Raw genomic sequence first — 113,099 nt, 5'->3', positions numbered from 1 at the left:
ATGGTGTTCATCAACGGCAAGCAGTTCAAGTCCTACCGGGGCATGGGTTCGCTGGCCGCGATGCAGTCGCGTGGCCAGGCCCGTTCGTACTCCAAGGACCGGTACTTCCAGGACAACGTCCTCTCCGAGGACAAGCTGGTGCCCGAGGGCATCGAGGGTCAGGTGCCCTACCGCGGCCCGCTGGCCTCGGTCGCCCACCAGCTCGTGGGCGGTCTGCGGGCGTCGATGGGGTATGTCGGCTCGGCGAATGTGCCGGAGCTCAAGGAGAAGGGCCGCTTTGTGCGGATCACGGCGGCCGGACTCAAGGAGAGCCACCCGCACGACATCCAGATGACGACCGAGGCTCCGAACTACTCCGCTCGTCGTTAGCCCGTACGAAGTCGTCAGCCCGTACGAAGGGGCGGCGCAGGGGGCAGGGATACTGGGACGGCAGACCTGAAGAGCGAAAGGCACCCACGTGACTGAGATCGAGATCGGGCGCGGCAAGCGCGGCCGCAGGGCGTATGCGTTCGACGACATCGCCGTTGTGCCGAGTCGTCGTACCCGGGACCCGAAGGAGGTCTCGATTGCCTGGCAGATCGACGCTTACCGGTTCGAGCTGCCGTTCCTCGCCGCCCCGATGGACTCGGTGGTCTCGCCGAAGACCGCGATCCGCATCGGCGAGCTCGGCGGTCTGGGGGTGCTCAACCTCGAGGGGCTGTGGACCCGGTACGAGGACCCCGAGCCGCTGCTCGCGGAGATCGCCGAGCTGGACGAGGACGCCGCGACCCGGCGCATGCAGGAGATCTACGCCGCACCGATCAAGGAAGAGCTGATCGGGCAGCGGCTGAAGGAGGTGCGCGACTCGGGCGTGGTGACGGCCGCCGCGCTCTCCCCGCAGCGCACCGCGCAGTTCTCCAAGGCCGTGGTGGACGCCGGGGTCGACATCTTCGTGATCCGGGGCACCACGGTCTCGGCCGAGCATGTCTCCGGCGCCGCCGAGCCGCTGAATCTGAAGCAGTTCATCTATGAGCTGGACGTCCCGGTCATCGTGGGCGGCTGTGCCACCTACACCGCCGCGCTGCACCTGATGCGGACGGGCGCGGCCGGTGTGCTGGTCGGGTTCGGCGGCGGCGCCGCGCACACCACGCGCAATGTGCTGGGCATCCAGGTGCCGATGGCGACGGCCGTCGCCGATGTCGCCGCCGCCCGCCGGGACTACATGGACGAGTCCGGCGGCCGCTATGTGCATGTGATCGCCGATGGCGGCGTCGGCTGGAGCGGCGATCTGCCCAAGGCCATCGCCTGCGGTGCGGACGCGGTGATGGTGGGCTCGCCGCTGGCGCGGGCCACGGACGCGCCGGGCCGGGGCCACCACTGGGGCATGGAGGCCGTGCACGACGAGGTGCCGCGCGGCAAGCGGATGAACCTGGGCACGGTGGGCACCACGGAGGAGATCCTGCTGGGCCCCTCGCACACCCCCGACGGCTCGATGAACTTCTTCGGCGCGCTGCGCCGGGCGATGGCCACCACGGGCTACTCGGAGCTCAAGGAGTTCCAGCGGGTCGAGGTGACGGTCGCTCCGTCGCAGCACGACAAGCGCTGAGCGCGCAGCACAAACGGGTTGGGCCCCGACCGCGATGCGGTCGGGGCCCAACCCGTTTGGTGCGTTACCGGCGTCAGCGGTTGCCGAGGCGGTAGGCGGTGGAGACCGCCGCGACCGGGGACAGCGCGATGAAGAGGTAGGTCAGGAAGCCGGAGTCCTTCTTCCAGCCGTCGAAGAGGTCACCGAACTGGTCGAAGAAGAAGTCGTTCGCCGTCGGGAGATCGACGGTGCTCGGGGCGCCCGCCTTGTCGGCGTAGTTGCTGACGTAGTCGGCCGCGACCATCGCGTAGCCGTACAGCTCGCCGAAGAACACCGCCGCCAGTGCCAGAACCGCGCCGACCACCCACAGCGCCGGGTTGCGGCCGCCCAGCTTGGCGATGACGAAACCGACCAGCGCGCCGACCGCGACACCCGCATAGGCGAACTGGGTGACCTTCGGCTCCGCGCCGTCGGTGTCGGCCATGGCGCTCAGCAGGAAGGCGTAGAGCAGACCGCCGACGGCCGCGGCGACAACAGCGGCCAGGATGGCGAGGGCCGGGTTGCCCTGGCGGCCGACCGGCGGCGCCGGCGGCGGGAAGCCACCCGCGAACTGCGGCTGCTGCTGCGGGCCGCCGTACTGCGGCTGCGGCGGCTGGGCCGGGTAGCCGTAACCACCGGGCTGCTGGGGCGGCTGCGGCTGCTGAGGCTGCTGCCAGTTCTGGCTCATGGAGATCCCCCGGGGATGAAGGTGATAGTCCGCGCTCCGGGGATTTGTGCTGATGGGAGCGCGAACGAAGAGTTCGAGCCATAAAAGTAACAGCCGGGCATGACAATCAGACAAGTCGTGTCTGTCGTCCGTGACACGGCTGGGACCGGACGGAGACAACCTGTCCGCCCTTATGTGGATTTGATACCCGTCATTCTGTGACCTGTCGGGTTGTCAGATAACTCTCGGCTCCCGTCGCGACCTGGGGATCATGATCGAAAAGGTAGCAGTGGTCGGCCAGTACAGGGGTGCGACTGACATCAGTGCCGCCAGGAATCCGGCATAAGCAATAATGTCAACTTATGGCGCAGAACAAGACGTTCGCAGGACGCGATGTGGGCATCGACCTCGGCACGGCGAACACCCTGGTGTACGTACGGGGCAGGGGGGTTGTACTCAATGAGCCGTCGGTCGTCGCGGTCAGCACGACGGACGGCAGTGTGCTCGCGGTCGGCTCCGAGGCGAAGGAGACCATAGGGCGTACCCCCTCCAACATCGTCGCCGTCCGCCCGCTGCGGGACGGCGTCATCGCCGACTTCGAGATCGCCGAGCGGATGCTGCGGCACTTCATCAAGAAGGTCACCGGCAGCCGCCGGCTCGCCCGTCCCCGTGTCGTGGTGTGTGTGCCCTCCGGCATCACGGGTGTCGAGCGGCGCGCCGTCATGGAGGCCGCCTCGCAGGCCGGGGCGCGCCAAGTGCATCTGATCGAGGAGCCGATGGCGGCGGCGATCGGCGCGGGGCTGCCGGTGAGTGAGCCGACCGGCTCCATGGTGGTCGACATCGGCGGCGGCACGACGGAGGTGGCCGTGGTCTCGCTGGGCGGGATCGTCACCGCCCGCTCGGTGCGGATGGCGGGTGACGCGATGGACGCCGCGCTCACCGCCCATGTGAAGAAGCGGTACGCCTTGGCGATCGGGGAGCGGACCGCCGAGGAGATCAAGGTGAGCATCGGCTCCGCCGCCCCGGGCGGCGCCTGGTCCGCGCCCGGTGTCGGGACCTCAACCCGGCTTGCTGAGCGCAACGTGGAGGTGGTGTCGGCCGCTCGGGGCGGCGAGGGCCTTTCGCTCGACAAGGGCGACGACCCGGAGCGGACGCAGACGCTGCTGCCGCCGGACCGCTGCACCATCCGGGGCCGGGACCAGGTCACCGGGTTGCCGAAGGTGCTGGAGCTGACGGCGGACGAGGTGCGGCACGCGCTTGCCGAGCCGGTGGACAGCATCATCGCGGCGGTGCGGGCCACGCTGGACGAGACCCCGCCGGAGCTGGCGGGCGACATCATGGACCGGGGCATCGTGCTGACCGGGGGCGGGGCGCTGCTGCGCGGCCTCGACGCCCGACTCAGCAGCGAGCTGGACATCCCGGTGCTGGTGGCCGACGACCCGCTGGACTGTGTGGCCCTGGGCACCGGCCGGTGCGTCGAGGACTTCGCGTCGCTGCGGACGGTGCTCGACGCCCGGCCCGCAAGGCTGGCCACCGCGCGGGTCTGACGGCGCCACCGCGCCCGGGCGGTCCGGGTGGGGGTCTCCCGGGTGCGGTACGGGCCCGCCCGTGGTGGTGTGGTGACACCGCGTCCGTTCACGGGCGCGGTACGAACCGACGTCGAGGTGGCGGTAGTGGCACGCGACGGGACATGTGCGCGAGCGATCGCCGCGGCGGTCGTGGCCCTGAGCGCGGTCCTGGTCACGCTGGTCCTGCCGGTGGTGTCGGTGGAGCCCGCCGCGGCGGCCGCCGCGTCGTCGTACGGGTACCCGCGCGCCGCCCCGCCCGGTCGCGGTCACGGCCACCGGAGTTCGGATGCCGTGACCGTCCGGCTGGAGTCCCTGAGCCCTGCCGTGCTGCGGCGCCGGGACGACGTGCTCACGCTCGGCGGCACCGTGGTCAACGACTCGCGCCGCCGCATCAGCGGCGCCCGGGTGGCGGTGCGCGTCGGACGGGAGGCGCTCGGCACGCGCAGCGGCCTCGCCGTCGCGGCCGGGCGCACCGCCCTCACCCGCGCGGACGGCGAGGAGATCCCCGGCCGCGCCCAACGGCTCCCCTCCCTCGCCCCCGGCGCCACCCACGACTTCCGGCTGCGGGTGCCGGTGCCCGAGCTGGGGCCGGTCGGCGCGGGGGCGTACGGGCTGACGGTGGACGTGGCCCGCGAGGACGGGCCGGTCCTCGGGCTGGCCCGCACCTTTCTGCCCGGCTACCCGGACGGCACGGCGTTCGAGCCGCTGCGCACCACCGTCCTGTGGCCCGTCACCGGCACCCCGCGCATGGAGGCGCTGACCCTGCGCACCCCGGGCAGGGTGCGGCCGGTGTTCCGCGACGACGCGCTGGCCGCCGAGTTCGCCGAGGGCGGGCGGCTCCGCCAACTGGTCGAGACGGGCGGGCGGCTGCCGGTGACCTGGGTGGTGGACCCGGACCTGGTGGCGCAGGCACGGGCGATGGTGGACGGCTACCGGGTGGCCCGCACGCCCGGCTCCACCGATCCCCGGCACACCACCGAGGGCAGGGGCGGCCGGGCGGCGGCGGGCTGGCTGGCCGCGCTCAAGGGGGCGGTGCGCGGGCAGGACGTCGTCGCGCTGCCGTACGCGGACCCCGACCTGGCCTCCCTCGCGCGCGGCGGCCGCGGCGGCGACGCGCTGGCGGGGCTGCTGCGCCGGGCTTCCCGGGCGGGCAAGCAGGTGGTGGACCGGGAGCTGTCCACCGACTCCCGCGCCGATGTGGCCTGGCCGGCGGGCGGCGCGGTGGACGGCGGGATCGCCGGGTACGCGGAGCGGCTGGGCCTGGGCACGGTGCTGGCCACCGGCAGCACCGTCGCCGGGCTGCGCCGCTCCTCCGGCGCGCTGGTCACCGCGGGCGCCACGGACGACCGCGCGGTCGCCCTCGGCGAGCGGCTGACCGCCCTGACGTACGACTCGACCATCGCCTCGCTGCTGGCGCGGAACCGGCAAGGCGCTCCGCAAGCAGCCGCGGCCGGCGCGCCGCTCCGGCTGGGGCTGCGGCAGCGACTGCTCGCGGAGAGCCTGACGGCCGTGCGGGAGCTGCCGTACGCCCCGCGCGCCCTGGTGGTCGTTCCCCCGCGGCGGATGTCGGCCGGGGCGGTGCGGGCGCTGGCCGAGGCGGTGTCGGAGGGGCGGGACGCGGGCTGGCTGGAGCCGTCCCGGCTGGAGGTGGCGGTGCACGACCCGGAGCCGGGGCAGCTGCGGGAGCCCACGAGCTACCCGGTGGCGCTGCGCGCCTCCGAGCTGCCCGCCCGCTCGCTGGGGGCGGTCGCCCGGGACCTGGAGCGGCTGCGCGCCCTCTCCAAGGTGCTGTCCGATCCGGGGCGCACGACCGCCGCCGCGCATGCCGCGATGGCGCGCGCGGTCTCCATGAGCTGGCGCGGGGACCCGGCGGGGGCGCGCTCGTACCGGCGCGGGGTGAGCCGCTATCTGTCCGCCTCGATCGACTCGGTCCGGCTGGTGCCCAAGACGACGGTGACGGTCGCCGGGCAGTCCGCGATCATCCCGGTCACGGTCGACAACGGGCTCCAGCAGGACCTCACCGGCGTGGAGCTGCGGGTGGTCTCCAGCCGCCCGGAGCGGCTGGACACGGTGGACCGGGCGGTCGGGGTCCGGGCGTCGCGGGCGGTCAGCCGTACGGTGCGGGTCCGGGTGCGAGCCCACGCCAACGGGCCGGTACGGCTCACCGCCCGGCTCTACACCAGCTCCGACGGCAGGCCCTGGGGCCGGCCGATCACCTTCATGGCCGAGGTCCGTTCGGTGCCCTCGGGGGCGGTCGCGTTCGTGGTGGGTGGGGTGGGGCTGATGGTGCTGGCCGCGGCGGTACGGCTGCGCCGCGCGCGGGGGCGGGGTGGTGAGCCACCGGGCGCACGGGGGTGACGGGGTTTGCGGGCGCGACGGCTCAGAGCAGCCGCGGGCGCGACGGCTCAGAGCGGTCCCGGGGGGCGGGCCGACCGGCTCAGCGGTTGTGGGCGGGTTGGCTCAGAGCCGGTACGCCGCGCCCGCCGGGCTCGCGCCGCGCGTGTCCAGCAGCAGCTGCGCCTTCACGGCCAGGCCCTGGAGGTCGTAGCTGCGGTGGTGCTGAAGCAGCACGGTAAGATCGGCGTCGGCCACCGCCTCGTACAGCGCGTCCGCGCGCGGCACCGGCCGGCCGAGCACCCGCCAGCGCGCCACGAACGGATCGTGGAAGCTGACCTCGGCGCCCAGCTCCATCAGCCGTGAGGCGATCTCACGGGCGGGCGAGCCCTCCTGGTCGCCCACGTCGGGCTTGTAGCTCACCCCGAGCAGCAGGACGCGGGCGCCGCGCGCCGACTTCCCGTGCTCGTTGAGCAGGGCCGCGCAGCGCCGGGTGACATAGCCCGGCATGCGCCCGTTGACCTGCTGTGCCAGCTCCACCATGGCCAGGGGGCGGCCGGGGGCGCGCCCGGGGTACGGCGGGAGGTCCGCGGCGATCGGCACCCCGTGGCCGCCGACGCCCGGCCCCGGCCGGAAGGCCTGGAAGCCGAACGGCTTGGTCTCGGCACAGCGGATCACGTCCCACAGGTCTACGCCGAGGTCCTGGCAGAACACCGCCATCTCGTTGACCAGGGCGATGTTGACGTGCCGGTAGTTGGTCTCCAGGAGCTTGACGGTCTCGGCCTCGCGCGGGCCGCGGGCGCGTACGACCTTCTCGGTGAGGCGGCTGTAGAACGCGGCAGCCGCCTCCGTGCAGGCGGGGGTGAGCCCGCCGATGACCTTGGGGGTGTTGGCGTAGCCGTGGGTGCGGTTGCCGGGGTCGAGGCGGCCGGGGGAGTAGGCGAGGTGGAAGTCGCGCCCGGCCCGCAGCCCGGACCCGTCCTCCAGGATCGGCCGCAGGTATTCCTCGGTGGTGCCGGGGTACACGGCGGATTCGAGCACGACGGTGGTGTGCGGGCGCAGCTGCGCGGCCAGCGCGCGGGCGGCCTCGCCGACGGCCGACAGGGTGGCCGTCCGGTCCGTGCCCAGCGGGGTCGGGGCGCAGATCACGGCGGTGTGCACCCGGCCGAGCTCGGCGGGGTCGCTGGTGGTCCGGAAGCCCCCGGCGGTCATCCGGCGCAGCTCGGCGGCCGACAGGGCGCCGTTCCAGGCTCCGGAGGGCAGCCGGCCCGCGCGCAGGTCGGCGGCGGCGCGGGGGTCGGGATCGTAGCCGAGGGTGCGGACGCCGGCGGCGGTGGCGGCCTGGACGAGGGGGATGCCGAGGTGACCGAGTCCGATGACGGCGAGATCTGCGGGCATGACTTCGTGCCGTCCTTCCCGAGGCGATTTTCGGATGGCGCGAAATTGCGTGAATACAGACTAAGCGGAAATATGACTCGTATTCAGTATTGATGCGGGGTGTTGCGGCCGACGGGGTGTCGCGGCCATGGAGACCCGGAGTGGGCCCCGTACCGGCATGGCGCCCCGGGAGGAAACCCAGGAAAATCGTTCACGAACGTTGTGATCTCGATCACCGTCTCGATCACCGTCTCGATCACCACGGGAGGCAGCCGTGAGGACACCGACACTGGGGCCGGCCGAGCGCGGCGAGGCGCTGGCCCGGATGGCGGACCAGGAGCTGGACGTGCTGGTGGTGGGCGGCGGGGTGGTCGGGGCCGGCACCGCCCTGGACGCGGTCACCCGGGGCCTGGAGACCGGCCTGGTCGAGGCGCGGGACTGGGCGGCCGGCACCTCCAGCCGGTCCAGCAAGCTGATCCACGGGGGCCTGCGCTATCTGGAGATGCTGGACTTCGCCCTCGTACGGGAGGCGCTGAAGGAGCGCGGTCTGCTGCTTCAGCGGCTCGCCCCGCACCTGGTCAAGCCGGTGCCGTTTCTGTATCCGCTCAAGCACCACGTCTGGGAGCGGCTGTACGCGGGCAGCGGCGTGGCGCTGTACGACGGCATGTCGCTCTCCTCCGGGCATGGCCGCGGGCTGCCGGCGCACCGCCATCTGACCCGGCGGCGGGCCCTGCGGGTCGCGCCCTGCCTGCGGAAGGACGCCCTGGTCGGGGCGTTGCAGTACTACGACGCCCAGATGGACGACGCCCGCTTCGTCACCACGCTGGTGCGCACCGCCGCCTCGTACGGCGCCCATGTCGCCAACCGGGCGCGGGTGGTGGGCATCCTGCGGGAGGGAGAGCGCGTTGTCGGTGTCAGGGTGCACGATGTGGAAGCACCCTTCGGGAGGGAAGGCGCGGATTTCGAGGTCCGCGCCCGCCAGGTGGTGAACGCCACCGGGGTGTGGACGGACGAGACACAGGCGCTGATCGGGGAGCGGGGGCAGTTCCACGTACGCGCGTCCAAGGGTATCCACCTGGTCGTGCCCAAGGACCGGATCCACTCCACGACCGGGCTGATCCTGCGCACCGAGAAGAGCGTGCTGTTCGTGATCCCGTGGGGGAGGCACTGGATCATCGGCACCACCGACACCGACTGGGGCCTGGACAAGGCCCATCCGGCCGCCTCCAGCGCCGACATCGACTATCTGCTGCAGCATGTCAACGAGGTGCTGGCGGTGCCGCTCACCCGCGACGACGTCGAGGGCGTGTACGCCGGGCTGCGCCCGCTGCTGGCCGGCGAGTCGGACGCGACCAGCAAGCTCTCGCGCGAGCACACGGTCGCGCATGTGGCGCCGGGCCTGGTGGTGGTCGCGGGCGGCAAGTACACCACGTACCGGGTCATGGCCAAGGACGCGGTGGACGAGGCGGTGCACGGGCTCGACCAGCGGGTCGGCCCCTGCGTCACCGAGGATGTGCCGCTGGCGGGCGCCGTGGGCTACCAGGCGCTGTGGAACGGGCGGGTGCGCATCGCCCGGCGCGCCGGGCTGCATGTGGCCCGCGTCGAGCACCTGCTGAACCGCTACGGCTCGCTCACCGGGGAGGTCCTGGAGCTGATCGCCGAGGACCCCTCCCTGAGCGAACCGCTGGCCGGCGCCGACGACTATCTGCGCGCCGAGGTCGTCTACGCCGTGTCCCACGAGGGCGCCCGTCACCTGGACGACGTCCTGACCCGGCGCACCCGGATCTCGATCGAGACCTTCGACCGGGGCACGCGCTGCGCCCGGGAGGCCGCCGAGCTGATGGCGCCGGTGCTGGGCTGGGGGCAGGAGCAGATCGACAAGGAGGTCCGGCACTACGAGAAGCGGGTCGAGGCGGAGCGCGAGTCGCAGCGTCAGCCGGACGACCTGACGGCGGACGCGGCCCGGCTGGGGGCGCCGGACATCGTCCCGCTCTGAGCCACGCTCCGAGGCTCAGGCAGTGTGAGGCGTCACGTCCGGCAGAACTCGGCCTTGAGGAGGGCCCGCTCCGCCGCGGCGGCCGGGCGCGCCTCGGTGTTGAGGCGGTAGGCCAGCACACGGCGGCCGTCGGGCGTGGCGACGACCTGGGCGTATGAACCGTTGATCTGGCCGTTGTGGCCCCACAGCGTCACGCCGCAGGACAGCCGTACGGGGAACAGGCCCATGCCGTACCGCCCGTCGGAGGCGGTCGTGTCGCGCATCCGCCGCAGCGCCGCGGGCGGCAGCAGGCCGCCGCGCAGCAGCGCGCCGAAGAAGCGGGCCAGGTCGTCGAGGGTGGAGATCGCCTCGCCCGCGGCGCCCGCCGCGGACGGGTCGAGGACGGTGACGTCGCGCGGGGTGCCGGTGCCGGTGCCGGTGATGGGGGCGTAGCCGCGGCCGTGCGGGGTGGGGAGGGTGCCGCGGGCGCCCGGGAAGGACGTGCCGCGCAGGCCGAGGGGGCCGAGCACGCGGCGCTCGGTCTCGGCGGCGTAGGGGCGGCCGGTGACGCGCTGGACGACCAGGCCCAGCAGGACGTAGTTGGTGTTGGAGTAGTGCCACGCGGCGCCCGGGGCGAACCGCGGGCGGTGGGCGACGGCGGTGCGTACGAGCTGCCGGGGCGTCAGCGGGGCGGCGGTCGGCGGGCGGGACAGCCGGCGGGCCACGCGCTGGTCGGCGGCGAAGTCGAACAGGCCGCTGGTGTGGGTGAGGAGCTGCCGGAGCGTGATCTTCCGGCCGTCGTTGCCCCGGCCCCGCACCAGTCCGGGAAGATGCTCCTCGACCGTGTCGTCCAGGCCGAGCCTCCGCTCGTCGGCCAGTTGGAGGACGACCGTGGCGATCAAGGTCTTGGTGATGCTGCCCGCACGGAAGCGGTCGTTCCGATGGATGCGCCGCCCGGTGCGCAGATCCGCGAGCCCGGCCGACGCGAAGCGGGTCCCGTCGCCGTCCCGGGCCAGCGCGGCGGCGCCCGGGGCACTGCCCTCGGCCGCCAGCCGCCGTACGGCCGCGCGCAGGGCGGCCTCCGTATGCCGCCCGTCGGCCTGCCGGGTCGCCGCGGCGCCGGTGCCGGGGCCGGTGTCGGCACCGGCGCCGAGGGTGCGGGCCGCGCCGCGGTCCGCCGGGCCCGGTCCGCCGCAGCCGGGGACGGCGGCGGACAGGACCGCGGCCAGCGCGAGCGCCGCGGCCCGCGTGCGGCCCCGTCTGGTCCGCTCCGGGGCGCGGATCGGCATGTCGAGAACCCTTTCATCGGGTTTTCATCGGCTGCGAACCCCCAGATGTTCGCAGGTGTGGCCACGGCCACCACGCCGGGCCCCCGACCCCGGACTTCCGTTGGTCCGCGGATGAGAGACAATGGGGGCTCTTCCAGGGTGGGTTCAGGGCGGGTTGATTTGCAGAGGGGACGCATGTCGGAGGCGGAGCGGACGCAGGGCTCGACCGGACGCCTCCTCGCCGGGCGGTACCGGCTCGGGGAAGTGCTGGGCCAGGGCGGGATGGGCACGGTCTGGCGGGCGAGTGACGAAACGTTGGGCCGTACCGTCGCGGTCAAGGAACTGCGCTTCCCGTCGAGTGTCGACGAGGACGAGAAGCGACGGCTCATCACCCGGACGCTGCGCGAGGCGAAGGCGATCGCCCGCATCCGCAGCAACGGCGCCGTCACGGTCTACGACGTGGTCGACGAGGACGACCGCCCCTGGATCGTCATGGAGCTGATCGAGGGCCGCTCGCTCGCGGACGTCGTCCGGGACGACGGCGCGCTCACCCCCCGCCGCGCCGCCGAGGTGGGGCTCGCCGTCCTCGATGTGCTGCGCGCCGCGCACCAGGCGGGCATCCTGCACCGCGATGTGAAGCCCTCCAACGTCCTCATCGCCGACGACGGCCGCGTCGTGCTCACCGACTTCGGCATCGCGCAGGTCGAGGGCGACCCCTCGGTCACCTCGACCGGCATGCTCGTGGGCGCGCCCTCCTACATCTCGCCCGAGCGCGCCCGCGGCCACAAGCCCGGGCCGCCGGCCGACCTGTGGTCGCTGGGCGGCCTGCTGTACGCGTCGGTGGAGGGAGTGCCTCCGTACGACAAGGCCACCGCCATCGCGACGCTCACCGCCGTGATGACCGAGCCCGTCGACCCGCCGAAGAACGCGGGCGTGCTGGAGGAGGTCATCTACGGCCTGCTCAACAAGGACCCCGAGCGGCGGCTCGACGACGAGGGCGCGCGGGCGCTGCTGAACCAGGCGCTGGACGCCCCCGACGAGGGGCGGTCGAAGGCCGCGGCCGCCAATGCCACCCGCACCATGTCCCTGCCGCCCGCCCCGCCCGAGGACGCCCCGGCGTCCGACGCCGCCTCGGAGCGGGTGCGGGGCGCGCTGCGCTCCGTGCGGAAGGCCTCGGCGGCCTCGGCCGCCGCCGGATCGGGTGACGCGGGGGACTCCGCCGCGTCCACCGCGAAGAAGTCCACGTCCGCGGACGGCAAGCCCGCGAAGACCGCGAAGCCCGCCAAGGCCGCGAAGGCCGCGAAGGCCAAGCCGGCGGCCGCCGGCGGTTCCGAGGTCCCGCCCGCCCCGCAGCCGCCCCGCGCCCCGCTGACGGACGTGGTGTCCAGGCGCACGCTGGTGATCATCGCGGTGGTCGTGGTGCTCGCGATCGTCGGCACGGTGCTCGCCATCGTGCTGAGCGACGACGGCAGCGACTCCCAGGGCAAGTCAGGTGACCGTACGACGGCTTCGGCCGGCGCGGACGGCGGCGACACCAAGGACGAGAAGAGCGCCGGCAACCAGTCCGACAAGTCGTCCAGCCAGTCCCCGGACGCACAGCCGTCCACGGGGAAGCCCACGGACGACGACACCAAGGGCGGGTCCGGCGGCTCGGACGACGACGAGGACGGCAACAAGGGCAAGGGCAAGGGCAAGGACGGCGACGGGGGCGGCGGCAAGGGCTCGGCGCCGGACGGATACGAGACGGTCAAGAGCTCCGACTTCCCGTTCACCATGGCGATGCCCAAGGGATGGCAGGTCCACTCGGGGAAGTACCCCGGCAGCCGTATCTACTACGGAGGATCCGACATCCCGCGGATCCAGGTCGACTTCACCGACTCCCCGAAGGCGGACGCTGCGGCGGAGTGGCGCAAGAGCGAGCCCAACGTGAGCAGGACCACCCCCCGCTACAAGCTGATCGGCATCGAGTCGGTCAGCTGGCACGGCTACCCCACGGTCGCCGACTGGCAGTTCGAGCGCGACCAGAGCGGGAAGCGGGTCCGGGTGCTCAACCGCGGCTTCAGGGCGGACAGCAGCCATGGCTTCGCCATAATGATCACTTGCGAGAAGAGCAAGTGGGACGAGAAGGAGTGCAAGACGCTCCGCGAGACCGCGTTCGACACCTTCGACATCACGGACTGAACACTCCGGTCGGCATGGGGCGCCCCCGGCACGTATCGTGAGAGGCCGTGGACCGTGCGCAGCGGCAACGACGGGCAAAACGCCCCTGATTGACGGTTTCGCGCGGTGCGGATGAGGGTGTGGATCGCGCGCTCGGGGAGGCTTCGTGGACGAATACGCGGGTCGGGTTCTCGCCGACCGCTATCGCCTGCCCCTGCCGCCCGCCGATGAGTACGAACTCGTCGAGACCCGCGCCTTCGACACCTACAGCGGACAGGAAGTCCACCTCAGGCAGATACCGCTGCCGGAGACCGTCGACGCGGAGGTCGTCGGCGCCGACGAGCACTACGCGTACGCGGGGGCCCCGGGGCGCGCACACGGCGCGACCGGCATGGGCCGCGGCGCCCGCGGCGGCGTCGCCGACCCGGCGGTGCGCCGCGCCATCGAGGCCGCGACGGCCGCCGCGCAGGTGCCCGACCACCCCCGGCTCGACCAGGTCTTCCATGTCTTCGCGGAGGCCGGGAGCCTGTGGATCGTCAGCGAACTGGTCGCGGGCCGCCCGCTGGCCGCGCTGCTCGCGGAGCGGACGCTGTCCCCGTACCGGGCCGCCGAGCTCGCCCATGACATCCTCACCGCGCTGCGCGCCCTGCACGCCGACGGCTGGATCCACCGCAACATCACCGCCCGGACCGTCCTGGTCTGCGACGACGGGCGCGCCATGCTCACCGGGCTGGCGGCGGGCGCCGCGGAGGAGGCCCTGTGCGGCTACGACCCGGTGCCCCGGCCGCCGACCGATGCGGCCTCGGCCGACGCGACCTCGGTCGAGGCGGCCGACGCCGACGGCGGTGAGGCAGGGGGCCCGGCCGTCGACGAGCCCGCCGCCCGCCAGGCGCCGCCGCTGTACCGCGACCAGGGCGCGGCGGGAGGCTTCCCGGGGCCGCGCGATCCGGGTGTGCGGGGCGTGACGGTTGCGCCGAGCGCTTCGGGTACGGAGTTTCCCGGGCCGCGCGGCGCGCTCGAACAGCCCCCCGCGGGCTCCGGGTTGCCGCTGCCCCCCGGCTCGGAGTGGCGGCCCGCCGAGCGCGTCGAAGACGGGCGAACGGACGGGCCGAACGGCCCGGACAGCCCGAACAGCACGCATGGTGCGGGGCCGGTTGTGCCGGGAGCGCGGCCGGGCGAACCGGCCCTCGGCGGCGGTCCATCCGCCCCGGCGGGCGGCGACCCGCAGGGCGGCGCCGCCGGGCGCGCCGTGCGGGCCGGCGCGATCGCCGCCTACACGGCGGGCGCCCGTGCCGCCGCCCGGGCGCACGTCGAGGGCCCCGCGCCCCGTGGCGCCCACCCCGGCGCGCCCGACGGCGCGAGCGGCCCCGCCGCTGAGCGCGCGGAAGGCGCCCCGCGCCCCGCGACCGATGCCAACGGCTCGGCCCCGGGCAGCGCGACGGCCCAGGACCCGTACGCCGAACGGAACTCGCACGGGGCCCTGGCGCCGCATGCCGGCCCGAGCGGGCAGGTCGAGCGGAGGCCGCACCCGACCCGGGCGCTGTATATCGACCCGGGCCGACCCGCCGCCCCTACGGGCGACCAGGCCCCGAACAGGTCTGCCAACCCCGACCTCAACCCCCCTCACGCCAGGCCGGCGGGGCCCGCGGGGGGCGGCGTGGGCTCATGGGACGACGAGGCGGCGGGTGCTCACGGGGCGCGGCGCGGTCCCGCGAGCGCGCTGGCCGTCGAGCGGGCGCGGCAGGCGCGGATCGTCGTGGTCGGGGCCGTCACCGAGCGGTGGGCCCCCGAACAGGCGGTTCCGGTGCACGAGAACTGGCGGCTGGCGCCCCCTGTCGGCCCGGCCGCCGACCTGTGGGCGGTCGGTGTGCTGCTCTTCCGCGCCGTACAGGGACACGCCCCGTACCCGGAGGAGAGCGCCGCCGAGCTGGTGCAGCTGGTGTGCTCCGAGGCGCCCGCGTACGCGGAGGAGTGCGGCCCGCTGCGCCCGGTCGTGGAGTCGCTGCTGCGCCAGGACCCCACCGAGCGCCCGGACTTCGAGGAGCTGCGCGGCTGGCTGCGGTCCCTGATCCGCTCGGCGCCGGAGCCGGACGTGGGCAGCAGCACGGTCACGGTGCCGTCGGCAGGGCCGGGCGGGGCGTCCGACCCCCGGCGGCTGCCGATCGTGCGCCGCCGCGGCTGGCTGGTGCGCAGGGGCCGGGCGGGCGCGCCGGTGGCCGCGCACGGGCGGCACAAGCGGGGCAAGCAGGCCGGTGAGCGCCGCCCGCGCAGGCTGGGGCGGGTGCTGCTCTTGCTGATACTGCTGGCTCTGGCGGCCGCGGTGCTCTACGCGATGATGTTTATGCCGAAGGCCGACGAGAAGAACGGCCAGGGCCGTACGGGCACGGCGGGCTCGCAGAGCGATGTGCCCAGCGCCTCGCGGGAGCCGTCCCCGGACCAGTCGGCCGGGGCGGGGGGCGGGGCCGGTTCGGGCACCTCCTCGCCGGACGATCAGCCGCAGTCGACGCCGCCCGCGGGCCTTGCGAAGGGCTTCGCCGTCCGCAAGGACCCGAAGGGCTTCAAGGTCGCGGTGTACGAGACCTGGACCCGGCGCGGCGAGAACCCCCGCGGCCAGATCCGCTATGTCGGCGGCGACTTCGAGCTGGTGGTGGTGGCCGGGCGGGACAGGGAGTCCGAGTTCGGCGCCGACCCCATGGCGTACCAGCAGAACAGGGAGCCCGAGCTGGCCGCCTTCCGCTCCTCCTCCTGGTCCTCGTCCTCCGGGCTGCGCCGGATCGACGTGGGGCAGACGGCGATGGCCGAGGGGGAGTTCAGCTGGCGGGACAGCAGCGGCCGGGATGTGTACGCGCGCAACCTGGTGATGCTCATCGACGGCCGGTACCACGTCGTCCTGGTCATCGGCCCGGCCGACGAGCGCCGCGAGGTCGCCCGCTACTACGAGCAGGCGACGGCGACGTACAGCACCACGACCGGCTGACCCCGCCACCTGGCCGGCCTTCTAGCCGAACCGCTCCCGCAGCTTGTACTTGAGCACCTTGCGGAGCGTGTCGTTGCGCGGCAGCGCGTCGACCACTTCGAGGCGCTCGGGCAGCTTGTGCGGGGACAGCCCTTGGGCACGCAGATACGAGACCGCGCCCTCAAGGGTGAGCGGTTCCGCGTCGGCGGGCTGTTCGACGACCGCGCACACCAGCTCGCCGCGGACCGCGTCCGGCAGCCCGATCACCGCCACGTCGCCGATCCCGGGGTGCTGGTAGAGCAGTTGCTCGACCTCTTTGGCGGAGATGTTCTCGCCCTTGCGGATGATGACGTCCTTGGCGCGGCCGGTGAGGACGAGATGTCCCTCCTCGGTGAGGTGCCCGAGGTCTCCGGTGATGAGGAAGCCGTCGGCGTCGAACGCCTCACGGGTCTGGGCCTCGTCCAGATATCCGGCGCAGACGGCCTCGCCGCGCAGCCGCACCTCACCGTCCGCCCCTATGGGCAGCGTTTTTCCGTCCCCGTCCACGATGCGGATCTCCATGTCCGCGGGCGGCCGTCCTTCGGTGGTCGCGAGGTGGTGCGGGGTGTCGTCCGGCGCGCCCATGGTGATCATCGGGACTTCGGTCATGCCGTAGCCGTGGGTGAGCTGGCAGCCCAGCTCGCGGACGACCTCGTGGTACAGCTCGGGCGGTTTGGGGGCGCCGCCGCCGGCCAGCAGCCGCAGGGTGGGGATGAGCTTGTGGGCGGGGTCCTTGCGCTGTTCGGCCAGGAACATCGAGTAGAAGGCGGTGCTGCCGCCCGCGACCGTGACCTTGTGCCGCCGGTAGGCGGCGAGCGAGCCGGGCAGCGCGAAGTGCTCGAACAGCACGGCAGGGAAGCCGTACAGCAGCAGCATCACGGTGTAGTCGGGCCCGGCCACATGGGCGTACGGAAAGGCCATGGAGCCGATGTCGTCCGGGCGCAGCCGCAGCGCGTGGGCCAGGCAGGCGCCGGCGGCGATGAGGCTGCGGTCGGTGTGCAGCACGCCCTTGGGCTCGGAGGTGGTGCCGGAGGTCCAGTAGATCCAGCGGACGGCGGTCCCGTCGGCGGGCGGCGGGGGCAGTGGCACGGCGAGCGGGTCGGCCTCGGGGAGGGTGTCGTACGTCTCGAAGACCCGGGGTGGTTCGGGCAGCCGCGCGGCGAGGCGGTGGGCCATCGCGGTGTGGTCGAAGCCGCGCCAGTGACCGGGGACGGCGAGGAAGCGGGCGCCGGAGGCGCGCAGCGCGAAGCCGACCTCCCGGTCGCGGTAGAAGGGGATGAGCGGGGTCTGTACGGCGCCGAGCCGGGCCAGGGCGAGGGCCAGGACGACCGTTTCGATGCGGGTGGGCAGCTGCCAGGCGACGCGGTCGCCGGGGCGCACGCCCATGTCGTACAGCCCGGCCGCGGTGCGTTCCGCGCGGGTGCGCAGCGCGCGGAAGGTCATCCGCCGGTCGTCGCGGGCGGAGGCGGCGGCCTGGAGCAGCGCGGGGGCGTCGGGGGTGAGCGCGGCGCGCCGCTCGACCAGCTCCCACAGCGTCGCCGATGTGCCGAGTGCCTGCGCGGTGTCGGTCATACGGACCTCCAACTGACGGCTAGTCAGATTGTGCGGGAAGCGTAGAGCCCGGCGCCTTGTCGGTCCAGAGTCCGCGGGGCTAGCCTTGTGATTTATCTGACGAAGCGTCAGATCTGCCCGGCGAGGGGACGGGGATGGACCTCGACTACACGGAGCCGGAGGAGGAGTTCCGGCGGCGGCTGCGCGCTTGGCTGGCGGACGTCCTGCCGAAGCTGCCGGACCCGCCGGACCCGGCCGACTGGCCCGGCCGCCGCGTCTACGACTGCGGCTGGCAGCGCATGCTGTACGACGCGGGCTACGCCGGGCTGCACTGGCCCGAGGACGCCGGCGGCCAGGGGGCGACCCCGACTCAGCATCTGATCTTCCTGGAGGAGACCGAACGGGCCGGAGCGCCCTATGTGGGCGCCAATTTCGTCGGGCTGCTGCACGCGGGCCCCACCATCGCCGCCGAGGGCGACCCGGGGCAGCGGGCGCGCTGGCTGCCGCCGATCCTGCGCGGGGACGAGGTCTGGTGTCAGGGCTTCTCGGAGCCGGAGGCCGGATCCGACCTGGCCTCGCTGCGCACCAGGGCGGCGCGGGACGGTGACTCCTATGTCGTTACCGGCAGCAAGATCTGGACCTCGCACGCCGAGGTCGCCGACTGGTGCGAGCTGCTGGTCCGCACCGCACCTGTCGGCGACGAGGCGCCCAAACATCGCGGGATCTCCTGGCTGGCGATGCCGATGGACGCGCCGGGGGTCACCGTGCGGCCGCTGCGCACGCTCGCCGGGACCGCGGAGTTCGCCGAGGTGTTCCTGGACGAGGTGCGGGTGCCGGTCGCCAACCGGATCGGGGCGGAGAACGACGGCTGGCGCGTGACGATGGTGACCCTCTCCTTCGAGCGCGGCACGGCGTTCGTGGGGGAGGTGGTCGCCTGCCGCCGGGTGCTGGAGGCCCTGGCGCGCGAAGCGAGGGCCAACGGGCGGTGGGACGACCCGGTGCTGCGGCGCAGGCTGGGGCGGCTGGCGGCCGAGTTCGCCGCGCTGTGGCGGCTCACCCAGTGGAACGTGAGCGAGGCGCAGCGCACCGGCGGGGTGCCCGGGACCGGCGGCTCCGTCTTCAAGCTGCGCTACTCGCAGGTGCGGCAGGAGCTTTACGACGCGGCCGCCGAGGTGCTGGGGGCCGGGGCGCTGGACGCCGGGCACGCGTGGGTGGCGGACCGGCTGTCGTCGCTCTCGTACACCATCGCGGCGGGCACCTCCCAGATCCAGCACAACATCGTCGCCGAGCGCATCCTCGGCCTGCCGAAGGGACGGTGAGTCGGCCGTGGACTTCCGGCTCACGGACGACCAGCGGGCGCTGCGGGCGGGCGTCCGCGAGCTGCTGGAAGGGCGGTTTCCGCGGGAGCGGCTGCGGGCGGTGGTGGACGGCGGCGAGCCCGCGGTGGACCGGGCGCTGTGGCGGGAGCTGGGCGGGGCCGGGTTCTTCGCGCTGCGGTTGGCGGAGGCGGACGGCGGGGTGGGGCTCAGCCTGCCGGAGGCGGCGCTGGTCTTCGAGGAGGCGGGCCGGGCGCTGCTGCCGGGGCCGCTGGTCGCCACGCATCTGGCGGCCGCGGTGGTGGAGGGGGCGGCCGAGGGCCGGGCCGTGGTCACGGCGCTGGACGCGGCGCGGGGCGCTGAGCCTGGCGCGGCGGGGCCCCTGGTCGAGCACTTGGCGTCGGCGGATGCCGTGTTGGTGATCGGCGACGACGAGGGCGACCGGCGCGTCGGCGTTCTGCCCGCGGCCGGACTTGCGCGCTCCGCGCGGCCGATACGGTCCGTGGACCCGGCGACGCCGCTGCACCGCCTGGACCGCCTGCACCGCCTGGATCCGGGAGGCTGTTCCGGGGGCGGGCCGCCGACCGCGGCCGCCCGGCTCAGGCGTGAGGCGGTGCTGCTGACCGCCGCCCTCCAGCTCGGCAGCGCGGCCCGTACGGTCGAGATGGCCGTACGCCACGCCGGGGAGCGCTTCCAGTTCGGCCGGGCGATCGGCACCTTCCAGGCCGTACAGCATCTGTGCGCCGGGATGCTGGTGCGCGCGGAAACAGCCAGAAGCATGGTTTACGCCGCAGCCGTCACAGAAGACGCGGATGATGTGGCCGCCGCCAAGCTGCTGGCCGACGAGGCCGCCGTCCGTAACGCGCGGGACTGTCTCCAGGTCCACGGCGGGATGGGCTTCACCTGGGAGGCCGATGTGCATCTGCATCTCAAGCGGGCCTGGGTCAGGGCCGGGCAGTGGCAGACGGCCGCCGAGGCCGAGGAGGGGCTCGCGGCCGGGCTGTTGCGCCCCCGTGTATGAGGTTTGTGACCCGACTTCGTGGAAACGCCTGAATTGTTCAGGTGTCGTGATTGCTGGGGAAATCCCCAGGGTCTTCGAGGTGACCGAGCGTTGATACCGGGTTGTTTCCTAGGTGTGACTCGTCACAGGGCGGAGTCGGGCCCGCCCTCGGGTACTCTCCGTTGCGTGCGAGCGGATTTGGGGTGCAGCGATCCCGGCGTGGCCCGTGGGGCGACTCCGGGCACGCCAATGTGCCCCGCTCGCGCGGGGTGCACCCAATCGGCGCCCCGGTGTTCGACTCCCCGCGGCGCGCGTCGCACAGTATGCCGCACGCATACTCCTTGGCGCTGGAATATGACCGAAGCGCTTGTTGGGGTGACTGTACGTCAACCATGCTGTCTCGCAAGGGGGTACCTCCCGGCGGTAGCCGGGAGGGGGCACCTCCCAGCGGTAGCTGGGGGAGAGTCACGTTCCGTGACCTCTTGGAGGTACGAGGCGATGTGTCCGCCAGTTCGGATGGTGTGAGCGGTGCAGGTGCTTCAGATGCAGATGGAGGTCAGGCCCGACCCCGCGGAGGTGAGCCGGGCCCGTAGGTGGGCGCGCTCACGGCTCGCCGGGTCCGGGATAGGGGTGGACGAGCCGCTCGCCGAGACGCTGATCCTGCTGATTTCGGAACTCGTGACCAACGCCGTGGTGCACACGGGCTGTCCGGCGGTGCTGCGCATGCTCTTCCCCGCGCAGGGCGACGGCGGCGGGCCCGGCGCGGGCGGCCTCGACGGGCCGGGGCCGGGCTCCGGCACGGTCCGGGTCGAGGTCGCCGACTCCAGCGGCCGGGGGCCGCGGCGGCGGTGCGCGGACGAGGGCGCCACCAACGGGCGCGGTCTGGAGCTGGTCGACGGTCTGGCGGACCGGTGGGGCTGGCATCCGGAGGGCGCGGGCAAGCGCATCTGGTGCGAGGTGGACCGGGGCGTCCGTGGGGGCCATGGGGCGCCCGGAACTCATGAGGAGCCGGTCCTGATGGGGCGTGCGGGTCCTCATGCGCCATCACAAATCGGGCGTAGTCGGCAAAGTCCAGACCAGGTGTTGACGTGATGTGGCGGTGTGATCACTCTAGGATCGGCGATTCGTTGCGAGGGGACGTCGAGGGCTCTGAGTTCCCTGTGGGCCGTGTGCTCATGGGGTGGTTCCTTGGCGAGTGCGGGTCGCTGCCCGGCGCGTGACAGGGCATCTGCGCCGGAGCCGGGCGGCGGTGCGCGATGCCGTGCTCGGGGTGCGCATGAGCGCGCCGCCGCCCGACAGACCCGCCCTCGCCTCGCGGGGCCGCGCCTCGCGAGGCTATAGGACCGCCACGGGTGCGACGGGGCTGCCCGCCCCGCCGACGAACGGCTCGGGCATGGCCGACAGCAGAAATGCGTAGCGCCCCTCCTCGGCGCAGGCCTCCGACAGCTCCTCCAGATTCCAGTTCTGGCCCTGCTGCATGCCCATTTCGACGAGATCGAGCGCGTGGACCGGCATCCACAGGTTCTCTATCTCCGGGGGGAAGATCTCGAAGGTGAGGGTGTCGTTGGCGACCGCGGCCACGTCCCGGGCGTGGAACCACTCGGGGGCGCGGAGGGACAGGCCGGGTGACGGAAAGGCGTACGCCTCCTTCTCGCCCGCGAGATAGCGCTGGATCTGGCCGGTGCGCACCAGGGCGATATCACCGGGTCGGACAGTGGTCTTCGCCAACTCCTCCGCGGCCTCCAGGTCCTCGGGGGTGACGGCATGCCCCTCGGGCAGCCGGTCGAACCCTCGGGCGCGGGCGACATCGAGGAGCACCCCGCGCGAGACGATGTGGCGCGCCTTCTCGATGCCGCTGAAGGCGGCGCGGCCGTGGGCGGTGACGGAGGCGGCGGGGCGGCCGTTGTAGATCCGGCCCGAGTGCGAGACATGGGTCAGCCCGTCCCAGTGGGTGCCCGCCTGTAGGCCCATCGTCACGGCGTCGTCGCTGGTGGCCACGGTGTCCGGGCCGAAGATCTCCAGGTTGACGGCGACCATGGTGTGCAGGGGGTTGACCCGGCCCGGGATCACTCCGGTCTGCACCCCGTCCTGCTGGAGCGGCAGCGCGAGCGGGACGCGGCGGCCGCTGCGTATGTCCGCCGCGGCGCCCCTGACCACCTCGTCGGTGATCAGGTTGAGCGTGCCGATCTCGTCCGCCTCGCCCCAGCGGCCCCAGTTGTTGACGCGCCTGGCGATGTCGTGGAATTCGGGCGGCAGGGCCATGGAACCTCCTCGGTTCGGCTTCCTGGCGGCTTCCCGGCGGGTTTCCGCTCGGGGGCTTGTACTCGCGCCGCGTCTGCTCAAAAATCTAACGGACCGTCAGATACTGCGGGAGGGGACGCGACGTGGGCAACTTCTTGGGCGGCAAGGTGGTCGCCGTCACCGGGGCCGGGCGGGGCATCGGCCGGGCCGTGGCACTGGCCTGCGCGGCCGAGGGAGCCCAGGTCGTCGTCAACGACTACGGGGTGTCGATCGAGGGCGGCGAACCCAGCAGCGAGGTCGCCGAGGCCGCGGTCAAGGAGATCGAGGCGGCGGGCGGAACGGCGGTAGCCGTCGCCGACGACGTCTCGACCATGGCGGGCGGGCAGCGGATCGTGGACACCGCGCTCGAACGCTACGGGCGGCTCGACGGCGTGGTGTGCATCGCCGGGATCCTGCGCGAGCGGATGCTCTTCAACATGACCGAGGAGGAGTGGGACCCGGTCGTCGCCACCCACCTCAAGGGCACCTTCACGGTCTTCCGCGCGGCCTCCGCGGTGATGCGCAAACAGGGCTCCGGGACCCTGATCGGCTTCACCAGCGGCAACCACCAGGGCAGCGTCGCGCAGGCCAACTACGCCTCCGCCAAGGGCGGGATCATCTCCCTGGTGCGCAGCGCAGCGCTCGGCCTCCACAAGTACGGGGTGACCGCCAACTGCGTGGCCCCGGTCGCCCGGACGCGCATGTCCGCCAATGTGCCCATGGAGCTCAAGGAGATCGGCGAGCCGGAGGACGTGGCGGCCCTGGTGGTCTATCTGCTGAGCGACCGTGCCAGGGAAGAGAAGATCACCGGGCAGGTCTACACGATCGCCGGACCCAAGATCGCGGTCTGGGCCCAGCCACGGGAGTTGCGCGCGGGATACGCCGAAGGCGCCTGGACCCCGGAGAAGATCGCCGACTTCCTCCCGGGCACGGTCGGCACCGACCCCATGCCGATGCTCGCGCGGCTCGACGCCATGGCCAAGGCGGCGGCCGCGGGACAACGCCCCAACGCGTGACCCGACCCCGCGGCCACGCGGGACGGGAGACGGGAGGAGCCGTGGACTTCGCTTTCGGACCGGAGGACGAACGCTTTCGCACCCGGGCCCGCGACTGGCTGGACGAGCACTTCACCGGCGCGCACACCGGTCTCGGCGGACAGCCGCGGCCCGGCGTCGGCCACGGTGGGGAGGGAGCGCACCGCGCCTGGGAGCGGGAGGTCGGCGCCGGCGGCTGGATCGGGCTCGGCTGGGACCGGACCCACGGCACCTACGGCAACCGGCCCGCCACCCTCACCGAGCAGGTCGTCTGGGCCGAGGAGTACGCCCGCGCCGGGGCCCCCGCCCGGCTCGGCCACATCGGCGAGAACCTCCTCGCCCCCACCCTGCTCGCCTACGGCGACGACGCCCAGCGCGCCCGCTTTCTGCCGCCCGTCGCACGCGGCGAGGAGCTGTGGTGCCAGGGCTACAGCGAGCCCGACGCGGGATCGGACCTCGCCGGGGTGCGGACCCGCGCCGTCCGCGACCCGGGCGACGGCACCTACCGCGTCACCGGGCAGAAGATCTGGACCTCCCTCGCCCGCGAAGCCGACTGGTGCTTCGTCCTGGCGCGCACCGAGGAAGGCTCACGGCGCCACCACGGTCTCTCCTTTCTTCTGGTGCCGATGGACCAGCCCGGACGGGTCGAGGTGCGCCCGATCCGGCAGCTGACCGGCGACGCCGAGTTCAACGAGGTCTTCTTCGAGGGCGCGGTGGCGCGCGCGGAACACCTCGTCGGCGGCGCCGGCCACGGCTGGCGCGTGGCCATGGGACTGCTCGCCCTGGAGCGCGGCGTCTCCACCCTCGCCCAGCAGATCGGCTTCGCCCAGGAGCTCGACCGGGTGGTGCGGATGGGCTTACGCACCGGCGCCGCCGCCGACCCCGTGCTGCGCGACCGTCTCATCGCGCAGTGGGCCGAGCTGAAGACCATGCGCTGGAACGCGCTGCGGACCCTGGGCTCGGCACAGGGCCCCGGCGCGCCCAGCGTCGCCAAGCTGCTGTGGGGCGGCTGGCACCAGCGGCTCGGCGAGCTGGCCGTCCGGGTGCGGGGCGCCGCGGCCGCGCTCGGCCCCGAGCCATGGAGCGCCGAGCGGCCGTATGAACTCGACGACGCACAGCACCTCTTTCTCTTCTCCCGGGCCGACACGATCTACGGCGGCTCGGACGAGATCCAGCGGAACATCATCGCCGAGCGCGTTCTCAACCTCCCTAAGGACTCACGCGGATGAAGACGGACGGGCCGAAGACGGACGGGTTGACGACGGACGAGGCGGACGGGCGGGCGGTGTACGGGCACTGGATCGGCGGCGGCCCACGGCGGCCCGGGCAGGGGCACTACCCGGTCATCAACCCCGCCACCGAGCGGACCGTCGGCCATGCCCCAGAGGCCGACGCGGCCGACGTGGACGCCGCCGTGAGCGCGGCACGGGACGCCTACGAGGGGTGGGCGCGCACCGCCCCCCGTGAGCGCGCCGCCGTGCTCGACCGCGCCGCCGACCTGATCGCCGAGCACGCCCGGGACCTGGCCCCGCTCGCCCAGGCGGAGACGGGCGCGACGATGCGCGTCGCCAAGGCGATGCAGGTGCCCCCGGCGGCCGACCGCTTCCGCCGGTATGCGCGGGGCGCCCTCGAACCGGACACGGTCCCGCTCGCGCCCGTGCCCGTGGCCGCCACGCCCCTCGCCCCCGGCGGGCTCATCGGCGCGGCCGCGGTCCGCCGCCCCGTGGGTGTCGTGTGCTGTATCACCTCCTACAACTTCCCTCTCGCCAACCTCGCGGGCAAGGTCGCCCCCGCCCTGGCGATGGGGAATACGGTCGTGGCCAAACCGGCCCCGCAGGACCCTCTGTGCTGTCTGGAACTCGGCCCGTTGCTGAAGGAGGCCGGGCTCCCGGACGGTGTCTTCAATGTCGTCACCGGATCGGGCGCTGCCGCGGGCGAGGCACTCGTGGCACACCCCGGCGTCGACATGGTCAGCTTCACCGGCTCCACCGCCGTGGGAAAGAAGATCGCCGAGTCCGCAGGCCACTCGATGAAGCGCACCCTGATGGAGCTGGGGGGCAAGGGCGCGGCCATCGTCCTTGGGGACGCCGACAAGTCCGTGATCAAGTCGGCGGTCGGGGCGGTCGGTTCGACCTGGTCTTTCCACAGCGGGCAGATCTGCACGGCGCCGACCCGCGTGCTCGTCCATCGATCGCTGTACGAGCAGGTCGTCGTCGCACTCACACGGTATGCGAGTTCGCTGATCGTCGGGGATCCTGTGGATAACTCCACGATCGTCGGCCCGCTGATCTCCGCGGCCCAGCGCGACCGCGTCGAGGCGTACCTCGCCGGCGCCCGTGACCAGGGTGCCCGGATCGCGGTGGGCGGCGAACGCCCCGCCGTCAAGCCCGGCTTCTACGTCGCCCCGACCCTGATCACCGACGCGACCCCCGACATGACCGTGGCGCAGGAGGAGGTCTTCGGCCCGGTCGTCGTCGCCCTCCCCTTCGATGACGAGGACGAGGCGGTCCGCATCGCCAACTCCACCCCGTACGGCCTGTACGACTACGTCTTCAGCGCCGACGCGGGCCGCGCCTGGGCCCTCGCCGCCCGCCTGCGCAGCGGCAACGTCGGCGTCAACACCGCCCAGCGCCACCCCGAGACGCCGTTCGGCGGCTTCAAGCACAGCGGGGTCGGCCGCGACGGCGGCTCGTTCGGCCTGCACGCGTACAGCGAACTCCAGTCGGTGGTCTGGGCCTCCTGAGGAGAGGGACAGACGTGGGACGGAAAAGACGGGAAATGCGGGAAATGCGGGAAATACGGAAAAGGGAAGTGGCGAAGTGGTGATGAGAGGCGTCATCTTCGACGGCACCGAACCGCGGGTGGTCGACGACCTGGAGATCCGGGCGCCCGGCCCCGGCGAGGTGCTGGTCGCCATCGCCGCCGCCGGCCTGTGCCACAGCGATCTGTCGGTCGTCGACGGCACCATCCCCTTCCCCGTCCCGGTCGTGCTCGGCCACGAGGGCGCGGGCACGGTGGCGGCCGTCGGCGCCGGGGTCACGCATGTCGCCCCCGGCGACCATGTGGCCCTGTCCACCGTCGCCAACTGCGGGACCTGCGCCGATTGTGGCCGTGGCCGCCCCACCATGTGCCGCAGGGCCATCGGCAGGCCCGACCGGCCGTTCACCCGCGGCGGGGAGCCGCTGTTCAACTTCGCCTCGAACTCCGCCTTCGCGGAGCGCACCCTGGTCAAGGCGGTGCAGGCCGTCAAGATCCCCAAAGACATCCCGCTCACCTCGGCGGCACTCATCGGCTGCGGCGTGCTCACCGGCGTCGGCGCCGTGCTCAACCGCGCCCGGGTCGACCGCGGCGAGTCGGTCGTGGTCATCGGCACCGGCGGGATCGGGCTCAATGTGCTTCAGGGCGCCCGGATTGCCGGGGCCGCGCCGATCGTCGCCGTCGACTCCAACCCCGCCAAGGAGCCGCTGGCCAGGCAGTTCGGCGCCACGCACTTCGTGGCCTCAGCGGCCGAGGCCCGGGGGGTCCTGCCATCCGGCGCCGACCACGCCTTCGAGTGCGTCGGCAGTACCCGGCTCATCCGGGAGGCCGTCGACCTGCTCGACCGGCACGGCCAGGCGGTGCTGCTGGGCGTGCCGCCGGCCGACGCCGAGGCGTCCTTCCTCGTCTCCTCCATGTATCTGGACAAGGCCATCCTGGGCTGCCGCTACGGCTCAGCCCGGCCGCAGCGCGACATAGCCCTGTACGCGGACCTCTACCGCCAGGGCCGGCTGCTGCTGGACGAACTGGTCACGCACACCTACCCCGTCGAGGACTTCCCGAAGGCCGCCGACGACGCGCGGGCGGGCCGGGTGGCCCGGGGCGTGCTCACGTTCTGAGGGACGGCGTCTCGCCGACGCGGGGTGACGACCTCCCACCGCGGGGCGACGGCCTCCTGCCGGAGCCGGTCGCGGGCGCGGAAGGTGCGCCGGTAGGCCGTGGGGGAGACGCCGAGCGCCGCCTGAAGGTGCTGTCGCATCGACGCGGCCGTGCCGAAGCCCGCGTCCCGCGCCACCTGGTCCACCGAGAGGTCGGTGTCCTCCAGCAGGTGCCTGGCCCGCTCCACGCGCTGCTGGACGAGCCACTGCCCGGGGCTGATCCCGACCTCCTCACGGAAGCGGCGGGTGAACGTCCGTACGCTCATCGCCTCCCGGTCGGCCAGCTCGCGCAGCGAGATCGGGCGTTCCAGGCGGCCCAGGGCCCAGGCGCGCGCCGCCGTCGTGGTCGCCTGCTGCGGCTCGGGGAGCGGACGCTCGATGTACTGAGCCTGGCCGCCGTCGCGGTACGGCGGCACCAGGCTGCGCCGCGCGACCTCATTGGCGACGGCCGCGCCGAAGTCGCGCCGTACGACGTGCAGGCACAGGTCGATGCCCGAGGCGACGCCCGCGGAGGTGAGCACGTCGCCGTCGTCGACGAACAGCACGTCCGGGTCGACCGCGATGGAGGGGAAGAGGGCCTGGAAGTGGGCGGCGCTGCGCCAGTGGGTGGTGGCGGGGCGGCCGTCGAGCAGCCCGGCGGCCGCGAGCACATAGCCGCCGGTGCAGATGGACATCCAGCGGACGCCGGGCCGGGCGTGGACCAGCGCGGCGGCGAGCGCCGGCGGAAGCGTGCCCTCGGTATAGGCCTGTCCCAGCTCGTAGCTGGTGGGCACGACGATGGTGTCGGCTTCGGCCAGCGCCTCGGGGCCGCGCTCGACGACGACCGGAAAGTCGGCGTCCGTCGGCACCTCGCCGGGCTCCGGCGTGCAGCTGAACACCTCGTAGAGGCGGCGGCCCTCGGCGGAGCGGGCCTTGCCGAAGATCCTGAACGGGATGCCCAGCTCGAAGGGGATCACCCCAGGCAGGACCAGCACGGCGACGCGGTGCGGCCTCGCGGCGTCCATGGTCTCGGGCATACGGGCCTCCAGCGCGCATATCGATGGCCCGATCCTAACGAATGCTGTCCGTCGGGCCACTCGTAAGGACCGACCGATGCATTGATGCTGATCCGGTGACACAGACAACCGAACTGCCAGGCACTCCGGGCCAGGACGAGCGGGCCGCCGCACCCCGGCGGCGGCCGAGGATCCACCGGGCGTGGTGGGTCGCCGCCGTCACCTTTGTGACGATCATCGGCGCGGCCGGTTTCGCCTCGCTGCCCGGTCTGCTGATCGAGCCCCTGCACGAGGAGTTCGGCTGGTCGCGCGGGCTGATCGGGTTCGCGGTGTCCGTGAATCTCGCCCTCTATGGGCTCACCGCGCCCTTCGCCGCCGCCCTTATGGACCGCTTCGGCATCCGCAAGGTCGTCGCCTGTGCGCTGATGGTGATCGCCACGGGCGCCGTACTCACGGTCTTCATGACCGCCGCCTGGCAGCTCGTCCTGTGCTGGGGCGTCCTGGTGGGGCTCGGCAGCGGCTCCATGGCGCTGGCCTTCGCCGCGACGGTCACCAACCGCTGGTTCGTCCAGCGGCGCGGCTTGGTCACCGGCATTCTCACGGCCGGAGGCGCGTCCGGACAGCTGGTGTTCCTGCCCGCCCTGTCGTGGATCGTGGAGCACCACCACTGGCGCCCGGCCGCGGTCACGGTGGCGGTCGCCGCGTTCGCCGTGGTGCCCTTCGTGTGGCTGCTGCTGCGCGACCATCCGGCCGATGTGGGCCTGGCCGCGTACGGGGCGGAGGGGCCGCCCGCCCCGAAGCCCGCCCCGCAGCGCGGCGCGGCCCGCCGGGCGGTCACCGCGCTGCTCTCGGCCGCGCGCACCGGCCCGTTCTGGCTGCTGGCCGGCACCTTCGCGATCTGCGGTGCCTCCACCAACGGCCTGGTCAAGACGCACTTCGTGCCCGCCGCGCACGACCACGGCATGCCCGTCACGGCCGCCGCGAGCCTGCTCGCGGTCATCGGGATCTTCGACATCGTGGGCACGGTGGCCTCCGGCTGGTTCACCGACCGGTTCGACGCGCGGCGGCTGCTCGCCGTCTACTACGCGCTGCGCGGGCTGTCGCTGATGTTCCTGCCGATGCTTCTGGCGGACTCCGTGCATCCGCCGATGATCTTCTTCATCGTCTTCTACGGGCTCGACTGGGTCGCGACGGTGCCGCCCACCATCGCGCTGTGCCGCGAGCACTACGGCGAGGACAGCGCGATCGTCTTCGGATGGGTGCTGGCCTCGCACCAGGTGGGCGCGGGGGTGGTGGCCTTCCTCGGCGGAATGGCGCGGGACACCTTCGGGTCGTACGACGTGGTCTGGTACGGGGCGGGCGCGCTGTGCGCGATGGCCGCGCTGATGGCCCTGGTCATCCGGCGCGAGCGGGAGGAGCTCCCGCTCGCCGCCTAGGTCCTGTCCGGGCGATCTTTGAGGATCAGCCCGCGGCGTCGGATGAGGGGGCGCCTCCCGGCCGAAGGCTGGGGGAGCATCGCAAGGCGGAGGCTGCGACACCGGCGGCTGCCGCCGCGGGCCCTCGTACTGGGCGCTGCGGTCGATATGCCTCCCCCGGCTACCGCCGGGAGGTGCCCCCTGACGCGGCGTGGCGGGCGACTCGGACAACGCAGCCGGGGGCGCCGTAGCCGGCGTCGCGGGCCCGAGAAGATCGCCCGGACAGGGCCTGGGGCTCGTCCGGCGGATCATGGGCCGAGCCAGGGCCGGACCGAGGCGAGGGCCGGCCAGTGCCCTCATCGTGTTGACCGCCCCCGGCAGGCAGTGCTGGAGTCGGCACGTGGACAGCATCCCCGCCAACCGGCGGCTCTGGAACCAGATCAGCAGCGCCTACCAGCACAAGCACGACCCGCAAATCGGCGCCACACCCCGGCTGTGGGGCATGTACTCCATCCCCGACGCGCACCTGCACGCCCTGGGCGACGTCACCGGCAAGCGCGTCCTCGAACTCGGCTGCGGCGCCGGCCAGTGGTCCAGGGCGCTCGCCGCCGAGGGCGCCACCGTGGTCGGGCTCGACCTGTCCGAAGCCCAACTCGCCGCAGCGGCCCGCGCGATGGGAGCGGCCCGCTACCCGCTGGTGCAAGGCGCCGCCGAACAACTCCCCTTCGCCGCCGACAGCTTCGACCTGGTGTTCTGCGACTTCGGTGGGCTCAGCTGGGCGCCCCCGCACCTGGCCGTCCCGCAGGCCGCACGCGTCCTGGGCCGAGGCGGGCGCCTGGTGTTCAACGTCGCCAGCCCATGGTTCGAAGCCTGCTACGACGAAGCCGCCAGACGCGTGACCACGACGATGCAGCAGGACTACTTCGGGCTGAACACCATCGCCGAAGGCGACGGCGCGACCAGCTATCAGCTCACGTACGGCGACTGGGTCAAGGTCCTGCGCGGCGCGGGTCTCATCATCGACGACCTCATCGAGCCGCGGCCCGAACTCGGAACACCCAACGGCTACAACGAAACCGACCCACCCGACTGGGCACACCGCTGGCCGGCGGAACTGCTCTGGGTGACCCACAAACCGTAAGTTCCGCCGCGCCGAGACGTGAAGGCATCCCCTCGCCGGACACGACCTAGGCGTCCGGGTCGAGCGGGGCCAGTGAGGCGAACGCGCCGCGGTGGAAGAGGAGGGGGCCGGACCGGGCGGCGGCGTCGTCCGTGCCGAGGGCGCGGACGCGGCCCACGACCACCAGGTGATCACCGCCGGTGTGCACGGCGTGGACCGTGCAGTCGATCCAGGCGGGGACGTCCACGAGCCGGGGCGAGCCGGTCACCGGGGCCGGCCGGTGCTCGACGCCCGCGAACTTGTCCGGCCGCCGGGAGCCGCTGACCGCGAAGCCGCGGCACAGCTCGCCCTGGCCCGCCCCCAGGATGTTGACGCAGAAGACCCCGGCGCGGGCGATGCGCGGCCAGGTCGTGGAGGTACGGGCGACCATGAAGGCGATCAGCGGCGGGTCGAGGGAGAGGGAGGAGAAGGACTGGCAGGCGAACCCGGCCGGGCCCTCCTCGTCGACCGCCGCGACAACCGTGACCCCGCTCGCGAAGTGGCCCAGGACTCGCCGGAACTCCGCCGGGTCCAGCGGAAGGCGTTCGTCCGCGCGGACGGCGCGCAGCGTGGGGCGGCCGGGGCGGGGCGGCGCCGGGGCGGCCCGCGGCAGGGGGTCGTCGGGGCGCGCGGCGGTGGTCGGTGAGCCGACCGAGCGCAGATAGCGGACCGCGGTGGCTGCCATCCCGGCGTGTCCCATCATGATTCCATTGAATCTGATGCTGCGTCAGATGTGAAGCCCCGGAGGGAGCCTTCGGCGCCCCTCAGCGGCCCCGGTATTCGGGAGCGCGGCGCTCGGCGAAGGCGCGGACGCCTTCCCTCGCGTCCGCCGTGGTCATGTTGATCTCCTGGGCCGCCGCCTCGGCGGCGAACGCGGCCGTACGATCGGCCTCCAGCGAGCCGTTCACCAGCTGCTTGGTGAGGGCGATGGCGCGGGTGGGGCCGCCGGCCAGCCGCTCGGCCCACTCGCGGGCGGTCTTGGCCAGATCGCCGTCCGGGACGACCCGGTTGACCAGGCCGATCCGCTCGGCCTCGGCGGCCGACAGCGCGTCGCCGAAGAACAGCAGCTCCTTCGCCCGCTGCGGGCCGATGAGGCGGGGGAGGAGATAGGCGCCGCCGCCGTCGGGGACCAGACCGCGGCGCACGAAGACCTCGATGAACCGGGCCGACTCGGCGGCGAGCACCAGGTCGCAGGCGAAGGCGAGATGGGCGCCGAGGCCGGCCGCGGTCCCGTTCACGGCGGCGATGACCGGCTTCTCGCAGTCGAGTACGGCGGTGATCAGCCGCTGCGCCCCGCGCCGGATCAGCCGGGCCACATCGCCGGCGACCCGCTCATCCCCGCCCGACCCCGACCCCGACCCCGGCCCCGGCCCGGACCCGGCGCCGGACCCGGCGGCCGGCCGTGGGCCGCCGCGCAGGTCGGCGCCCGCGCAGAAGCCCTTGCCGGTGGCGGTGAGCACGACCGCCCCGACCGCCGGGTCGGCGGAGGCGTCATCGAGCAGCGAGATCAGGCGTTCGCGCTGGTCAGGAGTGATGGCGTTCAGCGCGGCGGGGCGGTTCAGAGTGATCCGGACCACGCCGTTGTCAGTGGCGTGCCGTACAACGGATTCAGGTGATTCTTCGGGGGAGGAAGTCATGGGGGAATTCCCTTGCGCTGAGGCAGAGGCAGAGGCTGGGGCAGAGGTCGAAGTCGAGGGCCGGGCGCGTGGGCCGGGGGCCTCAGCGGCACACGGCCAGGGCGTCGAGGGCCACCGCGCCCTGGCCGCGGGGCAGCACCATCAGCGGGTTGACGTCGAGTTCGGCCAGGTCGTCGCCGAGTTCCAGGGCCATGCGCTGGACGCGGAGGACGACCTCGACCAGGGCGTCCACATCGCAGGGGGGCAGGCCGCGCACGCCGTCGAGCAGGGCGCGGCCGCGCAGCTCGGTGAGCATCGCGCGCGCCTGGTCCTCGCCGAAGGGCGGCACGCGCACGGCCGTGTCCCGCAGCACCTCGACGAGCACACCGCCGATGCCCACCGTGACGGTCGGCCCGAAGAGGCTGTCGTGGGTGACGCCGACGACCATCTCCACACCGCGCTCGACCATCTGGCAGACCAGCACGCCGTCCAGCTCGACGCCTTCGTAGCGGGCGATGTCGGTGAGGTCGCGATAGGTGTCGCGGACCTGGCTCGCGGAGGTGAGCCCGAGCCTGACCAGGCCCAGTTCGGTCTTGTGGGCGAGCTGCGGCGCGGAGGCCTTCATGGCGACCGGATAGCCGACCAGGCCGGCGGCGCGCACGGCCGCCGCCGCGCTGGTCACCAGATGCTCGCGCGGCACCCGGATGCCGTACGCCCGCAGCAACTGCTTCGCGGCGTGCTCGCTCAGCTGCTCTCCCGGGCGCAGCAGCGCCTGGGCCTTGCGGGCCGAGGGGGAGGGGGTGCGCGGGGCGTCGTCGAAGGGGGAGCGGTAGCCCGCCGTGAAGCGATGGTGCTCCAGATAGGCGCGGACGGCGGTGATGCAGTTGGCGAAGGTCCGGAAGGTGGCGACGCGGGAGGAGCCGAGCAGGGTGGTGCGGTAGGCGGGCTCGGTGCCGACCGGCGAGCCCCACACCACGCACACCAGCTTGTCCGTGTGTTCCGCCGCGTCCACCAGATCCTGCGCCAGCTTGTCGCTCATCGGCGGGAAAGGCCCGGTGATCGGGCAGATCAGCACGCCGACGGACGGGTCGGCGAGGATGGCGTCGATGATCTTCCGGCCGCGCCAGTCGCCGACGGGGTGCCCGCCGTTGTCGACCGGGTTGGCGACGCTGAGCTCGCCGGGTATCCACTGGTGGAGTTCGGCCTGCTTCTCCGCGTCGAGCGTGGGCAGCGGGAGCCCGGCGGCCGTCGCGAGGTCGGCGAAGTGGGCGCCGGTGCCCCCGGAGATCGAATAGACCACGACGCCCTCGGCGAGCGGCGGCCGGGCGCGGGCGAGCAGCGCGGCCGTGTCCTGAAGCTCGTCGAGGCCGTCGACCCGGATCACGCCGAACTGCCGCATGGCCGCGTCCACGACCGCGTCCGAGCCGGTGAGCTTGCCGGTGTGGGAGGCGGCCGTGCGGGCCCCGGTCTCGGTCCGGCCGACCTTGACGGCCACGACGGGCACCCCGGCGCGGGCGGCGTGGTCGGCGGCCAGCAGAAAGCTGCGCCCGTCCTTGAGCCCTTCCACATACATCGCGATGGCGCCGACCTCGGGCCGTGAGGCGAAGTAGGAGATGAAGTCGGCGGTCTCCAGGTCGGCCTCGTTGCCGGTGGGCGCCCAGTGGCTGAGCCGGATGCCCAGCTCCTGGAGGGTGAAGACGGGGCGGCCCTGGTGGCCGGACTGGGTGATGAGGGCGATCGCGGGGCCTTCCAGGTCCTCGCGGAACTCCTCGAAGGCGTTGAGGTTGGTGTTGGGGCCCAGCAGGCGCAGCCCGCCGCGCCGCGCGGCGGCGGACAGCCGGGCCTGGGCGGCGGCACCCTCGGCGCCGGTCTCGGCGAAGCCGGAGGCGAAGGCGACGGCGAATTTGACCTTGGCCGAAGCGAGTTCCTCCATGAGCGGGAGCGGATCGCGGACGAGGAGGACGGCGAGGTCGACCGGTTCGGGCAGGTCGGCCACGGACGGAACGCAGGGCAGGCCGAAGACGGCGGGACGGGAGGGGTGTACGGGGTGCAGCCGGGCGCCGACGCGCTCGGCCCAGGCGATCAGCTGGCGGGTGATGCCGGTGTTGGGGCGGCCCTCGGTGTCGGAGGCGCCGACGACGGCCACCGACTCGGGGCGGAAGAACCGGTCCAGGTCGGGGACGGCGGAGTGCAGCGGGCGGCCGCTGACGTCCACGTCCTCGTCGGCCGCTGTCCTGCCGTGGACATGGACGGCGGGGCCGGGAGGCCGGCCGCAGGCGGCGACGCGGGCGTGACGGGAGTTGGTGGTGAGGGTGCCGTGAGTCGAACCAAGCATCGGTATCCGCCACTCCTGCTCGTTGGCGACAAGCGACAAGCCAGATATCTGACGTCCAGTCAGATTACTCGGCGGTTCAGATTAACGGAACTGACGCCTAGTCAGGAATGGGGGTGCAGGGACAACACGCAGGGTGACGAGGGTCGCCCGAGGTGCGGTGAGGTGATGGTGCCCGGTGGGTCAGGAGGTCACGCCGGGGAAAGCGGCGATATCACGCCGATGTGCGGTCGATGGCCCTGGCGATTTTGCGCGCGTCGAGGGCGAGCTCGCGGAACATGCCGCTGATCGGGTTCGTATAGCCCGTGAAGTGCAGGCCCGGGGCCGAAGGGGCGGTGCGCGGGCCGTGGGTCAGCGGTCGGCCGCGCTCGTCGAGCACGCCCAGGTGCCCGACGAGGTCGTCCAGGCCGCGCCGGTAGCCGGTCGCCGCGACCACGGTGTCCGGGCCGATCCGGGAGCCGTCGGCCAGTATCACCTTGTCCTCCTCGAAGGACTCGACCGCCGCCACCACCTCCACCTTCCCCGCCTGGACCGCGTCGATGAGACCGACGTCCTGCACCGGGATCGCGCCTTGGCGGACCCGCGTGTAGAGGCCGGTCTCCGGCCATGGCAGCCCCTGCGCGCTCAGGTCGGGCATGGTGAGCCGGCTCATCGTCCGCGCCGCCCGGTCCACCAGCCTGGTCGGCAGCCGCCGCACCAGGATGCCGGTGGCCTGTGCGGGCCAGCCCGCCGTGGAGCGGCGCAGGATGTGCGGCACGGTGCGCACCGCCAGCCGCACCCGCGCCGCGCCGCCCTCGACGAGGTCGACCGCGATCTCGGCGCCCGTGTTGCCGATGCCGACGACCAGGACGTCCCGGCCCTGGTACGGGCGGGCGTTGCGGTAGCGGCTCGCGTGCAGCAGCTCGCCGGTGAAGGTCTTCCGGCCCGGCCAGTCGGGCACCCGGGGGGTGTGGTTGTAGCCGGTGGCCACGACCACGACGGGCGAGGAGGGCTCGCGCCCGCCGGTGGCCCGCAGCACCCAGCCCTCGCCGTCCCGCGCCCGGTCGATCCGTGAGACCTCCACGCCCGTGACGATCTCCAGCCGGTGGTGCTCGACGTACTGCTCCAGATAGCGCACCACGTCGTCCCGGGCGACCCAGCGCCCGTACGCGCGCGGGATCGCGAGCCCGGGGAGGGCGGACAGCCGGCGCGTGGTGTGCAGATGCAGCCGGTCGTAGTGGGCGCGCCAGGAGGCGGCGACCGCGTCCGACTTCTCCAGGATCACCGCGCGGATGCCGCGTTCGCGCAGGGCGGCCGCGGCGGCGAGCCCGCCCGGTCCGCCGCCGATCACGTACACAGGTGAGGAGTGCTCGGGGAAGGTGTCGGCCATGAGCGTGAGCGTAGCCATGTAATTGACAGGTTTCCGACAAATTTATTCCGAATCGGTTGCGGATCGATCACGGCCCGCCGCACGACCTCTTGCGCGGCCGTGTCCGTCTCCGCTGAACTGACGTACCGTCAGATACATGCCCCGGCGGGACGGACGGAGAGGGGGAGAGCGATGCGTACGATCTGGCTCAGCGGGCCCGAATGGCTCGCCGTGCTGCGCATCGGGCTCGGCCTGTGGTGGCTGGAGAGCTGGCGGCACAAGGACAAGAAGGCCTGGTGCGGGCGCGGCACCGGCATCGCCTGGGCGGCCGACATGGCGGCCAAGCACCGCTGGGCGTTTGTACGCGGCGGCTTCGCCGCGGTCGTCGGGCCCCGCCCCAAGCTCATGGCGTATGTCGTCCTCTACGCCGAACTGGCCATCGGCCTCGGCCTGGTCCTCGGCTTCCTCACCCCGATCGCGCTGATCGGCGGCGCCCTGCTGAACCTGCTCTACTTCGTGCTCATGATCCACGACTGGGCAGAGCAGGGGCAGAACTCCATGATGGTGCTCATCTCCCTGGTCGCCCTCCTCGGCATGAGCTGGCAGACCTGGGCCCTGGACGGGACGTGGGGGCTGTTCCTGTGAGCGCGCCCCCCGTGCCCCCCGCGGGCGCGCCCCGCTTCGACCTGCCGGAGATCGACGCCTTCACCCGCCCCTACTGGGACGCGGCCGTGCGGGGGCACCTGCTGATCCGCCGCTGCGCGGACTGCGGGCAAGCCCATCACTACCCGCGCGAGTTCTGCCCCCGGTGCTGGAGCGAGAACGTCATCTGGGAGCGGGCGAGCGGCCGCGCGACCCTCTACACCTGGTCCGTGGTGCACCGCAACGACCTCCCGCCGTTCGGCGCCCGTGTCCCCTATACCGCCGCCGTGGTCGAACTCGCCGAGGGCCCGAGCATGATGACCGAGGTGGTCGGGTGCGCCGGTCCCGATCTGCGCGTGGGCATGGAGCTGTGCGTCGACTTCCGTGCACCGGACGGGGACGCCTCACCCGAGGGCGCCCCGGCGATCCCCGTCTTCCGCCCCGCCCCCGCGTCTCAGGGCCACAGCAACTCGCGCAGCCAGCCCCCGCCCTCGTCTCCCCCGGCCGCGCGGCGGTAGCGCAGCCGTACGTGCCGACGGTGCTCCTCCTCCTGGTAGAACTCCACCTCGTCCGCGGTCAGTACATACAGCGTCCAGCTCGGCGCCGTGGCGTCCGGCTCCCGCTCGACCCGCTCCCGCGCCGCCTCGAAGGCCCGCTCCAGCTCGCCGTACGAGCCCAGGACCTCGCTCTGCCGCCCGCCCCCGGCCAGCGCGGCCGTCAGCGCCGCCGGTGAGCGCCCGCGCAGATCCGCCGCGCTCTCCTCGGGGGCGGCCGCCGTGACCCGCCCGCCGATCCGCACCTGCCGGCCCAGCGCCGTCCAGTGGAACCCGAGGGCCGCGTACGGGCGGGCGGCCAGCTCCCGGCCCTTGCGGCTGGCGCGATGGGTGCCGAAGTGCCAGCCGTGCGCGTCGGCGTCATGCAGCATGACGGTGCGCAGGGAGGGGCGGCCGTCCGCGTCGGCGGTGGCCAGCGTCATGGTGTGCGGGCCCGGTACGCCCGCCTCGGCGGCCTCGCGCAGCCACCGCCGGAACAGCGGAAGCGGCTCGTCCGGCGCGGTCGCCGGGTCGAGGGCGGGCAGCTCGCCGCCGTCCCGCACCCGCAGTCCGCGCAGCAGCGCGCGGAATTCCTCGGCGGTCTCGTCGTCGACTTCACCCATCGGGCTCTGTGCCTCCTCGCTCGTTCCCGATGAGCAGGGTGACATGGGGGCGGCGGCGACGAGCGCACGGCGCAGCTCGCGCGCCTCAGTCGCGCCCCAGCACCACCGTCCCCGACGAGCAGAACCAACCACCCGTCCCCGACGCCACGGCCAGCTCCGGCAACCGCCCGTTCGCCTTGCGGACCTGCCGCCCACCCGCCTCGCCGCGCAGCTGCCGCACGGCCTCCACCAGCAGGAACAGCCCGCGCATACCGGGGTGGCAGGCGGAGAGCCCGCCGCCGTCCGTGTTCGTCGGCAGATCGCCCGTAAGCGTCAGCCGCCCCTTGCCCACGAACGCCCCGCCCTCGCCCTTGGCGCAGAAGCCCAGATCCTCCAGGGTCACCAGCGTCATATAGGTGAACGCGTCGTAGAGCTCGGCCACATCGATCTCCGAGGGCCGCACCCCGGCCCGCTCGAAGGCCTGCCGCCCCGAGGCCGCCGCGGGGGAGACAGTGAAGTCGTCCCACTCCGACATCGTGGTGTGCGAGATCGCGGTGCCCGCGCCCAGCACCCACACCGGAGGCTTCGCGGTGTCCCGAACGTACTCCTCGCCCGCCAGCAGTACGGCGCAGCCGCCGTCGGAGCGGATGCAGCAGTGCAGCTTGGTGAAGGGATCGGCGATCATCGGGCCGCTCAGCACCTCGTCCACGGTGATCGGGGTGCGGAACATCGCGTCCGGGTTGTGCGCGGCGTTGGCACGCGCCTGTACGGCGATGTCCGCGAGCTGTTCGAGGGTCGTGCCGTACTGGTGCATATGGCGGCGCGCGGCCATCGCGTACTTGGCGACCAGCGTGTGCCCGTACGGGACCTCGAACTGGAGCGGTCCGCGCGCCCCGAAGGACAGGTTGGAGGTGCGGCGGCCCGCGCGGATGTCGGCGCGGGCGGTGGAGCCGTAGACGAGGAGGACGGCGCGCGCGTGGCCCGCGGCGATGGCGTCCGCCGCGTGGGCCGCCATCACCTCCCAGGTGGAGCCGCCGACGGACGTCGAGTCGGTCCAGGTGGGGCGCAGGCCCAGGTACTCGGCCACCTCGACGGGCGCCAGCGTGCCGAGCCCGGCCGACGCGAGGCCGTCGACGGCCGACCGGTCGAGGCCGGAGTCGGCGAGGGCGCGGCGGGCGGCTTGGGCGTGGAGGGCGTAGGGGGTCGCGTCGTCGACGCGGCCGCAGTCGGAGAGGGCGACACCGACGACGGCGACCTTGCGGGCGCGCTCGCGCTTCGCTGAGGACATAAATCTGACGGTACATCAGATTCAATGGGGGGTGGGGCGCGAGGGCTGGGAAAGTGTTCACCCGGTCCCTAATATGACGGTCCGTCAGTAGCGGAGGTGTGTGCCGATGGACACCGCGTTCACCGAGGAACAGGCCGAGATCCGCCGTACGCTGCGCAGACTGCTGCGGGAGCGGTGCGGCCCCGACGAGGTCAAGGCGGCGGTGCGCACCCCGCCCGGCCACGACGAGTCGCTGTGGCGGCTGCTCGCGCGGCGGCTCGGGCTGCCCGGCCTGGCCCTCCCCCGGGACGTCGGGGGCGTCGGCTGCGGGCCCGCCGAGCTGGCCCTCGCCTGCGAGGAGGCGGGGCGCGCACTGCTCCCGTCGCCGCTGACGGCCACCGCGGTGCTCGCCGCGCCCCTCGTCGACCGGCTCGGGACGGGCGCGCAGCGCGCCGAACTGCTGCCGCTCGTCGCGGACGGCGAGCTCACGGCCGCGCTCGCCGTGCCCGGCGGAGAGCTGACCAGGGCGCTCGGCCTGACGGACGGGGACGACGGCGAAGGCGGGGACGGCGGGGACGGCGGAGGCTGGGCGGGCGGCGGGCGCGCGGGGGGCGTCCAGGCGCGGGAAAGCGGGGGCGGGGGCCCAGGTGGAGGCGGGGGCTGGCGGCTTTACGGGCAGGTGGACCAGGTCCTCGACGGGCACGGCGCGGGCCTGTTGCTCGTCGCCGCGCGCACGGGCGGCTATACGCGCGGCCGGACGCTGCTGTTCCTCGTCCGGGCCGGGGCGCCCGGACTGGCCCGGACGAGGCTGACCGCACTCGACGAGACGCGGCCGCAGGGCCGGATCGAGCTGCGGGACGTGCCCGCCGAGCCGCTGGGCGCGCAAGGGGCTGAGGGGGCTGACGGCGCGGACGTGGCGGGTGCCCTGGTGCGGCTGGGCACCACGGCGGCGGCCGCGCTCGCTGCCGAGGCGGTGGGCGCGGCGCACGCCGCGCTGGAGCGGACGGTCGAGTATGTGCGGGTACGGGAGCAGTTCGGCCGGCCGGTCGGGTCCTTCCAGGCGGTCAAACACCGACTGGCGGAGGTGTATGTGAAGGTCGAGACGGCGCGGTCGGCGGCGTACTACGCGGCGTGGGCGGCCGACGGGGTGAACGGGACGGAAGCGGCCGTCGCGAGCGGCCTCGCGCTCGCGACGGCGCTGGAGGCGCAGCGCGCGGCCGCGGGCGAAGCGGTGCAGCTGCACGGCGGCACCGGCTTCACCTGGGAACACGACGTGCACCTGTACTTCAAGCGGGCCGCCTCGGACGAGCTGCTCTTCGGGCCGGCGCACCGGCTGCGGACGCGCGCGGCCGAGCGGGAGGGGCTGTTCGCGGCACCGGACGCGGCGACGGACGCGGCGGGCAGGCCGGGCATGGGGGCGGGTGCCGACGGGCGCCGGGCCCGGAAGGCGGTGAGGGTGTGATGGCGGCGGCCACCCGTACGGGCTATGGGGCCCGGCTCGTCCAGAAGGTCTCGTCGGGGCGGGCCTTCGCCAAGGTCGCGCCGCACATCATCCCGGCGCTCGACCGCGCCGTGCACCGGCTGACGCGCGGCAAGGTGCTGCTGAGCGCGCAGATGCTGCCGGGTGTGGTCCTGACGACGACGGGCGCGCGAAGCGGCCTGTCCCGCCGCACCCCCCTGGCCTGCATGCCGGAGGACGGCGGCACCTGGCTTCTGGTGGGCAGCAACTTCGGCCGGCCGGGGCACCCGGCGTGGACCGCGAACCTGCTGGCCCACCCGGACGCCGAGATCAGCTGGAAGGGCCGCGACATCGCGGTGCGGGCGCGGCTGTTGACGGGCGAGGAGCGGGCGGCGGCGTGGGCGGCGGCGCTCCGCTTCTGGCCGCCGTACGCGAAGTACCAGGCGCGGGTGGAGCGCGAGATCCGGCTGTTCCGGGTGGTGGAGCGGGCCCCGGACCGCGATTCGCGCGGTCGGGCCTGACAGCACGCGCGCGACGGGGCGTCGCGCGCCCCCCGAAGAAGCGACGCGCGGGCCGTCCGGAGACGGCCCGCGCGTCGGCGTGGGGCACAGGGGCAGGGTGCCCAGGAGTGGTCGGGGGTGCGGTCCGCCGTGGGGGGTGACAGGACGTGCGGGACCGCGGGCCGACCGACCCGCGCTGGTGGGCGAGCGGCATGGCCCCCAGGGTCGGGGGCCCGGGACGCTCGCGAAGCCGGCGCGTGTGGTGTGTGCTATGTGGCTACTTGGGCGGCTTCCTGCCGGTGATGCCGAGGTGGACCAGCAGCGTCAGAGCCGGCTTGAGCTCGGCCTGTTTGACGCCCCAGCTCTGGAACCCCTTCTGGTGTGCGGCGACCGCGGCCAGCATCGCGACGATCGAGCCCGCGACGGCCGCCGGACTGACGTCCTTCTCGACCCGGCCCTTCGTCTGGAGCTCCTTGACGGCGTCGGTCAGGGAATTGGTCACGGCGTTGAGGATCTTCATGCGGATCTTGTAGAACCGCTTGTCCCCCTCCGCCGCACCAAGATCGACTACGCGCAGGATGGCGTCATGTTTGCGCCAGAAGGAGAGGAAGCCCTCGACGAGGTCCTCCGCGGCCTGCGCCCCGGACTTCCCGGCCCACGAGCGCTCGGCGACCAGCTCGGTCAGCCCCGCGCCCTCCTTCGCCATCTCCTCCGCGATCTCGAGGACGGCGCCCTCGACATCGGGGAAGTACTGGTAGAACGTCGCGGGCGAGGTGCCGGCCTTGCGGGCGACGTCGATGACCTTGACGTCTCGGTACGGGGATGTGCTGAGCATCTCGCCGAGGCAGTCGAGCAGCTTCTGCCGCGTCGCCTGTCCGCGGCGACCGGCGACCCGCCCGTCGACGGTGCGTACTTGTCCTGTCATGACGTCAGCTTACCGAGGGGTGATCGAAGCGCGATTCGGCTGCGTGCAAATGGGGTCCACACCCGGCTCGGGGTGTCGGGGGCCGCGCTGAGCAGCGATAACGGGCGATCAAGGCCGGATCGGGCGGCCTCTTGCCCGTCGGTCCACGGCTCCTGCGTTCGGGTGAATCATATTATCAACAGGCTGTGGATAACTTCGGTGGACAACCGTGCGGCGGTGCGGCCCGGGGGATCGGCGAGCGGCCGGAAATAGACCTGAAATGGGCCTCGCACACCCGCGTATCGAATCGGTCTTTCCCGGCGATGACCCATTAGCGTGGTGAATGGCGCAAAGGGCGTTGTGCGTGGCGAAGAGGGGCATTCGCACGGGAGGATCTGGACCATGGCCGCATTTGCGGAAGGTGTGCCCTGCTGGGTGGACGCGATGCTCCCCGATCTGGCGGCGGGCAAGCGCTTCTACGGGGAGCTGTTCGGCTGGACCTTCGGGGCGGGCGAGCCGCGCTACGGCCACTACACCCAGGCTTTCCACAACGGGCGGAACGTCGCCGCCCTCGTCCCCAAGCCGGACGGCCGGCTGCCGACCGTCTGGAACATCTACGTCGCCGTCCGGGACGCCGCCGCCACCGCCGCACGCATCCGCGCCGCGGGCGGCCGGCTGATCTCCGAGCCCACGCGGATCGGGGACTTCGGCGTCATGGTGACGGCCGTGGACCCCGGGGGCGCGGTCTTCGGCCTCTGGCAGGCGGGCAGCCATCCCGGCTTCGAGGAGCACGGCACGCCCGGTTCGTACGGCTGGATGGAGCTCCGCACCCGGGACCCGGAGCGCGTGGACGCTTTCTACCGGGCGGTTTTCGGGTACGGGACGGTGCGGCTGGGGAAGGGATCCGACGGGCGGTCGGACGGGCGGTCGGACGGGCGGTCGGGCGAGGGGCCGGGCGAGGCATCGGGTGAGGGGTCGGAAGGGCGGGCGGGTGGGGCGGATGTGGTGCTCTGGGTGGATCGCGGGGTGCCCGCCGAGCCCGGGCGCGCGATCGGCGCCCGCGCCGCGATGGGGGACAGGTTTCCGGCCGAAATGCCCGCGCACTTCCTTACCTGCTTCGTGGTCGCGGACTGTGACGAAGCGGCACGGACGGCGCCTGAGCTCGGCGGGCGTCTGCTCAATGGCCCCGAAGCTACGCCGTACGGGCGTTTCGCGGTTCTTGCGGACAATCAGGGCGCGCTCTTCGCCGTTGTCGACCCCTCGGCGGCGGGCGCTTTGCCTGCGGAAAGCGGAGCGTAGCGGGGCGGGCGCCCGGCTTTCGGCAAGATGGGGGGGCGACCGGGTGCCGCTTGGTGACACGACGAAATCGCCCCCGGGTTCGCAACCGCCGCCTTCGCCAGAGAGAATGCAGGTTGCGTGCCGCCGGTTGGTTTGTCGGTGAGACGTTGCAGCGGGGCGGTATTTTTTGAAGCCCCACGGGGAGGTGGCAGGCAAGTGGTGGAGCAGCTGACGCAGCACGATCCGAGGCGAATCGGCCCGTTCGAGGTGCTCGGCCGGCTCGGCGCGGGCGGCATGGGGCTGGTCTATCTGGCCCGCTCGGCGTCCGGCCGGCGGGTCGCGATCAAGACGGTGCGCACCGAGCTCGCCGAGGACCAGCTGTTCCGTGTCCGCTTCACCCGTGAGGTGGAGGCGGCGCGCGCGGTCAGCGGCTTCTACACGGCGGCCGTGGTGGACGCCGATCCGCGTGCGGCGGTGCCGTGGCTGGCCACCGCGTATGTACCGGCTCCCTCCCTCGAGGAGATAGTCAATGAGTGCGGGCCGATGCCGGCCCAGGCGGTGCGCTGGCTGGCGGCCGGGGTCGCCGAGGCGCTTCAGTCCATCCATGGCGCGGGCCTGGTCCACCGGGATCTGAAGCCGTCGAATGTGCTGGTCGTCGAGGACGGCCCGCGAGTGATCGACTTCGGTATCGCGTCGGGCGTCTCGAACACCCGGCTGACGATGACCAACGTGGCGGTGGGCACCCCGGCCTATATGTCGCCCGAGCAGGCGCGGGACTCGCGCAGTGTGACGGGCGCGAGCGACATCTTCTCGCTCGGCTCGACGCTGACCTTCGCGGCGACCGGGCACGCCCCGTTCCACGGCGCGAACCCGGTCGAGACCGTGTTCATGCTGTTGCGGGAGGGCCCGGACCTGACCGGCCTGCCGGACGAGCTGCGGCCGCTCATCGAGTCCTGCATGCAGATGGACCCCGAGCGCAGGCCCACCCCGGCCGATTTGCAGTCGCAGCTGGCCCCCCATCTCTTCGCGTCCAACGCCGAGGACAGCGGTACGGCCTCGGCCTGGCTGCCGGGCGGCGCGGTGGCGCTGATCGAGCGCAAGCGCAACGGGCGGAACCAGATCGCGCGCGGCGCGCGGGGCTCGGACGGCCGCCACGGCGGCGACGGCGCGAGCGGTGGGGGCCCGGGTCGGTCGCCGCTGCCCCCCGAGCGCCCGCCGGCGCCCGGGCCGGGGCCGGGGCGCGGCCGGCACAGCGCGCCTGCCGGCGCCTCCGGCTGGGAGCCGGTGGCCACCGGCGACCCGCGCGGCGGCCTGCGCACCGACCCGTCGTCCCCGCCGGGCCCGCTGAGCGCCATCGGCCCCGGCCGGCACGCCGCGGCCGCGCCGCCCGCCTCCCAGGGACCTGCCGGAGCCGCCGGAGCCACGGGCCCCACCGGGCTTGCCGGACCTGCCGCGGCCGCCGGTCCGACGGGCCCCGGGGCGCCCGCCGGAGCCGACGGGTCGGTCCGGCTGCCCGGCGCCAAGGTGCCCATCGGCCCCGGCCCCCGGGTCACCGACGGGCGCGGCGTACCGCCGCAGCACGAGACGGGGCCCGCCACCGGCTGGGTGCGGCCGCCCAGCGGCCTGCCCGGCGGGGCGAACGGACCCGACGGCGGCCTCGCGACGGGCGCCGTACCGCCGCCCTCGTCGCCGTCCACCTCGGCCCCCTCTCCGGACGCCTCCGAGCCCCCGGGCGGGGGCGGCGCGCCCGGCCGCTGGCGCCCCTGGCGGTTCCGGATGTCCAACGACGTATGGGGCACCCCGGCGGTCGCGGGCAATCTGCTGTACGTGACGTCCTTCGAGGTGCACGCGCTGGACGTGGCCACGGGGCGGCGGCAGTTCAAGACGCGCGACGTGGCCTGGGCCATGGCCGTCTCGAACGGCCGGATCCACGCCTCGGACGGCCCCACGCTGTACGCGCTGGACGCGGAGGACGGCGCCGAGCGGTGGCGGCTGTCCACGGACGGCTGGGTCTACTGCCTCAAGGTCGACCGCGGCACGGTGGTGACCGGCACGCGCGGCGGCGGCGTCCAGGCCTGGGAGGCCGCGAACGGCGAGCTGCTGTGGGAGATGCAGGGCGCCCAGACCGACTTCGAGACCCCCGAGTCCGGGCCGGTCGTCCACGACGGCACGGTCTTCGTCTGGGCCGACGCGCGGCTGCGCGCCCTGGAGGCGCGCACGGGCGTGGAGCGCTGGTCGTACCCGGTCGGTGATGCGGCGTCCTGCGGCGGGGTCCCGGTCCGGCTGCTGCCGGCCCCCGACGGGGTCGTGTACGTGGCGGCGGGCACACGTGTGCTGGCGATCGACATCGCGCGCGGGGAGGTGCGGTGGCGCTTCGAGGCGCCCGCCGTCTTCCTGTGCGCCCCCGCGTACGCGCCGGGGCCCGCGGTGACGGGCGGCGGCGTGTACATCGCCGACTACCTCGGCACGGTCTACGCCCTGGACGCGGCCAACGGCCGCGACCGCTGGCGGATCGCGACCGAGGCGCGCCAGTCGATCGAGCCGGTGCTGGTGGCCGACGGGTCGGTGCATCTGGGCAGCGGCAGCGCGCTGTACACGCTGGACGCGGTCACGGGCACGCCGAAGTGGCGCTTCGCGGCCGGCGGCGAGGTCATCGGCTCCCCGGTGGTCGCGGACGGCCGGGTCCACTTCGGCTCGGCCGACCACTGCCTCTACACGGTGGACGCGGCGGGCGGTCAGCTGCGGTGGAAGCTCGCGACGGGCGGCGAGATCACCGGTTCCCCGGTGGCCGCGGGCGGCGTGGTGTACGCGTGCAGCAAGGACCGCTGCGTCTACGCGCTGGACGCGGTCAAGGGCACTGGCCAGTCGCGGACTTCGGGCCGTCAGGGCTAGGTCGTGTCCGCAAAGTCGCGTCGGATCAGCCCGCGGCGTCTGGTGCGTGCGATCGCAAGGCGGAGGGTCGCCCTCGTACTGGGCGTACTTGGGCGAGCCCGACAACGCAGCGCGGGGGCACCCCCAGCGGTAGCTGGGGGAGCGTGCCAGGCGTCGCGGGCCCGGCGGGACTTTGCGGACACGGCCTAGGCCCCGACCGGGGCGGGCCCGGCGGGAACCGGCGCGGGGGTTAGCGTCGTGTACCTGACAGTGCCTGCTACGGTGGCGGGCGCTGCCCGGACCCGATGGGGCCGGGAAGGCGGACGTGAATCGGGGGACGAACAGAGATGATGCGGCGAGGGCTGCGGCTGACGGCTGTGATCGCGGTGGTGCTGGTGTCGCTGACCGGATTCAAGAGCCGTGGGCACGGGCGGCACGGCTCGGGCGGCGGGGGCGGCTGCTCCAACTCCAGCTCGAGCCACTCCAGCTCGAACTCCGATTCCAGTTCGAGTTCCGGTTCCGGTTCGAGCTCCGGCGGCTACTCCGGCTCCGACGACTACGACTCCTCGTCCGGCTCCTCCGATTCTGGTTCTGGTTCTGGTTCCGGCGGCTACCGCTACCACGACCGCTATGACGACAACGACTCCTCGTCGAGCAGCGGTTCGTCGTCCGGCTCCGCCACCAAGCCGGGGGAGCTCGCGCCGCGCGTGGCCCTCGTCAAGTGCGCAGGCAAGGACAAGAACGGTGAGCCGGCGGCGATCGTGAAGGTGACCAACCAGACCGACCGGTCCCAGACGTACATCGTCACCATGGACTTCCGCGACAAGGACTCGAAGGTGACCTCGGGCAGCGCGCACGCGCGCTTCGCCGCTAAGCAGACGAAGACCGTGAAAGTTCCGCTGGATGATCCCGGGGTTGCGGGAACCGTGGTGACGTGTGAGGTCGTCTCCGTCGACTGAACGGGCCTGGTCGGCACCGTCTCTGAAGTGACTTTGGGGTAGGACGCCCCATTGCGTAGGGTGCCGTGCACTCGTCAACCGTCGAGGTTGGCCTGAATGTGTCTTTTTCAACGGGGGTAATTCATGCGTCGCCGTTCCATGCGTCTTGTCGCTGTCGCCGCGATCGGCCTGTTGGCCCTGACCGGCTGTGGAAAGAAGGGCCGGCACAGCGACGGCGGCGGGCTCGGGTCCGGCTTCGTCTCCGGGGGCGGTGGCGGCGGTGACACGCCGCTGTCCACCCCCAGCGGAGTCCCCACCGATCTGCCCACGGACCTGCCGTCGGGCCTCCCCTCGTACACCCCCTCCTACACCCCGTCGTACACCCCCTCGCCCTCGTACAGCTACTCCGCGCCGCCCACCTACAACTCGGACGGCACGAACGACGTCTCCGCCACCGGCTGCGACTACGACGAGACCACCCACTCGTTCCAGTACACCCTCACCATCCGGAACCCCGAGTCGCAGTCCATGCGCTACGGGATCAGCGTCAAGTGGACCGACCAGTCCACCGCCGGCCTGCTCGGCAGCGACTACGAGTCCGTCACCGTCATGGCCGGCAGCAGCCAGACGGTCAAGGCCACCTCCTACCGCTACCTCACCGAGCAGACGTCCTTCACCTGCAAGGTCGACTCGGTGCTCAAGTTCCCGTCCTGACGCCCGGGGCGGCTTCGGGGTGGCGAGCCCCGTTGCGTAGGGTGGCGTGCGCGCGTCAACGATCACGGTTGGCTCGAATGTGTCTTTGCTTCGGGGGTAATTCATGCGTCGCCGTTCCCTGCGTCTTGTCGCCGTCGCCGCGGTCGGTCTGCTGGCCCTGACCGGCTGCGGAAAGAAGGACAAGCACGGCGACGGCGGCGGGCTCGGGTCCGGCTTCGTCTCCGGGGGTGGTGGCGGCGGTGACACGCCGCTGTCCACCCCCAGCGGCGTCCCCACCGATCTGCCCACGGACCTGCCGTCCGGCCTGCCCTCGGGCGCCCCGTCGGACCCGACCCCGACGTACTCCGCGCCGGCGCCCTACGACCCCGAAGGGCTCGACGAGGTCGACGGCAGCAACTGCTTCTTCGATCCGTCGACCGGCCAGCTCACGTACGACGTCACCATCACCAACGCGGACCCGGCCCGCGGCTACACCTACAGCATCTGGGTGAGTTGGAACGAGTCGTCGTACGGTCTCCTCGGGTTCCGCTCCCAATCGACCACCGTGCTCGCGAACTCCACCAAGACGGTCACGATGCGGGACACCACCAGCTACACCCAGCGGAAGTCGATCACCTGCCAGATCACCCAGGCGAGCAAGACCCCGGCGTCCTGAGGGCCCTCACCGCACCCGGTACTCCCTGGCGCGGCCCGCGAAGAGCCCGGCCTGGCGCTCCGGCGGCAGATTCCCGAGCGCGATCAGCTGCGGGGCGTGCGCCAGGGCCTGGGCCAGCGCCGCCTCCTTGGCCGCCCACACCGCACGCACCGTCCCCTGCACGGCCGCCGTCGGATACGACGCGATGACCGCGGCGGCGCGCAGGGCGGCGGCGACGGGGTCGGCGCCGGCCGGGGTCACCTCGCTGACCAGGCCGATCTCATACGCCCGCCGGGCCGTGAGGCGTTCCGCGGTGCCCATCAGCGCCATCCGCGCGACCTCCCCCAGGGGCATGCGCTGCGCCATGTAGACCGCCTCGTAGGCGCTCACCATCCCGTAGCTGGTGTGCGGGTCGAAGAACGTGGCGTGTTCGGCGGCGACGATGAACTCGGCCTCGCCCAGCAGATAGAACGCCCCGCCGCAGGCCATGCCGCCCACCGCGGCGACGACCGGCTTCCACAGGTCGTTGGCCTTGGGCCCGATGGTCAGCAGCGGGTCGTCGACCGAGTACGGGGACGGGGGCTGGGCCACCCGCGCCGCGCGGTCGATGCCGGTGCAGAAGGCCCGGTCGCCCGCCCCGGTGAGCACCACGGCCCGCACCGACTCGTCCATCCGGAAGCCGCGCCAGACGGCCGCCAGTTCCGCGGCCGTCTCCAGGTCGATGGCGTTGTGCCGCTCGGGCCGGTCGAGGGTGACGACCGCGACGCCGCCGTCCTCGATCCGCGTACGCACCGTCATGGCCGCTCCAGCACCCAGCGCACCACCGCGATCCCGTCCGCCGGGCGGTGGAAGACGGCCCGCACGGCGGCGTTGATCCGGATCCGCGCCGGGTCGACCGAGTCGAGGGCGGCGTCGGCGTCGGCGACCAGATTGCCCACCAGCCGGATGCGCGGGGCGTCCACGAGCTCGACGAGGATCACGTTGTACGGGGCCTGCGCGGCATACGCGGGCAACAGCGGCGGGTGCGGCACGACATACGACCAGATCCGGCCACGGCCGCCGGTCCGTGTCCACTCGCTCTCGAAGGACTGGCAGTGCGGACAGCAGGGGCGGGGCGGGAAGCGCGGCTCGCCGCAGCCGGAGCAGGTCTGGACGCGCAGCTCGCCGCGCGCCGCGTAGGCGAAGAACGGCGCCCCGTCCTCGTCGGGCACGGGCGCGAGCAGCCCCTCGGGCTGCCGGGCACCGGACGGTGTCATCTCCTTGATCAACTCCTCAGCAGCAGGGCCGAGGTGGGTACCCCCTCGCCCGCCGTGACCAGGCAGGTCGCGGCGTTCGGCACCTGCGCGGTGCTGGTGCCGCGCAGCTGTCTGACCCCCTCGGTGATGAGGTTGAAGCCATGTACGTACGCCTCGCTGAGGCCGCCCCCGCCGGTGTTGAGCGGCAGCCGCCCGCCGATCTCCAGCGCGCCGCCCTCGGTGAAGGCGGCCCCCTCGCCGCGTCCGCAGAAGCCGTAGCCCTCGAGCGACAGCGGGATCAGGGGGGTGAAGGCGTCGTAGATCTGGGCCACGTCCACGTCCTCCGGCCCGAAGTCGGCCGACTTCCACAGCCGGCGGGCGGCGGTCCAGGCGGGCCCGGTGAGCGGGTCGTCGTTCCAGTAGTTGACCATCCCGTGGTGCTGGGCGGGCAGCCCCTGGGCCACGGAGTGGACGTACACGGGCGGGCGCCGGCAGTCGCGCGCCCGCTCCGCGGAGACGAGTACGCAGGCCAGCGCGCCGTCGGTTTCCAGGCAGTTGTCGAAGAGGCACAGCGGCTCGCTGATCCAGCGGGCCGTCATATACATCTCGCGGGTCAGCGGCCGCTCGTACATCATCGCGGCCGGGTTCTGGTTGGCCCGGTTGCGGCAGGCCAGCGCCACATTGAAGAAGTGGTCGCGGGTGGCGCCGTACTCGTGCATATAGCGGCGGGCCAGCAGTCCGATCTCGTCGGCGGGCCGCAGCAGCCCGTACGGCCGGGTCCACTGCGCGGGGGTGGGCAGCTGTACGCGGGTGTTGGTCCACGGGCGCGGGCCGCTGCCGCGCTTGCGGGAGCGCCAGGCCACCCCGACGCTCGCCTGGCCGGTGGCGATCGCGACGGCCAGATGGGCGACGGTCGCGCAGGAGCCGCCCCCGCCGTAGCCGACCTTGCTGAAGAAGGTCACGTCCCCGGCGCCGATGGCCTTGGCGACCTCGACCTCGTCGGTCTCCTCCATGGTGTACGAGGCGAAGGCGTCCACTTCGGACGGGGCCAGCCCCGCGTCGTCGAGCGCGGCGAGAATCGCCCGGCAGGCCAGGGTCTTCTCGGACTCGGGGAGGCGTTTGGCGAAGGGGGTCTGGCCGATACCGGCTATCGCTGTCGCGTCTTTCAAGGTCGCCCCCATCGCCACCTCCATGGCCGCGTTCACCGGTGCTGACAGCGGGGAAGGCTACCGCTAATCTGACGGCCAGTCAGCTACTCGTGGCGCGGATACGGGAGGCGACCCGATGCGCGAGACCATCCCGGCGCTGGTACGGGCGGCGGCGGAGCGTTACGGCGACACCGAGGCGGTCGTCGAGGGCCGCACCCGGATCTCGTACGCGGAGCTCGGCGAGCGCGTGGAGCGGGCCGCGGCGGCATGCCTCGCCTCGGGCGTCGAGACGGACGACCGGATCGCGATCTGGGCGCCCAACACCCTCGACTGGATCGTGGCGGCGCTCGGCGCGGTCACGGCGGGCGGGGTGCTCGTCCCCGTCAACACCCGCTTCAAGGGCGCGGAGGCGGCATACGTCCTGCGGCGCACCCGCGCCACCCACCTCTTCGTCACCGGTACTTTCCTCGGCACCTCGTATGTGGCCTCGCTGCGCCGCGCGGCGGGGGAGGGGTCGGGCCGGGGCCCGCTCCCCGGTCTGCCCTACCTCCGCGAAGTGATCGTCCTGGCCGACGACGCCCCCGCCGACTTCCACGCCTGGAAGGACTTCCTGGCGGCGGGCGAGCGCGTCTCCTCCGAGGCGGTACGCGCCCGAGCCGCCACCGTACGCCCCGGCGACCCCTCCGACATCACCTTCACCTCGGGCACCACCGGCAACCCCAAGGGCGTCGTGATCACCCACGCCCAGACCGTACGCGTCTACACCACGTGGAGCGAGGTCACCGGCCTCACGGAGGGCGACCGCTACCTCATCGTCAACCCGTTCTTCCACACCTTCGGCTACAAGGCGGGCATCATCGCCTGTCTGACGCGCGGCGCCACGATGGTCCCGCAGCCCGTCTTCAACGTGGACACCGCGCTCGCCAACATCGCGGCCGAGCGCATCAGCGTCCTCCCCGGCCCGCCCACCCTCCACCAGTCCCTGCTCGACCACCCGGCCCGCGCCGCGCACGACCTGTCCACCCTGCGCCTGGTCGTCACGGGCGCCGCCGTCGTCCCCCTGGAACTGGTCGAACGGCTCCGCTCCGAACTCCGCGTCGCCACCGTCCTGACCGCCTACGGACTCAGCGAGGCCTCCGGCACCGTCACCATGTGCCGCCGCGGCGACCCGCCCGAGGTGATCGCAGCCACCTCCGGCCGCGCCATCCCCGGCACCGAGGTCAAGGTCGTCCGCCCCGGCGGCGCGGAGCTCCCGCCGGGACAGCCGGGCGAGATCTGGGTCCGCGGCTACCACGTCACCCGCGGCTACTTCGAGGACCCGGTCGCCACGGCCCGGGCCATCACCCCGGACGGCTGGCTGCGCACGGGCGATGTCGGCGTCATGGGCGAGGACGGCAATCTGCGGATCACCGACCGCATCAAGGACATGTTCATCGTGGGCGGCTTCAACGCGTATCCGGCGGAGATCGAGCAACTCATCGCCCGCCACCCCGATGTCGCCGATGTCGCGGTCATCGGCATCCCGGACCCGCGGCTGGGGGAGGTGGCGAAGGCGTACGCGGTGCGGCGCGCGGGGGCGACGCTGACGGCGGACGACCTGATCGCCTGGTCGCGGCGGGAGATGGCCAACTACAAGGTGCCGCGGCAGGTGGAGTTCCTGACGGAGCTGCCGCGGAACGCGAGCGGCAAGGTCCTCAAGACTTTGCTGCGCTCGCGCGGCCGGCGGCTTGATTGATCGCCCCCTTGACCTACTCGGCCGGGTGGCCGATCCGACCCGCACGGACGCCGCTCACGAATGCGGTCCACGCGGCGGCGGGTATGAGGAGGGCGGGGCCGGTCTTGTCCTTGGAGTCGCGGACGCCGACGGCGGTGGTCAGGTCTGCGACCTCTACGCAGGTGCCGCCTTGCTGGCCGCTGTAGGACGATTTGGACCAGGTGAGGTTCGCGACCTCCAGGCAGGCGCCTGCCTCCTGCGTGCTGTAAGAGGACTTGAACCAGGCGTCTTCAGGTATGCGGACGTTCATGACTAACCCAACTCTCGTGCTAGTTCCGTGAGGAAACGGGGAGTTTCTGTGGGAGGTAGGGCGCCCTCGCGCATGGCGTCGAAGCGGCGGTTGTACTTCCACACCTCGCTTTTCTTGTCAGTGAAGCTCACGCTGCTGTATTCGAGTCCGACAACTGAGTCCACGCCACTGTCGAAGTCAAGGATGATGAAATTGTCGGTTGCCCGGTACGTGGCCAGCGACAGCGGCAGGACTTGGACGGTCACATTGTCCAGCTGGCAGAGTTCGGCGATGGTCTCGTACTGTTCCCGCATGATCTTTGGGTCGCCGACGACGCGGCGAAGTGCCGACTCATCGAGAATGACCCGGAGTTCTGCCGGGCTGTCTTCCCGCGTGATGATCTCTTTTCGCTCCATACGTACGCGGGTGTTGTGTTCCACGAACTCCGTCGTCGTCTCGTCAACAGGCTTGGCGGTCATGAACAGGGCCCGTGCGTAGCTTTCGGCCTGCAACAGCCCGAAGATGACGTGCGACTGCCAAGAACGCATCGCGCGAGCGTCCATCTCCAGTCCGACATACGTGTGCAAGCCCGACGGCATCACGCTGCGGTACGGCCTCCACCAGTCACTCGTGAGCGACTCGCGGTGGAGGGTCAGCAGAGATTCGCGGTCATCGACGTCGGTGACACCGTAGCGGTCGAGCAGCTTCTCCATGTCCGCTACACGCGGTAACCCGTTGAGTCCTGTCTCCACCCGGCTGAGCTTGGCGTCGGAAAACCCGAGCCCTTCGGCTGCCTCCAGGATGGTGAGACTGTTCTTCTCGCGCAGGCGGCGAAGCTCTTTGCCGAGTTCCCGGCGGCGGAATGTAGCACCTCGTCGTGCTGCCATCTCTGTATCCCTCCACGTGCCTGTGTGTGGCCTCGGCACGTTGCCGTACCGAGTCTGCCATCCCCTGTTCCCCTGGCGACAGCCCCTGTTGACGCGGAGGCCTGTGCCACTTTCACCATAGCGGCAGTTTCACTTGCAGATACCTATGTAGGTACAGAACAGTGGTTGAGGAACCGAGGGCCGGGTTGGGGCGGCGGCTGGAGTCAGCCGATCTCTGTGCCTGAAACACCCGTCTGCCCAGCAACTTTGCAGTGATGGGAGGCAGTTGCATGGCCACTGTCATTACCGAGCTGAAGCGCATGCGCGTTTCCGCCGTCGCCAATCCGAAAAACGTTCGAGAGCTAATTCGAGCAGGCGTACGCACCCTCGCGGAGTGGGCGCTGAAAGGGCACGTGAGCACGACCGGCCGGGGGCGGCACAGCGCGGAGTACCTTGCGGCTCACCCCGCCCGAACTCCCGTGCCGCCGCCTCCGATGCCCGTCGCCACGGAGTCCTCCGAGCCCTCCGCCCAGTCCTCCGTCCGCTACGAGGACCCGCCCACGCTCTTCCTCCCGCGCGTCCCCGCTGCTGAGCGCTTCCCGATTCTCTGGGACTTCGACCCTGTGGGGCTGTACGTCGTCCAGTACGAGCGTGAGCGGGCGTTGGGGGTGGCGAGGTGAGCGCGGAGACGCCTCCACCGGAGACGCAGGGGGGTTCCGGCCCGCGCCCCACTCCCAAGGAGTTGGAGCAGCGCGCGGAGGCTCTGGGCAAGGCGATCCGCAAACACCTGGAGCGGGGGACGCGGCGGTGACCGCTGGAACCCGATCCTGCGCGCAGTGCGAGGAGTACACCGCGTTGCGCGAGAAGGCCAAGGAGGACGGGGATTACGACAAGGCGACCACGTACGAGATCCTGCGCCGCCGTCACCCGTCCCACGAGATGCCGAGCCGTACGGCTCGTTGGGGGTTGCCCGCATGAGCCGGCCGACGCCGTACAGGGGCCCGAAGGTGGGCCAGGAAGCGTACGACGCTGCTACGGGGCGCGTCGGCGTCCTCCAGGCGGTCTGTCACGTTGACGATCTCATCTTCGACCACAGGATGCCGGGGCCCCATGTCGCCTTCCTGCGCCCGGCCGAAGGCGGGCGGGAGTGGATGACCGACGCCGGAAACGTCAAGTTCCTGGAACAGGCGAAGGAGTACCCCGACGTCTGCGACGAGTCACGGTGGGAGTGACGTCGACATATGGCCCCCGCGGCCGGGGGCCGCGACGCGTACCCGGCCCCTGCCCACGCTTTGAGCGGATTCGCCAGACCTCGATCTCATCGTTGGGTTACCGTACGGACACACCGCGCTACCCGCCGTGGTCATCCGAGGAGGATCCCTTGTCATCGCCCTGCGACCCCAAATACGCTCCCGCCGGCGACGTGGGCGCGGCGCTCATGATGATCGACTCTCGGCTCAAGAGCGTCTACGACGGCAAGAGCGACACGGAAGCCGAACAGCAGGCGCTGACGGACCAGTTCACCGAGTCCCTGGGACCCGGCGGAGCCGATGCCGTGCTGGACGGCACGTGCACGCTCATCTTCATGTTCATGAAGTGGCTGCGGATGGCCTACGAGGACCATGACAAGGACGTCATCGAGTACGTGGTGCCCAACCTCGTGGCCACGATGGGCATGATGCCCAGGAGCGTCCGCCCCGAGGCCATCCCCACCATGGCCGGCCTGCTCGTCGCCGCGGGCACCGGCCTGAGTCCCAGCCTGTGGCGGAAGCAGTACGGATACTGGACCGAGGACGAGATGACTCCCCTGGAAGCCACGGCATTCCTCCTCGCGGAGCACATCAACCGCCTCACCGACGACCGTGACTTCGCCACCCGCATGATCGCCGAAGCTCTGACCGAAGCGGACGAAGGCTGACCTGCCGCATCCGTCGCGAATCGGCGGTCACTTCTCGGAAGGGGCCAGGAACAGCTCCAGCAGCTGCTCGGCGAACTCCTTCGGGTGCTGCGTGACTCCCACATGCCCGCCCGGGAACTCCACGACCTCTCCGCCGAGCAGCTCCGCCAGCCGCCGGGCCGGCCCGTACAGCGGCTCCTGTTCGCGCGAGTCCCTGCCCGCCGCGAGCACCAGCCGGTCCCCGGCGCGGCGCAGGGCGGCGACGTCAGGGGCGGTCGAGCTGAACGGGCACAGCATGTGCTCCAGGAAGGCCGGGAGGTTGGCGTGCATACGCGGGGCCATCTCCTGGATCTCGGGCGGCAGTTCGGTCGCCCGCTCGGCCTGCCGCTCGCCCCCCAGTCCCTCGCTGAACCGTGCCATCGCGGGGCCGGCCCCGTCCCTGCGGAACGTCTCGCGGACCTCGGCGAAGAGGCGCCGGTGGGGCGCGGGGTCCGCCAGGACCTCCAACAGGGGCGGCTCGTGGGCGACCACGCGGCGCAGCCGCTCGGGGTGGCGGGCCAGCAGGTCGAGCGCGACGATCGCACCCGAGCTGGAGCCGAGCACGCGGGCCTCCTCGCCGGGTGAGAGCAGTTCGAGCAGCCGGTGGGCGTCGTCGCTCCATACGTCCACGCGCTGGTCGGTGAGCGGGCCGTCGAGGGTGCTGCGGGAGAGGCCGCGCGGGTCGTAGGAGACGACGGTGTAGTGGGCGGCGAGGTCGGCCGCGATCCCCGCGTACAGCCCGGCGTCGGCCGCGCCGCCGGGGATCAGCAGCAGGACGGGGCCGCTGCCGCGCGTCTCGTAGTGGAGGGTGGCGCCGGGCACCTTCAGGGTGCCGGTCGTGGATTTGGGCATGGGCATGGCTGCCCACCTCGCTTTCCTAGGGATCCTAGGTTTAACCTAGCATCCCTAGGTTTCGGAGGCGGTGGAATTGTTGGCCGGGTGCCTACCTGCCGCGCCGGGCCAGCAGCAGGGCGCACGCCACGGCGCCCAGCGCCACGGTGGCGAGCCCCGAGCCGCCGAGTGTCGCCCGCGGGCCCAGCGCCGCGACGAGCGGTCCGCCGAGCGCCGTGCCGAGCGGCGACGCGGTGAGCAGCGCCGCGCTGCGGGCCGCGAGCATCGCGGACAGGTGCCGCGGCGGTGACTTCGCCTGCATCAGCGTCACCGAGAGCGCTACGAACGGTCCGTATATCGCGCCGCCGAGCGTGAAGCACACGACGGTGACGGCCGTCGGCACGCCGAAGCCGAACGGCAGCAGCGCGAGCCCCCAGCCGATCATGACGCCCACCGTCACCGGCCACAGCGGCAGCCGCCGCAGCACTCCGGTCATGAGCCCGCCGACCACCGCACCGACGCCGAACAGCATCCAGTACAGGCCGAGCAGCGCGCCCGACGCATGCAGATCGTCGGTCACATGGAGCGGCAGGGCGACCTCGACCGGGCCGTACAGCAGGTTGAAGAACCAGGTGAGCGTCAGCAGCCCGAGCAGCTCGGGATGGGACCGCAGCAGCGCGAGCCCGCCGCGGGCGGCCGCCCGGTCGACGGCGGAGACCTGACCCGACTCCGGCAGCCGGGTGCGTACGACGAGCACGGCGAGGAACAGATAGGTGAGCGCGTCCAGCCCGAGCACCAGCGCGGAGCCGACGTAGGTCACCAGCACCCCGGCGATCGCGGGCCCGGCGATCGTGGCGGCGAAGTTGAGCGAGCTGACCAGGGTGTTCGCGGCAAGCCGCTGCTCGTCGGGCAGCAACTCGGCCAGCAGGGTGTATTTGCCCGCGCTGCCCCACGCGTGCAGCAGCGACGAGACCGCCAGCAGCGCGAGGTACAGCGGCGGCGTCAGCAGCCCCGCGAGCCAGGCGAGCGGTACGGCGCCGAGGAACACGGCACGCACCGCGTTGTCGGCGAGCAGCAGGCGTCTGGGCGGCACCCGGCGCAGCCGGCGCCCCAGCACCAGCACGCCGACCACGCCGGGTAACGTGTAGGCGGCCACCGCGCCGCCGACCCACAGCCCCGCGGTCGCCTCCGGCGCGAGCTCGATCGCCAGCCACGCCACCGCGACGAAGCTCATCCCGTCGCCGAGATACGAGACCGCGAAGCCGAGGATCAGCCGCCGGAAGACCCGGTTGGCGAGCACCGGCCGATAGGCGGCGGGGACCAGGCGCCGGAGCGCTGGGCGGACCTTATGAACGGGACGAACGGGTAACCGGGTCATGGTCGCGACCGCAGATGGCTCAGCGCAGCTCCTGGATGCGGACCATGTTGCCCGCGGGGTCGCGGAAGGCGCAGTCGCGGATGCCGTACGGCTGCTCGGTCGGCTCCTGGACCACCTCGGCGTCGCCGGCCTGGACGTTCTCGAAGGTCGCGTCGAGGTTTTTGGTGGCCAGAAGGATCCAGCCGTAGGTGCCCTTGGCCATCATCTCGGAGATGGTGCGGCGCTCGTCCTCGGTGATGCCGGGGTCGGCGGCCGGGGGCGCCAGGAGGATGGACGTATCGGGCTGGCCGGCGGGGCCGACGGTGATCCAGCGCATCTGGCCCTGCCCGACGTCGCTGCGGACCTCGAAGCCGAGGATGTCGCGGTAGAAGGCCACGGACGCGTCCGGGTCGACATGCGGAAGAACGCTGGTGTGAATGGTGATGTCCATGGGATCCACGCTAAGACTTATCCCGTATGTGTGTACGGGGGCGGCCGGTGTGCGGTCGTGTCGTTCCGGCGTGGGCCTTGGGCCGCTCGGTTGCGGGTCTGGTCTCATCCGGGGTTGCCACGGTGCACTTTCCGGCGTTTAGCCGAGCAGAGGCCGTCCGCTGCCGGGGAAGGGTGTTCCCTCGGGGTTCGGCTGCCGCGCGGGTCCGGCCCGGGGGCGCGGACTTCGGTGCGGTTGACTCGGTCAGGGCTAACCTCACCATGGAGCAGCTGGCCGCGCTGTTCGCCACCACGGACTCCACCGTGCACCGGGTCACCGCCGACCTCGCGCCGCACCTCGCCGCCCTGCCCGGCTCGCCGCCCACCGACCGGCGGGAGCTGTGGCTGGTGGACGGCACCCTGATTCCGGTGCACGACCAGCAGAAGACGAAGAAGTCGAAGAACTACCGGCGCAGTGTGAATGTGTAGATTGTCTGTCGGGCCCGTGACCGCCGTATCGTCGCGGTCGGCGACGCCTGGCCGGGCAACCGCAACGATGTGGTGGTCTTCCGGGAGACCGTCGGCAAGACCCTGCCCGATCATCCCCGCCTGTCCGGCGATGGTGGTTATCAAGGGATCGAGCGGATCCGCTCGCCCCGGCGCGGGCCTGACCGGAAGATCATCAAGGATCAGGCCTACCGCCGCTTCCGCAAGCGCCGCGCCGTCGCCCGAACACACCATTGCACGCCTCAAGGACCACCAAGTCCTCCGCCAGTGCCTCCGCAAGGGAGAAGGGGTCAACCACGCCGTCGCCGGCAGCTGCCCTGCACAACCTGAAACTGGAGATCAACAGCTGACCACGAACCGGCAACTGTCCACAGGAAAACACGCCTGACCTGGCATTACGGGATATCTCTTAGCCCCGCCCGGGTGGCCTGCGCTTCTTGATTCCTGACCGGTCTGGTCACCTGCTTCGCCACGCACGGCGGCATCTCCGCCGACTCGCCCGCCATCTGGCGCCGGTAGGCGCTGGGCGGCATGCCGACGAGCTCGGTGAAGCGGGTGCTGAAGGTGCCCAGCGACGCGCAGCCGACCGCGAAGCAGACCTCGGTGACGCTGAGGTCGCCACGGCGCAGCAGCGCCATCGCGCGCTCGATGCGCCGCGTCATCAGATAGGAGTACGGCGACTCTCCGTAGGCGATCTTGAACTGGCGGCTGAGGTGTCCGGCGGACATGTTCACGCCGCGGGCGAGCGCCTCGACGTCCAGCGGCCGCGGGTACTCCCGGTCGATCCGGTCGCGGACGCGGCGCAGCAGCGCGAGGTCGCTCAGGCGCTGCTCCGCGGCGGGTCTGCTGCTCATCTGCCCGATGGTGCCATGTCGCACCGACGTTGCCCAGCGTCTTCGGCGCCGGTCAGACCGGTCCGAACCAGGTGGACAGCGCTTCGCGCAGGCCCTCGTCCGTGGTGCCTTGCCAGGCGACGTAGCAGTCGGGGCGGAGCAGCAGCGCGGTGTCGAGTCCCGGGACGGCTACGGTGTCGACGCGCTGCGCCCATGGGCCCGTGTCGAGGGCGCCGGTGGGGTCCAGGAGGAGCGGGCGGCCGGCGCGGGTCAGCTCGCGCAGTCCCGGTACGTCGGGCGCCCACCGGCCGACGAGCGGTCCGGTCGCCGGGCCCATGTCGTAGGCGATGTCCGCGCCGGACAGCAGATCCGCGAGGTGCTGCCGGGTCGTGGGCTGGGCGAGCAGTTCGCCGAACAGTTCGCGCAGCGCCGTCACTTCGCCGCCCGGGCGGGTCAGCAGCGACTGTGCCCGGGTGTGCATGGCGACGCGCCGTGCCACCGGGGCCCGTTCCGCCTCGTAGCTGTCCAGCAGCCCCTCGGGCGCGTGGCCGTGCAGCTCCGCGGCCAGCTTCCAGCCGAGGTTCACCGCGTCCTGGAGACCCATGTTGAGCCCGGGGCCGCCGATCGCCGAGTGCACATGCGCGGCGTCCCCGAGCAGGAAGACGCGGCCCGCGCGGTAGCGCTCCGCGATGCGGGTGTTGCCGCCGAACACTCGCCTCATCACATGCGGTCCCGGCCCGGTCGGCGGGGCGAGCGGCACATCCGCGGCGCCGAGCAGCCGGGAGGCGCTGGCCCGCAGCTCGTCGAGGGACGCCTCGCCCTCGGCGGGCTGGTCCCACTCCACCGTGCTGAGCAGCGGATCCCGGTCCGGGAACGGCGCCCAGGCGATGAGGCCGCGTTCGGTGCGCAGATGCCGGAACGGCGGGACGACGCCGAAGCCGGGTACGACCAGGCCGCCGTCGGCGTCGACCATGCCCGGATCCACGCTCACCTGTCCCACGCGCGCCACCGAGTCGTCGGCGGTCACACCGGGGAAGCCGATCCCGGTGGTCTTGCGGACCACGCTGCGCCCGCCGTCGGCGCCGACCAGGAACGCCGCTTCGATCGGCTCCCGTCCGCGCAGTTCGATCGTCACCGACTTCTCGTCCTGCATCAGACCGATGACCTCGTGGTCGCGGCGTATCTCGACGCCCAGTTCGGCGGCGCGCTCGGCGAGCATCTGCTCGATCCGGCGCTGCGGCACCATCAAGGTGTAGAGCGGGTTGTCCGGCAGGTCGCTCAGCTCGAGCGGGAACGCGCCGAATACGTAGCTGGGCACCGGCTCGGGGGTGGCGCCGGGCGCTGTCAGCCGCTCGTACAGCCCGCGCCGGTCGAGCATTCGCACGACCTGGCCGACCATGCCGTTCGCGCGCTGCTCGGTCGACGGTTCGGTGAGGCGTTCCAGGACGAGCGGGCGTATGCCGGTCAGGGCGAGCTCGCAGGCGAGCATCAGGCCGTTGGGGCCGGCGCCCGCGATGACGACGTCGATCATGAGTAGAGTCCTTTTCGGTTTTTAAGCAGGCGGTATCGGCCCGGTCGGTCGCCGGGCTTTGTGTGCGCAGGGGGGCCTACGGCGTGGGCGTGGGCAGCCCCGCCGCGATCAGAGTGAAGGCGTCCGTGAGCAGCCGACTCATCGGCGCCGGCGGATCGGTGCGGAGATGGTGCGCCATGGCCGTGTTCGTCGCGGCCATGACCGCGGACGCGACAAGGTGCGGATACAGGTCCTGCTGCGGATCGATGCCGGTGCGGTCGGCGACGGCCGCGGCGATCTCGGCCTGGGCGATGGCCCCGGCCCGCAGTAGCTCGCTCTGAAGGACCGGTTCGGCGAGCATCACGCGCACCCCCGCTGTCCACTGCGCCGCGTCGGGAACGACGGGATGGGCGGCCACTGCCGCGTCGGGCTCGAACTGCGGCAGTACGGAGTGGAGGACCGCGTCCCACAGCGGCTCCGCCGGGCGCTCGCGCAGCGCCTCCGCGATGCCCAGACATCGGTCGAGGTGGCGGGCGGCGATCGCCTCACCCTTACTGGAGAAGTAGTTGTTGAACGTGCGCGGCGAGACGCCCGCGGCCTCGGCGATGTCCTCCACCTTGACGCTGTCGAACCCGTGCTCGACGGTAAGCCGGATCGCCGCCCAACTGAGCGACGCGCGTGTCTCGGCCTTCTTCCGCTCTCGCAGCCCCATGAAGCAAGAGTATAGAAATTTGCGCGCCGCGCAAACATGCGTGACACGCAAATTCTTAGCGGGTGGCAGCCAGCGCCCGCATCCGCCGGCGGAACCCGTCCCCGGCCACGGAGCCGAACCACACGGCCAGATGGTCCGCGTCGACCGCCCGCCACGCCGCCACCTCCGCGCGTACCTCCCGGACGTCGCGCCCGTCGTCGTCCCAGTCGATCCGCGCGCCGGCGTTGATGTCCCGTCCTCCGCCGCTCAGCTCCCGCAGCCTCGACCGGTGTGCGGCGAACTCCTCCGGGCCCAGCCCGACCCCGTGCCACCAGTCGCCGACCTGGGCGGCCCGGCGCAGCGCGGCGTTCGAGTTGCCGCCGATGAGGAACGGCACGGGCCGCTCGGGGACGGGCTGGAAGACGGCGCGCCCGTCGAAGGAGTGGTACGCGTCCTCGTACGCCCCGCCGCCGCTCTCGTGCAGCTGCCGGATCAGCCGCAGCGCGCTGGTCGTCCGGGAGCCCCGCCCCGAACGGGTCCGGACGGCAGCAGATGGTCAGGCAGCCAGACGCCGTCGTATCCGAGGTCCTCGGCCTCCCGGGCGAGGCGAGCCAACTCGTGGATGTCCGCCCCGGGCGACTCGGCGGGCAGCCCGCGTCGTGGGCAAAGGAATGGGCCGAGCCTTCTGGCTCGGCCCCCCGTGTCGCCCGTTTGGAGTGGTGATGTCCTAAGAGCTATCCCGTGGTGCTGGGATAGTCCGGGTTGCGGGCTCGGCATCCCAAGCGTGGTCCCGGCGGCCGGGTCTCTCCCCCATGGCCTTCGGCATGGGAGGTACCCCCGGGGTAGACGTGTCGCCTACCGGAATCTGCCGAGCAGAGGCTGTGCTTCACCTGCGGTGGAGTTCAGCTGCCACGAGTGTCCGGCCCGGAGGCGTGGACTGCCGTGGTTGACTCGACGGGGCGTCTTGCCGCCCTCTGCCGAGCCTAACGATGCTCGGCCATCCGGGTTACGGATGCTCGGAGGATTACGGGATAAGGCCTAGTTGGGCACAGGCACCGGAAGCGCCTCGTCGAACGGCAGGGCCTGGGGAGTGGTGTCCTTGAACTGGGCCGAGGCGCCTCTGTCCGAACCCGCGTGGCCGGAAGTCGCCAGGGCGGTGCCGACGGTGCCGAGTGCTGCTATCCCTGCGATCGCCAACGTGACAACGGCCTTCTTTGTGCGAATCATTGCAGCTCCTCAGGGTGGGGAGATAATAGACATTTTGTATTGCAAACGCGCCGGTCAGGGTATGGATGTTCGGCCATATGGCTTGAACTGGCGGAACGTTGGCGTGAAGGCCCCCTGTTTTCCATATGCACAGGGGCCGATGCCGGCAGCTTCCCCTCCCTGCCGCCGACATCGGCCCCCTGCGGTTCTCCCCGTGCGGATCGAGGATGTCCCCCCCCCTGCCGGGATCCCCCTTCCCGGGAACCCCCCTCTTACCGGGAGCCCTCCGCTGCGGGCTCCTTGGCGCCGGCCGCGAGCGGCTTCGGCGCCGGCATGACCTCATCCGTGGTGCTGATCTGGCTGGGGTCGACTCCCTGCCCCTCGTCCGCCTTGGCGGCGAGCGGCTTCGGTGCGGGCATCACCTCGTCCTTGGTGGTGAGTGCCGGCGGAGCGGGCATGGCCTCGTCCCGGGTCGTGATCCCCGGTGGCGCGGGCATGACCTCGTCCTTGGTGGTGATGGGCGAAGGTGCGGGCATCGCCTCATCCATGGGGCGGTAGGCATCGGACTTCGGCTTCTTGTCGTTGCTCATTGCCATCAACTTCCTTGAGCTGTGGTTGGCGGAGTGCGCAATGCCCGTCCGGCGACTCCCCCGTGGGTCGCCGGACGGGCATCTCAGGGCCGCTCACACTAGTTGGAGGACCTGACAACCGACCCGCCTGCCCCCCGCGGGGGCGGATCGACTAAGTACAGAGTGGCGGAGCTCGATAAACGAAAAATAAACGGACGAACCGGGCCGCGTTATGCGGTCGCCGCGGTCGCCGCGGTCGCCGATGCGGCCAGGAGATGCCGGACCTCGTCCGCCTCGGCCGCCCCCAGCCGTTCGTGGATGGACAGGGCCTCCTGCCAGCAGGCCTCGGCCCGGCCGCTCTGCCTGAGCTGCGACAGCGCCTTGCCGAGCACCGTCAGCACGATGGCGCGCCGCCATTCGCCGCCGTGGCCGCGCAGGGCGAGGGCCTGCTCGGCGTGGGCGGCGGCCTGTGCCGCCTGGTGCATGGTGAGGTGGACCTCCGCCAGGCGCTGGTGGGCCATCCCCTCCCACAGGGGCTGGCGGCACTCCTGGAGGAGCGTGAGCGCCTCCGTCAACTCGGTGAGCGCCTCCGCGTGTTTGCCCGAACCGGACAGCGCTATTCCCAGCTGGTACTTCCCCGTGGCCAGGCGCATCACATGGCCGAGGCTCCCCAGGATCTGCACCCCCTGCCGGGCCGTGTCGACGGCGCTGTGCGCGCGATCCGTCTCGAGGAGCACACGCGACAGATTGCCCAACGCGCTGGCCTCGCCCGGGCGGTTGCCGTCCTTACGGAAGGCTTCGATCGCCTGGAGGAGATACTTCTCCGCCTGTTCGGGGCTCCTGCGGGAGAGGGCGAAGATGATGCCGAGCTGGTTCGGCACCCGGCTGGTCGGCACCGGGTCCTGCGCCGCCCGGCCCAGTTCCCACGCGGTCTTGGCCTGCTCCTCGGCGTCGTCGTACCGGCCCGCCAGGCTGAGGGCATGGGCCAGCAGCGTCCTGGCGCGGCCTTCCGCCTGAAGGTCTCCGGCCTTGCGCGCGGCGTCCCCGACCGCGGCCGCGACGGCCTCGTAACGGCGCGAGTTCACACCGGACTCGGCGATGTCGGGCGCGGCGGCCACCAGATCCGCGGCCCTGCGCACCATGGCGGCGGACGACGCCGTCTGCTGGGCGCACGCCAGCAGGCAGTCGGCCTCGGTGAACAGCCAGTCCAGCGCGGCGCTCTGGTCGGGGAAGTCGAGCCCGGGGCGGTCGGTCGGCGCCAGGTGGTCGACCAGCCGGTCGCCCGGCCGCTCCAGGGCGTACACGCGGGCGGCCGTGGCGAGGTAGAAGTCCAGCAGCCGCGACATCGCCGCCTCACGGTCCGCCATCGACTGGTCCCGTTCCGCACAGTCACGCGCGTAGAGGCGTACGAGATCGTGATAGCGGTAGCGCCCGGGCGCGGCGGACTCCAGCAGCGAGGCGTCGACCAGGGACTCGATGAGCTCCTCGGCGTCGAAGGTGTCCATGTCGAGGATGACGGCGGCCGCCGCGAGCGAGATGTCGGGGCCGTCCGCGAGGCCCAGCAGGCGGAAGGCCCGGGCCTGCTGGGGCTCCAGCTGCCCGTAGCCCAGCTCGAACGTGGCCCGCACGGCGAGGTCGCCGGCCCGGAGCTCGTCCAGGCGCCTGCGCCCGTCGGCCAGCTTGCGCGCCAGGAAGGACACGGTCCAGGTCCGGCGGGAGGCGAGCCGGGACGCCGCGATGCGGATGGCCAGCGGCAGGAAGCCGCACGCCGCCACCACGTCCATGGCCGCGTCCCGCTCCGAGCTGACCCGCTCCTCGCCGACGATGCGGGTGAAGAGGACGAGGGCCTCCTCGGGGCTCATCACGTCCAGGTCCACCAGATGCGCGCTCTCCAGGTCGACCATGCGGGCGCGGCTGGTGATCAGCGCCGCGCACCCCTCGGTGCCGGGCAGCAGCGGCCGCACCTGCGCCGCGTCGCGCGCGTTGTCGAGCAGCGCCAGCACGCGGCGGCCGTCCAGCGTGGAGCGGTAGAGGGCGGCGCGTTCCTCCACGCCCTTGGGGATCGCGGAGTCGGGGATGCCCAGGGCGCGCAGAAACGCGCCGAGGACCGCCTGGGGCTCGGTCGGCACCGGGCCCGCGCCCTGGAGATCGACGTAAAGCTGACCGTCCGGGAAGTGGTGCCGGGCGGCGTGTGCCACATGGACGGCCAGGGTGGTCTTGCCGACGCCGCCTATGCCCGCCACCGCTGACACGGCCATGACACGCCCCTCCGCCGTGGCGAGCTGGTCGCTCAGCTCGTCGACAAAAGCGTCGCGGCCGGTGAAGTCGGACACGGTCGCGGGCAGCTGGGCGGGGCGCACAAACGTCGGGCCGGTGCCGGAGGTACGGGCGTCGGCCGGGGCGGCCAGGCCGGCGTCCGCCTGGAGGATGCGCTGCTGAAGCTCGGACAGCTCCGCGCACGGATCGGCGCCCAGCTCCTCGGCCAGCAGCCGCCGGGTGTCGTTGTACACGGCCAGCGCCTCGGCCTGCCGCCCGCTGCGGTACAGCGCGAGCATCAGCAGCTCGCGCAGCCGCTCGCGGAACGGGTGCTGGGCGGTGAGCGCGGTCAGCTCGGAGACCGCCTCCGCGTGGAAGCCGACGTTCAGGTCGAGGTCGAGCCGGGTCTCGACGAGGACGAGGTGCCACTCCTCGAGCCGCATGCGCTGCGTCTCCGCGTACGGGCCGGGCAGCCCGGCCAGCGGCTCACCGGCCCACAGGTCCAGCGCCTTGTTGATGAGCTCACGCGCCCGCGACCGGTCGCCGGAGTGCTGGGCCTTCTCCGCCTCCGCGGCCAGCTGCTCGGCCACCTCGGCGTCCACGGCCCCGATCCCGATCCGGATGGCGTAGCCCCCCGACTCGCTCACCAGCACGTCGGAGTCCGGCCCGAAGGCCTTGCGCAGTCGCGAGGCATAGGTGCGCAGCGCGGCGACGGCCGCGTCCGGGGGCTCCTCGCCCCACAGGCCGTCGATCAGCTCCGGTGCGGTCGCGGTGCGCCCGCCGCGCAGCAGCAGGGCGGCCAGCAGCGCCTTCTGCTGCGGTGAGCCGCTGTGGATCTGTTCGTCGCCCCGCCAGGCCCGGACCGGTCCGAGCACGGTGAAGCGCAACTGCTGCCCTTGCACCGGCTCCCTCTCGGCCGTCATGGTCTCCCCCTGCCTGAGCTTTCTAGTCGCACGGGTAAGTTTGCCTTGCCTCAGCCCCCTACGTCAGTAGGGGCCTGGTCTCTCCACAAGCCCGCCATACTTGCCCGGCCGCCGCGTTCGCCGGTGTTTCGTACGCGCTCGGGGCGCGACCGGAGTGATCCCTTCGGGTGATGCTCGCTACGGGAAATGAACACTCCAGGCTGCCTCAACTCGCAAGTCCTACGGCGTAATTGAGCCATCAACCAGCAATCGGCTCCGGGGCGGGACCGGCCGCGTGCACCGTAGCTGACGAACCGTCAGATCGGCGCTACCGTGACACGCATGGAGAGCTTCCCGAAGATAATCTCGGTGGACGACCACACGGTCGAACCCGCTCACGTCTGGCGGGACCGCCTCCCGTCGAAGTACCGCGACATCGGCCCGCGCGTCGTCCGGGCGCCCCTGAAGGAGATGACCTTCGTCGGCGGCAAGTTCGCCCCGAAGATGGGCGCCCCCGGCGACGACGGGCCGATCGCGGACTGGTGGGTGTACGAGGACCTGCACCGGCCGCTCACCCGCCTCGACACCGCCGTCGGATACAGCAGGGACGAGGTCAGGCTCGAGGCCATCACGTATGAGCAGATGCGGCCCGGCTCCTTCTCGGTGCCCGACCGGCTCGCGGACATGGACGTCAACCACGTCCAGTCCGCCCTGTGCTTCCCAACCTTCCCCCGCTTCTGCGGGCAGACCTTCACCGAGGCCAAGGACCACGAGCTCGGCCTGCTGGCGCTGCGCGCGTACAACGACTGGATGGTGGAGGAGTGGTGCGGGCCCGAGGCGCGGGGGCGGCTGATCCCGCTCACCCTCATCCCGCTGTGGGACGCCGAGCTGGCCGCCGCCGAGGTGCGCCGCAACGCCGCGCGCGGGGTGCGCGCCGTCTGCTTCTCGGAGATCCCGCCGAACCTGGGGCTGCCGTCGGTGCACACCGACGCGTGGGACCCCTTCTTCGCGGCCTGCGACGAGACCGGGACGGTGATCGCCATGCACATCGGCTCGTCCTCCCGCATGCCTTCGACCTCGGCGGACGCGCCTCCGGCGGTCGGTTCGACCATCACCTTCGCCAACTGCTGCTTCTCGATGGTCGACTGGCTGATGAGCGGCAAGCTGGACCGGTTCCCCGATCTCAAGATCATGTATGCCGAGGGCCAGATCGGCTGGATCCCATACATCCTGGAGCGCGCCGACGTGGTCTGGGAGGAGAACCGGGGCTGGGGCGGGGTGGCCGACAAGGTGCTGCGGCCGCCGTCCGAGCTGTTCGCCGAGCATGTGTGCGGGTGCTTCTTCGACGACGCCTTCGGGCTGCGGAACCTGGACGCCATCGGGGCGGGCAACGTCCTGTACGAGACCGACTACCCGCACTCCGACTCGACCTGGCCCAAGTCGCGCGAGGTCGCCGAGGCCCAGATGGGACATCTGCCGCGGGACGTCGTCGAGCGGATCGTGCGCGGCAACGCGATCGAGCTGCTCGGGCTGACGGAGGACGGCCTCTGGGCCGGGCCGGGGGCGTGATCGCGCGTGCGCATCCTGCCCGAAGGGCGGCTGAGCTACGGAATGCAGCTTCCGGTCCAGTCGCAGAGCACCATGTTCGCCGAGCCGTGGGAGGCCGAGGCCGGCCCGGCCGACCTCGTCGAGATCGCCCGCGCCGCCGACCGGCTCGGCTTCGCGTACATCGCGGTGTGCGACCACGTGGCGATCCCCCGGCGGCTCGCCGACGCCATGGGCACCGTCTGGTACGACCCGGTGGCCACCCTCGCCTATCTGGCCGCCGCCACCGAGCGGGTGCGGCTGCTCAGCCATGTCGCGGTCGCCGCGCTGCGGCATCCGCTGCTGAGCGCCAAGCAGTACGCCACGCTCGACCATCTGAGCGGCGGGCGGCTGATCCTGGGGGTCGGGGCCGGGCACGTGCGGGAGGAGTTCGAGGCGCTGGGCGTGGACTTCGCCGCGCGCGGCGCACTCCTGGACGAGACCGTGGACGCGCTGAAGGCCGCGCTGGGCCCGGGGGAGTTCCCCGAGTTCCGCGGCGAGCGGTTCGCGTTCGCCGGGCTCGGGCAGGCCCCGCGCCCCGTACAGACGCCGCGGCCGCCGATCTGGGTGGGCGGCTCCTCCGCCGCGGCGGTGCGCCGCGCGGCGGTGCGGGGGGACGGCTGGCTGCCGCAGGGTGACCCACGGGACCGGCTGCCGGGGCAGCTCGCCCGACTGCGCGAGCTGCGCGAGCGGGCCGCCCGGCACGACCCGGCCTGCGCCGAGCCCGCCGAGATCGGGGCCATCGCGGAGCCCCTGTACGTGGGCGAGCCCGGCTGGGAGGTGGGGCGGCGGACGCTGGCCGGGAGGCCGGACCGGCTCGCCGAGTCGCTGCGCGCGTACGCGGCCATGGGGGTGGACCAGATCCAGGTGCGGTTCCGCTGCCGCGGCCGCGCCGAACTGATCGACCAGATGGCGGCCTTCGCCGCCGATGTCGCTCCGCACCTCGACGACTGACCGCATCTCAACGACCGGGAGGCACAGTGGGCAAGCTGGACGGGCGCGTCGTCATCGTCACGGGCGCGGCGCGCGGGCAGGGCGAGCAGGAGGCGCGGCTGTTCGTCGCGGAGGGCGCGCGGGTGCTGCTCGGCGATGTGTTGGACGAGCAGGGCGAGGCGCTCGCCAAGGAGCTGGGGGACGCGGCCCGGTACGTCCATCTGGACGTGGGGCGGGAGGAGGACTGGGGCGCCGCCGTCGCGGCCGCCAAGGACGCCTTCGGCGGGGTCGACGGGCTGGTCAACAACGCGGGCGTGCTGCGCTTCAACGAACTGGTCGGCACCCCGCTGGAGGAGTATCTGGCGGTCGTCCAGGTCAACCAGGTCGGGACGTTCCTCGGGATGCGGACGGTGGCGCCGGAGCTGGCGGCGGCCGGCGGCGGCACGATCGTGAACACCGCCTCGTATGTGGCGCTGACCGGCATGGCGCTGGTGACCTCGTACGCCGCGACCAAGGCCGCCGTCGTCGGGATGACGCGGGTGGCGGCGCTGGAGCTGGCGCCGCGGGGGATCCGGGTGAACGCGATGTGCCCCGGGGCGATCGACACCGCGATGACCAACCCGGCCCAGCTGGACCCCGGGGTCGATCCCGCGGAGGCGTCGGCGGCGGTGGACGAGCTGTTCAGGAAGCTGGTGCCGATGGGGCGGATCGGGCGGCCGGAGGAGGTGGCCCGGCTGGCGCTGTTCCTGTCCTCGGACGACTCCTCGTACATCACCGGCCAGCCCTTCGTCGTGGACGGCGGCTGGCTGGCGGGGGTCGCGGGCTTTTAGGCACGGCCCTACAGGGGCGTGCCTGAAAGAGGTACGGCCCTATAGGGGCGGCCCTTGACGGTCAAACCTCGTGGTGTCAGAGTCAATCGGAATCTGACGGAGCGTCAGATAGGCTGCACGATAGAACACTGAGGCGGTGACCCTCCATGGAATTCGGACTCTTTGTGCAGGGATATGTGCCCAGGAGTCGGCAGGAGGCCGACCCGGAGGCCGAGCACCACGCACTGATCGAGGAGACCGAGTACGTCATCCAGGCGGACCGGTCCGGATTCAAGTACGCGTGGGCCTCCGAGCACCACTTCCTGGAGGAGTACTCCCACCTGTCGGCCAACGACGTCTTCCTCGGCTATCTCGCGCACGCGACCGAGCGGATCCACCTGGGCTCCGGGATCTTCAACCCGCTGCCCCAGGTCAACCACCCCGTCAAGGTCGCCGAGAAGGTCGCCATGCTCGACCACCTCTCCGGCGGCCGCTTCGAGTTCGGCTCGGGGCGCGGCGCCGGCAGCCACGAGATCCTCGGGTTCCTGCCGGGCGTGACCGACATGAACCACACCAAGGAGATCTGGGAGGAGACGATCGCCGAGTTCCCCAAGATGTGGCTCCAGGACGAGTACCAGGGCTTCGCGGGCAAGCACTGGTCGCTCCCGCCGCGCAAGGTGCTGCCGAAGCCGTACGGGGCCTCGCACCCGGCCATGTGGTACGCCGCCGGGTCGCCCTCCTCGTACGCGATGGCGGGCCACAAGGGGCTCGGCGTGCTCGGCTTCTCCGTCCAGAAGGTCTCCGACATGGAGTGGGTCCTCGACTCGTACAAGAACGCCGTCAAGGAGGCCGAGCCGGTCGGCGGCTTCGTCAACGACAACGTGATGGTGACGTCCACGGCGATCTGCGCGGAGACCCACGCCAAGGCGGTCGAGATCGCGGTGGGCGGCGGGCTCAACTATCTCCAGTCGCTGCTGTTCCGCTACCACGACACCTTCCCGCGTCCCGACGGCATCCCCGAGTGGCCCGAGCTGCTGCCCGAGTACACCGAGGAGATCATCGAGCTGCTGATCGCCGAGGAGCTGATGATCTGCGGCGACCCGGACGAGGTCCTCCAGCAGTGCAAGCGCTGGGAGCAGGCGGGCGCCGACCAGCTGTCCTTCGGGCTGCCGATCGGGATCGGCCGCGAGGACACCATGAACACGATCAAGCTGATCGGCGAGCACGTGATCCCGAAGATCGACACCGACCCGGTCCACCGTACGACCCGCTTCCGCCAGGCGGCCCGCGACTGAGCGCAACCGAGCGTGAAGGGAGAATCACCGTGCTCGACCACCTCATACGCGCCGCGACCGTCGTGGACGGCACCGGCGCCCCCGCCTACGTCGCCGACGTCGGCCTGCGGGACGGGCGGATCGCGGCCCTCGCCGAGCCCGGCACCGTGACGGAGCCGGCCCGGAGCGCCGAGGACGCGACCGGACTGGTGCTCGCGCCCGGGTTCGTCGACCCGCACACCCACTACGACGCGCAGCTGTTCTGGGACCCGTACGCCACCCCCTCCATGAACCACGGCGTGACCACCGTCGCGGGCGGCAACTGCGGCTTCACCCTCGCCCCGCTCAACCCGGAGCGCCCCGAGGACGCCGACTACACCCGGCGGATGATGAGCAAGGTCGAGGGCATGTCGCTGGTGGCGCTCGAGGAGGGGGCGCCGTGGAACTGGCACACCTTCGGGGAGTACCTGGACGCACTGGAGGGCCGCACCGCGGTCAACGCGGGCTTCATGGTGGGGCACTGCGCGCTGCGCCGCCATGTGATGGGCCCGGACGCGATCGGCGGACAGCCCACGGCCGCGCAGCTGGACGAGATGGTGAGGCTCCTCCACGCGGCCATGGACGCCGGGGCCTGGGGCCTCTCCACCACCCAGTCCTCCACCCACTCGGACGGCGACCGCAGGCCGGTGGCCTCCCGCCATGCCCGGCCCGAGGAGCTGATCGCGCTGTCGCGGGCGGTCGGCGAACACGAGGGGACACAGATCGAGGCGATCGTCGCCGGCTGTCTGGACCGGTTCTCGGATGACGAGATCGACCTGTTCGTGGAGATGTCGGCGGTCGCCGGACGGCCGCTGAACTGGAACGTCCTCACCATCGACGCGGCCGTGCCGGAGCGGGTGCCGCGGCAGCTGGAGGCGAGCGAGCGGGCCCGCAAGGCGGGCGGTCGGATCGTCGCGCTGACCATGCCGATCCTCACCCCCATGAACATGTCGCTGGGCACCTTCTGCGCGCTCAACCTCATCCCGGGGTGGGGCGACATCCTCGGGCTGCCGGTCCCCGAGCGGATCGCGAGGCTCCGCGACCCCGCCGTGCGGGAGGAGATGCTGCGCCGGGCGCACAGCCCCGAGGCCGGGGTCTTCCGGCGGCTGGCCAACTTCGAGCGCTACGTCATCGGCGACACCTACTCGGCGGCCAACGCCGGGCTGACCGGGCGCGTCGTGCGCGACATCGCCGCCGAGCGCGGAACGGACGCCTTCGGCTGCCTGGTGGAGATCTGCGCCGCCGACGAGCTGCGCACCGTGCTGTGGCCGATGCCGACCGACAACGACCCGGCGAGCTGGGAGCTGCGGCGGCAGACCTGGGAACATCCGGACGTCATGCTCGGCGGCTCGGACGCCGGGGCCCACCTGGACCGGATGTGCGGGGCGCCGTACACCACCCGCTTCCTGGGGGACTGTCTGCGCGGGCGGCGGCTGGTCGGCCTGGAGCGGGCGGTGCGGATGCTCACCGACGACCCGGCGCGCCTGCTCGGCCTGCGGGAGCGCGGCCGGGTCGCCGAGGGCTACCACGCCGACCTGGTGCTGTTCGACCCCGAGAGGATCGACGCGGGCCGGGCCACGCTGGTGCACGACCTGCCGGGGGACAGCCCGCGGCTGGACTCGCGGGCCATCGGCGTCGTGAGCGTGCGGGTGGGCGGGGTCGAGACCATCCGGGACGACCAGATCACCGGAGCGATCCCGGGCAAGGTGCTGCGGTCGGGGCGCGACACGGAGACCGTGAGCACGAGAGGCTGAACTGGTGGTGAGCGCCACGGGTCGGCCGGGCAGCGGCGCAGGCGGGCCCGGCGGCCCTGCCGGAGCCGTCCCGCCGGAGAGCGGGCCCGATGGCGGGCACGCCGCCCTCGCGGGCCGCGCGGCCCTGGTGACGGGCGCCTCGCGCGGCATCGGACTCGCCGTGGCCCGGGCGCTGGCGGAGGACGGGGTGGCGGTGTGCGTGACGGCGCGGGGCGCGGACGGCCTGGCGGAGGCCGTACGCCGCCTCGGCCCGCGCGCCATCGCCTGCCCGGGGGACATCGCGGACCCGGCCCACCTGGAGGAGGCCGTCTCCCGCACGCTGGCGGAATTCGGCCGCCTCGACGTCCTGGTCAACAACGCCGCCACCAACGCCCCGCTCGGCCCGCTGATGGCCGCGGACCCGCTGGACTGGCGCACGGCCTTCACGGTCAATGTGGAGGCCCCGCTGCGCCTGGTCCAGGCGGCCTGGCGGGGGTGGATGCGGGAGCACGGCGGCGCGGTCGTCAACATCTGCACCGAGGGCACCCACGACGTCGGCCCGGGCCTCGGCGCCTACGGCACGACCAAGACCGCCCTCCTGCGCCTCACCCGGCAGCTCGCCGCCGAGCTCGCCCCCGCCGTCCGCGTCAACGCCGTCTCCCCGGGGCTGGTGCGCACCGAGATGGCCCGCTTCGTCTGGGAGCGCGACGAGCCCGCCATCGCGGCCACCCTGCCGCTGGCCCGGATCGGGGAACCCGAGGACGTGGCGCGGGCGGTCCGCTGGCTGGTCTCGGCCGAGGCGTCCTGGATCACCGGCGCGGACCTGGTCGTGGACGGCGGCCGCCGCGTCCGCGCGGCATACCGCCCACGCTCGGCGCCCCCGACATAGAGCGTGATCTCCCGCTGCCGGTGCGGGACCCCCGGGGACCACCGGCCCTAGGCCGACGGCTCGGGGACTTCCGGAGGGACCCGGGCACCAGGTCCCCGGGGAACCCCCGGGGACCGGAGTCCGCTACCGCTCGCCCAGCCAGATCGGGTTGGTCATCGCCGCCATCGGGCCCGGTATCCCGGACGCGCCGCCGTCCGCCGGGGCGTGGCGCACCTCGGCCCGTACATACGCGGCGTAGGACGGCGTCGTACGCCACTCGGCGGTGGCGGAACCGGAGTCGGGGACCGCCGTGCCGAACAGCTGGCCCTGGTCGGTGATGAGCCGGATCGAGCAGCCCCGGCCCACGCCGGAGACCTTCAGCCGGACCGTCACCTCGTCCTGCCGGCCGACCTTCAGCCGCTCGCCGATGCCCGCGTGCTCCCCGCGGCCGCCGACCGCCTCGAGAGTGAGGTCGATCGCCGAGGACTCCGCGATCCAGCAGCGCCCGGCCCGGATGCCGTCCTGGATCGCCGTGCGGGACAGGTCGTCGGCCAGCACGACCGTCTGCGGGAACCCGACGACCTGCGGCTCGCGGTGCGCGTCGCTGTGGCCCACGGCGGGCAGCCAGCGGCCCTCGCCGCGGGCGGCGGCCACCAGGGTGTTGTCCCACTCCTGCACCGTGACCTCGTCGTCCGGGGTGAAGTCCGCGTTCCACACCTCGACCGCGTCGGCGTCGTTGAACCCGAACTTCCAGTTGCAGCCCACACAGGTGCCGTGCGGATGGGCCGGGATGACCAGGCCGCCCGCCTGCCGGATCTTGCGGGCGTACTTCCCGAAGGCGTTGTCCCGGGCGCGGTAGCGCCAGTCGATGAAGACGCCCGGGTCGGTGCCGAGGGCCACCACATGGCCATTGCGCGTGGTGACCTCCTCGCCGGTGAGGATCAGCAGGTCATCGCCCCACAGACCGGCCCACGCCGGGTGCGAGGAGGTGGTGTTGTGCTCGGTGGTGGTGATGAAGTCCAGCCCGGCGGCCCGGGCGGCGGCGGCCACCTCGGCCGGGGTGCGCTTGCCGTCGGAGTGGACCGTGTGCAGATGGGAGTCGCCCCGGTACCAGGCCCGCCCGCGCCCCTTGGCCCGCTGCGGCGGATACACCGGCTTCGGGGTCTCGCCCGGCTCGCCGAACCGCAGCGTGACGGTGACCTTGTAGTCGAGGCCCTGCGGGGCCACCGTGTACGGGCCGAGCACCACATGCCAGGTGCCCGCCCCGACCGGCCCCGCCAGATACCCGGGCGTCGCCTGCTCGGCGCTGATCGCGAACTCGGTGCGGGCGCCGCCCGACCAGCCGCGGAAGCCGCGCCCGCCCAGGTCGGTGCCGCGCTCGTCGAAGATGCCGATGTCGCAGGCGTTTCCCTGGGTGCCCGCCGGGACCGCCGGCCTCTCGTACGAGTACGAGACGGCGATCTCGCGCACCCCGCGCGGGACTTCCACCGGGAGATACACGAAGTCCGGCGAGCCCGTGGGCAGATGGCCCGTGACCGTCTTCGTCCGCTCCCCGCTTCCCTCGCTCCCCCCGCTTCCGCCGTCCCGCTCCTCCGCCTGGGCGAAGGTCACCGGATCGAGGGTCAGCATCCCCGCCGCGCCCGCCAGGGCGGAGAGTCTGAGTACCGAGCGTCGCTGCATGAGTGCCCCCTGAGGCCGTTGTGCGGTCCGTCACCAGCGCTCACACCGTTGTACGCGGGAGTGACACGTACGGAAAGGCCTGTGGATAACTCGATGGCGGTGAGGGAACATACGCGCAGCCACATCCGGCCCCCCACGGAGGTGCAGCCCGCCATGCGGATCGCGACCACCATCTTCCTCACAGACGAGACCGTACGCCCCACCTGGCTCGCCCGCGAGCTGGAGAGACGCGGCTTCGCCGGCCTCTATCTCCCCGAGCACACCCACATCCCCGTCAGCCGGGACACCCCCGCCCCGATGGGCGAGCCGCTGCCGCGTCACTACGGGCGCACGCTCGACCCGTTCGTGGCCCTCGGCCAGGCGGCCGCGGTCACCGAGCGGCTCGCACTGGGCACCGGCATCGCCCTGGTGGCGCAGCACGACCCCATCGCGCTCGCCAAGCGGATCGCCACCCTCGACTTCCTCTCCGGCGGGCGGTTCACCTTCGGTATCGGCTACGGCTGGAACGTGGAGGAGGCGGCCGACCACGGCGTCGACTGGCGCGGCCGGCGGCAGCTCGTACGGGACCGGGTGGCGCTGATGCGCGCGCTCTGGGCCGAGGAACCCACGGCCCACAGCGGCGCGTACGGCTCGGTGCGCGCCAGTTTCGCGCACCCCAAGCCGCTGAGTGCCCACCCCGCGACCGGGCTGCCCGGCCCGCGCACCCTGATCGGCGGCACGGCCGGGCCCCGGCTGTTCGAACACATCGCCGCCTATGCGGACGGCTGGCTGCCGGTCGGCGGCCGCGGCCTGACCGAGACCCTGCCCGTGCTGCGCCGGGTGTGGCAGGAGGCGGGCCGGGACCCGGCGGCGCTGGAGGTGGTGCCGTTCGGGGTGGAGCCGTCGCCCGGCAAGCTCGCGCACTACGCCAGCCTCGGAATCGAGGAGGTCGTGGTGCAGCTCCCGGCGGGTGAGGAGGGCGAGGTCCTGCGGGCGCTCGACGGGTACGCGCAGTACTTGTGACGGCATGCGGGACCCGTCCCGGAGGCCCGCCTCCGCGTTCGTCTCCCATACCCCTGTCCGTATTCCCGCCCGCGTGCTCGAACTGGCGTGAGGAGACCCACAACGCCGCAGGCCCGGGCGGTCTGGCAGTGTCAGATCCCGCTCGTATGCTCGGAGAATGACCACGAGCGCGCAGGGATCCGAGCCGTCCGCCCAGACTGCCCCCACCGCCAACGCGATGCGCCGCGCGCTCAAACGCGCCCGGGACGGCGTGGCGCTGGACACCGCCGAGGCGGCGGTGCTGCTCCAGGCGCGCGGGGCGGACCTCGCGGATCTGACGGCCTCCGCGGCCCGGGTCCGCGACGCGGGCCTGGAGGCCGCGGGCCGCCCCGGGGTCATCACCTACTCGCGCAGCGTCTTCATCCCGCTGACCCGCCTGTGCCGGGACAAGTGCCACTACTGCACCTTCGTCACCGTCCCCGGCAAGCTGCGCCGCGCCGGCCACGGGATGTTCATGTCGCCCGACGAGGTCCTCGCCGTCGCCCGGCGCGGGGCCGAACTGGGCTGCAAGGAGGCGCTCATCACCCTCGGGGACCGCCCCGAGGACCGCTGGCCCGAGGCCCGCGAGTGGCTGGAGGCCGAGGGCTACGACGACACCATCGCGTACGTACGGGCCATCTCCATCCGCATCCTGGAGGAGACCGGGCTGCTGCCGCACCTCAACCCCGGCGCCATGACCTGGACGGACTTCCAGCGGCTCAAGCCCGTCGCCCCCTCGATGGGGATGATGCTGGAGACCACCGCCGAGCGGCTGTGGAGCGAGCCCGGCGGCCCGCACTACGGCTCCCCGGACAAGGAGCCCGCCGTGCGGCTGCGCGTCCTGGAGGACGCCGGGCGCAGCTCCGTCCCCTTCACCAGCGGGCTGCTGATCGGGATCGGGGAGACCTATGAGGAGCGCGCGGAGTCGCTGTTCGCGCTGCGCCGCGTCGCACGCTCCTACCACGGCCTCCAGGAGGTCATCGTCCAGAACTTCCGCGCCAAGCCGGACACCGCGATGCGCGGCATGCCGGACGCGGAGCTGGACGACCTGGTCGCCACCGTCGCCGTCGCCCGCCACATCCTGGGCCCCACCGCCTGCATCCAGGCGCCGCCGAACCTGGTGGACGGGGAGTACGCGCGGCTCATCGGCGCCGGCATCGACGACTGGGGCGGCGTCTCCCCGCTGACCATCGACCACGTCAACCCCGAGCGCCCCTGGCCGCAGGTGGACGAGCTCGCCGAGCACTCCGCCGCCGCGGGCTTCCGGCTGCGGGAACGGCTCGCGGTGTACCCCGAGTTCGTCCAGCGCGGCGAGCCCTGGCTCGACCCGCGGCTGCTGCCCCACGTCAACGCCCTGGCCGACCCCGCCACCGGCCTGGCCCGCGAGGACGCGATGCCGGTCGGCCTGCCCTGGCAGGAGCCCGACGAGGGCTTCACCGCCTCCGGCCGCACCGATCTGCACCGCACCATCGACACCGAGGGCCGCACCGGCGACCGCCGCGACGACTTCGACGAGGTGTACGGCGACTGGGAGGCGCTGCGCGAGGCGGCGGCGCCCGGCATGGCCCCGTCCCGTATCGACGCCGACGTCCGCGCCGCCCTGTCCGTCGCCGCCGACGACCCCACCCGGCTGACCGACCCCGAGGCGCTGGCCCTCCTGCACGCCGACGGCCCGGCGCTCGACGCGCTGTGCCGGATCGCCGACGACCTGCGCCGCGCGACGGTCGGCGACGACGTCACCTACATCGTCACCCGCAACATCAACTTCACCAACGTCTGCTACACCGGCTGCCGTTTCTGCGCCTTCGCCCAGCGCCGCACCGACGCCGACGCCTACACCCTCTCGCTGTCCCAGGTGGCCGACCGCGCCCAGCAGGCCTGGGACGTCGGCGCGATCGAGGTGTGCATGCAGGGCGGCATCCACCCCGACCTGCCCGGCACCGCCTACTTCGACATCGCGCGCGCCGTGAAGGAGCGCGTGCCGGGGATGCACGTCCACGCCTTCTCCCCGATGGAGGTGGTCAACGGCGCGACGCGCACCGGGCTGTCCATCCGCGAATGGCTGACCGCCGCGCGCGAGGCGGGCCTCGACACGATCCCCGGCACCGCCGCCGAGATCCTCGACGACGAGGTCCGCTGGATCCTCACCAAGGGCAAGCTGCCCACCGCCACCTGGGTCGAGGTCATCAAGACCGCCCATGAGCTGGGCATCCGCTCCTCGTCCACGATGATGTACGGCCATGTGGACCAGCCCCGCCACTGGCTGGGCCATCTGCGGCTGCTGGCCGGGATCCAGCAGGAGACGGGCGGCTTCACGGAGTTCGTGACGCTCCCCTTCATCCACACCAACGCCCCCGTCTACCTCGCCGGCATCGCCCGCCCCGGCCCCACCGCCCGCGACAACCGCGCCGTCACCGCCATGGCCCGGCTCCTGCTCCACCCGCACATCCCCAACATCCAGACCAGCTGGGTCAAGCTGGGCGCGGAGGGCGCGGCCGAGATGCTCCGCTCCGGCGCCAACGACCTGGGCGGCACGCTGATGGAGGAGACCATCTCCCGCATGGCGGGCTCCTCCTACGGCTCGTACCGCTCCGTCCAGGACCTCGTGGCCATCGCCGAATCCGCCGGCCGCCCGGCCCGCCCCCGCACCACCACCTACGGCGAGGTCCCGGCCGAGCGCCAGGCGGCGGCCCTGGCCTCGGACGGACATCTGCCGGAGCTGCTGCCGGTGCTCGGCGACTGAGGGCGCGGCTCCAACGCCAGCGAATTCGTGGTGAGTATGGGACGGCGACACGCCGTAGCGTCGGCGTGTCGCCGTCCCATACTCACCACAAACTCAGGCGTGGGCCCGCACGACGGCGGCGAAGTTGCCCGCCAGCCGACGCGCGGAGTCCGTCGACGCGGGCTCCGCCGTCTGGGCCTCGGCGCGCAGGGCGGCCAGGTCAAGACCCGTCTCGGCCAGCGCCGCCTCGTCCCAGCCGGCGAGCCGGTCCGCGCCGGCCTCGGGGTGGAACTGGACGCCCCAGGCACACTCCCCGACCCGGAACGCCTGCACCTCACACGCGTCGCTCCGGGCCAGATGAGTCGAGCCGGGCGGAAGGCGGGTGATCTGGTCGCGGTGGTTCTGGATGACGCGGAACCGCCGCGGCAGCCCCGCCAACAGCCGGTCCGCTCCGGCCTCTTCGCGCAGCTCGACGGCGCACGAGCCGCGCTCCGGCAGCCCGTACGCTCCCTCCACCCGGCCGCCCTCCGCCACCGCCAGCACCTGGGCCCCCAGACAGATCCCGAGCAACGGCACCCCCTCGGCCACGGCCCGGCGCGCGAGGGCCCGCTGGGCCGGCAGCCAGGGCGCATGCGCGTCGTCGTCCGGCAGAAACCCGCCCCCGAGCAGCACCACGGCGTCGTACCCGGCCGGATCGGCCGGAGCCTCGGGGCCCGCCAGCTCTTCTACGGCCAGCCCCTCGTCGCGCAGCCACGGCAGCAGCCGGCCCGGCCCGCTGCGCTCGGCGTTGCGGACCATCAGCACTCGTGGGCTCACCGCGCGTCCCGGGGTTCGGAACCCGTGTCGGCCGGCCCGCCCTCGACCGCCGACAGCCCCTCCGCCTCCGCGTCCAACCGCTCCCGCTCCTCCTCACCGAGGAACGGCAGCAGCGCCCCGCAGTCCCGACAGGCCCGCGCGAAACCGGCGTGGAACGTCGGCCGCGCCTTGAACGTCCCTGGGCGGGGAAACCTCAGCCGCAGCCGGTCGTGCATCGAGTCGGACGACGTGAGCTCCCCGACCGGGCTCAGCCGCCCGGATCCGCATATCGCGCAACGCATGGCGGGAACGATACGCCCGGCCGCCCGCCCGTTCGGATCCCGACGCGCACGGGCAGCGCGTCCCGCCATGCCCTCAAGCCGCCAGCCGCGCGACCGCTCCCGTCTCGAGCGCCGCCCAGAGCGCGCCGTCCGGACCCACCGTGATGCCGTGTGGACCGGTGTGGCGTTACTCCTCGAAGTCCTGATAGCCGTACTCGGCGAGGCGATCCCCGATCAGCAGTACGGCTTCGTCGTCCGGCCCCGCGAGCTCGCCGATGAGCGGGGGACCAGGGTGGCGGCGACGAAATGGGCGTCCTTGCGGGATCCGCCCGGGTCCACGCCGAAGGCCAGATCCCTGCATACCTGGAGGTAAGTACGCACTTTTTTGTGGGTACTTGAGTCCGGCCCCGGCGGATAACAGGATCGACGAGAGCCCGGCGCGCAGGGGAATTTTCAGGGACTCGACAATGAGAAATGAGAGTGATCCTGTCATGGCAGGCGAAAACCGTATGCCGGTGACGGTCATCGGGCTCGGCGCGATGGGCCAGGCACTGGCCGGGGCATTCCTCGATGCCGGTCATCCCACGACCGTGTGGAACCGCTCCGCGCACAAGGCCGACGCCCTCGTCGCCCGTGGCGCGGTGCGGGCCGGGACGCCGGCCGAGGCGGTGCGGGCCGGCGGTCTGGTGGTGGTGTGCGTCGTGGACTACGCGGCGAGCCAGGCGATCCTCGGGCCGCTGGCCGCGGAGTTGGCGGGCCGGGTGCTGGTCAATCTGACCTCGGACACCCCCGAGCGGGCCCGCGAGGCCGCCGCGTGGGCGGCGGAGCACGGCATCGACTACCTCGACGGGGCGATCATGGTGCCGGTCCCGGTCATCGGCTCGCCGCAGGCCCTGCTCTTCTACAGCGGGCCGCGGGAGGTGTTCGAGGCGCAGGAGGCGACGCTGCGGGCGCTGGGCGGAAACAGCCGTTATCTCGGCGCGGACCACGGGGTCGCGCCGCTCTACGATCTGGCCCTGCTCGGTCTCTTCTATTCCAGCATGGCCGCCATGCTCCATTCCCTCGCCCTGGTGGGCGCGGACAAGGTCACCGCGAAGGAATTCCTCCCGTACATCAAGGAATTCCTCGCCCTGCTGCCCGCAATCGCGGACCAGGTCGCCGATGGCATCGACAACCGCGACTATCCGGGGGATCTGGGAAATCTGGCGATGGAGGCCGCGGGCGTCGATCACATCCTGGAGGCGAGCGAGACCCGGGGCCTGGACTCCGAGCCGCTCGCGGCCGTCCGTGCCCTGATGGGGCGGGCCATCGCCCAGGGCCATGGCGGGGACGGCTTCGCGAGCGTCATCGAGGTCCTCGAAAGGCCGAGCGTCTAGCCTCACCCCGTACCGCGCCCGCTGGGCGAAGCGGCCGGGTCCGGAAGGTCGGACCCGGCCGCTTCGCCTGTCCAAATGATCTTTAAGCGGCACCTTGTGTTAGCCCCGCGTTTCGGAATGAGGCGATCCGTAGGGCCCGCCGTGTTGACGCCTTCACAATCATCGGCGGATCGAAGGCGATCAATCGATGTCCATTACAGTGCGAAGCCTGTCCTACGGCCGTTCGTGCAGCGATGGAGAGGGGCGAGGTCGTGACGGCAACCGCCAGTGCGGCGACGGGCGTATGGGGCCGCGCCGAGCAGCAGGACTTCCGCAGCCGGGTGCGCGGCTGCCTGCTCGGCGGTGCGATCGGGGACGCGTTGGGCGCGGCGGTCGAGTTCTCCTCGCTCGCCGATATCCGGGCGGAGCACGGCCCCGAGGGCGTCACGGACTTCGTCCCGGCGTACGGGCGGCGCGGCCGCGTCACCGACGACACCCAGATGACGCTCTTCACCGTCGACGGGCTGATACGCGCGCAGGTGCGGCGCGACACCGGCGCCTGGCATCCGCCCACCGACGTCCACGCCGCCCACCGCCGCTGGTACGCCACCCAGCGCGACTGGGGGCCCGACGAGCGCCGGCAGGACACGGGCTGGCTGGGCCGCGAGGAGTGGCTGTACGCCCAGCGCGCGCCGGGCCGGGCCTGTCTGACCGGGCTGGCCGACGACGCCATGGGCACCCTGGACAGCCCCAAGAACCCCGACTCCAAGGGGTGCGGCGCGGTGATGCGCTCGGCGCCCTTCGGGCTGCTGGTGGGCTGGGAGCCGCAGCTGGTGTTCCAGCTGGCCATCGAGTGTGCGGCGCAGACCCATGGGCACCCCACCGGCTATCTGTCCGCCGGGGCGTTCGCCCTGATCGTGCACGGGCTCGCGCGCGGCGACGCGCTGGACGGCGCGGTGCAGCGGGCGCTGGCCCACCTGGCCACCCGCCCCGGCCACGAGGAGACCACCGACGCGCTGCGCTACGCGCTCGGCGCCGTACGGCAGGGGCTGCCCACGCCCGAGCGGGTGGCGTCCCTGGGGGAGGGCTGGACCGGGGACGAGGCCCTGGCCATCGGGCTGTACTGCGCGCTGGTCGCCGAGGACGTGCGCCACGGCCTGCTGCTCGCCGTCAACCACGGCGGGGACAGCGACTCCACGGCGGCGGTGTGCGGCAACATCCTGGGCACGCTGCACGGCGAGACCGCGCTGCCCCCCGCGTGGCTGGCGGAGTTGGAGGGGCGCGGCACGATGCTGGAGCTGGCCGACGACTTCGCGATGGAGATGACGCAGGGCCCGGCCCTGCACGGCCCGGCGGCCTCCGCCCCCGCCTGGCTGGCCCGCTACCCGCGCGCGTAGCTCGGCCGGGCGGGGCGCGGGGCGCCGCCGCCAGGGGTGTGCGGCGGCCGGGTGCGCAGGGCCCGTACGGTCAGCCGCGCGGCGATGGCCAGGAAGACCGCGCCGATGACCGGGTAGACGGCGGTGAGCAGCATCTGGCCGGGGTTCTGGTGCAGTTCCACGCGCTCCGGCAGGTCATGGGGCACATACCACATCATGAAGGAGCAGAACAGCAAAGCGGTCACCGCCGTGAGACACCTCCACCGCGCGGTGCGGCGGCGCAGCGCCTCCGCGCCGAGCAGCAGCACCATGGGCACCGCCCACACCCAGTGGTGGGACCAGGAGACGGGGCTGACCATGAGGGCGGTGACGCCGCAGGTGACCGCCGCCCACGCCCGGTTGCCGGGCAGCCGGCCCTCCGCGAGCTGGGCGGCGACGGCGACGGCCAGGCCGGCGCAGGCGAACAGGGCGGCAGCGGCGAGCCACCACAGGCCCGGGTCGGGGGTGTGCAGCAGGCGGGCGAGGACGCCGCGCAGGTTCTGGTTGCCCGCGCCCTCGACATCGCCCGGCCGGTCGGTCGCGAACAGGATCTCGGTCCAGTAGCGGTGGGAGTCGTGCGGCAGCGCGAGAGCCGCCAGGACCACGGTGCCGGCGAACGCCCCGGTGGCCACCGCCGCCCGGCGCAGATGCTCGTTCCAGAACGGGCCGTCGGACCGCAGCCGCCGCACCCCCTCGACCAGCCCGGCCAGCGCGAGGAAGACCGCGAAGAGCGCCGGGGTGATCTTGATGCCCGCCGCGATGCCCGTGCCGACCCCGGCCCAGTGGTGGCCGCGGTGCCCGGACCGCCGGGTCAGGTCCCACAGCACCAACACCGTGACCAGCAGATTGATCTGCCCGTAGCGCAGCGTCGTCCACACCGGCTCGCACCACACGCCGACCGCGGCCAGGGACAGCACGGCCGCCGCCCTGGGCACCACGCGCGGGCGGCCGATCAGGCGCAGCGCCAGATGGACGAGCGCGACCATCAGGGCGAGGTTGAACGCCGTCGCCAGCGTCCGCATCAGCCCGGTGCCCAGGAAGGTCAGCGGGGTGAAGAGGAGCGCGGCGAACGGGGGATAGGTGTTGGGCAGGTTGTGCACGGTGGCCCGCATGTCGTACAGGTCCAGGGCGTTGCGCACGGTCCAGCCCTCGGCGCGGTAGACCATCAGGTCGACCATCGACACCTGGGCGGCGCGCTGCGCGATCCAGAAGCCCGTGAAGGACACCAGACAGAAGACCGCCGCGCAGAGCGTGGGCCGGCGGAGCCGGGAATCGGTGATCGTCGGTGTCGCGGTCACGGGGGAAGAGCTCCAGGTCCACGGGCGGCGGCGGTCGGCACGGAGGGCCGACGATAGTACGTACGGAAGTGGCGCTCGGCCGGGGGCCATTACTCCGCGGGTAATCGACGTCTCTCCCCGGCCCCGCGAGGATCGTGCCCAGCACCGAGCGCACCACCGCACAGGAAGAGACCGAGATGGCAGCCACGACCGACACCACCGACGTCATGACAACCGAGCGCACCCGCGCCACCGTCCAGGAGTTCCTGACCCGGATGGCGGCCGGCGACCTGGAGCGCCTCGGCGCGCTGTTCGCCGAGCGCGTCGACTGGCTGATCGCCGAGAACCCGGACGTCCCGTGGATCCGCCCCCGCAGCACCCGCGCCGACGCCGTGGCCCACTTCCGCGAGCTGGCCGAGAGCCTGGCCCCGGACCCGGACGGGAACACGATCGACGCGATCGTGGTGGAGGGGACGGAGGCCACGGTGACGGGCGTCCTGGCCGGCACCGTACGCGCCACGGGCAAGCCCTACCGGTCCCCCTTCGCGGTGCGGGTGACCGTAGAGGACGGGATGATCACCCGCTACCGCGTCTACGAGGACAGCCGGATGTTCGCCGCGGCCTGCACGCCTGACGCCTGAGGGGCATGCGCCTGGACGCTCGCTTATGCGGGCGAGCCTTTCGGCCATGGCCCGTCTCACCGCGCGGCGCTTGACTGAGGGCATGATGAACCACCACGCCCTCCAGACCCCCGTGCTGATCGCCGCCACCGTGGCCACCGGCCTGAGCGCGGGCCTGTTCTACGGCTACGCCTGCTCCGTGATGCCGGGTCTCGGCCGGGCGGACGACCGTACCTTCGTCGAGGCGATGCAGCGGATCAACGTGGCGATCCTCAACGGCTGGTTCGCCCTGGTCTTCGGCGGTGCGCTGGTGCTCTCGGTGCTGGCCGCGGTCGCGCATCTGCGCGGCGACGGGCGGCCCGCGCTGCCGTGGATCGTGGCCGCGGTCGCCCTCTACCTGGTGATGCTGGTCATCACCTTCCGGGTCAATGTGCCGCTGAACGACGCGCTCGACGCCGCCGGCCACCCGGACCGGATCGGTGATCTCGCGGCGGTGCGCGAGCGGTTCGAGGAGCGGTGGGTGCGCTGGAACGTGGTCCGCGCGGTCACCTCCACCGCGGCGTTCGGCCTGCTGGTCGGGGCCCTGGTGGTGAGCGGACGAGGGGCACCGCGGGGCGGGATCTGAGCCGATCCACGGTGCCGCCCCACGGTGCCTGCCCGCCGCTGGTCAGTCCGTCGCGCCGGCGACCGACTCGCGACCGGCCGCGCCACGCTTCGGCACCGACCGCGCGGCACTCGCCGAACCCGGCCCGTCGTCATCCGAGTTGAGCGAGTCGAGAATGGCGTCGCGCTCCGGGGTGTCCTCCGGCTTGATGAAGCCGATCACGATGTAGAGCACGAGCGAGACCGCGAGCGGGATGGAGACCTGGTACTCCAGGTTCACTCCACCGTCGATCGCGTCGTTGATCGGGTAGTTCACGAGATAGAAGGCGAACAGCCCCAGCGCCCAGCTGACCAGCGCCGCCGTCGGGCCCGACTTGCGGAACGGGCGGAGCAGGCCGAGCATCAGCGGGATCGCGATCGGGCCCATGAGCCCGGCGACCCACTTGATCACCACGGTGATGATGTCCCCGAAGAAGTCCGAGTTCACCTGGGTGGCGATGGCCATGGACAGGCCGAGGAAGAGCAGCGTGGCATAGCGCGCCGCGAGCAGCCCGGTGCGGGTACTCCACTCCCGTACGGACTTGAAGATCGCGGGCATGATGTCCCGGGTCACGACGGCCGCGATGGCGTTGGCGTCCGAGGAGCACATGGCCATCGTGTGCGAGAAGAAGCCGACGACGACCAGGCCGAGCAGGCCGTGCGGCAGCAGGTCCTGCGCCATCAGCGCGTACGAGTCGGCGGGCTTGTCGGTCTTGATGATCAGCGGTGCCACCCACATGGGGAAGAACAGCACCAGCGGCCAGACGAACCACAGGGCGGCGGAGAGACGGGCCGAGCGCTTGGCGGAGTGGGCGCTGTCGGTGGCCATGTAGCGCTGCGCCTGGTTCCACATCCCGCCGTTGTATTCAAAGGTCTTGATGAACAGATAGGCGAGCAGGAAGGTCATCGTGTAGGGACCGACCGTCGGCTCGTGATGGGTGTCCGGCAGGTCGTCCCAGACGCCCCACAGCGCGCTCACGCCGCCCAGCTTGTGGAGCACGGCCACCAGCATCGCGACGCCCGCGATGAACTGGATGACGAACTGGCCCAGTTCGGTGAGCGCGTCGGCCCACAGCCCGCCGACCGTGCAGTAGATGGCGGTGACCACACCCGTGATCAGAATGCCCTGGTTGAGGGAGATATCGGTGAAGATGGACAGCAGGGTCGCGATGGCTGCCCACTTGGCGCCCACGTCGACGATCTTCAGCAGTACCCCGGACCAGGCGAGCGCCTGCTGGGTGGGCGGGTTGTAGCGGTTCTTGAGGTATTCGAGCGGCGAGGCGACGCGCAGCTTGCTGCGTACCCGGTTGAGCCGGGGCGCGAAGAGCTGGGAGCCGATCGCGATGCCGATGGCGATCGGGAATGACCAGGTGACATAGGAGGTGATGCCGAATTGGTAGGCGATGGCCGCATAGCCGGTGAACATGACCGCGCTGTAGCCGGACATGTGATGGGAGATGCCGGAGAGCCACCACGGCATCTTGCCGCCGGCGGTGAAGAAGTCGCTGACGTTGTCCACGCGCTTGTGGGACCAGACTCCGATGGCGATCATCACGCCGAAGTAGCCGATGAGTACGGTCCAGTCGAGGCTGTCCATGCCCCCTCCAGGGGTCCGTCTTATGAACAGGACCGCACTTCGCCGCGACGTTCGTCATGGGCGGGTTCCCCCGAGCGGGAGCGGGGTACTTCCGGGATTGAACCGCTTGTTCGGGCGGCCGGTCAAGAGATATCCGGTCACGAGTGTGAACAGGAATCAGGGCACAGAACGATTTTGCTCGCTCTTGACCTACCGGGCAGTTGTCGTGAACGCGTCCGCGAACCCACGATGAGCGGGCACTTCGCCAGACGCACGCCCACGCTCGACCGCTATCGGACGGGCCGTACGGGAGCGGGATCCCGTCAGGCCGGAGGAGGAGGGTGCGACCCCTTGCGCGACCCCCTGTGCAACGCTCGCGTCACCGCATCAGTTCACCGGCGTTGACCAGCAACGACTGGCCGGTGATCGCCCGGGCCCGGTCGGAGGCCAGAAACACCGCGGCCTCCGCCACGTCCCCGTCCGTCGCCAGCTCGGGCAGCGCCATCCGCCCGGCGAGCCGGGCCAGCACCTCGGCCTCCGGCACGCCCTCGGAGTGCGCGGCGAAGGTGACGTACGCCTGCACCGGCGGGCCCCACATCCAGCCGGGCTGCACGGTGTTCACCCGGACGCGGTGCGGGCCCAGCTCGCGCGCCAGCGAGTACATCGCGGAGACGAGCGCGCCCTTGGAGGCGGCGTACGCGGCCTGTCGCACCTGGGTGGGGGCGGCGACCGACGACTGCGTGCCGATCATCACCACCGAGCCGCCGTTCCGCTTGAGCGCGGGGAGGCAGGCGCGGGTCATCCGGAGCGTGCCGAAGAGGTTGGTGTCGACGACCCGGCTCCATGAGGCGAAGTCGGCCTCCTCCAGGCCGCCCATGTAGCTGTCCAGCGCGGCCACATGGATGACGGCGTCGATCCCGCCGAAGCGCTCGACCGCGAGCGCGGCGAGGGCCTCGCACTGCGGCTCGTCCGCGATGTCGGTCGCGCGCCACGCGGTGTGGCCGCCCCCGGGGTCGGCCTCGGCGGCGGCCTTCGCCAACTGGGCCTCCGTGCGTGCCCCGAGCACGGCGTTGCCGCCGTCCCGCACGCATGCCGCCGCGACCCGCAGGCCGAGGCCGGGGCCGACTCCGGAGACGATGACGGTCTTGCCGCGCAGCAGCATGGGGTGCCTCCCCGAGATGATCGCGATGACCCGACAGCCGCAGGTCTGACGTAGCGTCAGATCCACGGCGGCGTCAGGCTAGGGCGCGCGCCTCGAGAAGGCCATACCGCACGCAAGCGGATCTCTCCCCGGTCCCGCCCCTTCCCGCGGAGCCGCACATGGGCAGGGGCCGGGAAGGGGCGGGGTGGAGGAGAGAGCCCCCGGACACCCCTTAGTGGAGCGCCTTCGCGAGGCGGCGGAGGCCTTCCGCGATCTCTTCCGGGGTGTGGGTCACGAACGTGAGCCGCATCGTCGCCCGGTCCGGCTCGCCGGCGAAGAACGGCGCCCCCGGCACATACGCCACATCGTGCTCGACCGCCACCCGCAGCCGCTCCGTCGCGTCGTACCCCTCGGGCAGCGACGCCCAGATGAACATGCCGCCATCGGGGCGGTTCCAGCGCGAGCCCTCGGGCAGGGCCTCGCCGAGGCCCGCGAGCAGCGCGTCGCGCCGCTCGCGGTAGGCGTCGCGGACGCGGGCGAGGTGGGCGTCCAGGTCGGAGTCCGTCAGATAGCGCGCGGCGGCCATCTGGTCGACCGTCGTGCTGTGCAGATCGGCGGCCTGCTTGGCGATGACGCAGGCGCGGCGGAGCGCCGCGGGGGCGCGCAGCCAGCCGAGCCGCAGCCCCGGCGCCATGATCTTGGAGAAGCTGCCCAGCAGCACCGTGCGGTCGGCGGCCTCCGGGCGGCTCGCGATCCACGGCACCGGCTCGCCCTCGAAGCGCAGCTCCCCGTACGGGTCGTCCTCGACGATCCACAGCCCGCGCCGCTCCGCGACCTCCGCCACCGCGCGGCGGCGCTCGGCGGGCAGGGTGCGGCCGGTGGGGTTCTGGAAGGTCGGGATGGTGTAGAGGAGCTTGGGCCGCTCCCGCTCGACCAGCGCGTCGAGCGCGGCCGGGTCGAGGCCGTCCTCGTCGCCGGGCACGGGCACGATCCGCGCGCCCGCGAAGGAGAAGCACTGGAGCGCGGCGAGATAGGTCGGGTTCTCGACCAGGACCACATCGCCCGGCTCCAGCAGCGCGGTCGCGAGCAGGGTCAGCGCCTGCTGCGAGCCGCTGGTGACGAGCAGCTCGTCGGGGTCGGTGGGCAGCCCGCGCGCGGTGAGGCGGCCCGCGGTGGCGGCGCGCAGTCCGGGGTCGCCCTCGGTGGTGGAGTACTGAAGGGCCCGGCGCGGGGCCTCGGTGAGGACGCGCGCGAAGGCCTCCCGTATCGGCTCCGCGTCGAAGAGCTCGGCCGCCGGGAGCCCGCCGGCGAAGGAGATCACCTCGGGGCGAGCGGTGAGCGCGAGGATGTCGCGTACCGGGGATCCGGCGACCGAGGCGGCGCGGGCGGCGAGGTCGGGGAGGGCGGCACGCATGGGGCTCCTTCGCTCGTATGAACGCATTCCGTTGGGCGTACGAGGCTTGTCGTAGGCAGCCTAAAGAGATCACTGCATTGCGCAACGGCTTTGTCCGAGATGCGGTCGGCACCCTCCCCATCTGACGTCACGTCAGCTACACATGGAGGACATGAGCAGTGACTCGAGTGAGGACACGCGCGGCGAGACATACGCGGAACTGGCCTCGGTCGGCCCGTACGGAGTGCGCCCCGGCCACGCCCTGATCACCATGGTCGAGCCGCACCCCGGTCACGAATACGCCTACAACCGCTGGTACGAGGACGACCACTTCATCGCGGGCGCGATGGCCATGCCGTGGATCTTCGCGGGCCGCCGCTGGGTCGCCACCCGCGAGCTGCAAGAGCTGCGCTACCCGGAGAAGTCCGCGGTCGCCCGGCCGGTCACCGCGGGCTGCTACATCACGGTCTACTGGCTGACCGAGGGGCGCTACGCGGAGCACATGAGATGGACCGTCGGCATCAACAAGCGGCTCAACCGGGACGGCCGGGTCTACCAGGACCGTACGCACGTCTTCACGGCGTTCCAGGACCATGAGGCGACCGTCTACCGGGACGGCGCGGCGGGCCCCCGCGACTTCCACGCCCTCGACCACCCCTACGCCGGCCTGGTCGTGGAGGTCATCGACGCCGAGGGCCCCGAGCGCCGCGCCGAGCTTCTGGAGTGGCTGCGGGCCCGGCATCTGCCGAAGCGGCTGGCGGGCTCGCCCGCGGCGATGGTCACCGTCTTCCGGCCGACGCCGCTGCCGCTGGACCGGATGTCGTACGTCAAGCAGGTGGAGGGGGTGGAGACGCGGCTGACCCTGCTGTGGTTTCTCCAGCGGGATCCACGCGAGTGCTGGGAGGCACACTTCACCGGTCTTGACGACGACGTGGCCCGCTCGGGCCTCGGCCGCGTCGAACTGGTCGCCCCGTTCATCCCGACGGTTCCCGGGACGGACCGTTACGTCGATGAGCTGCGATGACCGTGACGGCGTCGAGCCCTCTCGGCTGGGACGGCGGCCGGACGAGAGGGCTCGGTGCCCAAAGGGCGGGTGGCGGAGATCAGCCGAGGCTGAGGGATCCGCGGCGGACGTCGGAGACGAAGGCCGACCACGACCCCGGAGCGAAGCTGAGGGTCGGACCGTGCGGGTCCTTGGAGTCGCGTACGGCCACCTCGTCGACAACGGGAGAGGCGACCTCCACACAGGCGCCATTTCCTGCGGAGTACGAGGATTTCACCCACATACTCGTCTTTCCTTGCTGAATGGACACATTTGCTCCGATACGCATTGTTGATGAGATGCACCCCGTTTGGAGGCGAGACCGACGTTACTCGTCAACATCGTCGGGAAAGCCGGTCGTTCACTCGACCGGATGGCATATTCCACCGGCCCCTTCCTGGCCGGTGCGCGGAGGTGTAGGGTCCGGGCTTTTGCGGTCCATTCAGCCTGCGGGTCAGCTCTCCTCGGCCCGGCGCGCGTGGTCCCGCGCCACCTCCGAGATGAACTCACGGCTCTGGTCGGCATTCAGCGCCTGGGCCCGCAGATGCTCGTACATCATGCTGTAGCTCTGCACATCGGTGTGCTTCTCGAGATAGAGGTCGCTGGTCACACCCTCCAGATAGACCACGCTGGTGTCCGACTCGTCCGAGAACTCGAGAATGGTGAACTGCCCGCTCATCCCCGGGTGGGAACCCATGTCGAACGGAATCGCCTGCACGGTCACATGCGGCTCATGGCTCATCCGCACCAGATAGTCCAGCTGCTCGCTCATGACCTTCGGGCTGCCCACCACGCGGCGCATCGCCGCCTCGTCCACGACCGCCCACAGCCGCAGCGGCGCGGCCGGGTCGGTGATCCGCTCCTGCCGCCTGAGGCGGACCTGGACCCGCTGGGCGATCTGGTCCTGCGGGGCCTCCGGCAGCGCGCCGCTGATCACCGCCTCGGCGTACTCCGGGGTCTGCAACAGGCCCGGCAGCACCTGCGGTTCATAGACCCGCAGCGATGCCGCGTCCGTCTCGAAGCCGATATAGACGCTGTACGGGACGTCGCCGAAGGCGTTCCACCAGCCCTGCTGGCGGGACTCCTTGGCCATTTGCATAAGGGAATCAACGAGCGCCTTGTCTTCGACCTTGTAGGTGCGGCACAGGTCGCGTACGTCGCGCTGGCTGATGCTGCGACGGCCGTTCTCCAGTCGGCTGATCTTCGACTGGGAGACCATCAGCTCTTCCGCCACCTCCTCCGCCGTCATGCCCTTCTCCTGGCGGAGCCTGCGGAGTTCCTGGCCCAATCGGCGTCGCCTGACCGTGGGGCCGACGTTCGATGTCACGGGACGTGCACCTCCGGCTTCGTACTGCTGATTCATGCTGTTCAGCAGCCTGCCACTACCGGTCGGCGCCGCGCTGGGAAATGGCGGCACAGGGTGCCTCTCGGGGCACACCCGACGCACGCGAGCGCGCGGGGCGGCGGGCCGGCCGGTCCTCGGGGGACAGGCCGGCCCACCGCCCCGCGCGCGTCAGCGGCTCCCGAACCGGGTCGGTGGGGACTGTGTGGTGCGGTCGGTCGGGTGGAGCGGGGCGTGCTGTGCTCAGCGCGCTCCGACGCGGGCCATGCTCCCGCGGCGGGACGGCTGCGCCGGAACTCCGGACGCGGGCACCGCGGCCCGTGCCCCCGGCTGGCGGCCTGGTGCGGCCGGTGCGCGCCGCGGCTGCGCCGCGACACCGTTCTGCACGTCCATGACAGCGTGTGCCACGAGTCCGCCCATGGGGTCGTGCCTGATCAGATCCCGGAGCCTGGAGCGCGAGGAGCGCCCCTCGTTCCCGGGATACAGGTGCTTGCCGAGCCCGACCGCGTGGGCCAGGGCGGCGAGCGCCGCGGTCCGCGGGTCCGGCGGCACGCCGGTGCGGATCGCGGTGTCCAGCCGGGCCCTGATCTCCCGGCTGATCGCCGATTCCGTCGCCTGGTAGCGAGTCGTCGGCAGTACCCCGCACATCTGGCCCTCCACGGCATGCACCATGCCGCAGCGCTCCAGATGCGTGAGATACGTCTGGCGCAGCCCCAGCCGGGGCCCGCCGATCCAGTGGACGGCGCGCACCGGGCTGCCGCGGCGGCGCAGCAGCTCCAGCGCGGAGTCCAATGTCGGATCTCCGGTCGGCCGTGGCAGCACCACGGCGATACGATCCCCGTCAGGGGCTATCCGTCCGGCCAGAGCCAGCTCTACTAGCTGTGCTCCGGCAAGACCGAGGTCGAGCGACTGCGGCTGCGCCGTGGTTCCCGTGGTCGGGTCCAAGGCGAGCAGCAGAAGCTCCTCCGGAATTGTTCTGCGGCTCCTGCCCATCCATGCCTCCCCGCGTGGATGAATGACAGGGTGACCCCTCTCACATTGGTCTGTCGAGAGTGCCTGAGGGATTTGATATGGAACCGATAGGTATGTCTTTCTCGTCTATCGGGTGGGCGGCAACCTGAAGGCACTCTGTCGGCTCTGTCAGGGTGTCATGGCGCGCGGCTGCACTCGGGCGCACAGGACACTGGTAGATGGTTGGGGCGGCGGGACGCGATGCCGACAGGCGGTGCGCGTCCCGCAAGACGTATTACAAGGAGGCATCGGTGGCGGGCGAGTCCCCCGACAAATCGGAGCAGCAGAAGTCGTCGGGGGAGACGACTCGCGGCGAGCACGATCCACGGCTCGCGGTCTTCCGCGAAGGGGAGGCCGAGGGTGGCGGGTCGGCGGTCGCCGTCGTGGACGAGGACCCGAAGGCGGGCGTGAAGGCGGAGCCCGAAGCGGAACCGGATGCGGAACCCAGTGTTCGCGAAAGCGAATCGGGTGAATCGGTCAAATCGGGCAAGAGTGACAAGTCTGACGAATCAAAAGATGAGTCGGATGAGGACTCGGACGAGGAGCCGTCGGGCGAGCCGGTGGACCGGCGTACGACCGTGCTCGGCACGCTGAAGACCGAGCCCGCTGACGGCGACGGCGACGGCGCCAAGGCGGACGACGAGGATCCGGCCACGCCCGTGGACCGGCCGACGGCCGCTTTCCGCACGATGAAGACCGAGCCGGCTGACGGCGAGGGCCCCAAGGCGGCTGACGAGGACTCGGCAGCGCCCGTGGACCGGCCGACGGCTGCGTTCCGCACGATGAAGACCGAGCCGACTGACGGTGAGAGCGCCAAGGCGGACGACGAGGACTCGGTCACGCCCGTGGACCGGCCCACGGCCGCGTTCGGTCTGCTGCGCCAGAAGGAGGCCCCCCGGTGGGCTCAAAGCGGCGATAAGGGCGACAAGGGCGACAAGGCGGAGAAAGCGGAGGAAAGCGCCGAGAAGGCGGCCGACGCGAAGCCCGCCGAGGACAAGGCCAAGGCCGACGACAAGGCCGAGGACAAGCCCGCCGAGAAGCCCGAAGGGGCCTCGGAGCGCACCAGCCGCTTCGTGCCGCTGAGGTCGACCGACGACGTCCCGGCCGTGCGGCCCCCCGCGCGCCCCTCCGCCCCGCCCCTGCCCGAGTCCGAGCGGACGAAGCAGCAGCCCCTGCCCGAGTCGGAGCGGACCAAGCAGCAGCCGCTGCCGCCCGTCGGCCAGCCCGCGCCCATCGACCTGCTGGCGCAGCTGACCAACACTCCGCCCCCGCCGGAGACCCCGCTGCGGACCGCCGTGCGGCGGGTCAAGATCTGGACGCCGCTCGCGGTGCTCCTCATCATCGTCCTCGGCGTGGCGCAGGCGATGCGGCCGCTGCCGGCCCCGGAGCTGAAGGTGGCCGAGGCCGGGTACACCTTCGAGGGCGACAAGCTTTCGCTCCCCTGGCCGGACCAGGGGCAGTCCGCGGTCGAGGTGGCGGACGTGGGCAGCCTGGGCACCTCCGGGGCGCAGAAGCCGGTGCCGATCGCCAGCGTCACCAAGGTGATGACGGCGTACATCGTCCTCAAGGACCGCCCGCTCAAGACGTCCCAGCCGGGTCCCTCCATCAAGATCGACGCCCAGGCGGGCAAGGAGGCGAACTCCCAGGACGAGTCGCGGGTCCCCGTCGAGGAGGGGCAGACCTTCACCGAGCGGCAGATGCTGGAGATGCTCCTGATCCCGTCCGGGAACAACATCGCCCGGCTGCTCGCCCGCTGGGACGCGGGGTCGGAGGAGGCGTTCGTGAAGAAGATGAACGACGCCGCCAAGGACCTGGGCATGAAGAACACCGTCTACACCGACCCCAGCGGCTTCAAGGCGACCACCAAGAGCACCGCGTCCGACCAGCTCAAGCTGGCCAGGGCGGTGATGCGGAGCAAGGCGTTCCGGGAGATCGTGGCGACGCCCAACATCAAGATCCCCGGCCTCAAGAACGTCATCTACAACAACAACAATCTGCTGGTGAAGCCGGGCGTGATCGGCATCAAGACCGGGTCCAGCACCCCGGCCGGCGGTGCGCTGATGTGGGGCGCGGAGCGGACCATCGACGGCAAGAAGCGGCTGATCCTCGGCGTCGTCCTGGAGCAGCGGGCCCCCGGCATCCTCCAGAACAGCCTGGATCTGGTGCAGGCGAACAGCTACAAGCTGATCTCCGCGGTCCAGGACGGCCTCACCTCCGCCACGGTGGCGAAGAAGGGCGAGGTCGTCGGCCACATCGACGACGGCCTGGGCGGTACGACGCCGGTCGTCGCGACCAAGGACCTGACGGTGGTCGGCTGGGGCGGCTTCGAGGCGGAGCTCGAGCTGACCGGCGAAGCCGGCAAGTCGCTGCCGCACTCGGCCAAGGCGGGCACGGTCGTCGGCGAGCTGAGCGTGGGCAGCGGCGAGAATCGGGCGAAGGTCCCGGTCGCGCTGAAGGCGGACCTGTCCGAGCCGTCGCTCGGCTCGAAGCTGGTCCGTATCGCCTGATCAGGCGAGGGGTACGAGGCCTGGCACGGGTGTCCCGGCGCGCAGTGCGCCGGGACACCCGGTCGGCCGTCCGTAGCAAGTTGTCCACACCACACCCCACCGCCTCGCCCAGAAGGCCTTTTGTGGGCCTTCGCGTGCTAGCGTCGCCTGCGCCTCCGGTGTCGGTCCTGCCGTGGCGAACCGGGGTGAACCGGCACAGGTTTGAAGGATGATGGGGGCAGACCTCGGGGAAGACGGGGAGAGCCGCAGTGACCACCGTGGATCCGACACGGGCCGATAACAGCGGGAGTTCCGAAGAGAACACCGCGCCGCGAATACGACTGCCCGCGCAGCGCTGGCCCGCCGAAGGCGCGGACGCGGCGGAGGGCGCAAGCCCCGCTGAGGACGCGGGCTCACCGGCGGGTGCCGGCCCGGCCGAGGACCCGGGTCCGGCGCTGACGCACAGCGATGAGCAGCGGGAACAGGAGCGGGAGCAGACGGCGGGCCGGTTGCGGCGCGTCGGGCGCTTCCTGTCCCATCCCGTGCCCGCCGCCCTGCTCCTCGCCGGGGTGCTGCATCTGCTCTGGGTCGCGCTGCTGGCGAACAGCGGCGGCGACCTGGCCGCGCAGGACGCCTGGGCGGAGTTCGCCCTCCAGCATCCCGACTCGGCGTACAACCTCGCCTGGTACGGCGGGATGCACCCGGTTTCGTACAGCGTCATTTCGCCATATTTGATGGCGGTCTTCGGCGTGCGTACGACGATGATGATCGCCGGGACGCTGTCGGCCGGGCTGCTCGCGCTGCTGCTGGTGCGCAGCCGTGTCGTGCGGAGGCCGCTGTGGCCCGCGCTGTACGGCGCGTTCGCGCTGGTCTGCAACGCGATCTCGGGCCGGGTGACGTTCGGGCTCGGCGCGATGTTCGGTCTCGGCGCCGTGGCGGTCATCTTCGCCTGGCCCACCAAGTGGCGGTCCCGGCACTGGCACCACAAGATCTTGCGGGCCCTGCTGGCGGCCGTGCTGGCCGCGCTCGCGACCATGTCCAGCCCGGTGGCCGGGCTGTTCGTGGGGATGGTGGCCGCCGCGCTGTGGCTGACCCGGCGCCACCCCGCCTCGTACGCGCTCGGTGTGACGCCGGTCATCGTGGTCGGGCTGTCGGCCTGGCTGTTCCCGTTCTCCGGCGAGCAGCCGATGGGCTGGGCGTCGACGATACTGCCGGGCCTGACCGGCGTCGCCGTCTTCCTGTTCGCGCCGCGGCGCTGGCGCACCGTCCGGGTGGGCGGGGCGCTCTACACGATCGGGGTGGTGCTGACCTGGCTGATCCCGTCCCAGATCGGCACCAACATCTCCCGCCTCAGCATGATCTTCGGCGGGGTGGTGCTGATCGCCGCGCTGGCCGCCCGCCGGGTGCCGCCGCGCCGCAAGCTGCTCTCCACGGGCGCCGGGCGGGCGTGGCTCGCGCTGGTGCTGTCCCTGGTGACGGTCACGGTGTGGCAGGGGGTCAAGACGGGCGACGATGTCATCCACACCACCCCGTCGGCGTCCTGGGCGCGCGAGCTGGCGCCGCTGGTCCACCAGCTGAACCGGGTGGAGGCCAACCGGGGCCGGGTCGAGGTGGTCCCGGTGCGCAGCCACCGTGAGTCCTCCGCGCTCGCCACGTACGTGAACCTGGCCCGCGGCTGGAACCGCCAGCGGGACCTGGACCGGAACCCGATCTTCTACGACGACACGCTCACCGCGGCCGAGTACCAGGCCTGGCTCAAGCGCTGGGCCGTGCACTTCGTGGTGCTGCCGGCCGACGAGCCGGACCACGCCGCGCGGCAGGAGACCGAGCTGATCACCCAGGGCCTGCCGTATCTGCGGGAGGTGTGGGGCGACGACAACTGGAAGCTGTACGAGGTCAAGGACCCCACCCCGATAGCCGATCCGCCGGCCACGGTGCAGCTGGCGGGCGCCGACGAGCTGGTCCTGAACGTGCGCGCCAAGGGCCCGGTGCTCATCCGCATCCCGTACTCCCCGTGGCTGGGCCTGGTGGACGCCAAGGGCAACAGCGTCAAGGCTCCGGAGCCGGACGCGGGCGACGGGCTGGCGGTCAACCGCAAGGGGTGTCTGACCAAGCAGGTCTTCGAGCCGAGCGAGGAGGGGCAGCCGGAGGACGAGTGGACCGTGCTGCACGCCCCGCGCCCGGGCATATACCGGATAGCGGGCAAGTACCAGCTGCCGCGCGGCACGCCCTGCCCGGACGAGATGGTGCCGTAGGCCGACGAGGGTGACGACGCCGATCGGGCGGGTCCGGGGATTCCCGGGCCCGCCCGATCGGCATGGTCAGCCGCACACCGTCGAGGGCCAGGGCTGGTCCGGGAACGTGCTGCGCTCGGTGCTCTGGTGGACCTTCTCCAGACTGCCCAGCAGCGTCCCCAGCCGTTTCTCCTTGTCCGCGGCCGAATAGCTGAGGAACGTGAGGGCGGCGCGCTGGAAGGCGAGCCGCATGCGCGGCGGCATGGCGTCGGACGCGTCCAGGCACAGCGAGGAGGACTTGAGCGTTTGGGCGATGGACCGGGCGACGCCGTCCGTCTGGACGGTCACCGGCACCTTGCTGTTCGCGGAGAACGGCCTGGTTGAGCCGCGCGGGGTCTCCTCGGCCCACACCTGCTGCCCCTTGGCCGCGGCGAGATAGCGCATGAGCTCCAGCGCCTGCCCGGTGTGCCCGGTGTTCTTGAACAGCGCGGCGAAGTCCCCGGACACCTCGTACGCGCCCGGGGGCGAGCCCGGGAGCCTGAGCACATCGGCGGAGAAGCCGAACCTGGCCTGGCGGGAGTGGGGGGCGTAGCCGCCGCGGATGAAGGAGCCCTGGTGTTCCAGCGCGCACGGCGGCCGCTGCGCGAACAGCTTCTTCCCCGCCGCGCGGAAGTCGGTGCGCAGCGCGGTCCGCGCGGCCGGGCCCGAGAGCAGCTCGCCCCAGGTCCGCCACGCCTCCTCGACGCGTGGATCGTCCCACGCCAGGTCGCCGGAGGCCCACTGCTCGTAGACCTCCTTGCCCTGTAGCCGCAGCAGGATGTCCTCGATCCAGTCGGTGCCGGGCCAGCCGGAGGTGGCGCCGTCGCCCATGCCGACGCACCACTGGCGGCTGTCGGCGGCCAGGGCGGGCAGGTCCCCGCGGGTGTGGCGGGTGCCGTCGTACCAGACGATGCTCTTCAGATCGGCCTTGACGGCGATGCCGTAGACCGGTCCGTTCTCGGGCTGCCTGGGCGTCCACAGCGGCGGGTACTCCGCCGGGACCACCTCGTCCAGCTCGGTCAGATAGCCCTGGGCGGCGTAGGCGGTCAGCTCCCCCGAGCTGGGCAGCACGGCGATGTCGGGCGGGGTGCCGGACCGCACCTCGGAGAGCAGCACCTCGCGCAGCGCGGTCGTGCCCTGGTACTCGACGCGGATGTGGTGCGCATCGGTGAAGGCGTCCAGCACGCGGCGGAAGGCGGTCGCCTCGGGCCCGGTCCAGGAGGCGAGCACACGGATCGTGCCGCCCGACGGCTGGGCGCCCGCGTCGCCCGAGCCGAGGGCGCACAGGATCACCAGCCACAGGCCGAGCACGGCGGCGGTGACGTTCCGGGGGCGGGCGGGGCGGGTGGCGGCGCTCATCGGGCCCGGAACCGGTACTCGTCGATACGCGGCTGGAGCCCGACGAAGACGAGCGCGGCGAGGAGCACGCCACCCATCGGTATCCACACCACGGCGCCGGTGCGCCAGTGGGTCTCCTCCATCTTGGTGCTCACCCTCTTGTTGGTGGTGTCGGGGGCCTTGCCGATGTTCGTCTGGCGCAGGCTGGTGCGGGCCTGGGCCAGCCGGTCCTGCGTCTGGTAGGTGAGGACGGCCAGGGTCGGCACCGTGAGGAGCAACAGCCCGGTGGCCACCAGCAGGAAGGGGTTGAACCGGCGGCGGAAGCGCAGCCGCAGGAAGCGCTGGGTGCGCACCAGCAGCACGACCGGCGCGGCGCAGGCCGCCGGGACCAGCACCCACCAGGCGAGCGACAGCAGCCAGCCGAAGGAGGTCTGCTGGTCGAGCAGGCGGAGCTGCTTCTTCTCCACCTGCGCCAGCCGGGCGAGGATGTCGCTGTCACCGCTCCGCGCCCTGTGGCCGGAGCCGTCGTCACCGCGCAGCATCGTTTCGGCGTAGCCGAGATACGCGTCGCGGAGCGCGGTGTTGTCGCGGTTGACGTACGCCTGCTGGACCAGGTCGCCGTAGGAGGAGACCAGGCCGGTGACGGTGAGCAGCGTCTGACGGGCCGGGGGGCCCGCGGTGGTGGACTTGAGGGCCTGGGCCAGGGCCTGGTTGGCGGTCGAGAGCGTGGTGCGGTAGTCCTCGCCGAGCCCCTCGATGTCCCCGGTGCCGCCGACGAGGCTGCGCTTCGCGTACTCGTACGACTCGTCCAGGGCCTCGTTCGCCGCGGCCACCTGGAGTATCGCGGGGGCCGACGCGTCCCGTACGGCCCGGGTGTTGCGGCTGACGCCGTAGTACGCGGTGAACAGCACGGCGGAGGCGGCCACCGAGAGCGCCAGCAGCGTCACCAGACGGCGGATCAGAAAGCCGCGGGTGCCGTTCACACCGCACCGGCCGGGGTGCCGGGGCCGCCGGGGCCCAGGGGGGTGTTGCACTGCTGGCAGAAGGCGGCGGTGGCGGGGGCCAGGCGCTCGCAGTTGGGGCACTTGACGTCGGGGCCGGCGGGCGCGGCGGGGGAGAGGGGCAGCGCGGGCTCGGGGGCGCCCGGGTCCGGGCCGCGGAAGTGGCTGCTCTCGTCGGACAGCACCATGGTGGAGTTCAGGTCCAGCGGCCTGATCTCCTCCCGCAGCCGCACCTCGCCCGCCGCCGGGTCCACGATGTCGACCAGCCCGCGCAGCCGGTCCAGCATCTTCTCGTTGCCCAACTGGTGCGCCAGCCGCGCGGCCCGGCCCCAGTGCTCCTGGGCCTGCTGCGGCTCGCCCGCCACATACGCGTCGTAGGCGGCGGTGACGGCGAGGCCGAGGGCGTCGTCCGTGCCGTAGTGCGCGAGCCGGGGGTGGATACGGGAGGACAGCAGCGGGTCGTCCGTCCAGCGGACCAGCACGGACTGCGCGGCGGGCAGCCGGATGCCGGCCGCGCCACTGTCCGGATCCGCGTCGAGCGACAGCTCCACCTCGGCCAGCTCGATCTCCTCGTCCTGCGCGTCGCCTTCCGGGTCGGCCAGGACGCACAGGTGGTACTCGCGCACCTCGTCGGCCCAGGGCGCGGTGCGGAACTCCCAGGTCCGGGAGTCGGGCCGGGCGCCCTCGTCGGTGAGGTCGAGACGCGTCGGGTACACCTGCTTGACCAGGCCGACCGCGCCGCCCGCGCGCGTCCGCACCCGCAGCCGCAGCCCGGTCAGGGCCTTGGCCATCGAGCCGCGCGTCATCGCCGCGAACTCGGCCGGCAGGTCGGAGTCGTCGAGCACCGCGTCGGCCCGGCCGCGCAGCCGCCGCGCGATCTCCCTGAGCTCGGCGGCGTCCCAGTCGTCGCCGATGCCGCGCGCGTCGCAGGTGAAGCACGGGGCGCACTCATCGAGCACCCGCGCCAGATGGCCGGGCTCGTCGCTCTCGTTCTTGCCGTCGGTGAGCAGCAGGGTGTGCCGGAGGGGCGCGGGCTGCCCGGTGTGGAGGCGGCGGGCGAGGTCGAGCCAGGTGCCGATCGCGGTGCCGCCGACCGCCGCCAGCTTCATCGCGGCGTGCGTGGCGGCCGCCTTGGTGTCGGGCCCGGCGACGGCCACCCCGCCGGTGGGCGGATAGACCACCTCGGCCCGCTCGGTGCCCCTGACCACGGCGAAGCGCGTGCCCTTGCGCAGCGCGGAGATGGCGGCGACGGTGGCCTTGCGGGCCGCCATGATCTTCGTCGGGGGCCAGGTCATCGACGAGGAGCAGTCGATGACGATGACCTCGCAGGCCGCGGCGCGGGCCGCGGCCGGGCCCAGGCCCTGGGCCTCGACCCGCACGATGGCGTGCATCTCGGCGCGGCCCGCGGCGGCCGGGAGATACGCGTTCTGGTCCACGCGCAGGGTGATGGCCGGGCCGTCGTGTCCCTCGCCCGGCTTGGCGCCCCGGCCCGCGGCCGGGCCGCCGCCGTCCGCCGCCGGGCGGTCCGTCCCGGCCGGCCCGGCCCCCGCGCCATCCGTTCCCGCTTTGTCCTCGCTCATCCGATCCCCTCGTCAGACGCGGGTCATGGGCCTGACGGCGTTGGCCCGGTCGACCAGCACCTCCAGGGCCTCGGGGCTGTCCGCCTGCTGGGCCAGGGCCCGCAGGGCCTTTTCGAGCCGGGCGCGCACCGCGGACTGCTCGTCCCGCTCTCCGAACAGCGCCCCGGCCTCCCGCGCGTCGTCAGCGGCGCCGTAGCGGAGCACCCAGTCCAGCGCGACCTCCAGCACCTCGGCGGTCAGCCGCTCACGGGCGTGGCCCGAGGCCCGTCCGTCGTCCAGATACAGCCGCGGCAGCCGGGTCAGCGCCTCCGCGAAGTCCGTCTCGGTCGGCAGCCGGTCGGGGTGGCCCAGCCGGCCGGCCAGCGCCCGCACCGTGGCGATCTGGGCGGCGTCGTGGTGGCGCGAGACCTTCGGCACCCCGCCGAGGACGTCGACCGCCCCGGTGCGGTCGCCCGCGGCGAGCCGCAGCCGGGCCAGGCCGAAGGCGGCGCTGCCCTGGGAGCGGTTGCGCTGCCAGACCGCCTGGTAGAACCGCTCGGCCGCGCCGTGGTCGCGCAGGTGCTCGGCGCAGTAGCCGAGGGCCAGCTTGGGCGCGTACTCCCCGGGCAGCGCGTCGTACACCGCGTCGAACTCCTGCCGGGCCTCGGCCACGGCGCCCTCGGTCAGCCGCACCAGCGCGCGGTGCCAGTTCAGCCGCCAGTCGTACGGCGCGCCGCCGCCGATGATCCGCTCGACGGCCCGCAGCTGGGCCTCGGCGTCGGCCGGCTCGCCGAGTTCGAGATGGGCGCGGCAGATGCGGAACCGTATCTCCGCGGACTCGTGTGGAAAGGCGCCCAGCTGCTCGATCAGCCGCCGCGGGCCGCTGCCCGTCGGGGTGTTGAGCAGCGCCGCGCCCGGGTCCTTGGCGTCGGGGAACGGCACCGGCAGCCCGAACGGCACCTCGGCGGGGTCGGGCCGGCCGTCCGCGAGCACGGGGCGGGCCTCCCCGGCCAGCCAGCGCTCCAGGCCGGGGATCCGGCCGAGCCCGGAGTCGAGCAGGGCCGCGGTGGGCGAGAACAGCGTGGAGGGCTCGGGCTGCTCCCGCTCCAGCCGCAGCGAGTGGAGCTCGCGGAGCACCCCGCGCAGCTGCTCGGCCATCTCGCGGGCGGACCGGAACCGCCGCCGCGGGTCAAAGGCCGTGGCGCGGTCCAGCAGCCGCCGGTACGACTCGGCGCCCAGGCCCGGCGGCCGCTGGTCGGCCCGCACCGCCTTGTCGGAGAGGTTCAGCAGGGTGCGCCCGACCCCGTAGAGGTCGTGCAGCTCGGTGAGGTCGGCGGCGCCGCGCTCGCGGACCTCGGGGGAGGCGAACCAGTCGGTGTAGGTGACCGGGCCGTCCCGCTGCCCGAGCCGGCGGACCGCGCCGAGGTCGATCACCTTGACCCGGCCCTCGTGGTGCATGACATTGCTCGGCTTGATGTCGCAGTAGACCAGCTTCTCGCCGTGCAGATACTCCAGCGCGTCCAGGATGTGCGCGCCATAGGTGAGGATGTACTGGTAGAGGCGGGAGTCGTCGAACGGCGGCTCGGACCGCTTGATGCGGTCCCTGATCCCGGCGAGGGTCATCCCGGCCACGAACTCCATCACGATGTAGCCCCGCAGGCGGCCGCTGTCGCGATCCGGGTGGGGCACATAGTTGATGATGCGCAGGATGCCCTGGTGGTCGAGCAGGGTCAGATAGCGGCGCTCCTCGACGGCCGCGCGCTGCGCCGTTTCGTCGTCGTCGTTGATCAGCCCCTTGATGGCGACGGGCTGGCGGTCGAGCTGGGTGTCCTCGGCGAGATAGACCCAGCCGAGCCCGCCGTACGCGACACAGCCGACCACCTCGTACTGGCCGCCCAGCAGATCACCGGGGCGCAGCTTCGGGGTGAAGTCGAAGGGGTGGCGGCAGTCGGGGCGGGGGCAGAACCCGGCCCAGAGCGCGGGCTGTCCGGCGTAGGCCGCGCCGACGGTCTCCTCGCAGCCCTGGCCCGCGCAGGGCTGTCCCTTCGGGGGCGGCTGCGGATCGTTGTCGATCAGGTCGCGGAGGGAGGGGAGCTCGACCCGCGGCAGGTCCATCAGGCCGTCGCCCGCGGGCCGGACGGTGAACTTCCCGGCCACGGCGCGCCGTCGGGCGCGGGCCGCGGTGGCGGTCGACTCGGACTCCAGGATGCCGGAGGCCTCCGGGGTGCCGGAGGCGGAGGCGGGCGCGCCAGGGGAGGCGGCGCCCGGGGCCGGGCCCTGGGCCTTGTGGCCGCACTCCGAGCAGAAGCCCCGGTCGTTGATCCGGCCGTGGCCCGCGGCAGGGCAGTCGGGCCGGTGGCAGAGCGCCGCCCCGCCCGGCGGGCCGCCGCCCCTCGTCCCGTCCGTCATCACGTCTCCTCCCCGGCTCTCCTCGGGAGCCCGCTCACGGCCCGATCTCGTTGACCGCGCGCACGAACCGGTCGACCGCCTCCTGCGCGGCGGCCACGTCGTACGGCACCGAATCCAGCAGCTCGACCGCCGCGCGCTGGAGGGGGATCAGCTCGGGGTGCTCCGACACGGCCCGGGCCCCCGCGCTCGCGGCGGAGGCGCGCAGCAGCCCCTCCAGCTCGGGGATGCGCTTCAGCTGCTCGTCGGCCGCGCACAGCGCCGCCTCGGCGCGCCGCAGGACCGTGGCCGCCGCGTGCTCGAAGGCGGCCATCTTGGCGATGATGTGATGGGTGTACAGCCCGGGGTCGCCGCGCAGCCGGAGCAGATTGACGCGCAGCGCCGAGGCGCTGCGGGGGTACGGCGCGTTCAGGGCGGGGGAGAGCAGCGCGCGCCGCTCGACGGCCTCGCGCTCGAGGCGCTCCGCGCGGGTCACCTGCCCGGCCAGCTCGCCCATCCAGGCGTCGATCCGCTCCCGCTCCGGGCGGAACAGCCGCTCGGCCAGGCGCAGCGCGGGCGCCTGCGGATCGCGGAAGACCAGCATCAGCCGGCTGCCCCGGTCGGCGAGGATCTCCATGAAGCGGACCAGGGCCTCCGGGTCGTGGGCCCGGTCCACGCTCACCGCCACGATGGTCAGCGGCACCGCGTTGGCCCGGATCCGGCTGAACGGCGAGGTGTCGCCGAGCGCCTTGAGGTCCATCCGGTCGGCGACCCGCTTGGCCACGTCGGTGTCGGTGCGGCCGGTGACGTCGACGGCCAGGTCGAGGCTGCCGATCGGCGGCACCGTGTTGCGCGGGGCCGAGGACACCGCCTGCTCGGCGCCGACCCCGGCCAGCTCGCGGTCCGCGAGCGTCACGGCCCGGCTGAGCGTCTCGTACCGGTCGCTGTCGTCGTCGGCGATCACGACCGTCTCGACGTCCGCGATGCCCTCCCGCCCGGCCAGGCTCTCGCGGCGCAGCCACAGCGCCAGCCGCTGGGCGAAGCCGATGTCCTGCACGCCGTCGGTGAGCGGGGAGACCAGCCGCTCGTCGACGCCGGGGTCGCCGTCCACCCAGCGGCGGACCCCCGGCAGATGACGGAGGACCGTCTCGACGGGGATCATGTACGAGAAGTGGCGGCGCTCGGCGCTCGGCACGCTGTCGGAGTCGTCGTAGCGGCTGACCACGATGCCGATGACGCGCTGGGTCTCCTCGTCCTCGACCCCGGCGCCGCTGAAGCCCCACCGCACCACGTCGCCGCGCGACTCCGGGTTCAGCTGCACCCACTCCGCGCGCGGTCCCGCGGTGCCCGCGATCCGGGCCGAGAACCACATCCCGTTGTCGTTGCCCTCGGGGAAGCCGAACATCCGCACCGGCCGCCGGGGCTTGGGCGGCAGCCGGAACAGCCGCGCCGCGTACTCGGCGGGCTGGGGGCGGCTCAGCGTCAGCAGGGCCACATCGCCGCAGTCGTCGGCGCGCTGGGGCACCCAGCAGCCCTCGGCGACGCGCGCGGTGACGGGCTCGGCGTCGGGCACGCCGACCAGGTCGACCCGGACTTCCGCGGCGGGCACCGGCCATCCGTCCGCGGGGATCACATGGGCGCACGTCAGCACCGTCTCGCTGCCCAGAAGGATTCCGGCGCCCAGAACCTCGCCGGTCGTACTACGGATCCGGACCCGCCAAGTCCCGTCGTGGGCGGGTGCATTGGCGGGATTGTCGCTTTCCGCCCCCATGTGGCCCGAGCATACGCCCGGGACGTACGGAAGTGACCCCAACCGGCCGATGAGTCACGGGAAAGGGTGACCGGAGGGGGCGGAATCCGTGCGTCCGGCCTGCGGTGCGCGGGGTGCGGCGGACGGGGTTTCCCGCCCCGGGCCGGTTTCCCGCCCCGGGCCCAGCGGGCGGTCCCCGGACGGCCGGGACCACCACACGCCCTCGCCGCGGGTGAGCCCCGGCAGCCACCGCTTCACCCCGTGCACCTCCCGGGCGGGGATCCGGCCCTCGAGCAGCCAGACCGGCGCCCCGCCCGCCGTCTCCGCCACGCCGGCGATCTCCGCCTCCGCCGCGGTGAGCCGGGCGGTGACCGGGGCCAGCGTGTCGTGCGGGATCTCCAGCTCGAAGGCGTGGCACGGCTCGTACACCCGCGTCCCCGCGCCGCGCAGCGCCCGCTCCAGCACCACCGGGGTCAGCTCCCGGAAGTCGCGGGCGGTGCTGAGCGGGCTGGAGAAGCCCGAGCGGATCAGGGTGACGCGGCAGTCGGTCACCGCCCGGCCGCCGTGGCCCTGAAGGAGGGTGTCGTGCACGGTCTCCTCGATGGCGTGGTGGAACGCGCGGGGCAGCGCGCCCAGTTCCGTCTCGTACCGGAAGGCCACCCCGGAGCCGGCCGGGGCGGGCTCGACGCGCAGCCCGATGGTCGCCCAGAGGCCGGTGTGATGCCGCCGGGCCATCTCCTCGCACGCCTCGCCGACGCCCACGGGCCGTTCGACATGGACCGGCCGGCTCGGCTCGAAGTCGGCCTCGATGCCGAAGTCCCGGGCGAGCGTCGCCGCGATGATCTCCTTCTGGACCTCCCCGTACAGCAGCACCGAGGTGGTGCCGCCCGGCAGGGCGCGGGTGTGGATCAGCGGGTCCTGCTCGGCCAGGCTCACCAGCGCGGCGTGCAGCCGGGCGGCGGGGCCCGGGCCGGGCTCGCGGGCGCGGACGACCGTGCTCAGGCTGGGCGCGGCGAAGTGCGGCTGGTCCGCCTCCGGGCGCGCGGGGCCGCCCGGGTCGTCGGGGCCGTCGGGGGCGGCGTCGGCCGGGCCGAGCCGGTCGCCGACCCGCACCTCGGGCAGGCCCCGCACCCTCCCGATGTTCCCGGCGGTCAGCCGGCCCGCGCCGGGGCGGCCGACGACGTCGAGCGAGGTGAGCTGGCCCGTGTACGCCACGGGCGTGCCGCCCGGCCCGCGGCGGTGGAGCGTCACCTTCTGCCGTACGGTCAACTCGCCCGTGAACAGCCGCAGACAGGCGGTCTTCTGCCCGGCTCCGGCCCGCCGCTCGACGGCGAAGACCGTCCCGTACGGGGCTGCCGCCGCCTCCGCGCCGGCGGGCGCGGGCGGCAGCAGCCGCGCCATCCCGCGGGCGAGCGCGCCGACGCCCTGGCCGCTCAGCGCCGAGCCGAAGAACACCGGGTGGACGCGGCAGTCCGCCGTCCCGGCGGCCAGCGCCGCCCGCAGCTCGGCGGGCGTGGGCGGCGGGCCGTCCAGGACCCGGGCGAGCAGCGCGTCGTCGGTCTCGGCCAGCGCCTCGGCCATCTGGGTGCGGACGTCCGCGTCGTCGAGCGACCGGGGCACGGCGCGGGCGTCCCGCGTGCCCGGGCCCCGTACCGCTGTCATCGCGACGATGTGCGGGGCCAGCCGGTCCCGGATGTCCGTCAGCAGCCCGTCCTGGCGGGCGCCCGCGCGGTCGATCTTGTTGACGAAGAGCAGGGTCGGCAGCCGCAGCCGCCGCAGCGTCTTCATCAGCACCCGGGTCTGCGCCTGGACGCCCTCCACGGCGGAGAGCACCAGGACCGCGCCGTCCAGCACGCCGAGGGCGCGCTCGACCTCGGCGATGAAGTCCGAGTGGCCGGGCGTGTCGATCAGATTGACCTGTGCCGACCCCACGGTGAAGGAGGCGACCGCCGAGCGCACGGTGATCCCGCGCTCGCGCTCGATGTCGCCCGTGTCGGTCTGGGTGGTGCCGCTGTCGACGCTGCCGAGGCGGTCGATGGCGCCGTGGTCGAAGAGCAGGCGCTCGGTGAGGCTGGTCTTACCGGCGTCGACGTGCGCCAGGATGCCGATGTTCAGGGTGCGGGCGATGCGCGGGGCCCGCGGGGTGCGCGAAGTGGGCATGGGTGCTGAAGTCCTCGAGAACTGTCGTCCGGTGGGGGCGCTGAGTAGTTCCGAGGAATCGGCGCATCGCATGCTCCTGCTGGTCGTCGGATGGACGCGGGCCATCCTGTCAGCGGCAGCGGTGACGTCAAGCGGATTAAGGCCCCGGCCCGCGGATCTTGACGCCTGCGGCAGACCCACGCGGCGGAGCCGCATACCGACCGCCGCTCGCACACTGCCCTCCCCTCGCCCCTGCCGAGGCCTGTCGCCGCGCGGGGCTCCGCCGCGCGGCGGCTTGCCCCCGGCCCGGGGTCTGGGGCGGAGCCCCAGTTGCGGGAAGGGGCGGGTAGGGGAAAAGACCGCCCGGACGCCCGCTAGGGCGCGAGGTGGCGGACGATCCGGCGCAGCTGCTCGGTGTAGTGCTCGCGGAACTCGGGTGAGTCCGGCTCGACGCCGAAGAGCTGCCGCACGATGTGCGGCATCGCGACGGGCGCCGAGACCAGGCTCATGAACAGCAGCATCGCGGCGGCCGGGTCGAGGTCCTCGGCCAGCTCGCCGGCCGCCTGGCGGCGGCGCAGCCCGGAGAGGTCTTCGGGGTCCGGCTCCACCGCGCCGCCGGTGAGGCCGTTCCAGAGGTTGAGGCGGGTGGGCCGGGGGTCGGCGAAGGACTCGTCGAGATAGCGCACGATCAGCTCGTGGAGGGGGAGGGCCGGGTCGGCGATGGTGGCCTCGCGCCGCAGCCACTGCTGGTGCAGTTCGAGGTAGAGGCCCTCCTTGCCGCCGAAGTAGTAGCTGATCAGCTGCTTGTTGACCCCGGCGCGGTCCGCGATGTCCTGGACGCGGGCGCCCGCGTATCCCTTCTCCGCGAACTCGTCCATGGCGGCGTCCAGCAGCAGCCGCCGGGAGCGCTCGGAGTCGAGCTTGCGCTCCTGGGGCGCGGGGGCGCGGCGGGGCTTCTTCGGGGCTTCCTGTGGAGCTCTCTCCTTCACCCGGTCAGGCTAGCCGCAGGGCCGGGCGACTTCACCCATCTATTTGTTTGACAAGTTCATCCGCCCGGATGAATCGTGGGGGCGGTCAGCCCCAAGGGCACGTCGGAGCGAGGAGAATTCGTCATGATCGTGGTGACCGGAGCCACCGGAACCGTCGGCAAGCATGTGGTGGACGAGCTGGTCGCGGCGGGCGCGGAGGTCCGCGCGCTGACCCGCGACCCGGACTCGGCGCGGCTGCCCGAGGGGGTGCGGGTGGCGCGCACCGCCGACCTTCCGCTGGACGGCGCCACGGCGGTCTTCCTCAACGCGGCGGTGGTGTGGCAGACGGGCCCCGCCGAGCTGTTGCGCGAGGCCGCGCGGGCGGGGGTGCGGCGCATCGTCACGCTCTCCTCCTCGGCCGCGGCGGAGCCCGGCCCGGGCAATGTCATCGGCAACCACCACCATGAGCTGGAGACCGAGATCGAGGGATCGGGGCTCGCCTGGACGCATGTGCGGCCCGGCGCGTTCGCCTCGAACGCGCTCCAGTGGGCGGCGCAGATCCGCAAGGGCGATGTGGTGTACGGGCCGTACGCGCGGGCCCACACCGCGCCCATCCACGAGGGCGACATCGCGGCCGTCGCCGCCCGCGCCCTGCTCAGCGAGGACTGCACCGGCCAGAAGCCGCTGCTGTCCGGGCCGCGGTCGCTGACCTTCGCGGAGCAGACGGCCATCCTCGGCGAGGCGCTCGGGCGGCCGCTGCGGTACGAGGAGATCCCGGCGGATGCGGCCCGGGAGGCGATGACCGGCGGGGGCGTGCCGGAGGCCATCGCGGACTCGCTGCTGCGGATGTACGCGGAGTGCGTCGACCGCCCCGCCGAGATCTCCCCGGAGACGGAGCGGATCACCGGGCGGGCGGGGCGTACGTTCGCCCAGTGGGCGAGCGAGCACGCGGCCGCGTTCAGCTGATACCGGCCTCGTCAGGAGGCGGTCCGGCCGCCCGCCCGCTTGGCGGCGGCCTGCTTCTTGGCGGGGGCCTTCTTGGCCGCGGCCTTCTTCGCGCCCGCCTTCGCGCCTGCCTTCGCGCCCGCCTTCTCGGCGCCCTTTTTCGCGGCCGCGGCGGTCTTCTTCGCTGTCGGGGCCTTGTTCGCGGGTGCGGCGGCCTTCTTGCGCGCCCGCAGCGGGTGAACCGTCGCCTCCGCTTCCTCCCCGGCCTCCCCGGCCCCCTCGGGCTCCGCCTTTTCCCCGGCCTCCTCGCCCCGGGCCTGACGGGCGCTGCGCACGCTGTCCCGCAGCGCCGCCATCAGATCGACGACCTGCGCCCCGGCCGGGGCCTCGCCGGGCTCGGCGGTGGGCGTGGCCCCGGCCATCTTCGCCGCGACGAGCGAGTCCAGCGCCTCCTGGTACTCGTCGTGCAGCTCGCTCAGATCGACCTCGCCGAGCGTGTTCATCAAGGTGTCGGCCAGGTCGAGCTCCGCGTCCCGGATCGTCACCTTCTCCTTGGGGGCCACGCCGACCGGGGTGCGCACCTCGTCGGGCCACAGCAGCCGGTGCATGGCGATGGCGTCGCCCACGACGCGCAGCATGCCCAGCCGCTCCCGCCCCCGGTGCGCGTACTTGGTGATGGCGACCTTCTCGCTGCGCTTGAGCGCCTCGCGCAGCAGGGCGTACGGCTTGGCGGCCGCGGGGCCGTTCGCGCCGAGGTAGTAGGCGTCGCCCATCTGGAGGGGGTCGATGTCCGCCGCCGAGACGAACGCCTGGATCTCCAGGGCGCGGGTCGTGGGCAGCGGAAGGCGGGCCAGGTCCTCGTCGGTGATCGGGATCAGCGTGCCGTCCGCGTCCTCGTAGGCCTTGCCGATCTCCGCCGCGTCGATCTGCTTGTCCTCGAGCTCGCAGACCTTGCGGTAGCGGATCCGGCCGCCGTCCTTGGAGTGGACCTGCCGGAAGGAGACCGCGTGGTCCTCGGTCGCCGGATACATCTTGATCGGGATGCTGACCAGGCCGAAGGAAATGTTCCCATTCCAGATGGATCGCATGCTTGATCCCTTTCGTGAGATTCTTATCGTATGTCCCCTATCGCGGAGGTGGAGGGGCGGCGCATCGCGCTCAGTAACCTCGACAAGGTCCTCTATCCGGCCACCGGCACCACCAAGGGCGAGCTGCTGCACTACCTGGCGGCCGCCGCCGGCCCGCTCCTCCGCCATCTGCGCGGCCGGCCTCTCGCCTTCCTGCGCTTCCCGGACGGCCCCGACGGCCAGACCTTCTTCACCAAGAACCCGCCCCCGGGCATGCCCGACTGGGTCGAGACCGCCGAGGTGCCCCGCCACGAGGGGGAGACCTCCCGCCAGGTGCTCGTCCAGAACCTGGCCTCGCTGATGTGGGCCGGAAACCTGGTTGTCGAGTTCCACGCCCCCATGTGGCGCGCCGATCGCGACGCCGGTCTCGCCGACCGCCTCGTCTTCGACCTCGACCCGGGCCCGCCCGCCACGGTCGTCCACTGCTGCGCCGTCGCCGAGTGGCTGCGAGAGCGGCTGCACGCCGACGGGCTGTCCGCGTACGCCAAGACCAGCGGCTTCAAGGGGCTGCACCTGCTGGTTCCGGTGGAGCCGACGCCCTCCCGGCAGACCACCGGCTACGCCAGGAAGCTCGCCCTGGAGGCCGCGGCCGCCGTGCCCGGGCTGGTGACGTCGAAGATGACCCGCTCGCTGCGGCCGGGAAAGGTGTTCGTCGACTTCAGCCAGAACGCCGCCGCCAAGACCACCGCCGCCCCCTACACCGCCCGCGCGCGCCGCGAGCCGACCGTCTCCGCGCCCGTCACGTGGGGCGAGGTCGAGAGGTGCGAGGACCCCGCGCAGATGGTCTTCCGGATCGACGACATGACGCCCCGGCTGGACCGCCACGGGGATCTGCTGGAGCCTCTCCTGGACCCCGGGCTGGCCCGCCCCGTGCCCGAGGGGGCGAACCCGTGACGGCGGCGGCCGGACTGCCCGCGGCGGCGCGGTGGCTGCCCGGAACCGGGCCGACTCCCGGCACGCCCCCCGGAGCCGCGCCGTGATCCCGCACTGGAGCCCGCCCTCCCGGGCGCCGCTGCTGCCGCCCGTGGAGGTCGCGCTGGCCCGCCCCGTCCACGCCTTCCCCGACCCGGCCGGGAGGCGGCTGGCGTACGAGCCGAAGTTCGACGGCCACCGCGTACTGATCTTCCGTATGGACGACGACGTCCTGCTCCAGGCCCGCTCCGGCCGCATCGTCACCACGGCCTTCCCCGATCTGCGGGCCGCCGCTGAACGGCTGCCGGCCGGCACCGTCCTGGACGGGGAGGTCGTGGTGTGGACCGGCGGCCGTACGGACTTCGGCGCCGTCCAGAAGCGCGCGGCCGCCACCCGCGCCCGCGCCGCCCGGCTCGCCCGCGAACTCCCCGCCTCCTACGCCGCCTTCGACCTGCTCGCCGCGGGCAACGAAGACCTGCGCCCCCTGGCGTACGAGCGGCGCCGCGCCCGCCTCGTCGCCCTGCTGGAGCCGTACGGGCCACCGCTCCAGCCCGTCCCCATGACCACCGACCCGGAGCTCGCCGCCACCTGGTACGACACCCTCCCGGCGATCGGCGTCGAGGGCCTGGTCATCAAGAGCCTGGGCCAGCCCTACCGCGCGGGCCGCCACTGGTGGAAGCTGCGGCACTCCGAGACGCGCGAGGCCGTGGTGGTCGGCGTCGTCGGCCCCCGCCACCACCCGCGCTCCCTCGCGCTGGTGCTGCCGGGCGACGACGGCCCGGTGGTCTCCACCCCGCTCTCCCCGGCGGTGCGCGCCCAGATCACGGCCGCGCTGCGCGGCCTGCCCGCAGCCCCCGAGCCGCCCGGGGACGAGCCTGCCCCCACCGCCAAGGACATGGTGGGCACGGAGATCTCGTACCGGCCGGTGGCCCCGGAGCTGACGGTCGAGGTACAGCGGGACAGCACGGCCCGCCACGCGGCGACCGCGGTGGTGCGGCTGCGCGCGCCGGAGTAGCCGGAGTTTGTGGTGTGTTTGGGGGGGGGGGCCCCCCCCCCCCCCGCCGGGGGGGGGGGCGGCCCCACCCCCAAAAAACAAGAGCGGGGGGGCCCGCCCCCGGGGGGCCGCCGGGGGGCCC

The 113,099-nt window shown here is 72.6% G+C and carries 98 protein-coding genes and 1 pseudogene (1 of these 99 running past the window's edge); 50 read left to right on the top strand and 49 right to left on the bottom strand.

Going from position 1 to position 113,099, the window contains the following annotated elements:
• Together guaB and ACZ4WQ_RS40820 are read left to right on the top strand one after the other, a co-directional pair.
• Positions 1–369: the 3' end of an IMP dehydrogenase gene (gene guaB / locus ACZ4WQ_RS40825; RefSeq protein WP_311726722.1), read on the top strand. It extends 1,137 nt beyond the left edge of the window; only the last 369 of its 1,506 coding nucleotides appear in the window; its start codon lies beyond the left edge, outside the window; it ends in the stop codon at positions 367–369.
• An 88-nt stretch (positions 370–457) separates the two neighbouring features.
• Positions 458–1,585, top strand: coding sequence for a GuaB3 family IMP dehydrogenase-related protein (locus tag ACZ4WQ_RS40820; RefSeq protein ID WP_311726723.1), 1,128 nt, complete (start codon positions 458–460; stop codon positions 1,583–1,585).
• Positions 1,586–1,658: 73 nt separating this feature from the next.
• Here ACZ4WQ_RS40820 and ACZ4WQ_RS40815 read toward each other — a convergent pair whose 3' ends face one another.
• On the bottom strand, positions 1,659–2,291 hold the full coding sequence (locus ACZ4WQ_RS40815) for a hypothetical protein (RefSeq protein WP_398377469.1): 633 nt from the start codon (positions 2,289–2,291) through the stop codon (positions 1,659–1,661).
• A gap of 341 nt (positions 2,292–2,632) precedes the next feature.
• On the opposite strand from ACZ4WQ_RS40815, the gene ACZ4WQ_RS40810 reads away from it, so the two are divergent.
• Together ACZ4WQ_RS40810 and ACZ4WQ_RS40805 are read left to right on the top strand one after the other, a co-directional pair.
• The gene (locus ACZ4WQ_RS40810; protein WP_385348114.1) at positions 2,633–3,817 is read left to right on the top strand and encodes a rod shape-determining protein; all 1,185 of its coding nucleotides are present in this window, start codon (positions 2,633–2,635) and stop codon (positions 3,815–3,817) included.
• 126 nt (positions 3,818–3,943) lie between these two features.
• Positions 3,944–6,196, top strand: coding sequence for a DUF6049 family protein (locus ACZ4WQ_RS40805; RefSeq protein ID WP_398377471.1), 2,253 nt, complete (start codon positions 3,944–3,946; stop codon positions 6,194–6,196).
• Between the two features lie 102 nt (positions 6,197–6,298).
• On the opposite strand, the gene ACZ4WQ_RS40800 is transcribed toward ACZ4WQ_RS40805, so the two are convergent.
• The gene (locus ACZ4WQ_RS40800) at positions 6,299–7,570 is read right to left on the bottom strand and encodes a nucleotide sugar dehydrogenase (RefSeq protein WP_311726727.1); all 1,272 of its coding nucleotides are present in this window, start codon (positions 7,568–7,570) and stop codon (positions 6,299–6,301) included.
• A gap of 253 nt (positions 7,571–7,823) precedes the next feature.
• On the opposite strand from ACZ4WQ_RS40800, the gene ACZ4WQ_RS40795 reads away from it, so the two are divergent.
• Positions 7,824–9,545: a glycerol-3-phosphate dehydrogenase/oxidase gene (locus tag ACZ4WQ_RS40795; RefSeq protein ID WP_398377473.1), complete on the top strand. Its 1,722-nt coding sequence runs from the start codon at positions 7,824–7,826 to the stop codon at positions 9,543–9,545.
• A 32-nt stretch (positions 9,546–9,577) separates the two neighbouring features.
• Here the strand turns inward: ACZ4WQ_RS40795 and ACZ4WQ_RS40790 are convergent, their stop codons facing one another.
• Positions 9,578–10,813 carry a serine hydrolase domain-containing protein gene (locus ACZ4WQ_RS40790; protein ID WP_398377475.1) on the bottom strand — a complete coding sequence of 412 codons (1,236 nt, stop codon included), beginning with the start codon at positions 10,811–10,813 and terminating at the stop codon, positions 9,578–9,580.
• A 174-nt stretch (positions 10,814–10,987) separates the two neighbouring features.
• On the opposite strand from ACZ4WQ_RS40790, the gene ACZ4WQ_RS40785 reads away from it, so the two are divergent.
• Positions 10,988–12,973, top strand: a complete 1,986-nt coding sequence (locus ACZ4WQ_RS40785) for a serine/threonine-protein kinase (RefSeq protein ID WP_398377477.1) — start codon at positions 10,988–10,990, stop codon at positions 12,971–12,973.
• 145 nt (positions 12,974–13,118) lie between these two features.
• Entirely contained in the window at positions 13,119–15,929 is a 2,811-nt protein-coding gene (locus ACZ4WQ_RS40780) for a protein kinase (protein WP_398377478.1), read from the top strand.
• A 21-nt stretch (positions 15,930–15,950) separates the two neighbouring features.
• Here the strand turns inward: ACZ4WQ_RS40780 and ACZ4WQ_RS40775 are convergent, their stop codons facing one another.
• Positions 15,951–17,519, bottom strand: a complete 1,569-nt coding sequence (locus ACZ4WQ_RS40775; RefSeq protein WP_398377480.1) for a class I adenylate-forming enzyme family protein — start codon at positions 17,517–17,519, stop codon at positions 15,951–15,953.
• Positions 17,520–17,653: 134 nt separating this feature from the next.
• On the opposite strand from ACZ4WQ_RS40775, the gene ACZ4WQ_RS40770 reads away from it, so the two are divergent.
• The 3 genes from ACZ4WQ_RS40770 (at position 17,654) to ACZ4WQ_RS40760 (ending at position 20,906) form a co-directional block, all read left to right on the top strand.
• Complete coding sequence (locus tag ACZ4WQ_RS40770; RefSeq protein ID WP_311726733.1) at positions 17,654–18,817, top strand: acyl-CoA dehydrogenase family protein; 1,164 nt, start codon at positions 17,654–17,656, stop codon at positions 18,815–18,817.
• A gap of 7 nt (positions 18,818–18,824) precedes the next feature.
• Positions 18,825–19,835, top strand: coding sequence for an acyl-CoA dehydrogenase family protein (locus tag ACZ4WQ_RS40765; RefSeq protein ID WP_398377482.1), 1,011 nt, complete (start codon positions 18,825–18,827; stop codon positions 19,833–19,835).
• A 507-nt stretch (positions 19,836–20,342) separates the two neighbouring features.
• Positions 20,343–20,906 (top strand): ATP-binding protein, encoded by a 564-nt coding sequence (locus tag ACZ4WQ_RS40760; RefSeq protein ID WP_385349540.1) that lies wholly within the window; start codon positions 20,343–20,345, stop codon positions 20,904–20,906.
• 243 nt (positions 20,907–21,149) lie between these two features.
• On the opposite strand, the gene ACZ4WQ_RS40755 is transcribed toward ACZ4WQ_RS40760, so the two are convergent.
• Positions 21,150–22,076, bottom strand: a complete 927-nt coding sequence (locus ACZ4WQ_RS40755) for a cyclase family protein (protein WP_358846604.1) — start codon at positions 22,074–22,076, stop codon at positions 21,150–21,152.
• Between the two features lie 122 nt (positions 22,077–22,198).
• Between ACZ4WQ_RS40755 and ACZ4WQ_RS40750 the strand changes: the two genes are divergently transcribed.
• The 4 genes from ACZ4WQ_RS40750 to ACZ4WQ_RS40735 all read left to right on the top strand — a co-directional run bounded on the left by ACZ4WQ_RS40750 (position 22,199) and on the right by ACZ4WQ_RS40735 (position 27,003).
• Positions 22,199–23,110 carry an SDR family oxidoreductase gene (locus ACZ4WQ_RS40750; protein ID WP_311726737.1) on the top strand — a complete coding sequence of 304 codons (912 nt, stop codon included), beginning with the start codon at positions 22,199–22,201 and terminating at the stop codon, positions 23,108–23,110.
• 41 nt (positions 23,111–23,151) lie between these two features.
• Positions 23,152–24,357, top strand: coding sequence for an acyl-CoA dehydrogenase family protein (locus tag ACZ4WQ_RS40745; protein WP_398377485.1), 1,206 nt, complete (start codon positions 23,152–23,154; stop codon positions 24,355–24,357).
• Positions 24,354–25,871 carry an aldehyde dehydrogenase family protein gene (locus ACZ4WQ_RS40740; RefSeq protein WP_398377486.1) on the top strand — a complete coding sequence of 506 codons (1,518 nt, stop codon included), beginning with the start codon at positions 24,354–24,356 and terminating at the stop codon, positions 25,869–25,871. Before ACZ4WQ_RS40745 ends, ACZ4WQ_RS40740 begins: the two co-directional genes overlap by 4 nt.
• 82 nt (positions 25,872–25,953) lie before the next feature.
• Entirely contained in the window at positions 25,954–27,003 is a 1,050-nt protein-coding gene (locus ACZ4WQ_RS40735; protein ID WP_398377488.1) for a Zn-dependent alcohol dehydrogenase, read from the top strand.
• Here ACZ4WQ_RS40735 and ACZ4WQ_RS40730 read toward each other — a convergent pair.
• Complete coding sequence (locus ACZ4WQ_RS40730; RefSeq protein ID WP_385349561.1) at positions 26,925–28,046, bottom strand: GlxA family transcriptional regulator; 1,122 nt, start codon at positions 28,044–28,046, stop codon at positions 26,925–26,927. The genes ACZ4WQ_RS40735 and ACZ4WQ_RS40730 overlap by 79 nt on opposite strands.
• Positions 28,047–28,153: 107 nt before the next feature.
• On the opposite strand from ACZ4WQ_RS40730, the gene ACZ4WQ_RS40725 reads away from it, so the two are divergent.
• Together ACZ4WQ_RS40725 and ACZ4WQ_RS40720 are read left to right on the top strand one after the other, a co-directional pair.
• Positions 28,154–29,473, top strand: coding sequence for an MFS transporter (locus ACZ4WQ_RS40725; RefSeq protein WP_398377489.1), 1,320 nt, complete (start codon positions 28,154–28,156; stop codon positions 29,471–29,473).
• A 379-nt stretch (positions 29,474–29,852) separates the two neighbouring features.
• On the top strand, positions 29,853–30,593 hold the full coding sequence (locus ACZ4WQ_RS40720) for a class I SAM-dependent methyltransferase (protein ID WP_398377491.1): 741 nt from the start codon (positions 29,853–29,855) through the stop codon (positions 30,591–30,593).
• Positions 30,594–30,639: 46 nt separating this feature from the next.
• On the opposite strand, the gene ACZ4WQ_RS40715 is transcribed toward ACZ4WQ_RS40720, so the two are convergent.
• From ACZ4WQ_RS40715 to ACZ4WQ_RS40700, 4 genes are all read right to left on the bottom strand, one after another.
• Entirely contained in the window at positions 30,640–31,296 is a 657-nt protein-coding gene (locus ACZ4WQ_RS40715) for a flavin reductase family protein (RefSeq protein ID WP_398377524.1), read from the bottom strand.
• A 79-nt stretch (positions 31,297–31,375) separates the two neighbouring features.
• Positions 31,376–32,248: an enoyl-CoA hydratase/isomerase family protein gene (locus ACZ4WQ_RS40710; protein WP_398377493.1), complete on the bottom strand. Its 873-nt coding sequence runs from the start codon at positions 32,246–32,248 to the stop codon at positions 31,376–31,378.
• 82 nt (positions 32,249–32,330) lie between these two features.
• Positions 32,331–34,562, bottom strand: coding sequence for an acetate--CoA ligase family protein (locus ACZ4WQ_RS40705; protein ID WP_398377496.1), 2,232 nt, complete (start codon positions 34,560–34,562; stop codon positions 32,331–32,333).
• Positions 34,563–34,773: 211 nt separating this feature from the next.
• Positions 34,774–35,928, bottom strand: a complete 1,155-nt coding sequence (locus ACZ4WQ_RS40700) for a flavin-containing monooxygenase (protein WP_398377497.1) — start codon at positions 35,926–35,928, stop codon at positions 34,774–34,776.
• A 171-nt stretch (positions 35,929–36,099) separates the two neighbouring features.
• On the opposite strand from ACZ4WQ_RS40700, the gene ACZ4WQ_RS40695 reads away from it, so the two are divergent.
• Positions 36,100–36,552 carry a DoxX family protein gene (locus ACZ4WQ_RS40695; protein WP_398377499.1) on the top strand — a complete coding sequence of 151 codons (453 nt, stop codon included), beginning with the start codon at positions 36,100–36,102 and terminating at the stop codon, positions 36,550–36,552.
• Entirely contained in the window at positions 36,549–37,067 is a 519-nt protein-coding gene (locus tag ACZ4WQ_RS40690) for a Zn-ribbon domain-containing OB-fold protein (protein ID WP_385349511.1), read from the top strand. Before ACZ4WQ_RS40695 ends, ACZ4WQ_RS40690 begins: the two co-directional genes overlap by 4 nt.
• On the opposite strand, the gene ACZ4WQ_RS40685 is transcribed toward ACZ4WQ_RS40690, so the two are convergent.
• Complete coding sequence (locus tag ACZ4WQ_RS40685) at positions 37,004–37,705, bottom strand: pyridoxal 5'-phosphate synthase (RefSeq protein ID WP_398377501.1); 702 nt, start codon at positions 37,703–37,705, stop codon at positions 37,004–37,006. The genes ACZ4WQ_RS40690 and ACZ4WQ_RS40685 overlap by 64 nt on opposite strands.
• 85 nt (positions 37,706–37,790) lie before the next feature.
• Positions 37,791–38,972, bottom strand: coding sequence for a thiolase C-terminal domain-containing protein (locus tag ACZ4WQ_RS40680; protein WP_311726750.1), 1,182 nt, complete (start codon positions 38,970–38,972; stop codon positions 37,791–37,793).
• Between the two features lie 106 nt (positions 38,973–39,078).
• Here ACZ4WQ_RS40680 and ACZ4WQ_RS40675 point away from each other — a divergent pair, with 106 nt between their 5' ends.
• Together ACZ4WQ_RS40675 and ACZ4WQ_RS40670 are read left to right on the top strand one after the other, a co-directional pair.
• The gene (locus ACZ4WQ_RS40675; RefSeq protein WP_398377503.1) at positions 39,079–40,413 is read left to right on the top strand and encodes an acyl-CoA dehydrogenase family protein; all 1,335 of its coding nucleotides are present in this window, start codon (positions 39,079–39,081) and stop codon (positions 40,411–40,413) included.
• Positions 40,413–40,931, top strand: coding sequence for a nitroreductase/quinone reductase family protein (locus ACZ4WQ_RS40670; RefSeq protein WP_311726752.1), 519 nt, complete (start codon positions 40,413–40,415; stop codon positions 40,929–40,931). Before ACZ4WQ_RS40675 ends, ACZ4WQ_RS40670 begins: the two co-directional genes overlap by 1 nt.
• 256 nt (positions 40,932–41,187) lie before the next feature.
• On the opposite strand, the gene ACZ4WQ_RS40665 is transcribed toward ACZ4WQ_RS40670, so the two are convergent.
• Positions 41,188–41,835: a TetR family transcriptional regulator gene (locus ACZ4WQ_RS40665; RefSeq protein ID WP_311726753.1), complete on the bottom strand. Its 648-nt coding sequence runs from the start codon at positions 41,833–41,835 to the stop codon at positions 41,188–41,190.
• 381 nt (positions 41,836–42,216) lie between these two features.
• On the opposite strand from ACZ4WQ_RS40665, the gene ACZ4WQ_RS40660 reads away from it, so the two are divergent.
• From ACZ4WQ_RS40660 to ACZ4WQ_RS40640, 5 genes are all read left to right on the top strand, one after another.
• Entirely contained in the window at positions 42,217–43,113 is an 897-nt protein-coding gene (locus ACZ4WQ_RS40660; RefSeq protein ID WP_398377506.1) for a VOC family protein, read from the top strand.
• 195 nt (positions 43,114–43,308) lie between these two features.
• Positions 43,309–45,984: a protein serine/threonine kinase AfsK gene (gene afsK, locus ACZ4WQ_RS40655; RefSeq protein WP_311730191.1), complete on the top strand. Its 2,676-nt coding sequence runs from the start codon at positions 43,309–43,311 to the stop codon at positions 45,982–45,984.
• A gap of 326 nt (positions 45,985–46,310) precedes the next feature.
• The gene (locus ACZ4WQ_RS40650) at positions 46,311–46,922 is read left to right on the top strand and encodes a hypothetical protein (RefSeq protein WP_311730192.1); all 612 of its coding nucleotides are present in this window, start codon (positions 46,311–46,313) and stop codon (positions 46,920–46,922) included.
• A gap of 138 nt (positions 46,923–47,060) precedes the next feature.
• On the top strand, positions 47,061–47,615 hold the full coding sequence (locus tag ACZ4WQ_RS40645) for a hypothetical protein (protein ID WP_311730193.1): 555 nt from the start codon (positions 47,061–47,063) through the stop codon (positions 47,613–47,615).
• A 103-nt stretch (positions 47,616–47,718) separates the two neighbouring features.
• Positions 47,719–48,270 carry a hypothetical protein gene (locus tag ACZ4WQ_RS40640; protein WP_385349491.1) on the top strand — a complete coding sequence of 184 codons (552 nt, stop codon included), beginning with the start codon at positions 47,719–47,721 and terminating at the stop codon, positions 48,268–48,270.
• A gap of 6 nt (positions 48,271–48,276) precedes the next feature.
• On the opposite strand, the gene ACZ4WQ_RS40635 is transcribed toward ACZ4WQ_RS40640, so the two are convergent.
• The 3 genes from ACZ4WQ_RS40635 to ACZ4WQ_RS40625 are packed head-to-tail and all read right to left on the bottom strand — an operon-like array spanning position 48,277 to position 50,665.
• Complete coding sequence (locus tag ACZ4WQ_RS40635; RefSeq protein ID WP_398377510.1) at positions 48,277–49,047, bottom strand: enoyl-CoA hydratase/isomerase family protein; 771 nt, start codon at positions 49,045–49,047, stop codon at positions 48,277–48,279.
• Positions 49,044–49,505 carry a Zn-ribbon domain-containing OB-fold protein gene (locus ACZ4WQ_RS40630; protein ID WP_361193086.1) on the bottom strand — a complete coding sequence of 154 codons (462 nt, stop codon included), beginning with the start codon at positions 49,503–49,505 and terminating at the stop codon, positions 49,044–49,046. Before ACZ4WQ_RS40630 ends, ACZ4WQ_RS40635 begins: the two co-directional genes overlap by 4 nt.
• A gap of 8 nt (positions 49,506–49,513) precedes the next feature.
• The gene (locus tag ACZ4WQ_RS40625; RefSeq protein WP_398377511.1) at positions 49,514–50,665 is read right to left on the bottom strand and encodes a lipid-transfer protein; all 1,152 of its coding nucleotides are present in this window, start codon (positions 50,663–50,665) and stop codon (positions 49,514–49,516) included.
• A gap of 103 nt (positions 50,666–50,768) precedes the next feature.
• Here ACZ4WQ_RS40625 and ACZ4WQ_RS40620 point away from each other — a divergent pair, with 103 nt between their 5' ends.
• A complete protein-coding gene (locus tag ACZ4WQ_RS40620; protein ID WP_398377513.1) occupies positions 50,769–52,367 on the top strand; it encodes a FadD3 family acyl-CoA ligase in 1,599 nt (532 codons plus the stop codon).
• Between the two features lie 13 nt (positions 52,368–52,380).
• Here the strand turns inward: ACZ4WQ_RS40620 and ACZ4WQ_RS40615 are convergent, their stop codons facing one another.
• Both ACZ4WQ_RS40615 and ACZ4WQ_RS40610 read right to left on the bottom strand, forming a co-directional pair.
• On the bottom strand, positions 52,381–52,656 hold the full coding sequence (locus ACZ4WQ_RS40615) for a DUF397 domain-containing protein (RefSeq protein ID WP_311730199.1): 276 nt from the start codon (positions 52,654–52,656) through the stop codon (positions 52,381–52,383).
• Positions 52,657–52,658: 2 nt separating this feature from the next.
• The gene (locus ACZ4WQ_RS40610) at positions 52,659–53,522 is read right to left on the bottom strand and encodes a helix-turn-helix domain-containing protein (protein ID WP_398377516.1); all 864 of its coding nucleotides are present in this window, start codon (positions 53,520–53,522) and stop codon (positions 52,659–52,661) included.
• A 473-nt stretch (positions 53,523–53,995) separates the two neighbouring features.
• Between ACZ4WQ_RS40610 and ACZ4WQ_RS40605 the strand changes: the two genes are divergently transcribed.
• From ACZ4WQ_RS40605 to ACZ4WQ_RS40585, 5 genes are all read left to right on the top strand, one after another.
• A complete protein-coding gene (locus tag ACZ4WQ_RS40605) occupies positions 53,996–54,181 on the top strand; it encodes a hypothetical protein (RefSeq protein WP_311730201.1) in 186 nt (61 codons plus the stop codon).
• Complete coding sequence (locus tag ACZ4WQ_RS40600; protein ID WP_311730202.1) at positions 54,178–54,312, top strand: hypothetical protein; 135 nt, start codon at positions 54,178–54,180, stop codon at positions 54,310–54,312. The genes ACZ4WQ_RS40605 and ACZ4WQ_RS40600 overlap by 4 nt, the downstream gene beginning before the upstream one ends.
• The gene (locus ACZ4WQ_RS40595) at positions 54,309–54,479 is read left to right on the top strand and encodes a hypothetical protein (protein WP_311730203.1); all 171 of its coding nucleotides are present in this window, start codon (positions 54,309–54,311) and stop codon (positions 54,477–54,479) included. The genes ACZ4WQ_RS40600 and ACZ4WQ_RS40595 overlap by 4 nt, the downstream gene beginning before the upstream one ends.
• 29 nt (positions 54,480–54,508) lie before the next feature.
• On the top strand, positions 54,509–54,733 hold the full coding sequence (locus ACZ4WQ_RS40590) for a hypothetical protein (RefSeq protein WP_385349473.1): 225 nt from the start codon (positions 54,509–54,511) through the stop codon (positions 54,731–54,733).
• Between the two features lie 149 nt (positions 54,734–54,882).
• Positions 54,883–55,419: a hypothetical protein gene (locus ACZ4WQ_RS40585; protein WP_311730205.1), complete on the top strand. Its 537-nt coding sequence runs from the start codon at positions 54,883–54,885 to the stop codon at positions 55,417–55,419.
• Between the two features lie 27 nt (positions 55,420–55,446).
• On the opposite strand, the gene ACZ4WQ_RS40580 is transcribed toward ACZ4WQ_RS40585, so the two are convergent.
• The 3 genes from ACZ4WQ_RS40580 to ACZ4WQ_RS40570 all read right to left on the bottom strand — a co-directional run bounded on the left by ACZ4WQ_RS40580 (position 55,447) and on the right by ACZ4WQ_RS40570 (position 58,076).
• The gene (locus ACZ4WQ_RS40580) at positions 55,447–56,289 is read right to left on the bottom strand and encodes an alpha/beta fold hydrolase (RefSeq protein ID WP_398377525.1); all 843 of its coding nucleotides are present in this window, start codon (positions 56,287–56,289) and stop codon (positions 55,447–55,449) included.
• A gap of 91 nt (positions 56,290–56,380) precedes the next feature.
• Positions 56,381–57,568, bottom strand: a complete 1,188-nt coding sequence (locus tag ACZ4WQ_RS40575) for an MFS transporter (protein WP_398377520.1) — start codon at positions 57,566–57,568, stop codon at positions 56,381–56,383.
• Between the two features lie 97 nt (positions 57,569–57,665).
• Positions 57,666–58,076, bottom strand: a complete 411-nt coding sequence (locus tag ACZ4WQ_RS40570; protein WP_398377522.1) for a VOC family protein — start codon at positions 58,074–58,076, stop codon at positions 57,666–57,668.
• 260 nt (positions 58,077–58,336) lie between these two features.
• Between ACZ4WQ_RS40570 and ACZ4WQ_RS40565 the strand changes: the two genes are divergently transcribed.
• Entirely contained in the window at positions 58,337–58,543 is a 207-nt protein-coding gene (locus tag ACZ4WQ_RS40565) for a hypothetical protein (protein ID WP_468022801.1), read from the top strand.
• A gap of 413 nt (positions 58,544–58,956) precedes the next feature.
• On the opposite strand, the gene ACZ4WQ_RS40560 is transcribed toward ACZ4WQ_RS40565, so the two are convergent.
• From ACZ4WQ_RS40560 to afsR, 8 genes are all read right to left on the bottom strand, one after another.
• A complete protein-coding gene (locus ACZ4WQ_RS40560) occupies positions 58,957–59,415 on the bottom strand; it encodes a helix-turn-helix transcriptional regulator (protein WP_398370586.1) in 459 nt (152 codons plus the stop codon).
• 52 nt (positions 59,416–59,467) lie between these two features.
• The gene (locus tag ACZ4WQ_RS40555; RefSeq protein ID WP_398370588.1) at positions 59,468–60,925 is read right to left on the bottom strand and encodes an FAD-dependent monooxygenase; all 1,458 of its coding nucleotides are present in this window, start codon (positions 60,923–60,925) and stop codon (positions 59,468–59,470) included.
• 76 nt (positions 60,926–61,001) lie between these two features.
• Positions 61,002–61,616, bottom strand: a complete 615-nt coding sequence (locus tag ACZ4WQ_RS40550; RefSeq protein WP_398370590.1) for an acyl-CoA-like ligand-binding transcription factor — start codon at positions 61,614–61,616, stop codon at positions 61,002–61,004.
• A gap of 55 nt (positions 61,617–61,671) precedes the next feature.
• Positions 61,672–62,079: an LLM class flavin-dependent oxidoreductase gene (locus ACZ4WQ_RS40545; RefSeq protein ID WP_468022812.1), complete on the bottom strand. Its 408-nt coding sequence runs from the start codon at positions 62,077–62,079 to the stop codon at positions 61,672–61,674.
• 8 nt (positions 62,080–62,087) lie between these two features.
• Positions 62,088–62,372 (bottom strand): LLM class flavin-dependent oxidoreductase, encoded by a 285-nt coding sequence (locus ACZ4WQ_RS40540; protein ID WP_398370592.1) that lies wholly within the window; start codon positions 62,370–62,372, stop codon positions 62,088–62,090.
• A gap of 261 nt (positions 62,373–62,633) precedes the next feature.
• Positions 62,634–62,822, bottom strand: coding sequence for a hypothetical protein (locus ACZ4WQ_RS40535; RefSeq protein WP_358848563.1), 189 nt, complete (start codon positions 62,820–62,822; stop codon positions 62,634–62,636).
• A 251-nt stretch (positions 62,823–63,073) separates the two neighbouring features.
• A complete protein-coding gene (locus tag ACZ4WQ_RS40530) occupies positions 63,074–63,391 on the bottom strand; it encodes a hypothetical protein (protein ID WP_352133920.1) in 318 nt (105 codons plus the stop codon).
• A 209-nt stretch (positions 63,392–63,600) separates the two neighbouring features.
• Entirely contained in the window at positions 63,601–66,549 is a 2,949-nt protein-coding gene (gene afsR / locus ACZ4WQ_RS40525) for an SARP-family global regulator AfsR (protein WP_385350945.1), read from the bottom strand.
• Positions 66,550–66,870: 321 nt separating this feature from the next.
• Here afsR and ACZ4WQ_RS40520 point away from each other — a divergent pair, with 321 nt between their 5' ends.
• From ACZ4WQ_RS40520 to ACZ4WQ_RS40495, 6 genes are all read left to right on the top strand, one after another.
• Entirely contained in the window at positions 66,871–68,097 is a 1,227-nt protein-coding gene (locus ACZ4WQ_RS40520) for an amidohydrolase family protein (protein ID WP_398370595.1), read from the top strand.
• A 6-nt stretch (positions 68,098–68,103) separates the two neighbouring features.
• On the top strand, positions 68,104–69,066 hold the full coding sequence (locus ACZ4WQ_RS40515; RefSeq protein ID WP_311730216.1) for a TIGR03619 family F420-dependent LLM class oxidoreductase: 963 nt from the start codon (positions 68,104–68,106) through the stop codon (positions 69,064–69,066).
• Between the two features lie 26 nt (positions 69,067–69,092).
• A complete protein-coding gene (locus ACZ4WQ_RS40510) occupies positions 69,093–69,875 on the top strand; it encodes an SDR family NAD(P)-dependent oxidoreductase (RefSeq protein WP_398370598.1) in 783 nt (260 codons plus the stop codon).
• Between the two features lie 146 nt (positions 69,876–70,021).
• Positions 70,022–71,149 (top strand): LLM class flavin-dependent oxidoreductase, encoded by a 1,128-nt coding sequence (locus tag ACZ4WQ_RS40505; RefSeq protein WP_398370600.1) that lies wholly within the window; start codon positions 70,022–70,024, stop codon positions 71,147–71,149.
• Positions 71,150–71,178: 29 nt separating this feature from the next.
• On the top strand, positions 71,179–72,921 hold the full coding sequence (locus ACZ4WQ_RS40500; RefSeq protein ID WP_358848560.1) for an N-acyl-D-amino-acid deacylase family protein: 1,743 nt from the start codon (positions 71,179–71,181) through the stop codon (positions 72,919–72,921).
• 4 nt (positions 72,922–72,925) lie between these two features.
• Positions 72,926–73,789 (top strand): SDR family oxidoreductase, encoded by an 864-nt coding sequence (locus ACZ4WQ_RS40495; RefSeq protein ID WP_398370603.1) that lies wholly within the window; start codon positions 72,926–72,928, stop codon positions 73,787–73,789.
• 123 nt (positions 73,790–73,912) lie between these two features.
• Here the strand turns inward: ACZ4WQ_RS40495 and ACZ4WQ_RS40490 are convergent, their stop codons facing one another.
• Complete coding sequence (locus ACZ4WQ_RS40490) at positions 73,913–75,448, bottom strand: CehA/McbA family metallohydrolase (protein WP_398370605.1); 1,536 nt, start codon at positions 75,446–75,448, stop codon at positions 73,913–73,915.
• Positions 75,449–75,601: 153 nt separating this feature from the next.
• Between ACZ4WQ_RS40490 and ACZ4WQ_RS40485 the strand changes: the two genes are divergently transcribed.
• On the top strand, positions 75,602–76,450 hold the full coding sequence (locus tag ACZ4WQ_RS40485; RefSeq protein WP_398370607.1) for a TIGR03619 family F420-dependent LLM class oxidoreductase: 849 nt from the start codon (positions 75,602–75,604) through the stop codon (positions 76,448–76,450).
• Positions 76,451–76,607: 157 nt separating this feature from the next.
• A complete protein-coding gene (locus ACZ4WQ_RS40480) occupies positions 76,608–79,211 on the top strand; it encodes a bifunctional FO biosynthesis protein CofGH (RefSeq protein ID WP_398370609.1) in 2,604 nt (867 codons plus the stop codon).
• Positions 79,212–79,304: 93 nt separating this feature from the next.
• Here the strand turns inward: ACZ4WQ_RS40480 and ACZ4WQ_RS40475 are convergent, their stop codons facing one another.
• From ACZ4WQ_RS40475 to ACZ4WQ_RS40460, 4 genes and pseudogenes are all read right to left on the bottom strand, one after another.
• The gene (locus ACZ4WQ_RS40475; protein ID WP_398370611.1) at positions 79,305–80,006 is read right to left on the bottom strand and encodes a type 1 glutamine amidotransferase; all 702 of its coding nucleotides are present in this window, start codon (positions 80,004–80,006) and stop codon (positions 79,305–79,307) included.
• Positions 80,003–80,287, bottom strand: coding sequence for a hypothetical protein (locus ACZ4WQ_RS40470; RefSeq protein ID WP_385350970.1), 285 nt, complete (start codon positions 80,285–80,287; stop codon positions 80,003–80,005). Before ACZ4WQ_RS40470 ends, ACZ4WQ_RS40475 begins: the two co-directional genes overlap by 4 nt.
• A 73-nt stretch (positions 80,288–80,360) precedes the next feature.
• Positions 80,361–80,441 (bottom strand): annotated as a pseudogene (locus tag ACZ4WQ_RS40465) (hypothetical protein); the annotation flags it as partial.
• 59 nt (positions 80,442–80,500) lie between these two features.
• Positions 80,501–80,647, bottom strand: a complete 147-nt coding sequence (locus ACZ4WQ_RS40460; protein ID WP_385350973.1) for a hypothetical protein — start codon at positions 80,645–80,647, stop codon at positions 80,501–80,503.
• Between the two features lie 110 nt (positions 80,648–80,757).
• Here ACZ4WQ_RS40460 and ACZ4WQ_RS40455 point away from each other — a divergent pair, with 110 nt between their 5' ends.
• Together ACZ4WQ_RS40455 and ACZ4WQ_RS40450 are read left to right on the top strand one after the other, a co-directional pair.
• Positions 80,758–81,642, top strand: coding sequence for an NAD(P)-dependent oxidoreductase (locus ACZ4WQ_RS40455; RefSeq protein WP_311730228.1), 885 nt, complete (start codon positions 80,758–80,760; stop codon positions 81,640–81,642).
• 233 nt (positions 81,643–81,875) lie between these two features.
• Complete coding sequence (locus ACZ4WQ_RS40450; RefSeq protein WP_398370614.1) at positions 81,876–83,018, top strand: ADP-ribosylglycohydrolase family protein; 1,143 nt, start codon at positions 81,876–81,878, stop codon at positions 83,016–83,018.
• Here ACZ4WQ_RS40450 and ACZ4WQ_RS40445 read toward each other — a convergent pair.
• Complete coding sequence (locus ACZ4WQ_RS40445) at positions 83,003–84,334, bottom strand: glycosyltransferase 87 family protein (protein ID WP_398370616.1); 1,332 nt, start codon at positions 84,332–84,334, stop codon at positions 83,003–83,005. The genes ACZ4WQ_RS40450 and ACZ4WQ_RS40445 overlap by 16 nt on opposite strands.
• Positions 84,335–84,510: 176 nt before the next feature.
• Between ACZ4WQ_RS40445 and ACZ4WQ_RS40440 the strand changes: the two genes are divergently transcribed.
• The gene (locus ACZ4WQ_RS40440) at positions 84,511–84,954 is read left to right on the top strand and encodes a nuclear transport factor 2 family protein (RefSeq protein WP_398371785.1); all 444 of its coding nucleotides are present in this window, start codon (positions 84,511–84,513) and stop codon (positions 84,952–84,954) included.
• 82 nt (positions 84,955–85,036) lie between these two features.
• Positions 85,037–85,558 carry a DUF1772 domain-containing protein gene (locus ACZ4WQ_RS40435; protein WP_398370618.1) on the top strand — a complete coding sequence of 174 codons (522 nt, stop codon included), beginning with the start codon at positions 85,037–85,039 and terminating at the stop codon, positions 85,556–85,558.
• Between the two features lie 42 nt (positions 85,559–85,600).
• Here the strand turns inward: ACZ4WQ_RS40435 and ACZ4WQ_RS40430 are convergent, their stop codons facing one another.
• The 3 genes from ACZ4WQ_RS40430 to ACZ4WQ_RS40420 form a co-directional block, all read right to left on the bottom strand.
• A complete protein-coding gene (locus ACZ4WQ_RS40430) occupies positions 85,601–87,172 on the bottom strand; it encodes a sodium:solute symporter family protein (protein WP_398370620.1) in 1,572 nt (523 codons plus the stop codon).
• A gap of 358 nt (positions 87,173–87,530) precedes the next feature.
• Positions 87,531–88,313, bottom strand: a complete 783-nt coding sequence (locus tag ACZ4WQ_RS40425) for an SDR family oxidoreductase (protein ID WP_311730233.1) — start codon at positions 88,311–88,313, stop codon at positions 87,531–87,533.
• A 211-nt stretch (positions 88,314–88,524) separates the two neighbouring features.
• A complete protein-coding gene (locus ACZ4WQ_RS40420; RefSeq protein ID WP_311730234.1) occupies positions 88,525–89,706 on the bottom strand; it encodes an aminotransferase-like domain-containing protein in 1,182 nt (393 codons plus the stop codon).
• 151 nt (positions 89,707–89,857) lie between these two features.
• Between ACZ4WQ_RS40420 and ACZ4WQ_RS40415 the strand changes: the two genes are divergently transcribed.
• Positions 89,858–90,709 carry a hypothetical protein gene (locus ACZ4WQ_RS40415; protein WP_385351746.1) on the top strand — a complete coding sequence of 284 codons (852 nt, stop codon included), beginning with the start codon at positions 89,858–89,860 and terminating at the stop codon, positions 90,707–90,709.
• Between the two features lie 79 nt (positions 90,710–90,788).
• On the opposite strand, the gene ACZ4WQ_RS40410 is transcribed toward ACZ4WQ_RS40415, so the two are convergent.
• From ACZ4WQ_RS40410 to ACZ4WQ_RS40400, 3 genes are all read right to left on the bottom strand, one after another.
• Complete coding sequence (locus ACZ4WQ_RS40410; RefSeq protein WP_311730236.1) at positions 90,789–90,998, bottom strand: DUF397 domain-containing protein; 210 nt, start codon at positions 90,996–90,998, stop codon at positions 90,789–90,791.
• A gap of 183 nt (positions 90,999–91,181) precedes the next feature.
• On the bottom strand, positions 91,182–92,054 hold the full coding sequence (locus tag ACZ4WQ_RS40405) for a helix-turn-helix domain-containing protein (RefSeq protein WP_311730237.1): 873 nt from the start codon (positions 92,052–92,054) through the stop codon (positions 91,182–91,184).
• Positions 92,055–92,312: 258 nt separating this feature from the next.
• Complete coding sequence (locus ACZ4WQ_RS40400; RefSeq protein ID WP_311730238.1) at positions 92,313–93,062, bottom strand: GOLPH3/VPS74 family protein; 750 nt, start codon at positions 93,060–93,062, stop codon at positions 92,313–92,315.
• A gap of 269 nt (positions 93,063–93,331) precedes the next feature.
• On the opposite strand from ACZ4WQ_RS40400, the gene ACZ4WQ_RS40395 reads away from it, so the two are divergent.
• Together ACZ4WQ_RS40395 and ACZ4WQ_RS40390 are read left to right on the top strand one after the other, a co-directional pair.
• Entirely contained in the window at positions 93,332–95,587 is a 2,256-nt protein-coding gene (locus tag ACZ4WQ_RS40395; RefSeq protein WP_398370624.1) for a D-alanyl-D-alanine carboxypeptidase, read from the top strand.
• Between the two features lie 248 nt (positions 95,588–95,835).
• Positions 95,836–97,821 (top strand): MFS transporter, encoded by a 1,986-nt coding sequence (locus tag ACZ4WQ_RS40390; RefSeq protein WP_398370626.1) that lies wholly within the window; start codon positions 95,836–95,838, stop codon positions 97,819–97,821.
• A gap of 66 nt (positions 97,822–97,887) precedes the next feature.
• Here ACZ4WQ_RS40390 and ACZ4WQ_RS40385 read toward each other — a convergent pair whose 3' ends face one another.
• From ACZ4WQ_RS40385 to ACZ4WQ_RS40355, 7 genes are all read right to left on the bottom strand, one after another.
• The gene (locus tag ACZ4WQ_RS40385) at positions 97,888–99,198 is read right to left on the bottom strand and encodes an ABC transporter substrate-binding protein (RefSeq protein ID WP_398370628.1); all 1,311 of its coding nucleotides are present in this window, start codon (positions 99,196–99,198) and stop codon (positions 97,888–97,890) included.
• Positions 99,195–100,160, bottom strand: a complete 966-nt coding sequence (locus tag ACZ4WQ_RS40380) for a hypothetical protein (RefSeq protein WP_358843378.1) — start codon at positions 100,158–100,160, stop codon at positions 99,195–99,197. The genes ACZ4WQ_RS40385 and ACZ4WQ_RS40380 overlap by 4 nt, the downstream gene beginning before the upstream one ends.
• Positions 100,157–101,758, bottom strand: coding sequence for a VWA domain-containing protein (locus tag ACZ4WQ_RS40375; RefSeq protein WP_398370630.1), 1,602 nt, complete (start codon positions 101,756–101,758; stop codon positions 100,157–100,159). The genes ACZ4WQ_RS40380 and ACZ4WQ_RS40375 overlap by 4 nt, the downstream gene beginning before the upstream one ends.
• Positions 101,759–101,770: 12 nt before the next feature.
• Positions 101,771–104,146, bottom strand: coding sequence for a serine/threonine-protein kinase (locus ACZ4WQ_RS40370; protein ID WP_398370632.1), 2,376 nt, complete (start codon positions 104,144–104,146; stop codon positions 101,771–101,773).
• Between the two features lie 34 nt (positions 104,147–104,180).
• Complete coding sequence (locus tag ACZ4WQ_RS40365) at positions 104,181–105,893, bottom strand: S1 family peptidase (protein ID WP_468022800.1); 1,713 nt, start codon at positions 105,891–105,893, stop codon at positions 104,181–104,183.
• A gap of 54 nt (positions 105,894–105,947) precedes the next feature.
• Positions 105,948–108,032 carry a tetracycline resistance ribosomal protection protein Otr(A) gene (gene otr(A) / locus ACZ4WQ_RS40360; protein WP_398370636.1) on the bottom strand — a complete coding sequence of 695 codons (2,085 nt, stop codon included), beginning with the start codon at positions 108,030–108,032 and terminating at the stop codon, positions 105,948–105,950.
• 353 nt (positions 108,033–108,385) lie between these two features.
• Complete coding sequence (locus ACZ4WQ_RS40355) at positions 108,386–109,000, bottom strand: TetR/AcrR family transcriptional regulator (protein ID WP_385342457.1); 615 nt, start codon at positions 108,998–109,000, stop codon at positions 108,386–108,388.
• Between the two features lie 123 nt (positions 109,001–109,123).
• Between ACZ4WQ_RS40355 and ACZ4WQ_RS40350 the strand changes: the two genes are divergently transcribed.
• Entirely contained in the window at positions 109,124–109,945 is an 822-nt protein-coding gene (locus ACZ4WQ_RS40350) for an NAD(P)H-binding protein (RefSeq protein WP_398370638.1), read from the top strand.
• 11 nt (positions 109,946–109,956) lie between these two features.
• On the opposite strand, the gene ku is transcribed toward ACZ4WQ_RS40350, so the two are convergent.
• Positions 109,957–111,012, bottom strand: coding sequence for a non-homologous end joining protein Ku (gene ku / locus ACZ4WQ_RS40345; protein ID WP_398370640.1), 1,056 nt, complete (start codon positions 111,010–111,012; stop codon positions 109,957–109,959).
• Positions 111,013–111,042: 30 nt separating this feature from the next.
• Here ku and ligD point away from each other — a divergent pair, with 30 nt between their 5' ends.
• Positions 111,043–111,945, top strand: a complete 903-nt coding sequence (gene ligD, locus ACZ4WQ_RS40340) for a non-homologous end-joining DNA ligase (protein ID WP_468022799.1) — start codon at positions 111,043–111,045, stop codon at positions 111,943–111,945.
• An 82-nt stretch (positions 111,946–112,027) separates the two neighbouring features.
• Positions 112,028–112,978, top strand: coding sequence for an ATP-dependent DNA ligase (locus ACZ4WQ_RS40335; RefSeq protein WP_311730252.1), 951 nt, complete (start codon positions 112,028–112,030; stop codon positions 112,976–112,978).
• Positions 112,979–113,099 lie beyond the last annotated feature (121 nt).

Source organism: Streptomyces sp. NPDC028305, assembly GCF_055569495.1.
The sequence above is the reverse complement of the archived record's forward strand: the minus strand, read 5'-3'. Positions and strand labels throughout refer to the sequence as shown.

Excerpts from the sequence above, each read along its gene's own strand:
- ACZ4WQ_RS40730 (WP_385349561.1), bottom strand. The coding sequence starts at position 28,046 with ATGGACGCCGCGAGGCCGCACCGCGTCGCCGTGCTGGTCCTGCCTGGG.
- ACZ4WQ_RS40520 (WP_398370595.1), top strand. The coding sequence starts at position 66,871 with ATGGAGAGCTTCCCGAAGATAATCTCGGTGGACGACCACACGGTCGAA.
- ACZ4WQ_RS40485 (WP_398370607.1), top strand. The coding sequence starts at position 75,602 with ATGCGGATCGCGACCACCATCTTCCTCACAGACGAGACCGTACGCCCC.
- ACZ4WQ_RS40715 (WP_398377524.1), bottom strand. The coding sequence starts at position 31,296 with ATGGCAGCCACCGCGGTCCGCTATCTGCGCTCGGTCGGCTCACCGACC.
- ACZ4WQ_RS40775 (WP_398377480.1), bottom strand. The coding sequence starts at position 17,519 with ATGACCGACACCGCGCAGGCACTCGGCACATCGGCGACGCTGTGGGAG.
- ACZ4WQ_RS40605 (WP_311730201.1), top strand. The coding sequence starts at position 53,996 with ATGCCCGTCGCCACGGAGTCCTCCGAGCCCTCCGCCCAGTCCTCCGTC.
- ACZ4WQ_RS40630 (WP_361193086.1), bottom strand. The coding sequence starts at position 49,505 with ATGACACCGTCCGGTGCCCGGCAGCCCGAGGGGCTGCTCGCGCCCGTG.
- ACZ4WQ_RS40680 (WP_311726750.1), bottom strand. The coding sequence starts at position 38,972 with ATGTCCTCAGCGAAGCGCGAGCGCGCCCGCAAGGTCGCCGTCGTCGGT.
- ACZ4WQ_RS40740 (WP_398377486.1), top strand. The coding sequence starts at position 24,354 with ATGAAGACGGACGGGCCGAAGACGGACGGGTTGACGACGGACGAGGCG.
- ACZ4WQ_RS40700 (WP_398377497.1), bottom strand. The coding sequence starts at position 35,928 with ATGGCCGACACCTTCCCCGAGCACTCCTCACCTGTGTACGTGATCGGC.
- ACZ4WQ_RS40665 (WP_311726753.1), bottom strand. The coding sequence starts at position 41,835 with ATGACAGGACAAGTACGCACCGTCGACGGGCGGGTCGCCGGTCGCCGC.
- ACZ4WQ_RS40435 (WP_398370618.1), top strand. The coding sequence starts at position 85,037 with ATGATGAACCACCACGCCCTCCAGACCCCCGTGCTGATCGCCGCCACC.
- ACZ4WQ_RS40610 (WP_398377516.1), bottom strand. The coding sequence starts at position 53,522 with ATGGCAGCACGACGAGGTGCTACATTCCGCCGCCGGGAACTCGGCAAA.
- ACZ4WQ_RS40670 (WP_311726752.1), top strand. The coding sequence starts at position 40,413 with ATGGCGGCGGCCACCCGTACGGGCTATGGGGCCCGGCTCGTCCAGAAG.
- ACZ4WQ_RS40685 (WP_398377501.1), bottom strand. The coding sequence starts at position 37,705 with ATGGGTGAAGTCGACGACGAGACCGCCGAGGAATTCCGCGCGCTGCTG.
- ACZ4WQ_RS40810 (WP_385348114.1), top strand. The coding sequence starts at position 2,633 with ATGGCGCAGAACAAGACGTTCGCAGGACGCGATGTGGGCATCGACCTC.
- ACZ4WQ_RS40440 (WP_398371785.1), top strand. The coding sequence starts at position 84,511 with ATGGCAGCCACGACCGACACCACCGACGTCATGACAACCGAGCGCACC.
- ACZ4WQ_RS40640 (WP_385349491.1), top strand. The coding sequence starts at position 47,719 with ATGCGTCGCCGTTCCCTGCGTCTTGTCGCCGTCGCCGCGGTCGGTCTG.
- ACZ4WQ_RS40625 (WP_398377511.1), bottom strand. The coding sequence starts at position 50,665 with ATGGGGGCGACCTTGAAAGACGCGACAGCGATAGCCGGTATCGGCCAG.
- ACZ4WQ_RS40415 (WP_385351746.1), top strand. The coding sequence starts at position 89,858 with ATGAGCAGTGACTCGAGTGAGGACACGCGCGGCGAGACATACGCGGAA.
- ACZ4WQ_RS40550 (WP_398370590.1), bottom strand. The coding sequence starts at position 61,616 with ATGGGGCTGCGAGAGCGGAAGAAGGCCGAGACACGCGCGTCGCTCAGT.
- ACZ4WQ_RS40540 (WP_398370592.1), bottom strand. The coding sequence starts at position 62,372 with ATGCCGAGCCCGCAACCCGGACTATCCCAGCACCACGGGATAGCTCTT.
- ku (WP_398370640.1), bottom strand. The coding sequence starts at position 111,012 with ATGCGATCCATCTGGAATGGGAACATTTCCTTCGGCCTGGTCAGCATC.
- ACZ4WQ_RS40815 (WP_398377469.1), bottom strand. The coding sequence starts at position 2,291 with ATGAGCCAGAACTGGCAGCAGCCTCAGCAGCCGCAGCCGCCCCAGCAG.
- ACZ4WQ_RS40785 (WP_398377477.1), top strand. The coding sequence starts at position 10,988 with ATGTCGGAGGCGGAGCGGACGCAGGGCTCGACCGGACGCCTCCTCGCC.
- ACZ4WQ_RS40505 (WP_398370600.1), top strand. The coding sequence starts at position 70,022 with ATGGAATTCGGACTCTTTGTGCAGGGATATGTGCCCAGGAGTCGGCAG.
- ACZ4WQ_RS40470 (WP_385350970.1), bottom strand. The coding sequence starts at position 80,287 with ATGCGTTGCGCGATATGCGGATCCGGGCGGCTGAGCCCGGTCGGGGAG.
- ACZ4WQ_RS40790 (WP_398377475.1), bottom strand. The coding sequence starts at position 10,813 with ATGCCGATCCGCGCCCCGGAGCGGACCAGACGGGGCCGCACGCGGGCC.
- ACZ4WQ_RS40800 (WP_311726727.1), bottom strand. The coding sequence starts at position 7,570 with ATGCCCGCAGATCTCGCCGTCATCGGACTCGGTCACCTCGGCATCCCC.
- ACZ4WQ_RS40695 (WP_398377499.1), top strand. The coding sequence starts at position 36,100 with ATGCGTACGATCTGGCTCAGCGGGCCCGAATGGCTCGCCGTGCTGCGC.
- ACZ4WQ_RS40660 (WP_398377506.1), top strand. The coding sequence starts at position 42,217 with ATGGCCGCATTTGCGGAAGGTGTGCCCTGCTGGGTGGACGCGATGCTC.
- ACZ4WQ_RS40420 (WP_311730234.1), bottom strand. The coding sequence starts at position 89,706 with ATGCGTGCCGCCCTCCCCGACCTCGCCGCCCGCGCCGCCTCGGTCGCC.
- ACZ4WQ_RS40365 (WP_468022800.1), bottom strand. The coding sequence starts at position 105,893 with ATGGGGGCGGAAAGCGACAATCCCGCCAATGCACCCGCCCACGACGGG.
- ACZ4WQ_RS40425 (WP_311730233.1), bottom strand. The coding sequence starts at position 88,313 with ATGCTGCTGCGCGGCAAGACCGTCATCGTCTCCGGAGTCGGCCCCGGC.
- ACZ4WQ_RS40450 (WP_398370614.1), top strand. The coding sequence starts at position 81,876 with ATGGAGAGGGGCGAGGTCGTGACGGCAACCGCCAGTGCGGCGACGGGC.
- ACZ4WQ_RS40480 (WP_398370609.1), top strand. The coding sequence starts at position 76,608 with ATGACCACGAGCGCGCAGGGATCCGAGCCGTCCGCCCAGACTGCCCCC.
- ACZ4WQ_RS40645 (WP_311730193.1), top strand. The coding sequence starts at position 47,061 with ATGCGTCTTGTCGCTGTCGCCGCGATCGGCCTGTTGGCCCTGACCGGC.
- afsR (WP_385350945.1), bottom strand. The coding sequence starts at position 66,549 with ATGACGGCCGAGAGGGAGCCGGTGCAAGGGCAGCAGTTGCGCTTCACC.
- ACZ4WQ_RS40755 (WP_358846604.1), bottom strand. The coding sequence starts at position 22,076 with ATGGCCCTGCCGCCCGAATTCCACGACATCGCCAGGCGCGTCAACAAC.
- ACZ4WQ_RS40615 (WP_311730199.1), bottom strand. The coding sequence starts at position 52,656 with ATGAACGTCCGCATACCTGAAGACGCCTGGTTCAAGTCCTCTTACAGC.
- ACZ4WQ_RS40385 (WP_398370628.1), bottom strand. The coding sequence starts at position 99,198 with ATGAGCGCCGCCACCCGCCCCGCCCGCCCCCGGAACGTCACCGCCGCC.
- ACZ4WQ_RS40530 (WP_352133920.1), bottom strand. The coding sequence starts at position 63,391 with ATGAGCAACGACAAGAAGCCGAAGTCCGATGCCTACCGCCCCATGGAT.
- ACZ4WQ_RS40370 (WP_398370632.1), bottom strand. The coding sequence starts at position 104,146 with ATGACGGACGGGACGAGGGGCGGCGGCCCGCCGGGCGGGGCGGCGCTC.
- ACZ4WQ_RS40620 (WP_398377513.1), top strand. The coding sequence starts at position 50,769 with ATGCGCGAGACCATCCCGGCGCTGGTACGGGCGGCGGCGGAGCGTTAC.
- ACZ4WQ_RS40490 (WP_398370605.1), bottom strand. The coding sequence starts at position 75,448 with ATGCAGCGACGCTCGGTACTCAGACTCTCCGCCCTGGCGGGCGCGGCG.
- ACZ4WQ_RS40580 (WP_398377525.1), bottom strand. The coding sequence starts at position 56,289 with ATGCCCAAATCCACGACCGGCACCCTGAAGGTGCCCGGCGCCACCCTC.
- ACZ4WQ_RS40570 (WP_398377522.1), bottom strand. The coding sequence starts at position 58,076 with ATGGACATCACCATTCACACCAGCGTTCTTCCGCATGTCGACCCGGAC.
- ACZ4WQ_RS40560 (WP_398370586.1), bottom strand. The coding sequence starts at position 59,415 with ATGAGCAGCAGACCCGCCGCGGAGCAGCGCCTGAGCGACCTCGCGCTG.
- ACZ4WQ_RS40430 (WP_398370620.1), bottom strand. The coding sequence starts at position 87,172 with ATGGACAGCCTCGACTGGACCGTACTCATCGGCTACTTCGGCGTGATG.
- ACZ4WQ_RS40455 (WP_311730228.1), top strand. The coding sequence starts at position 80,758 with ATGGCAGGCGAAAACCGTATGCCGGTGACGGTCATCGGGCTCGGCGCG.
- ACZ4WQ_RS40675 (WP_398377503.1), top strand. The coding sequence starts at position 39,079 with ATGGACACCGCGTTCACCGAGGAACAGGCCGAGATCCGCCGTACGCTG.
- ACZ4WQ_RS40705 (WP_398377496.1), bottom strand. The coding sequence starts at position 34,562 with ATGCTTGGTTCGACTCACGGCACCCTCACCACCAACTCCCGTCACGCC.
- ACZ4WQ_RS40350 (WP_398370638.1), top strand. The coding sequence starts at position 109,124 with ATGATCGTGGTGACCGGAGCCACCGGAACCGTCGGCAAGCATGTGGTG.
- ACZ4WQ_RS40770 (WP_311726733.1), top strand. The coding sequence starts at position 17,654 with ATGGACCTCGACTACACGGAGCCGGAGGAGGAGTTCCGGCGGCGGCTG.
- ACZ4WQ_RS40375 (WP_398370630.1), bottom strand. The coding sequence starts at position 101,758 with ATGAGCGAGGACAAAGCGGGAACGGATGGCGCGGGGGCCGGGCCGGCC.
- ligD (WP_468022799.1), top strand. The coding sequence starts at position 111,043 with ATGTCCCCTATCGCGGAGGTGGAGGGGCGGCGCATCGCGCTCAGTAAC.
- ACZ4WQ_RS40735 (WP_398377488.1), top strand. The coding sequence starts at position 25,954 with ATGAGAGGCGTCATCTTCGACGGCACCGAACCGCGGGTGGTCGACGAC.
- ACZ4WQ_RS40650 (WP_311730192.1), top strand. The coding sequence starts at position 46,311 with ATGATGCGGCGAGGGCTGCGGCTGACGGCTGTGATCGCGGTGGTGCTG.
- ACZ4WQ_RS40555 (WP_398370588.1), bottom strand. The coding sequence starts at position 60,925 with ATGATCGACGTCGTCATCGCGGGCGCCGGCCCCAACGGCCTGATGCTC.
- ACZ4WQ_RS40535 (WP_358848563.1), bottom strand. The coding sequence starts at position 62,822 with ATGATTCGCACAAAGAAGGCCGTTGTCACGTTGGCGATCGCAGGGATA.
- ACZ4WQ_RS40710 (WP_398377493.1), bottom strand. The coding sequence starts at position 32,248 with ATGACTTCCTCCCCCGAAGAATCACCTGAATCCGTTGTACGGCACGCC.
- ACZ4WQ_RS40565 (WP_468022801.1), top strand. The coding sequence starts at position 58,337 with ATGGAGCAGCTGGCCGCGCTGTTCGCCACCACGGACTCCACCGTGCAC.
- ACZ4WQ_RS40400 (WP_311730238.1), bottom strand. The coding sequence starts at position 93,062 with ATGGGCAGGAGCCGCAGAACAATTCCGGAGGAGCTTCTGCTGCTCGCC.
- ACZ4WQ_RS40635 (WP_398377510.1), bottom strand. The coding sequence starts at position 49,047 with ATGACGGTGCGTACGCGGATCGAGGACGGCGGCGTCGCGGTCGTCACC.